Here is a 115,343-nt window from a genome sequence, read left to right as displayed (position 1 = left end):
TATACAAAACAGCTGCATCATGCTTGTTTTGTTTTACCAAAATTTGTTGAGGATTTAACTGTTTAGAGGAGGAAGTTACATGCGATTTGACGAAGCATACTCTGGAAAAGTATTTATCATGTCACGACCAGATGTTGAAGAAGCGGATGCGATACTTTATGGTATGCCTATGGATTGGACGGTGAGCTTCCGTCCTGGATCACGTTTTGGGCCGAATCGGATTCGTGAGGCATCGATTGGCCTTGAGGAATATAGTCCATATTTAGATCGTCATTTAGAAGAAGTGACCTATTTTGATGCAGGTGATATTCCGCTTCCATTTGGTAATCCACAGAGAAGCCTGGAAATGATTCGTGATTATATTGATCAAATTTTAGCTAAAGGAAAGTTTCCGTTAGGCTTAGGCGGTGAACATCTTGTTAGCTGGCCGATTATCGAAGCAATGTATGAAAAGTATCCAGATTTGGCGGTAATCCACATTGATGCTCATGCAGATTTACGAGAGGAATATGAGGGTGAGCCGTTATCTCATTCGACACCGATTCGGAAAGTTTGTGAAAGAATTGGTCCTGAAAATGTTTTTTCCTTTGGTATTCGATCCGGTGATCGTGAGGAATTCCGTTATGCCGAAGAAAGCGGTATGTACATGGCGAAGTTTGATGTGGCTGAGCCATTACAGGAAATGCTACCAAAATTAGCGGGACGTCCCGTTTATGTCACAATTGATATTGATGTATTAGACCCCGCTTTTGCCCCAGGTACAGGAACCGCGGAAGCAGGAGGCATTTCATCTAAGGAATTATTATCAGCTATTCATTTGATTGCACAATCACAAGTGCACGTAGTCGGGGCCGATCTTGTCGAAGTAGCACCAAATTATGATCCAACCGAACAGACAGTGATTGCTGCCAGTAAGTTTGTGCGGGAAATGTTATTAGGCTGGGTGAAATAAGTCACACGATATGTAAACTATGACGTAAATATGATAAAATATGTTACAGTTTATTTAGGAGTAGGAGATATTACATGAAAAGGAATCAAATCGTGAGTGAATTTTTGTTGAATGATACAGAAATGCCTCTACACGTTGTTTATCAGCAGTTGAAGGGTCAGCCAAACGAATTAAATGATATGAGTGAAATTTGCTTAGCAAGTAAAAATGAAGTAAATCAATGTACGGCAATGGAATATTTGTATGCCAATGGTTTATTTGAAGAGTTAAAGCTTTTGATTGATCAGACACAATACGCTACAAACAAGTTGGTCCGAAAAACATCACGAATTTATCAAATCATGTATGACCGTAAAACATTGAGAGCAAAACAATTGAAGCCTGCTGCTCCTGCAAAGTATATACAATCAGTAAATCGCTTGAAGATAAATGATGAAGAGTATACATTAAAAATTCTTCGTAATCTAGTTCATATATACAGTTATTTTGATATGCATCAGTATGGCAAAATTGGGACTTTTAATGATTCGATTAAACAAGATCTCCTCTATGTAAAAGATCCATTATTATATGATTTATTTAATTCGAGATTAAATGAGGCATTATTTAATTATCATTGGAAACGAAATGAACTGATTTTATCACGTAAGTATGGTTATCAATTATTAAAGGAAACAAATAATCAACTGAAAGAAATTGATATTCATAATATTTTGGCGCAAGGTTACTTATTCGAAAGCTATGATCAGGCGATGCACCATGTCTCTGTCGCCATGGAAATGGCAAGGCAATTACAATATGAGCGAGCATTGTACGGTTTAAAAAACTTTACTCTTCCTTTTATCGCAGCATATTATAAGAGAACAGAAGGTATTACAAGTGAAGATAAGGCAGAGCAGGCCCATATTGCATTGGCAGAAAATGACTTGGACAAATGTATTCGTATATTAGAAAGCTTCGATCAACTTACCCCATTTCAACAATATTATTTAGGACGAGCTAAGCAAGATAAATATTTATTACGAACATCTTACCAACGTTTTATTGAAGAACGTGATGATTATTTTTATGCAAGATTACCACTTGAGGCGTTAAACGCCCTTGATCAATAGAAGGATGAATGATAACGTGAATAAATCTCCCGTATCCATTAAGATGACAATGGAAATTATCGACCTAGGAAACAAAGACGTTACGGTCGTCGAAGAAAAAGGTCAGTTATTGGAAAAAGATGAGACTACTGTTTTGAAATTTAGTGAAACAAACGAAAATAACGAACAAACAGATTCCCTGATTACCATTCAACCTGACAAAGTTACTGTCAAAAGGTCTGGAGCAGTATCGATGCTGCAAAAGTTTCAAAAAAAGCAAATAACGGAAAATGTCTATCGCCATGCATTTGGGACCATGCACATGGAAACTGAAACAGATCAAATTTTATATCGATCACCTGTTGCTAATAAAAATGGCAAATTATTTATCAGTTATCAAACCAGCTTAAATGGGGAATCACCAAGACGTCACCGCTTAACGATTATGGTAAAAAAAGAAAACTAATGGAGGTTATTGTATGAACGTGATGCAAAAGATGCAGGAAAATTTAAAGGCGGAAATTAAACGTGCTGTACTGGCAGCAGAGTTGGCAACGGAAGAAGAAATTCCTGCTGTTGTACTCGAACAACCGAAAGATAAAGCTCACGGTGATTATGCAACAAACATCGCTATGCAGCTTGCTAAAATCGCCAAAAAAGCACCGCGTCAAATTGCTGAAGATATAGTTGCCCAATTGGATCATTCGAAAGCATCGATTAAAAGTGTTGATATTGCAGGACCAGGTTTTATCAATTTCTTCATCGACAACCAATACTTAACGAATTTAATCCCAACTATTTTAGAACAAGGGGAAGCATATGGATCTTCAAACACGGGTAAGGCTGAAAAAGTTCAAGTCGAGTTCGTCTCAGCTAATCCAACAGGGGACTTGCACTTAGGGCATGCTCGTGGTGCTTCAGTTGGTGATGCATTATGCAATATTTTAGATAAAGCAGGTTATGAAGTGCAGCGAGAGTATTACATTAATGATGCCGGAAATCAAATAAACAATCTTGCTTTATCGGTACAAGCCCGTTTTATGCAAGCTTTAGGGAAAGACTATCCCATGCCTGAAGACGGTTATCATGGCGCTGATATCATTGGCATCGGAGAATCTTTGGCAAAGGAACATGGGGAAGCATTGCTGGAGAAATCAGAAGAGGAGCAGCAATCCTTTTTCCGAGAATATGGCTTGAAATTCGAATTAGATAAATTGGCAAAAGATTTAGGACAATTCCGTGTAACGTTTGATAATTGGTTCTCAGAAACGTCATTATACGAAGAAAATAAAATTGTTCCGGCAATTGAATTATTAAAAGAAAAAGGATATATCTATGAACAAGATGGAGCTACATGGTTCCGTACAACTGATTTCGGGGATGATAAGGATCGTGTGTTAATCAAACAAGACGGTTCCTATACGTACCTATCACCAGATATTGCCTATCACAAAAATAAGCTAGATCGTGGCTTTGATAAGTTGATAAATATTTGGGGAGCAGACCATCACGGCTATATTCCAAGAATGCGCGCAGCTATTCAAGCTTTAGGCTATGATACTGATACGTTGGAAGTCGAAATTATTCAAATGGTGAATCTTTTTGAAAATGGTGAAAAGGTGAAGATGAGTAAGCGTACTGGTAAAGCAGTGACCTTACGTGAATTAATGGAGGAAGTCGGCATTGATGCTATGCGTTATTTCTTTGTGATGCGCTCAGCAGATTCACATTTAGACTTTGATATGGACTTAGCTAAATCACAGTCTAACGATAATCCTGTTTACTATGTACAGTATGCACATGCACGTATTTGTACAATGCTGAAACAAGCAGGAGAAAAAGGAATTGATTTTGCAGATTATGATGCAACTGGTTTGCAGTCCGAAAAAGCCGAGGACTTATTGAAAAAGCTAGGTGAGTTTACCCAAGTGGTTGCCGATGCAGCGGAAAATCGCACACCACATCGTATCACACAATACATTTTCGACTTAGCAGCAAACTTACACAGCTTCTACAACGCTGAAAAAGTAATCAGCGAAGACGACATTGATGGGACAAAAGCAAGACTAGCACTAATGGAAGCAGTTCGCATCACACTAGCAAACGGAATGAAACTAATCGGTGTCCACGCACCAGAAAGTATGTAAAAGCTACGATTATCGTAGCTTTTTTGCTTGTAAGGTAGGTAAACCGTTGGTATCACAGCATTTAGGTATCCTATTCACATCTGAAATGAGCAATATATAAAAAGAGATGACTAGTCTTATTGTTTATCACTTTTATGATGAAAGTTATCGTGTGCAAGGAAATCGCTTCGGCTGCCTCCGCTATAGCTTTTTCTACAACGAATATCAGAAAACGCATATAGTATGTACACAATGGTGGACATAAAACATAAACTACGCAGCAACTTTTATGTTCCTTCCTCCCATCGTTTAGGAGATGAGTGCAAGTCCAACGCTGCGGAAAAACACTCCCTTTCCGTGGGGAACGCTTCAGCCTCCTCGCGAGCAAAGAACGCTCACTGCGGGGTCTTCAGACTGTTCCTCTCCCACAGGAGTGTCGCATTTTTCCGCAGCTTAGAGTAGTTTCCTGGATAAGTATGAGGGAATCCATAGAATATACTCCATTAGTTCTATTCCTCCAAAAATAAAAGAATTACTACTAGCGCAGGCAGAATACGTAGACTCCAGTGGGAACAGCGCGAGCTGAAGATCCACTTGGTAAAGTGATTTTCTTTACCAAGTTAGCTGAAGCCGTGCCCACGGAAAGCGAAGTATTCTGCCGGAGCGGTATTTCAGCACTTCCTATGGATTGAATGGAGCAGAGAAATTTGATTTTCACTATTTCGCAGTTTGTATCTAAAACGAATTAAAATCCCCTTCTGCATCATAAAAAAATACGGAAGGGGATGCTGATCCATGACAGGATTTTGAGGTATAGGGGTTGGTGGTTAAGCCAGGTGTCTGTCATTCTTTTGCTTGTGCTTATATCAAAGTCAAACGTTTTGCGCATTACATGGTAGATAGGATGTTCATGGCCAACGATCAGGTTTAATTCCTGATTCAATTGAAGGCTTCTGCGGTCGAAATTGGCTGTACCTGCATCACAGATTTTTCGATCAAAAAATAATACCTTTCCGTGAAAAAAGCCATCGACATATAAATAAATAGTTGCGCCATGCTCCTTCATTTTTCTGAAGTAAGGTAATGCCGCTGCTTTAGCGATAATATGATCAGCTTTTTCCGGAACCAAAATCGTCACGTCGACGCCTCTTGCCAAGGCATCCATTAGTGCCTGTGCGAGTTTTCGGGTTGGTATAAAATAAGGGGAGCCAATTTCAATCGTTTCTTTTGCGTTCTCGATATAATCAAGCAACTCTTTTTCCAATACTTCCCCCTCTGTTGATAATACCTCTATATCACCGGTTTGAGGGATTTGTCCTTTATTCGTGAATCCCCAATCATTAGTAAAGCTTTCCTGCATCACTTCTCCAATCTTTCCAATCATCCGCAAATGATAATCACGCCATTTTCCTAGCTTAACATCCTTACCAACATATTCATCCCCTAAATTAAAGCCACCAAAATAACTGATCCTCTGATCAATCACAAGCACTTTGCGATGATTTCGCTGCTGTAGATGGTAGAAGAAAGGAAAACGAGGTGGATTCGTTTTACGTACAAAAAACTTTTGATTAAGCCATTTTTTGCGAAATTTAAAACTACCCACCCAATCGGTCAATAACCTAACTCGTACTCCTTCTGCATGCTTACGGGCGAGCAACGTATAAAATTGATTACTTATGCGATCGTTACGAATAATAAAAAATTGAATATCAATTGATTCTGTAGCTTTCTCTATATCGGCAATCATTGCCTCAAACAGGGAATTCCCCTCAGCGAACAATTCTACTTCTTCAGTAGTTGTCTGCCAACTTTGACTATTATTTCGCTTTGAAACAAGAAAACGACCAACTTGAAAATCTATCATTAATAAAAGAATTAATAAGATGATGATCCATAGCATATGTTTTTCCCTCATTTCCCTCTTGTTACTATACCCAAAAAAGGTTAAAATCATAAGCAACATAATGGATGCGTTTTTTGAAATAATAAGTTAACATAAAGAAGGAACAGATTAATAAAAGAGGTGTAAATCATGCAGAAATTAGTGTTTTTTGTAGGTGTGGCAGGAACAGGTAAAACAACAGTAGCAGAGAAAATTTCAGAACATATTCCATGCGCATTTCTTGATCGTGATACAGTTGGGGGACGTTTTGTGGAACGTTTTCTTGAAATGAATGATCTAGATCCAAAAGATCGTGATTCCAAATTTTATAAAGAAAACCTTCGTGATTTAGAGTACGATACTACGAAAGATATATGTATTGAAAACTTACGTGTTGGACAAAATGTATTTATGATTTCCCCATTTACTGCCGAATTAAAAAATAAAGAATGGATTGAAGAAGTGGTTACGGCTAGCGGTAAAACGAAAGAAGAAGTTGATGTGAAGGTAGTAGTAGTAACACTTCAGGATATTGAGCAACAACGAAAACGAATTGAAGAACGTGGTACAGAACGCGACACATGGAAGCTGGAAAATTGGGATTCGTATGAAACAAGAGTAGATTTCGTTCCTACTATCAACTGGGATATCCCGAAAGGAAACATCGAAATCTTTGACAACTCCGGTGATCTGACAGAAGAAAAAGTTGAAAAGCTGGTATCTTTTCTTGAAAACTAGCTTCCTTAAAGATTGTTGCATTTCAATTAACAAAGCCATATAATATGATGGTAGAACTTAACTAATCAGTGATTTTGTTTACATATAGATTAGAAAAAAAGGAGTGCTAAAGCGTGAGTTTAAAAGACATAACAAAAGAAAGTATAGATGAAATGGCAATGATTGATATTGCAACGTTAATTTTAGAAGAAGAAAATAAAGCAATTAATTTCCGTGATATATATGAACGTGTGGCTAAATTAAAGAATTTATCCGAAGCGGAAAAAGATATATGGATCTCGCAATTTTATACTGACTTAAATATAGATGGCCGTTTTATGACAAAAGGTTCGAACATGTGGGGATTAAAAAGGTGGTATCCAGTAGAAGAGATTGATGAAGATATTACACCTGTACCGAAAAAGAAGAAAAAGAAAAAAGCTAAAAAGAAAAAAGCTCCAGTGGAACCATTGGAGGAAACGGAAGATCTCGATGAAACAATTATTAGTAAAGAGGATTTAGCTGGTTTCGATGACGAGGAACTGGATTCAGATCTCGCTGATGATGACTTTGACTTCGATGATGACGATCTCGAAGACGAAGTGGATGATGATTTCGATGTAGAAGAAAAGGAAAAGTAAATTTCTAATTTGATTTTTAGGACAAAAACGCAAAAGTGTTTTTGTAATCATGACCTTTCTACATGCTGCTGTCTGTACTAAATCGGTTGGAAGACCTTAGGTTCACATAAACCAAGGGTCTTTAACCGTTTTTAGTGATGAGTTTAGCCGTTAGTTTCTTTTATGTGGGCCAATACAAATGAATTTGTCAAAGTAATCTCTGATTTGATTGTATTCAGTTTTTTTGCCGTTCCTTGATATCAAATAAGGTATTGAGCAGCAATAAGTTGACATACCACGGTAACTTTTGCTTTATGCAATAATTGTTTTTTAAGATGGTGTTCAACTCCTGAAGCTTGGTGTGATCGACTGAGTAAAATAGACTTGACTAGTAACGCCATAAGAATGCTAATTATAGTCTAACCAGCATCTGATCATTTGATTTACTTCTGCCCCTCGCTACTTCATACATGTTTTTAAATCCATATGTTGGTATTGTAATGTTTAATAGTCAATCAATTCATAAAAACTTGGTTATTAATCATTTTCTTTTCGATTTCAATAGGATAATGTCGATTTCCACAATCACTATTGTGCCTTAGTTGATTATATTCTTGGATTAAATCCATTTAACTATCTCTCGTTTTCAATTTCCCTCGTGTAAAATTAATAATTGAAGAAACAATATATTTAGGCTCGATTTTTTAGGTAAATGATCCAACCTCCACCACATTACCAAATAAGTTGTCCAAAATCCCCATATGAATATCTGACTCCACAAGTTTATCCCTGAAAATTTATGTAGCGTTCAGGAGCAATACTTCCTCCTTAAAGCATGTTCTCTCATGAAATATAATGATTTCTCAATAATGTTTTCAGTCTTTGGCCAGTAGTGGCTTCATAGCAGCACATCTTTCAGATTTAAGGAAAGTTTATCTGCATTTGTAACGATAATTCTATCGCGTTTGTAACTGCTTTATACAATATCCAAATCTTCATAGGCAAAAGTATCAAGCAATATAAAGAAATAAGTCTTCTTTGTCAGGAGCTGTTACAGGTGACTGGTTGATATCTTTCAAACTTCACTACCTCAAACTTAAATTCTCGCATATGGATAATGGTTTTTGAATTCCTAAGTAATAGAGGAGGTTAATACGATTTGTTTTTCCTGTAGCTTTATCAATTAGTTCAATATATATCTATAATTAGGATTTCTAATCCTTTTAATAAAGTGCTGCCCCTCCTTTACATTTATTAGTGATTATGATTATAATGGCAACATAAACAATGCGAAACAATAACAAACAAAAGAATAACTCGAAAATAATTGATTAAAACCAGTTGATTTACTTTAATATAAAAAGGAGTGAAAACATGTTAGCACCTAGCCGAAGGAAAAAAATTATTCAAATTTTAAACGAAAAGAAACAATTATTAGTAAAAGATACATCCAGGGAGTTTGGTGTATCAGAAGGAACATTACGAAATGACCTGAAAATCTTAGAAGAGGAAGGGTTTTTAGTAAAAACCCATGGTGGGGCAATGTTACCGGAGCAATATGACCCGAATTTAGCATTTAGATCTAGGGTGGAGCAAAATCAATCAGAGAAAAAATTGCTTAGTGATAAAGCGATGGAACAGATTGAGGGGAAGTATTGCATAACCATTGATGCAAGTTCTACTTGCTTAGAGTTAGCAAAGCAATTAGTTGTATATAAAAAGAATTTAACTGTAATTACAAATGGTCTTGTAACTGCCCAGATTCTTGCCGAGAATACAAGCTTGAATGTCATTATGATCGGAGGGTTAGTCAGGCCAGGAAGTACAGAAATAGAAGGCTCACTTGGAAAAACAATTTTATCAGAAATTAATTCTGATATTTTTTTTACATCACCACACGGTTTTACTGTGGAAAGTGGACTAAATGATTTCAGTGTTCACGAAGCTCAATTGAAAAAATATATGGCTGAGAGAGCTGAGAAATGTGTCGCGGTAGTAGATCATACAAAGATAAACCGAAAATCAGTAGTTACGTCACTCGAAACAAATGAAATCGATGTATTAATCACAAGTGAACAAGCCCCTAAAGAGTTTTTTGAGAAACTAAAAAATCAGTATTCAACCATACAGCTGGTTACGGTGAAATAAAGAAAACATAAAGTATTTTCACTTTAAAAACATAAAATGAAAATAAACGAAACGTATTGACAACAAAAAATAATAATGTAAAATAAAACGCAAGAAAGAAAAAACGTTAGGAGGTGAAAATAAATAGAGACAAACATAAAACATTTTGCTAAAAAAATTAGGGAGGAAAACGAATTGAAAAGAATAATATTTGGCTTCATAAGTGTTCTTGCATTCATGTTTACAATTGCCTGTTCTAATGAAAGCGCTACAGAAAATAAGGGGGATAGCTCCTCAACAGATACGGTTGATTTAGAAGAACTTGACGGGTTTGATTGGAAGCGCTTTGATGGAGAAGAGATTGAGGTGATGCTTAATCAACATCCATATGCGGAAGCTATTATCGAAAGAATACCGGAATTTGAGGAGAAAACTGGAATTAAGGTAAATCACTCACTTACACCAGAAGAAAACTATTTTGATAAATTAACAACTTCATTAAATGCAGAAAATGGTAATCCAGACGTTTTTATGACTGGTGCTTATCAGGTATGGGAATATGCAACTGCTGATTATATGCAGGAATTAGACACCTTTATTGAAGATGAGAACAGAACATCTCCGGATTATGATGTGGATGATTTTTATGAAGGTATTTTAGGTGCAGGTCGTTGGGATGGTGTTCCGGGACATGCAGTAGGTGAAGGAAACTTATATACAGTACCATTAGCTTACGAGTTTAATTTATTACACTATAACAAACGTGCGTTGGAATCTCTTGGTTTAGAAGAACCACCGGAAACGATGGAAGAATTAATAGAAGTTGGTGCCCAATTGGATGGGTGGAATGGTGAAGGTAGTTATGGTGTAGGTACTCGGGGTACTAGGTCATGGGCAACTATTCATCCAGGATATATGACTTCGTTTGATAACCATGGAGCAGTAGATTTTACGGTAGAAGATGGTTCGCTAGTACCCCATCTTAATAGCCCGGAATCGATTGAAATTACAGAAAAGTTTGCCGAACTAGTAAATAAAGCAGGTCCTTCTGATTGGTCAAGTTATACGTGGTATCAAGTTTCAAACGATTTGGCACAAGGTAAAGCAGCATTTGCTTACGACGCTAGTAACTGGGCAATATTTCATAATGTGCCAGGGGAAGCTCTGGAAGCTGGGAACATTGGGGTCACCACGCCACCTCGTACAAAGGATGGTGAGCTTGGAACAAACATGTGGGTATGGTCTATCGCTATGAATAAATCATCCGAGAAAAAAGATGCTGCTTGGTTGTTTATGCAGTACTTTACTAGTAAAGAGCATATGCAATGGGGCGCAACAGAAGCGAATGTAGTAGATCCGGTTAGAAAATCTGTATTTGAAAGTGATGAATATCAGGAAAGAATCGGAGACATTGAAGGTTATGTAGAAACGTTTAATGAGTTAATTGATGGATCAACCATTAAATTTACACCACAACCAGAATTTTTTAATACTACTACTGAATGGGCAGCAGCATTGCAAGATATTGTGAATGGTGCTGATGCAGAGGAAAGAATGAATCAATTAAATGCAGATATTCAGGAGAGAGTTTCCAGAGTAAGAGCAGAATAAATACTTAAAATGTTAAGGGTGGAGCTTCCTCCACCCTGTTATCCAAGGGGGAAATTCAAATGGCAACAGAAGCGTATGAAGAACTAGAAGAAGAACATTTGACAAATAAAGTGCCTTTAAAGATTAAAATGAGACCGTTTATCATTTTAGGTCCTGCTTTTTTACTTACCATCGGAATTTTAATCCCGTTTGGCATGGCAATTTATTTTTCATTAACCAATTATTCTTTTAAATATCCAGACTATGTATTTGTTGGATTAGAAAATTGGATAGCGATGCTTACCTCTGCAGATTTCTGGCATAGTGTTGGTGTTACCTTATTATATGCTGGTTTAGCGACATTAATCGAAACATTACTGGGAATCGGGATTGCGCTATTGTTAAATCGCGAGAATATTCTATCAAGAGCACTTCGTATCATTTTAATTTTTCCTCTAGTTATTGCTCCGGTTATCGCGACAATTATATGGCAATTAATGACGAATAATTCAGTTGGGATATACAGTGACTGGTTAAGACAGCTCGGAATTTCAAACTTTAATTGGGGAGCGGACCCTTCAACAGCATTATTTACGGTATTAATCATTGATGCATGGGTTTTTACGCCATTTGTAACCATCCTAGTATTAGCCGGTTTACGTTCATTGCCGAAAGCACCGTTCGAATCGGCTATGATTGATGGTGGTTCAGCATGGTTTACTTTCAAAAATTTAACTTTGCCAATGATCATGCCAATGTTAATTATTGCAGTATTGTTCCGATTGATGTTGTCCTTGCAAATGTTTGATATTATTTTTGCTTTAACTCGTGGGGGGCCAGGGGACACTTTAATGACATTACCTTTAACAGCTTATACCGAAGCATTTACGTACAAGGAATTAGGTGTATCATTACCATTTATGCTAATCCTGTGGGTGTTTGTATACTTCTTAAGTCATTATATTGTTAAATATTGGACACACACGCAAAATAAAGCTTCAGGAAAGTAGGGAAAATATGAAAAAGAAAATTATAACGACTTTGCAAAATGTAGCACTTCTTTTATATGCTTTCTATGCGATATTTCCACTGCTGTGGCTGGTAATACTTTCTTTCAAGCATGATAGAGAAATGTTTAATACGACCTTTATATTCACGCCAACATTAGAAAACTACCGCGCTCTATTTTCCGATGGTGAATATATAGGTTACTTTTTAGATAATATTATTGTCAGTTTTGGAGCCATTACTCTATCGATAATTGTAGGAGTACCAGCAGCGTATGCGCTTGCCCGGTTTGATTTTAAAGGGAGAGAAGGAATTGCATTTACATTCTTATCATTCCGATTTGCTCCAGAAATATTAGTTGTTTTACCTTTGTTCCTTCTTTACCAGGAATTAGGGCTTTATGATACTTATGTAGGTTTAATTTGGGTGTTCCAAGTATTGTCGCTCCCTTTATTGATTTGGATTTTAAGAGGTTACTTCGAGGATATTTCAGTGGAGGTAGAAAATGCTGCCAGACTTGATGGTTATTCATGGTGGCAAGTATTTATGAAAATAGTTATGCCGTTAATACGTCCAGGATTAGTTGCTTCAGCATTGTTATCCCTTATATTTGTATGGAACAATTTCACATTTTCGTTATTGTTAGCAGGACAAGATGTAACAACGACAACAGTAGCAATGCTTCAATATGTCGCATCTGATACTGTGCATTATGGCCAAATGGCAGGTGCAGTCTTAATATCATCATTGCCGATTATTATATTAGCTTTATCTATCCAGAAGCACCTTGTTCGTGGTTTGAGTATGGGATCTGTAAAAGGATAATTGAAAGGAGGAAAAAAGGTGGCAGATATTACATTGAAATCAATTTCTAAAAAATTCAAAAAAGATGTAGCCTTGGACCATATAAATTTAACGGTAAAAGATAAAGAATTTTTCGTTATTTTTGGTCCGGCTGGGGCTGGCAAAACAACTTTGTTAAATGTTATAGCAGGATTATATTTACCGGATTACGGAAATGTCTATTTGAATGGTGAATACTTTAATCACGTGGAACCAGAAGACCGAAACATTGCAATGGTCTTTGAAAATTATGCATTATATCCGCACTTTACCGTTTTTGAAAATATTGCTTCACCGCTTAAAAGTCCAAAATACAGAGAGCCAAAAGAAGTCATAGAAAAAGAAGTGAAAAGGGTTGCCAGTATATTAAAAATTGATCATTTGTTAGAAAGAAATATTTCAGAATTATCAAACGGACAACGGCAACGTGTTGGCTTAGGAAGGGCCCTAGTTAGAACTCCCCATGTGTTTCTTATGGATGAACCAATAACACACCTGGATGCTAAACTTCGCCACCAGATGAGAGCAGAACTTAAAGAAATGCAAAAAAATCTAGATACAACAACTATATATGTCACACATGATTATTTAGAAGCATTAAGTTTAGGTGATAAAATAGCAATTCTCAATGAAGGGAAAGTAGAACAGATCGGAACCCCTGATGATATCTATTATTATCCGCATAATGAATTTGTTGCAGGTTCCTTTGGAGAACCGGAAATTAATTTTTTCGATGCGATTGTCACAGAAGATGAGCAACTATCTATTTTCGAGGAAGCTAAAAAACAAGACATACCAGAGCAAGTAAAAAGGAAATTGGATAAAAATACAAAAGATGTTCGGGTAGGTATACGACCTAAAGATATTAAATATAGCTTTTCGAAGGAAAGTGAACATAGTGTAGAATGTTCCGTTTACAGCTTTGAGCCTTTAGGGGCAAAAGCCGTTTTGACTATCGAAAAGAATGGTAACCAGATAAGGTTAGTTGTACCATCTGTTTTACAAATTGATATGAATCAGCCTATATATATTAAATTAGATATCAGTAAAGCAATGTTCTTTGGATCCGACAAAATTAACCTTCTTTCAAAATTTATCAAAGATGCTAAGGGAGAGGTAGTATGGCAAAGCTAAAATTAGGTAATTTATATAAAACTTATTACAAAAATAAAGAGCCAATACATGCCGTTAGTGATTTAAATATTGAAACAACTGATGGGGAATTTGTTGCACTTCTAGGACCGTCCGGATGCGGTAAATCAACAACTTTAAGAATGATTGCTGGTTTAGAGGATATTACTTCTGGTGATATATGGATTGGTAGCCGTAAAATAAATGATTTACATCCAAAGGATCGCAATATTGGGCTGGCGTTTGAAAATTATGCAATGTATCCACCGTTGTCAGTTTATGAAAATATTAGTTTTAACATGAGAGCTAAAAGTGTACCAAAACAAAAAATTAAGGAAGAAGTAGAAAAAATATCGGAATTACTAGACATAAAAGACCTGCTGCACGTGAGTCCAAGTGCGTTATCTGGCGGACAGAAGCAAAGAGTAAATATTGCAAGGGCGTTAATTAGAAGGCCAGAAGTACTTTTGCTAGATGAACCACTTTCACACCTTGATGGAAAAGTCCGCCAAAAGATGAGAACCGAAATTAAACATCTCCACAATGAAATAGAGTGTACGACTATTATTGTAACGCACGATCAATTGGAAGCGATGGCTTTGGCAGATCGGATTGCCATTATTAAAGATGGTGTACTGCAACAATTTGGTACACCGCTTGAGGTTTTTAATAATCCAGCAAATGAGTTTGTTGCTGGTTTTATCGGAGAACCACCTATGAATATATTTAGTGTTTATACTAAAATGGAAGATGGAAAAATGTACTTCACGTCCAAAAATGAAAAGTTACAGTTTAAAGTGCCTGACAAATATGTGGAATTTGTTCAAGAAGGTAGAGAATATCATTTTGGGATTCGACCCACCGATATAGCTGTAATAGTGGATGAACTCCCTTGCTCGATTGATACTAATGTGACAGTTTTTGAGAATCTAGGTGAGGAATGCAGAATTCATATTAAAATCGAAGAAGATAACATTTTAAGTATAGTTTCTGAAGAAATTTATTCCTTTGATACTGGTGATCCTATAAAAATAAAATTTGATACAGATCGAATTCATATCTTTGATGTTGAAACAGGTGAACGTATAGAAAATAAAAAGGTAACTGCAACATTACCTTAAGGAGAGGGAGATAGATATGACAAATAATCAAACAATACCAGAGAAAATGAAAGCGGTTGTGGCGTATGGACCTGGGGATTACCGCTTGGAAGAAGTGGATACTCCAAAGCTTGAAAATGACCAAGAAATTATTATAGAAGTAGAAGCATGCGGGATTTGTGCTGGTGATGCAAAAGCTCATGCTGGTGCTGTTTCATTTTGGGGGGACGACTATCAACCGGCTTATATAAAAGCACCTGTAATACCGGGTCATGAATTCATTGGTCGAGTAGTAGCACTTGGGGATGCTGTAACAGGTTTTAAAATGGGAGATCGTATTATATCGGAGCAGATAGTACCGTGTTGGGGCTGTCGTTTTTGTAATCGAGGCCAGTATTGGATGTGTGAAAAGCATGACTTATATGGATTTCAGTATAATGTCCACGGTGGTATGGCGAAATATATGAAATTTACAAAAGAAGCAATCAATTATAAAGTCCCAGAGGATCTACCAATTGATAAAGCCATATTAATAGAACCCTATGCTTGTTCATTACATGCTGTTCAAAGGGCACAGATTCAAATAGGAGATACCGTTGTAATTGCAGGTGCAGGTACATTGGGGCTAGGCATGGTTGGTGCAGCTAAAAAAGCAGGAGCAGGAAAGTTAGTAGTATTAGACTTAATTGATGATAGATTGGAACTTGCTAAGAAGTTCGGCGCTGATCTAACTATTAACCCTGCTAAGGATGATGCAGTGCAAATTATAAAAGACATGACAGATGGATATGGATGTGATATTTACATCGAAGCTACAGGACATCCGAAATCAGTAGAACAAGGTTTATCTGCAATTAGAAAATTAGGTAGATTTGTAGAATTCAGTGTTTTTAAGGACCCAGTAACAATTGACTGGAGTATTATTGGGGATCGCAAAGAACTTGACGTGCTAGGTTCACATCTAGGGCCGTATTGCTATCCTATAGTTATTGATGGAATTGCGAACGGGGATTTTCCTACAGAAGGTGTTGTTACACATCAATTAAAACTAGAAGATTTTGAAGAAGGCTTTCAAATGGTTAAGAATGGGAGAGATTCACTCAAGGTAGTCCTAGTACCTTAAGTTATTTGCAGATCTGCAAATATTTCTTAATCAATATTTTGGGGGAGAGATGTATGAATGAAAAAATTAATAAATAATCCAAATGATGTAGTTGATGAAATGATTGATGGGTATGTGAAGGCGCATCCGCAAGTAAGACAGTTAGAAGAAAATAAACGTTCAATAGTTATTGCAAGTGAAACTCGTGAAAATAAGGTCGGTATCCTGATAGGAGGAGGATCAGGTCATGAACCTGCTTTTATGGGGTATGTCGGAAAAGGTATGGCAGATGGCGTAGCAGTAGGGAATATTTTTGCCTCCCCACCTCCAGATCCAATTGTAGAAGCAACCAAAGCAATTGACAAAGGGAATGGTGTCGTATATATATATGGAAACTATGCTGGTGATATTATGAATTTTGGAATGGCGGCGGAACTAGTTGAATTAGAGGAGGATATTGATGTAGAACTCGTCGTAGTAAATGATGACGTAGCCTCTGCTCCCCATAATGAAATAGAAAAACGAAGAGGTATTGCAGGAGAATTCTTTGTTACAAAAGCTGCTGGTGCTGCAGCTGAAAAAGGGTACAGCCTAAAAGAGGTAGCAGAAGTAGCAAAAAAAACCAACGATGTTACTCGAACAATGGGAGTAGGTTTGAGCCCATGTTACTTACCTCAAACAAATGAACCTAGTTTTACTCTAGAAGATAATGAAATGGAAATTGGCTTGGGCCATCATGGGGAGCCAGGTGTGGAAAAGGGCGAATTACAGAAAGCTGATAAAGTGGCTGACCGATTAGTTTACGATATATTAAATGATATTACAATTTCAAAAGGTGATAAAGTTGCTGTCCTTATAAACGGGTTAGGCTCAACCACGAAAATGGAGCTCTACATAGTATTTAGAAGAGTGGAACAAATACTTAAAGAAGAAGGTATTGAAATTCACCGATCTTATGTAGGGAATTACAGTACATCGTTAGAAATGGGGGGGTGTTCTGTTACCCTCACTAAGTTAGATGATGAATTAGTGGAATTGATTGATTTAGTGGCCGATTGCCCGATGTATGCACAATTATAAGGAACGGGGGAAGATGTTATGATCTATACAACAGATCAGTATAAACAATACTTATATAATGTTATTGAGATGATCGAACAAGAAAAAGGTTATCTGTCTGATTTAGATCGAAAACTAGGGGATGGTGATCATGGTGTTACTATGTCAATTGGCTGGCAAGCTGTAAAGGAAAAGTTGGATGATGAATTAAAGGAAGAAGCAGATGGGGGAGAGATCAGTAAAATAGTAGCTAAAACCTTTCTGAATGCTGTTGGTTCCTCTGTTGGTCCGCTGTATGCCACTGGCTTTTTGAGGGGGAGTAAAGTTTTTAAAGGTAAATCAGAATTTGAAGATCAAGATTTATTTGATTTTTGGATTGCCTTTGGAGAAGGCATTAAAGAACGCGGACAAGCGGAGATTGGTGATAAGACTATGATAGATACTATTGACCCGTTTGTCCAATCCTTGAAGTTACAGAGGGATGGTCAATCTTTTGTGCATGCGATGGATAAGGCATTAAAGGATGCTGAACTGGGAATGCTATCTACTAAAGATATGGTATCCAAAAAAGGGAGATCGAGCAGATTAGGGGATCGATCAAAAGGATTTCAAGATCCAGGAGCTACTTCTGCCTTTCTGATAATGGAATGCTTTCAAAAAAATCTATCAAGTATTAAATAATAATAAACAGAAGGGGCTTATTACTCTCCCCTTCTGTTTTTAGATTAAATAAAAGTATAAACTCCTATGGAAAAAGGAAGTTCACTATCTGTTTATTTATATTATAAGATAAATTCGACGTTGTTATTTTGGAAAGCTTCTTTCAGTTTATCGTCAATATCTTGATCAGAAATAAAAACATCGATGTCTTCAATACTGGCAAAGGATGCGATGGAGTTATCCCCTATTTTCGTATGGTCTATAATAGCGACAACTTTTTCAATTTTGCTAATTAAGGCCTTTTTTAACTCTACTTCGTATACGCTGAAATCCGTTAATCCTTCATCTGGAGTGAAGCCTCTTGCAGAAGTAAACATGGTGTCGACGTGAATCTGATTTAAGATACTAGTGCCAAAAGGTCCTTCTAATGCCATGGATCCATTTCTAAGCATACCGCCCAATAGAATAACTGTGATGGCAGGATTATCACGTAGCTCGATAGCCGCAGAAATACCGTTTGTCAGTACTGTCAGACGAATATTCTGATCCTTTAATAATCGGGCAATTTCTAATGCAGTTGTGCTGGCGTCCAGAAGGATGCAGTCCTTATCATGGATGAAGGTCATAGCTTTCTTTGCTATCGCAATTTTACTTTCTTTATTTTTCTTTTCTCGAGCAGAAAAGGTATTTTCAGCATTTATAGGAGAATCAAGAACAGCGCCACCATGTGTTCTTGTTAGTAAACCTTTCTTTTCCATATTGGATAAGTCACTTCTCAAGGTGGCTTCTGAAACATTTAATATTTTAGAAAGGTCTTTTACAGTGACTCTTTTTTTATCTTGCAAAATCTCTAAGATAGCATTTCTTCGCTCGGTTGCAAACATTTTACTCATATTATCACCCTTTAATACTAAAGTTATGCATTCTCCCATAATTGTATCACATAATGAAAATAAACGAAATTAATAACAAGTTTCGTTAATTATTTATTTGCAGAGAAAAAAGTAAATTTATTTTCGAATTATACTGATTGATTTCTAATTATTTAAATAATTCCCATATAAACGAAAATAAATAAAAAATAACATTGAAAAACAATAAGTATTATTTTAAAATAAAACTGTAAACAATTAAAAACGAAAGGAGAAGAAAAAAAATGAAAATAGCAATAGGTAGTGATCATAATGGATTTGAATTGAAGGAAGAGATTAAAAAGTATTTAGATAATGAAAAATATGAATTTATAGACTATGGATGTTACTCGTGTGATGCGGTAGATTATCCTGATGTAGCTTTTCGAGTTGCAAAAGATATAAGTGAAAATAAGGTGGAACGAGGTATTCTAATTTGTGGAACAGGAATTGGTGTTGCGATTGCTGCTTGTAAATACCCTGGTATTCGTGCAGCACTTTGCCATGATACTTACTCTGCAGAAAGAGCTCAACTAAGTAATAACGCACAAATTCTGACGATGGGTGCGCAAATCATTGGTCCTGAAGTTGGTAAAAAAGTTGTGGAGGCTTATCTCAATTCGTTTTGGTCTGGAGGATCTGAAAGAAAAGTGAAGAAAATTACAGAAAAAGAAAATGAATTTACTACAAAATCTTCAAAATAACTTTCTGTAGTTTGTACAGGAAAGGGAGGTTAACGCCTTGCAAAATTTAGCATTTGATTTTCTTAAGGTAACGGAACAAGCAGCCATAGCTTCATTTCCTTGGGTAGGAAGCGGAAAGAAGCTAAAAGCTGATGGAGATGCAACAAATGCAATGCGTAATACACTCAATCAAATTAATATAAATGGGAGAATTGTTATAGGCGAAGGAGAATTAGATGATGCTCCAATGTTGTATATCGGAGAACAAGTAGGTACTGGTTTCGGAACCAAAGTGGATATTGCTGTTGATCCAATTGAGGGTACGAATTCAACTGTAAATGGTCAGGATAATGCGTTTACTGTAATTGCCGCAGCGCCGAGCGGAGCACTATTGCATGCGCCGGATATGTATATGGAAAAGTTAGTAGTCGGGGCAAAAGCAAAAGGTAAAATAGATATTAATACCCCCTTAACAGAAAATGTTCAAGTGGTAGCTGAAGCAAATAATAAAGATATAAAGGATGTTAAAGTATTAATTCAAAAAAGAGAGCGACATAGTAAATGGATTGAAGAAATAAGAAAGATGGGTGCCAAGGTATATTTGTTTGATGAAGGAGATATCACGTATGCTGTTGCTACTTGTATAGATGATCAAGAAATAGATTTATTCTATGGAATTGGTGGGGCTCCAGAAGGTGTAGTAGCAGCTGTAGCGGTAAATTGTTTAAATGGAGATATGCAGGCTAGATTATTACCACAATCAAGAAAAGAATACGATAGGTGTGTTGAAATGGGGATTAATAATCCTGGAAATGCTTTAAGACATTCTGATTTAATAAAATCAGACGAATGTTTATTTACTGCAACAGGTATTACGGAAAATATTTTATTGGATGGTATTAAAACAGATGCCGAATCAAACTATACGACGCACTCGTTAATACTAAATGGTGAAAGTAAACAGTTAAGATATGTGAAATGCAAACATCCTAATCCACACATAGCTTAAGTCTTTAACTTCAACAAAATGTTAAGCCTTTGCGAAAAAGGTTAGAATGATAGCTTTAGATTCGAGGAGGAGAACAATGAAATTTTTTCTTGATACTGCAAATATAGCAGAAATAGAAAGAGTAAATGAGTTGGGGCTTGTGGATGGTATCACTACTAATCCATCTATTATTGCTAAAGAAGGAAGAGGTTTTGAAGAAGTGATAAAAGAAATATGTAGATTAGTAGACGGACCGGTCAGTGCGGAAGTTATTGGATTAGAAACCGAAGATATGTTGAAAGAAGCTAGGGAAATTGCAAGATGGGCGCCAAATGTAGTTGTGAAAATTCCGATGACGGAAGCAGGGTTGCGAGCAGTGAATAAGTTGTCTGATGAAGGAATCAAATCAAATGTTACTTTAGTATTTTCTGCAGCTCAAGGTTTAATGGCAGCAAAAGCCGGTGCGACATATATAAGTCCGTTTGTTGGAAGAATTGATGATATCGGAACAGAGGGGATTGCCATAGTGAAAGATTTAAAAACAATACTAACAGAATACAAATATGAAACAGAAATTATTACTGCTAGTGTACGTAATATCAATCATTTACAAGATGCTGCTGTAGCTGGTGCAGATATTGCAACAATACCAGGTTCTTTATTCCCTAAGCTTTGGACCCATCCATTAACAGATATAGGTATTGAAAAATTCTTAGCAGATTGGGAAAAGGTTCCGAAATAAGGAGTGAAAACAATGGAGTCTACTATTAATATCGATCAACTAACGATTAATACTATGAGAATGCTGTCGATAGATATGATAGAAAAAGCTAATTCTGGTCACCCTGGTTTGCCGATGGGTGCAGCGCCAACAGCACATGTTTTATGGTCCATGCACTTAAAACATAATCCAGAAAATCCAAATTGGTTCAATCGAGATCGATTTGTTTTATCTGCGGGTCATGGATCTGCTCTACTCTATAGCTTGTTACATCTTTATGGTTATGGTCTTTCTTTGGCTGAACTTAAGAGATTCAGGCAATGGGGAAGCAAAACGCCAGGTCATCCTGAATATGGTCATACCATAGGTGTTGAAGCTACAACAGGTCCCCTTGGTCAAGGAATATCTATGGCAACTGGTATGGCAATGGCTGAACGATTTCTTGCTGCTAAATATAACAAACAAAGCTACCCGGTCATTGACCATTTTACGTACTGTCTATGTAGTGATGGAGACTTGATGGAAGGTGTTTCACAGGAATCCGCTTCGTTAGCAGGACACTTAAAACTAGGAAAATTAATTGTATTTTATGATTCAAATGATATTTCGTTAGATGGAGATTTAGACCGTTCTTTCTCAGAAGACATACGAGCCAGGTATAAAGCATATGGTTGGCAAGTAATAAAAGTGGAAGATGGCAATGATATAGAAGAGATAAATGAAGCAATATTATTAGCTAAACAAAATAGAAAAAAACCAACACTAATAGAAGTCAAAACAACAATAGGCTTTGGTTCTCCAAATAAAGGTGGCACTCCACAAGCACATGGTGTCCCGTTAGGAAAAGAGGAAATGAAATTAGTTAAAGAAAACTATCGTTGGAAATATGATGAGCCTTTTACAATACCAAATGAAGTAAAGGAATTCTGCCAATTACAGAAAGAAGAAGCGTGGAAAAAAGAAAAGAAGTGGAACAAGTTGCGGCAAGACTACCAAACTGCTTATCCGGTATTAGCTAATGAATTGAATACTGCAATAAAAGGACATTTCCCAGAAAAATGGAACAAGTCCATGCCTGTGTTTTCATCTTCTGATAGTATTTCAACTAGAGATGCATCTGGCAAAGTACTAAATGAAATCGCTCAACAAATACCATATTTTATTGGGGGTTCTGCGGATTTATCCGGATCAAATAAAACTAAAATAAATAATGAACAAGATTTTTCAGCAAATAATTATACTGGTCGCAACATTTGGTTTGGTGTTAGAGAGTTTGCTATGGGTGCTGCATTAAATGGGATGGCTTTGCATGGTGGAGTAAATGTGTATGGTGGTACATTCTTTATATTCTCGGACTATTTTCGTTCAGCAATAAGAACATCTGCCTTAATGAAAGTGCCTGTTACTTATGTATTAACCCATGATAGTATTGCGGTAGGTGAAGATGGACCGACACATGAGCCTGTAGAACACTTAGCTTCTTTCAGAGCTATGCCAAATCTATCGGTTATCCGCCCTGCAGATGGAAATGAAGTGAGAGCAGCATGGAAATTAGCAATAGAAAGTACTGATAGACCACATGCATTAGTATTAACTAGACAAAAGCTACCAACTTTAACGAAATCATGGGAACAAGCGGAGGAAGGAGTATGTAAAGGGGCATATATAATTTCTGAACAGGAATCACCTGATGGGATATTGTTAGCAACAGGTTCAGAAGTTTCTTTAGCAATCAAGGCGCAAAAAGCTCTTGCCAAAGATAATATTTACGCTACCGTCCTCAGCATGCCTTCTTGGGATCGATTCGAACAACAACCTGACGAGTATAAGAATGAAGTTTTGCCTGATCATTTAAGGGTACGATTAGCAATTGAAATGGGCTCTTCTTTAGGTTGGCATAAATATGTTGGAGATAACGGAGATGTGGTAAGTGTTGAAGAATTTGGTGCATCAGGAGAAAGTGAAATAGTAGTTAAAGAGTACGGATTTACTGTAGAAAATATAGTCGATCGATTTAAGGCAATTATGAAATAGAAAATAACTATTAAAGTATACTTGACTTTCGATAAGCTTCTGAGTAAAATTTTTATTGGGCTCCATAATTTAATGGAAAATACATAGCGTTCCCCTGCTTAAGGGGAGCGCTTTTTATTTTTTGGAAAGCAATTATAATTAAATGATATTCTGTACTAATTGGGGAATATACGGATAGAGAGTATATATCCCTGAAACACTTTTTATTGGAGTGAACCAATTTTACATGAAGCTTAGTATAAAAACAGAATACTAAGCCAAAAGATAGAACAATTATAAAAGAAAGAGGGATACAGTGTGACGAAATATATCTTTGTAACTGGCGGTGTTGTTTCTTCCATCGGAAAAGGGATTACAGCAGCATCTCTAGGTCGCCTTTTAAAAAACAGAGGACTAAAAGTAACTATTCAGAAGTTCGACCCTTATATCAATGTCGATCCAGGAACGATGAGTCCTTACCAGCATGGTGAAGTATTCGTAACAGACGATGGTGCTGAAACAGACTTGGACTTAGGTCACTATGAGCGATTTATCGACATTAACCTAAACCAATACAGTAACATCACAACAGGTAAAATCTATTCGACCGTAATCAAAAAAGAGCGTCGTGGAGATTATTTAGGTGGAACCGTCCAAGTTATTCCACATATCACGAATGAAATTAAAGACAAAGTATTCCAAGCAGGGAAACAAACAAATGCAGATATCGTCATTACCGAAATCGGTGGTACTGTCGGAGACATTGAATCTTTACCTTTTATTGAGGCAATCCGTCAAATAAAAAGTGACATAGGTAAAGAAAATGTCATGTATATCCACTGTACGTTAGTACCTTATATTAAAGCAGCAGGTGAACTAAAGACAAAACCAACTCAACATAGTGTAAAAGAATTGCGTTCATTAGGTATACAGCCAGACGTTATTGTCTTACGTACAGAGCATGAAATAAGCCAGGAAATGAAAGAGAAGATCGCTTTATTCTGTGATATTAATGAAAAGGCAGTTGTCGAATCAGGTGATGCTGATACCTTGTATCATATCCCGTTAGCTATGCAAGATCAAAAACTCGATCAATTAACATGTGACCATTTTGGTTTAGATTGTGGACAGGCAGATATGACAGAATGGAATCAACTAGTAGAACGAGTATTGAATCTTTCGAAAAAAATAACAATTGGACTTGTTGGTAAATACGTAGAATTACCTGATGCATATATCTCTGTTGTAGAAGCATTAAAACATGCAGGGTTTGCACATGATGCAGATATCGATGTGAAATGGATTAATGCAGAAGAAGTTTGTGCTGAGAATGTGGCAAATGAATTAGCAGATGTTGATGGATTATTAGTACCAGGTGGCTTTGGTGATCGTGGTATTGAAGGTAAGATTGAATCAATCCGTTTTGCACGTGAAAACAAATTACCTTTCTTAGGTATTTGCTTAGGTATGCAGCTTGCAACGGTTGAATTCGCACGTAATGTATTAGGCTTAGAAGGTGCAAATTCAGCTGAAATTGATCCGAATACGCCATATCCAATTATAGATCTTTTACCAGAGCAAAAAGATGTTTCTGACCTTGGTGGAACGTTACGCTTAGGCTTGTATCCGTGCCGCTTAAAAGAAGGGACGAAAACAAGAGAAGCCTATAATAATGAGGACATTGTATACGAACGTCACCGTCACCGTTTTGAATTTAATAATCAATATCGTGATCAGATGGAACAAAACGGATTTGTATTCTCAGGGACAAGCCCAGATGAAAAACTAGTGGAAACCATCGAACTTAATGATCACCCTTGGTTCGTTGCATCGCAATTTCACCCAGAATTCAAATCAAGACCAACACGACCACAACAGCTATTCAATGGCTTCATCAATGCAGCTGTTAACAAATAAAATCGGGATACGCTCCGTTTTACCAATCGTCATAGTTCCTTGCTATGGCGATTTCTTTTTCAAAATAAACTAGTTAATTTTGCTGTTTTTCATCCATAAGAAAGAACAAATTTTATAAAATACTACGAATATTGCAGGATTTTCGCCTATCATATCGAATTATAAGAAAAAGGGCTTATTACAAAATAAACGCCAATTCGCAATTTATGGACATTATTAATCAAGCAACTATATATATATTTAGAAAAACATAAAGGAGCTGGCAAGCATGGACAAAACAGTATTAGTAGTAGATGATCAAATAGGTATTCGCCTGTTACTAGAAGAAGTGATTCAACAAGAGGGATATAAAGTAGAGTTGGCTGTGAATGGTAAAGAAGCATTAGATAAAGTTACGACTAATAAGCCTGATCTAATCATGTTAGATTATAAGTTACCTATTATCGATGGTCCTACTTTAGTTAAAAAACTGGAAGAGGATAATATTGTAATTCCAACTATTATGATGAGTGGTTTGCCAGAAAAAGCAGAAGATGATGTGCAAAATTTAAAATCTGTAAAGAAGACAATCGGGAAACCATTTCAATTAAATGACATTCGCCTATTGTTGAAGAATATTTTGGAATAGATGATTAAATTTTCATCCGTTTTTGAGCGATTATTAGAAATTTGACGAGGTAAGCGTTTTCTGTCGATTGTTTTGTTGCACCTTTTTGTCGGAATTGGTATTCTATTAATGGGTGCAATCTTTCGAAAGAGGATCGATTGTTAAATCAATTGTATATACATACCTTAAAGGAGGAGCAATTATGCCATTAGTTTCAATGAAAGAAATGCTTGAAACAGCTAATAAAAATCGTTATGCTGTAGGTCAGTTTAATCTTAATAACCTAGAGTATGTACAAGCTATTCTTCAAGCAGCTGAAGAAGAAAAATCACCGGTAATCCTTGGTGTATCTGAAGGTGCTGGAAAATACATGGGTGGTTTCAATGTAGTAGTTGCGATGGTAAAAGCTACTATGGAAGCACAAGGTACAACCGTTCCTGTAGCAATCCACTTAGATCATGGTTCAAGCTTTGAATCTTGTGCAAAAGCAATCCATGCAGGTTTCACTTCTGTAATGATTGACGCGTCACACGATCCGTTTGAAGAAAATATTGCTGTAACTTCTAAAGTAGTTGAACTTGCACACTTCCACGGAGTATCTGTTGAAGCAGAACTTGGTACAGTTGGTGGTAATGAAGATGGTGTACAAGGTGGCATCATGTATGCTGATACGAACGAATGTAAAGAGCTAGTTCAACGTACTGGAGTTGACTGTCTTGCACCAGCATTAGGTTCAGTTCACGGTCCTTACCAAGGTGAACCAAACTTAGGCTTCAAAGAAATGGAAGAAATCAACACAGTAGCTGGAGTACCATTAGTACTTCACGGTGGAACTGGTATCCCAGTTGCGGATATCCAAAAAGCAATTTCTTACGGTACTTCTAAAATTAATGTAAATACAGAAAACCAAATCCAACAAACTAAAGTAGTTCGTGAAGTATTAGAAGCGAACCCAGAAATGATCGACCCACGTAAATACTTAGGACCTGGTCGTGACGCGATTAAAGATACAGTTATCGGAAAAATGCGCGAATTCGGTTCTTCAAGTAAAGCATAAATTAATTCAAAAACCATACTCTTAAGTGAGTATGGTTTTTTTATGCAGTCAAAACTGAAGTTGAAAATAAATTCCGGAAAGTTGATAGTAAAGAGCCCGAAGTTGATAATAAATCTAAATAGTAAATAAATAAACCACCAAAACAAAAGTGACCCATCTGTACCCTTGTACTATTCTTCTGTTTGAAATCACTCGAAAATGAGATATAATGATTTTAAGTTTGATTTTGATTACATAATTTTGGTAGGTATTGCGCAAACTATAATTATGATATTGATGTTGACAGTGGTTAAAGGAATCCTTGAAAGTGAGGGAATAATGTATGCAGAAGTTGCTTGTAGAGGGCGGTCATTTATTAAATGGAAAAGTACGTATTAGCGGCGCGAAAAATAGTGCGGTAGCGTTGTTGCCAGCAGCTATATTGGCAGATACAAAAGTGATTATTGAAGGTTTACCAGATATCTCGGATGTAGAAACTTTAAGTTGTTTATTGGAAGAAATTGGTGGAGAGGTAGAGCGTAAAGGACATACGGTGCATATTGATCCTGCAGAGATGACCGCTATGCCTTTGCCAAATGGACGTGTTAAAAAATTGCGAGCGTCTTATTATTTTATGGGCGCCATGCTTGGGCGTTTTAAAGAAGCAGTGATCGGTTTACCTGGCGGTTGTTATCTGGGGCCGAGACCAATCGATCAGCATATTAAAGGCTTTGAGGCTCTTGGTGCAACTGTAACAAATGAACAAGGTGCTATTTATTTGCGAGCAAAAGAACTGAAAGGTGCGCGAATTTACCTTGATGTTGTCAGTGTCGGTGCAACAATCAATATTATGCTTGCAGCGGTGAAAGCAAAAGGACGTACGGTTATTGAAAACGCGGCAAGAGAACCGGAAATTATTGATGTGGCGACATTACTAACCAGTATGGGTGCGAAAATTAAAGGTGCAGGAACGGACGTAATTCGAATTGACGGTGTAGAGCAGTTAACGGGATGCATGCATACGATTATTCCTGATCGAATTGAGGCAGGTACCTATACGATAATGGCTGCAGCTCAAGGTGAAAGAGTATTGATTGATAACGTAATCCCACAACACCTTGAACCACTGTTAGCGAAGTTACGAGAAATGGGTGTACATATTGAGGAAGGGGAAGAGCAACTGCTCATCCACAGAGGAGAAGGACTAAAAAGTGTTGATATCAAAACCCTTGTACATCCTGGATTTCCAACGGATTTGCAGCAACCTTTTACAGCATTATTGACGAAAGCTGATGGTACAGGGGTTGTTACAGATACCATTTATCAAGCACGGTTTAAACATATCGATGAACTCCGCAGAATGAATGCTCAAATTAAGGTAGAAGGAAGTTCTGCCATTATCCAAGGCCCTTCGAAATTAGAAGGTGCCAAAGTAAAAGCAAGTGATCTACGAGCGGGTGCTTCCCTTATCGTTGCTGGACTGATGGCAAATGGTATAACAGAAATTACCGGATTAGAACATATCGATAGAGGTTACGCCAACCTAACAGAGAAATTAGAAGAGCTCGGCGCACGAGTTTGGAGGGAAGAAATGACGGAAAAAGAGATACAACAATTTCAAAATTCCTAAAGAGAGAGGCCTCGGGGTCTCTCTTTGCTTTTGCATATAAGGGATGCTTCCTTCCATTCTTATTAGAGATGAGTGCTGCCATTCGCTCCGGCAGAATACTTCGCTTTCCGTGGGCACGGCTTCAGCTAACTTGGTAAAGAAGTTCGCTTTACCAAGTGGATCTTCAGCTCGCGCTGTTCCCACAGGAGTCTCCGTATTCTGCCTACGTTAATAACATGACTCAATCTTTTTAAAGTGGAAATACTCGGAAACCAATTCCCGTGTATTCGCTTGTTCAAAAATCAGTACACTATACAGAGCGGAGGCAAGATACGCAGACTCCTACGGGACCAGCACGTGTCCGAAGACCCCGCAAGAAAACGTCTTTTGTTTCTGTGGAGGCTGAGGCCGTGCCCGTGGAAAGCGAAGTATCTTGCCGTAGCGTATGCCAGCACGCATCAAAAACTAGGATGAAGGGAATCAATTTTAAGTTTGCAGTTCTTATCGACTATTAATTATGTGTGAACAAGATAGTAAAATGAGTTTTTCTTGCCCATTCTTAAAATTTCACAATAAATTTACGAAAAAATCACTTTTTCATAAAAATTAGTTGAATATATAGTTGTAACCATGTACTATATAGAAAGAATATAATTGACTCATTTATTCCAAGTAATTGAGTTCTTCCAATATCATCCTGTAAACGCTTTGGATGAAGGTGCTTCCATCTCATACTCTTCTTGAGATTTCAAGCGATCTCGGTGCTCCCATTGAGTTTCCATATACTGATTGACCATTGATAGATAGAACAAATGTATAATAAAAATCGAAATATCAATTCGTCACATTGATTAGATTCCCCACGTTTAAAAATCTACAAACAGTTAATCTCGAAAATTAAATGAAGATGGAATATATAATAAAAAATAGGTGTGGTGATTTTGTGAGTGAAGTAACAATTTCTGAACTAGAACAAATGACATTAAAAGATCTTTATGCAAAAGCCAAAGAATTTAAAGTATCTTATTATGCGAAATTAACAAAAAAAGAACTAATATTTTCCATATTAAAAGCACAAGCTGAAAAAAGCGGTTATTTATTTATGGATGGTATTTTAGAAATCATTCCGACAGAAGGCTTTGGTTTCCTACGTCCGATCAACTACTCGCCAAGTGCAGAGGATATTTATATTTCTGCATCACAAATCCGTCGTTTTGATTTACGTAATGGTGATAAAGTATCTGGTAAAGTACGTCCACCAAAAGAAAATGAGCGTTATTATGGACTGTTACATGTTGACGCGGTAAATGGTGAGGATCCGGAAGCAGCGAAAGAGCGTGTTCACTTTCCAGCTTTAACCCCATTATATCCAGATCGTCTAATGAATCTAGAAACAGATACAAAACTGATATCGACAAGAATAATGGATTTGTTAACTCCTGTTGGTTATGGCCAGCGTGGCTTGATTGTTGCACCGCCTAAAGCAGGTAAAACGATGCTTCTTAAGCAAATCGCAAATAGTATTACCAAAAATCATCCAAACACAAAATTGATCATTCTCTTAGTCGATGAACGTCCTGAGGAAGTAACAGATATTGAACGTTCTGTTGGTGAGAATGTTGATGTTGTCAGCTCAACATTTGATGAAGTACCGGAAAATCATATTAAGGTAGCAGAATTAGTGTTAGAACGCGCGATGCGACTTGTCGAGCACAAAAAAGATGTAGTAGTCCTTATGGATAGTATTACACGCCTGGCACGTGCCTATAACCTTGTAATCCCGCCGAGTGGGAGAACGTTATCCGGTGGTATCGATCCGGCTGCCTTCCACAGACCAAAACGATTCTTCGGTGCTGCTAGAAATATCGAAGATGGTGGAAGCTTCACCATTCTAGCAACTGCTTTAGTAGAGACAGGTTCGCGTATGGATGACGTCATCTATGAAGAATTTAAAGGTACAGGTAATATGGAACTACACTTGGATCGTAATTTAGCACAACGTCGTATTTTCCCTGCGATTGATATTTTACGTTCAAGTACTAGAAAAGAAGAATTGCTTGTTACGAAAACCCATCTAGAAAAAATGTGGGCGATTCGAAAAAGTATGCAAGATGCACCAGATTTCTTAGAGCGCTTCTTACGTAAATTACGCTCAACGAAAAATAATGAGGAATTCTTATCCGTTCTAGAAGAAGAAATGAAGCGTAAAGGTACGAAGAAAACAAGTTAATGATGGAAATTACAAAATTCTCTTGCAAACAGTGGATCAGGTTGTTATAATTCTTCTGTATGGCAAAAATGCTCGCGAAGCATGAATCTAACTCTGTTTCCTAAGGATTCAGGGCAAAAGGAGTGGACAGACATGAAAAAAGGAATTCATCCAGAATACCAAAAAGTTGTATTTCTTGATACAAGCTCTGATTACAAATTTCTAGGCGGATCTACTACATCATCTGAAGAGACGATTGAATGGGAAGATGGCAATACTTACCCATTAATCCGTGTAGAAATCAGCTCAGCTTCTCACCCGTTCTATACTGGTAAGCAAAAAGCTGACAAAGTCGGCGGTCGTGTTGACCGATTCAAGAAAAAATACAACCTTAGCTAATTGGTATTTTTTCAATGTACGAAGATATAATAGGATAAAAATCCTTGAAACAGGCAAATGCACCAAAAATTTGCCTGTTTTTTATTTGATGTTTCAAGAATAGATGCTGTAATCAGCTACATATTATCACGAAAAACATGATAAAATGTTTAAATATAGAGAAACAATAACTGTTGGAAGGGGCAACATTATCATGCACATTATGAAGCATGCCGGTTGGATTGAGCTAATATGCGGAAGCATGTTTTCAGGCAAATCAGAAGAATTAATTCGTAGAGTACGACGCGCAACATATGGTAACCTCTCTGTTGCTGTTTATAAACCACAAATAGACAATCGCTATAAAGATGAAAGTGTCGTTTCTCATAATGGATCAGAACTGGTAGCGAAACCCGTCGAGCGAGCAGTTGACATATTAGAAGATGTCACAGACGATATTGATTTAATCGGAATTGATGAAGTGCAATTTTATGATGATGATATCATCCACGTCGTTTCAGAACTAGCTGATAGAGGCTATCGTGTTGTGCTTGCGGGATTGGACACAGATTTCCGTGGCGAACCGTTTGGACCGATGCCACAACTTTTGGCAATTAGTGAATTTGTCACAAAATTAAATGCAGTATGCCCTGTTTGTGGTTCACCTGCAAGCAGAACGCAACGTTTAATTAATGGTAGTCCTGCTTCCTATGATGATCCAGTTATTTTAGTTGGTGCCAAAGAAGCATATGAACCAAGATGCCGACATCATCACCATGTACCAAATCATCCGAAAAGTAAACTAAAAGCTCATAATTAGTGGACTTTGACGGTCTTCGTTGTTTTGTAATATACTGTATCATAGTGAAGTTTTGCTAATCGGAGAAAGAGGTGAAGAACGTGTTAGATCGTTTAGAATCGTTAGAAGCACGTTATGATAAATTAAATGAATTATTAAGTGACCCGGAAGTCATTAATGATTCGAAAAAATTAAGAGAATATTCGAAAGAACAATCAGATCTGCAGGACGTTATTACGGCCTATCGTGAATATAAAGATGTCACTGCACAGTTAGATGATGCAAAAGAAATGCTGGAAGACGATCTCGATGATGAAATGCGCGAGATGGCAAAGATGGAAATCTCAGAACTGTCCGAACAAAAAGAAGAGCTAGAAGAACGGTTGAAAATTTTATTATTGCCAAAAGATCCGAACGATGACAAAAACGTTATCATGGAAGTCCGAGGTGCAGCTGGTGGGGACGAAGCAGCCCTTTTTGCCGGGGATTTATTCAGAATGTATTCCCGTTATGCTGAATCACAAGGCTGGAAAATTGACATAATGGATTCCAATACAACAGGAGTTGGCGGTTTTAAAGAAGTGGTCTTTATGATTAATGGTACTGGCGCCTATTCCAAATTAAAGTTTGAAAATGGTGCCCACCGTGTCCAACGTGTGCCGGAAACAGAATCAGGAGGACGAATTCATACTTCAACAGCAACTGTGGTCGTTATGCCGGAAGCAGAAGAAGTAGAAGTGGATATTCATGAGAAGGACATTCGTGTTGACACTTTTGCATCAAGTGGCCCTGGTGGTCAATCGGTAAACACAACCATGTCTGCTGTCCGTTTAACGCACGAACCAACAGGAACTGTCGTATCGATTCAGGACGAAAAATCACAAATCAAAAACAAAGAAAAAGCAATGAAAGTTTTACGTGCACGTATTTATGATAAATTCCAACAGGAAGCACAAGCGGAATATGACCAAACACGTAAATCTGCGGTTGGTTCTGGAGACCGTTCTGAACGTATTAGAACGTATAATTTCCCACAAAACCGCGTCACAGACCACCGTATCGGTCTGACCATCCAGAAGCTTGATCAAATCTTAGAAGGTAAGCTAGAAGAAGTAATTGATGCACTTATCATCGAAGAACAAGCTCAGAAAATGGAAGAAATCGGTGAGTAACATGCAAATAACGACTGTTCATGAGGCCCTGAAATGGGCTTCTTCTTTTTTAGAAAAACATAACTGTGAATCAAAAGTGGCAGAAATTCTCCTTTTACACGTATTAGACTGGACAAAGACAGACTTAATTATTAACTTACGCGAGCCGATTGATGCAGAAACGTTGGATCATTTTCAGCTGCAGGTCAAACAACATGCCGAAACAAAAGTTCCTGTCCAACATTTAACCGGTGTCGAGCAATTTTATGGACGTAGCTTCGATGTTAATCAGCATGTCCTGATTCCGAGACCGGAGACCGAAGAGCTCATCCAATGTGTAACAGAAGCTGTGGATAAATTCGATTTTACTTGTGTCGATATCGGGACGGGTAGTGGTATAATAGCGGTCACTTTGGTAAAAGAGTGGGAAAATAGACAGGTTGAAATGCTTGCAACTGATCTTTCCGAAGATGCATTAATAATCGCCGAAAAAAATGCGGACAAACATACAGCGAAGGTTAAATTTTATCAGGGGAGCTTCTTAGATCCATTAATCGAACAAGGAAAAAAAGTCGATATTATTGTCTCTAATCCGCCATATATTGCTTATGAGGAAGCGGAAAACTTGTCGGAAACCGTAAGAAATTTTGATCCGGAAATGGCGTTGTTTGCAGATCAAAATGGCTTAGCCGCTTATCAACAAATTATCCACCAGGCAGGACAGGTATTAAACAAACAAGGCATGATCTTTTTCGAAATCGGCCATACACAAGCAAAAGCTATTACCAAATTGATCAAGCAGCAATTTCCTAAAAGTGAAGTAACCACCTTTCAAGATATGAATGGAAAGGACCGTATTGTTCGCGCAATAACGTAATACATGAGCGTGAACATATATCTTGGTCCGCGAGAACATATCTCACGGACACATTTAAAGGAAAATCCACTTTTGTGTCCATAAGAACGATTCTCATGGACACATTTAAAGGAAAATCCACTTTTGTGTCCATAAGAACGGCTCTTACGGACACATTTAAAGGAAAATCCACTTTTGTGTCCATAAGAACGACTCTCACGGACACATTTAAGGAAAAATCCTCTTTTTTGTCCATAAGAACGTCTCTTACGGACACATTTAAAGGAAAATATTTTTTTTGTCCATAAGAACGTCTCTTATGGACACTTTACAAGGAAATTGCATTCTTTTGTCCACGAGAATACATCTCCCATATACTTTTCAGGTTAATGTTTATTGGTCTACTCGCTTAATTACAAAGCCACGGAACACTCAGCGTTTTGGGTAGGTATATCTATCCCCAACAGAAAAAATAATAGATTAAAAGTTTAAAAGTTTTCGTAGTTGTCCACACTGTGACTAGCAAACGCTAATTACAGGGGGATTTAAAAATGCGAAAGCTTATTCTATTTAGTGTACTTATCTTTTTAATTATAGGTTTTTTTCCACAAAAAGTGACAAGTCATGAACAATCCTATCAAGTTATTCCAGATGAAGCGATCCGATTAAGGATTTTAGCAAACAGTGATAACGAGAAAGATCAGGAGATGAAACACGCAGTAAGGGATGCAGTCAATCAAGAAGTAACGAAATGGGTAGAGGAAATGGATGATATAGATGAAGCGAGGCAGCTTATTTCCTCTCGCATTGACGATATCGATCAAATCGTGAAAGATACCGTGGCAAAAGATCCAATTAAATATACCGTGGAATACCGCAAAGATGTTGAATTTCCGACGAAACTATATGATAACTATCTCTACCCAGCAGGTGAATATGAAGCGATCCTAATTACATTAGGGGAAGCAGAAGGGTCCAATTGGTGGTGTGTCGTTTTTCCACCGTTATGTTTTTTAGATTTCTCATTTGGTACAACAGTACAAGCGGCTGAAGATGGAGAAGAAGAAAAGCAAGAAAAACAAGAAGATAAGAAAAAAGAAGATGAAAAGGAAAAGAAGGAAGATGAAGTAGAATACACATTTTTCTTCTTAAAATGGTTTAATTAATCATAAATCTATCATTTTGTCATAGATTAATAGTAAGACAAAATGATAGAGGTGAGAGGATGGAATTAATACCAACAAAAGAGTTGGAGCAAAAGGAATTTGATGCTTTCTTTGATGAAAAGGTGCCTCATTTTGAAGAAGTAGATATGAAAAAATACGGATATTTCCTCTATAAACAAGGAAAACCGGCCGCTTTTTTTTCACTTATTCCTGTTGATCGGTATACTTATTGGTTGCGGAGTTTAATCATGAAACGAAATGCACCTGTTCTACTGCCAGTCACTATTATTCAAACAGCGGAAAAGTTAACACAAAGTTACGGGGCTACATCCCTAATTATCCACAGCAAAACAGCTGTTCTTGAGCAGTTATTAACACAACTGGGTTATAACCTGACAGATCAGGTTTTAGAAGAATCTTTACAAGCCTCATGGTGGATAACTAGACTGGAAGATGTGGATAAAACCGACACTTATACACAAAGACTCATATAAATGTGCAAAAACATGTGCATAACTAATTTAAAATAGGCAAAAAAATCATATGTTGTTAATAAAAATGTGTATAAATATCAATTTTGTACACATTTTTTGTGATTTTTGTGGAAAAGCTTGTGGGTAATGAAAGGTGCTTGCACTATTTTCTTGATAACTTCATAATAATGTTAGAATATATCTAGATCGAGGGATAACCATGAAAACAGAACAATTTGATGCAAGCAAACAGTCATTAGTAAAAGCAGCTCAATTATTGAACAATCAAGAAGTAGTGGCATTTCCCACTGAAACAGTTTACGGATTAGGTGCAGATGCAACGAGTGAAGTTGCTGTCTCGAAGATCTTTAAAGCAAAAGGGAGACCAGCTGATAATCCGTTAATTGTCCATGTCCATCATCCAAGTCAAATCAAGCATTATGTAACAGAGATATCCACAATGGCGCAAACATTAATTGATCATTTTATGCCTGGTCCTTTTACGATTATTTTAAAAAGTAATGGGACAGTTGCGGATACGGTAACTGCAGGATTGGATACTGTGGCGATCCGAGTTCCTGATCATAAAATCGGCAGGGCGTTGATACAAGAAGCGAACTTACCCCTTGCCGCACCAAGTGCTAACCTGTCGGGAAAGCCGAGTCCAACGACCGCCGAGCATGTTTATCAAGATTTAAATGGTAGAATCGCCGGTATTATCGATGGTGGTGCTACAGGAGTTGGACTGGAATCAACAGTGGTGGATGCAACAGGTGATATACCAGTTATTCTAAGACCTGGTGGCGTAACAAAACAGGAAATAGAGGACGTGGCTGGTACAGTTGAACTAACAGGATCACTAAAAGAAAAACAGCCGAAATCACCTGGAATGAAATATAACCATTATGAACCCGATGCTCCGCTTGTATTAATAGATGGTGATCAAATTTTTTTTCAAAAGCACATCAATTCTTATCAACAAGAAGGGAAAAAAGTCGGTGTTATCGCCAGTAAACCGTTAGTTAACTTGCTCCAAGCAGACATCAGCTATAGCTGTGGCAATAGAGATGACTTATCAGAAGTAGCCACTAACCTTTACTACGCACTAAGGTACTTCAATGACACTAACGTCGACATTATCCTAGCCGAAACCTATCCACAAGTAGGAATCGGTGACGCGATTATGAATCGTTTAACCAAAGCTGCTACCCATCACCATATCCAAAACAGAAACATATAACCAATCCCCCATGCATATGAATGGGACAAGGGGACACGCGAAATGTCCCACCTGTTTTGTTCACGGGCGAAGGGGGGCTTTTTTGAGTGGTGACATCAATAGTAGAAGTAATATCCATTATATGCATGGCTTTTGCATTAGGAATGGATGCCTTTTCGGTTGGATTAGGAATTGGTATGCAAGAAATACGTCTAAAACGAATATTTTTGATCGGACTTGTAGTTGGTATTTTTCACATGATTATGCCTTTCATTGGATTATTGTTAGGTGCGTTATTATCCCAAAAAATAGAGGGGATTGCTATTCTTACGGCAGGTTTATTACTATGTGCGATAGGTTTTCAAATGATGCTTCAGACCTTCTTGTATAAAGACAAGCAAATATTAGCACCAGTTGGCTTTGGATTAATTATGTTTGCATTTAGTGTAAGTTTAGATAGCTTTTCAATCGGAATATCACTTGGTCTATCCGGCGTGGCAACGATATTTGCGATTGTAATGTTTGGACTTTTTAGCACAATATTAACATGGCTTGCATTACTAATTGGCAGGAGAACACATCATTTATTAGGTACGTACAGTGAACTGTTAGGGGGAGCGATTCTGTTTGGTTTTGGACTGCATGTGCTATTCTGAAAATGTGATATAATAAAGAGTAGTATCATAAAAATGGAGGCAAGCACTACATGAATATTTTGTTTGTTTGTACAGGCAATACATGTCGCAGTCCAATGGCACAAGCGATATTGCAAAACAAGACAGATCATTCCATTCAATCTGCTGGGATATTTGCAGGTGTTGGGATACCAGCTTCACAGGGGACAAGTGAGGTTTTAAAACAACAAGGGATCTCTTGTGAACATAAGTCCCAACCAGTTACAGAAGATTTGATAAAATGGGCAGATGTAGTTCTGACCATGACCCAGAATCACCGTGATTTGTTGAAGCAAAGCTATCAAGAAGACTCAGATAAAATCTTCACATTAAAAGAATATGCTGATCCGCAATGTGAAAAAGCTTGGAATGAGTTAAAAGAATCATATGCCAAGCTAGAGGAAGCGAAATTAGCAGGAAATGAAGTCGATGCAACTTTAATGGATAAAATTAATAAACTGGAACAAATAGTTCAAAATGTTGATATAATCGACCCATTTGGCGGAAATTACATGACTTATCAAAAAACTTATGAAGAATTGGACAATTATCTTGCGCTACTAGTCAAAAAGATAGAGAATATAGATAGATAAAAAGTCATGTTTTTGAGGGGGCGTCAAATGGAAGAACAAACAAAAAGAGGGTTTAGTCTCAGAATTAAGCTAGTCGTTTTTACTACGTTGCTGGCTATTGTTACCTACACCACGAGTGGATTTTTTATTTATTTTTTACAAGAATTGATCAGACCTTACATTCAAATAACAGAACTATGGTATGTACTCGGGACATTATTATTAGGGATTATTTGGTCAGGTATTTTGGCCTTTACCGCTGCAGGCTTTATTACCAGACCACTTAACCGCTTGAAAAATATTGCAACAAAAGTAGCAGAAGGTGACTTAAATCAGGAGATTGAATCACCCAAAACGAAAGACGATGAAATTGGAGGCTTAACGGTTGCATTTCAAAAAATGGTCCACCATTTGAAAACTGTTCTAACCGATATTGAACAGCATGCAACCGAAACATCTCAATCTGTACATAAAATGAAAGATGCGGCATCTGTATCAAAACAACAAACAGATGTATTAGAAGACACTATCAGCCAAATTTCAACAGGGTCCGAGGAGACTTCAGAAGCTATTCAGCAAACAGCGGAAGCAGTGGAGAATTCCACGCGTCTTGCCACCCAAGTAGATCAAAAAGCAGTAGATTCTCAAAATAAATCAAATGAAATGGTAGAGCAGTTAAATGAATCCAAAACGGTTATCAGTCAATTACTGACAGGTATTATGCAGTTGGCAGATAAACAGGATCATGCGCTTAATGACGTGAATCGATTATCCCAAAAAGCAAAAGAAGTCGAAAATGTCATCTCTCTAGTAGGGGATATCAGTGAACAGACGAACCTTTTGGCATTGAATGCATCGATTGAGGCATCTCGTGCAGGAGAAGAAGGAAAAGGCTTTGCGGTTGTTGCCGAAGAAGTAAGAAAATTAGCGGATCAAAGTTCTGACGCCGTGCAAACGATCACTAATTTAATCCAAGGTATGCAAAAAGATGTCGAACTGGTAGTAGGAAATATGCGAACGCAAGTTGATGAAACTCGTGGAGAAGTGAAAAAAGGTGAGCAAACAAACGAAGTGATTGATAGAATGTCAGATTCTGTTCATCAGGTAGCTTCCGCAATTGGTGAAATATCACAACTCGTTAACAACCAGCTACAAGAAATCGAAGCAACACAGGCTAAGTCGCAAAATGTTGCTGCAATTGCCGAAGAAACATCTGCCAGTGCAGAAGAAATGCGGGCAACTGTTGAGCAACAGGCAGATTTTGCCGAAAACTTAGAAGGATTGGCGATTTCGCTCGGACAACAAGCACAAAACTTGAAAATAAAGATCGAGCAATTTAAGCTAAGCTAAACAACACTTTTACTAAAAAAGGAGCATCTATTGTTATGAAGGTCATTTTAGCATCTGATCACGGTGGGATTAATCTGTCAAAGGAAATTATATCTCTTTTAGAAGAATTGAATATAGAATATGAAGATATTGGCTGTAATTGTCCTGATTCTGTTGATTATCCAGATTACGGAATTCCAGCAGCTGAACGTGTAGCAAGTGGAGAATTTGATCGAGGTATTTTAATATGTGGAACAGGGATCGGTATGTCTATCGCAGCGAATAAAGTAAAAGGGATTCGTGCTGCACTTGTACATGATGTATTTAGTGCAAAAGCAACTCGTGAGCATAACGATTCAAACATGATCACAATGGGTGAACGTGTCATTGGAGCTGGCCTGGCAAGAGAAATCGTGAAAGAATGGTTAGGTACAGAGTTCCAAGGTGGTCGTCATGCTAACCGTATTGGTAAAGTAGCAGACTACGAGAATAAATAAAGAAAAAGAGGTGAAAATCCATGAAACTTGATCAATGGGGATTAGATCTAAGAGCAATTGTGGATGAATGGATTTCACTTAATCTCCTTTCAGAAGGCGACCTTTTTGTTGTCGGTTGCTCGACAAGCGAAGTAGCAGGTGAACGTATTGGGACAGCAGGCAGTGAAGAAGTGGCTGCTATGATTTTTCAAGAATTAAGCCGTTTAAAAGAAAAGACCGGTGTGCATTTATGTTTTCAATGCTGTGAACATTTAAACAGAGCGGTCGTAATAGAAAAGCAAATAATGCGAGAACGTAATCTTGATGAGGTATCCGTAAGACCAGTTCGTAAAGCAGGTGGCTCAATGGCTGCATATGCATATGATCATTTAGACAATGCAGTTGTCGTTGAGTCGGTTCAAGCGGATGCCGGCATTGATATAGGTGAAACAATGATTGGTATGCAACTCAAACGTGTAGCAATACCACTTCGAATGGAGAAGCGTTACGTTGGCCATGCCAGAACAACTAATGCACGAACAAGACCAAAGTTAATTGGCGGACCAAGAGCAGTATATCCGGAATAATTAGAAGCGAAATATGCACCTTTTTCTTTTTTCACGAATAAAGGGTGCATATTTTCTTGTTTTTATTCGTAAAAAAGTATAGAATTATATGAAAAATGATGTTATTTTAGAATGAGAACATGTAAATGACGAATAATGTGAAAACACCTACCAAAAAATATTAGGGGGAGCAAAAATGGATCACGTTAAAAATTTTGATGCAGAAATTTTCCAAGCAATGGAAGACGAAAGAAAGCGCCAGAACGATAAGATTGAGCTAATTGCTTCTGAAAACTTTGTCTCAGAAGCGGTAATGGAAGCACAAGGTTCTGTATTAACCAATAAGTATGCAGAAGGCTATCCAGGCCGCCGCTATTATGGAGGTTGTGAGCATGTCGATGTTGCAGAGGATTTAGCTCGCGATCGTGCCAAAGAGTTGTTCGGTGCAGAGCATGTCAATGTTCAGACACACTCTGGAGCACAGGCGAACATGGCCGTTTACTTTACTATTTTAGAGCCAGGTGACAAGGTGCTTGGTATGAACTTAAGCCATGGTGGACACTTAACACACGGAAGCCCGGTTAACTTTAGTGGTAAATTATTCGATTTTGTTGATTATGGTGTTGATCAGGAATCTGAACAAATCGATTATGAGGATGTATTAGCAAAAGCAAAAGAAGTACAACCAAAATTGATCGTTGCTGGTGCGAGTGCATATCCACGTCAGATCGATTTCGCTAAATTCCGTGAAATTGCCGACGAAGTAGGAGCATATTTAATGGTAGATATGGCACACATTGCAGGACTTGTTGCAACAGGTTTACATCCAGATCCAGTACCACACGCCCATTTTGTAACGACAACAACACATAAAACATTACGCGGTCCACGTGGTGGTATGGTGTTATGTAAAGAAGAATTTGCTAAGAAAATTGATAAAACAGTATTCCCAGGTATGCAAGGCGGTCCATTGATGCATGTAATCGCAGCAAAAGCAGTAGCGCTTAAAGAAGCATTGCAACCATCTTTTAAAGAGTACGGACAAAACATTATTAAAAATGCTAAGAAATTCGGTGAAGTGCTTGAATCAGAAGGCGTTCGCACTGTATCTGGCGGAACAGACAATCACCTGTTATTATTAGATGTCCGTGGATTAAACTTAACTGGTAAAGTTGCCGAAGCAGCATTAGATGAAGTGGGAATCACCACAAATAAAAACACCATCCCATTTGATCCGGAAAGCCCGTTTGTAACGAGTGGTATCCGTGTCGGTACTGCAGCAGTAACATCTCGTGGCTTTGGAGAAGCTGAAATGGAAGAAGTAGCAAAAATTATTGCTCTAACATTGAAAAACCCAGAAGACGAAGTAACATTAAAAGAGGCTCGCGAACGCGTTGAAGCTCTAACAGCAAAATTCCCATTATATCAATAATACTAGAAGCTAGACTTAATCATTAGGATTGAGTCTGGCTTTTTTTCGTCTTATGCGAAAGTGCCCGATAAATGGAAAAAAGCGCCCGATATCCAAGGAAAAGTGCCCGATAAATGATAAAAAGCGCCCTATATCCGAGGGAAAATGCCCGATAAATGATAAAAAGTGCCCGATACAAGAAAAAGAACGTTTTCTAAACGGGCGCTCTGCGCTTTTCTTAATTATGCTTGCATGCTTGTTTGTTTTTCTGTACAATTTTAAGGATGAATATTGTGGATTTTTGGGATAATAATTTGTAAAAAAAGGAGTGTTTTCCTGATGAGTAATGTGTTTGTTTTAGATCATCCGTTAATTCAGCACAAATTGACGTACATACGTAATAAAAATACAGGAACGAAGGAATTCCGCGCTTTAGTAGATGAAGTTTCTACATTAATGGCTTTTGAAATTACGAGAGATCTTCCACTCGAAGATAAGACAATTGAGACGCCAGTGATGGAAGCTACAACGAAAGTAATCAGTGGTAAAAAAATCGGGCTTATTCCTATTTTAAGAGCGGGTCTAGGTATGGTTGACGGGATGCTTAAGTTAATTCCCGCAGCAAAAGTAGGGCATGTAGGTCTTTATCGTGATCCAGAGACATTACAACCTGTTGAATATTATATTAAACTTCCATCTGATATCGAAGAGCGTGAATTGATCGTAATTGATCCAATGTTAGCAACTGGTGGTTCTGCCAATGATGCGATCCATTCATTAAAGAAACGTGGTGCGACTAACATTAAATTAATGTGTCTGATCGCAGCACCTGAGGGTGTAGATATGCTTAAAAAAGAACATCCTGACGTGGATATTTATCTTGGAGCTCTTGATGAGAAGCTTAATGAAAAAGGATATATTGTTCCAGGCCTAGGAGACGCTGGAGATCGCCTGTTTGGAACAAAATAAATATTGTACATTTGCATAATTTTGAGGAATGCGGTTTGCATTCCTTTTTTTAAAAGACAAGAAAGTATAAAATTTGCGCGGATGTCTAGCTCCGAGCGCCCAAAAACTAGGCGACTTCACGAATCGCCCTACGATAAGTCATCATCGGTTCGCAAGCTCACCGTGATTCCTTTATCTCAGTTGATTAGCTCCAGTCGCTACGTTTCTAGACGGGCGCTCTGCGCTTTTCTTATAGTCATTATAATTAGTGATAAAATAGATTAATCAAAATAAAGGAGGAATTTAACATGAATGCTTCACTCCATGATGAAGTCAAAAACCTTTATCAAAAACTAATAGATGCGTGGAATAAACGAGATGCTCAAAAAATGTACGAACAATTTGCGGAACATGGAGTCCAAATTGGATTTGATGGAAGTAAGCAGGTTGGAAAAGAGGAGATTTTATCTCATCTCAAGCCCATATTTGAAGACCATCCTACTGCACCATTTGTAACTAAAATTAAATCCATACGTCCTCTGGGAAATGATGTCGCCATTTTACAAGCTATTGCAGGTATGATTCCACCAGGAAAAACAGAAATTGAACCTAATGTAAATGCCCATCAAACTCTAGTTGCAGTGAAAAAGAATGATGATTGGCGGATTGAACTCTTTCAAAATACGCCCGCACAGTTTCATGGGAGACCTGATTTAGTTGAGCAAATGACTGAAGAGCTAATGAAGTTAATTAAGTAATCAACTTTTTCAGTATTGTGAAACAAATAAGAGCGAGATTCGAGGCTTCTTTTTTGTCGGTAAAGTATGGTAGTAATGAATTAATCCATTTTATTTACTTAAACTATTAATTTTTGGTGAGGTGTTTATATGGATGGTAAAAAACTCGCAGGAGAAAAAGCTGTTGAATATGTCAAAGAGGGAATGATCTTGGGACTTGGGACAGGTTCAACAGTTTATTGGTCACTTTTAAAACTAGCTGAGATGGTAAAAAAAGGACTTGATATTAAAGGGGTACCTACTTCTCAAAACACTGAAAAACTTGCAATAGAATTAGGGATTCCATTGGTAAGTCTCTCCTCAATCAATCAAGTAGATTTAACAATAGATGGTGCTGATGAAGTCAATCCAAATTTTGAACTCATAAAGGGCGGTGGGGGAGCTTTATTGCGCGAAAAAATGGTAGCATCGATTTCGCAAAGTTTCATTATAGTTGTTGATGAAACAAAATACGTTACTAATTTAGGCGAATTCCCATTACCCGTTGAAATTGTACCATTTAGTTGGGAACTGACAAGTAAACAGATAGGAGCATTAGGTTGTGAACCAAAATTGCGTTCCAAAAATAATACCCCTTTTATAACAGATAATGGAAATTATATATTAGATTGCTATTTTGAAAAGATACAAGATGCCTCCAAACTGAATGCTACATTAAATATGATTCCTGGAGTAGTGGAAAATGGTTTATTTGTTCATTTGGCTGATACAATCGTAATTGGAAAAAGAAATGGTAGTGTAGACATTTTGTTCAAATAGACTTCAAAAATACTGATACTAATTTGTTTTTTTATACACAAGTCGCTACATAGATTTCGAAGCTTTTAGGGCAATTGAGTTACATGAAAAAACTTTAGATAAAATTGGAGGAACAATTGAATATCCAGAGGTCTTTTTTGAATAGCCTTATTTTCCATTATATTGATGGATTTCATCTACCCCCAACTTTTCCATACATATCTTCCATCACAATCGTAAACAATAACTCCTATCAACAAAAAAGGAGTGCTTCAAGTGTCATTCTTCTTATCCCTTTTCTTATTTACCGCAGCTGCTATTCCAACCGAATACTCCTTAATTATCGAAGTTGAAGGTAATCCACATGAGTTTGCCGAAGAAATCGAAACATATCATCCGAATGTGGAGATCCTTGCTGTCTATGACACGATCTTTAATGGCGTTGCGATCAAAACTGATCAACGTAACCTCGAACAAATTAAACGACGAACCAACTTTCAACAAACATATTCCGTTCAGAAATATCAAACACAAACAACACAGACAAACATCAATGCAAGTATTCCTTTTTTAATACCTGAACCATTGCCTTATACAGGAAAGGGCGTCAAAGTAGGAGTCATTGATACAGGCATAGATTATAACCATTCAGACTTACAGAACAGTTATAAGGGCGGTTATGATCTTGTTGATTTTGACAAAGATCCTATGGAAACAAAACCGGAGCAAGGCATGCCAACTATGCATGGCACCCATGTCGCAGGAGTGATAGCTGCAGACGGAAAGATGAAAGGAGTTGCTCCAGATGCAGAGTTATACTCCTATCGAGCGCTTGGTCCGGGTGGAACTGGAACATCCGTACAAGTGATGGCAGCAATCGAAAAGGCAGTAAAAGATGGAATGGACATTATCAATCTGTCATTAGGAAATTCGATCAATGGCCCGGACTGGCCGACAAGTGTTGCCGTGAATCGGGCAACAGAGCAAGGGGTCACTGTAGTTATCGCCAATGGTAATACAGGTCCTGATTTATGGACAGTCGGATCACCTGCAACAGCAAATCAGGTCATTTCAGTCGGCGCATCCACTCCCAAGTTGGAACGTCCTTTTTTGTTCGATCGCTTTCATGACAAAAAAATAGAGATGATCCCAATGCAAGGCTCACCTAAATGGAGTTTCCCTCGTGATCTTGAAGTAACAAATAAAGAGGGAAAAATCACACATGATACGATCTTGATTATGGATCGGGGAGAAACCCCTTTTGCTCAATTAGCGAAAGAAGCAGAAGAAAAAGGAGCAGCAGCACTACTAATTGCTAACAATGAAAAAGGGGTATTTCAAGGTGCAGTAGATCCAAATATATCGATACCTGTAGCAGCGATTAGTCAGGAAGATGGCAAATGGTTAAAAGAGAATCCTGGTTATTTAACGGTAGATCATGAAAAGATTCAAGATACGGTAACAGATTTCAGCTCGCGTGGACCCGTTACCGTTAATTGGGGAATAAAACCGGAGATAGTCGCTCCGGGTGCCAGTATTTTAAGTACGGTACCGGGTGGATATCAGGCATTAAGCGGAACAAGTATGGCAGCCCCACATGTGGCAGGTGTACTCGCTCTTTTAAAAGAAGCACACCCGGATTGGACACCTGCTCAATTGAAAGCGGCTATTCTCACAACGGCTGACCCCTTTCAAAACTTCCAGCCAACGGAACAAGGAGCAGGTAAAATTGATCCGGCAGCAGCAATTAAAACAGATACAATCATTCATGAATCATTGTTGGAATTTGGTAAAATAACGGACACCAGTGTACAAAAGGTAAGGAAGCTTACCGTAGAAAATATCTCTGATAATCCGAAGCGATATGCTTTTGAATTACCAAAGCAAGACCAGGACATCCGCTTTCAGTTGCCTAAAAGCTTCACCCTACAACCAGGTGAAAAAAAAGAAATCAAGGTGAAAGCGACGATCAGACCTGGTCAAATGGAACAAGGTATTAAACAAGGCTACCTTTTTTTAAACGACATACCGATTCCGTATATGTTTATAACTGAAGCGCATGATATACCTAAAGGGATGGGCTTAGAATTAACAGTAACACCGCTCGAGGATAGCTATCACTATCAATTATACTTGGTGGAAGAAGCTAAAAAACTTACGATAGATTTATACGATGCCAAAACATTCGCATTCGTTACCACTTTAGTTAAACGTACAGAATTAAAACCAGGCGTCATCGAAGGAGAGATCGAACAACAAAAGCAGCTTAATAACCAATACATTGCTAACATAACCATTGAGACAAACGAAAACCAAACCTACCAATACCAAACGATCTGGGAAGGGCAAGGGGAATTACCAAAAGTGCCCTAATCTAGTCCTTCTGATCCACTCTATATCAGTTGTTTCGAAACACGAAGGAATTTTCACAATTTTTTCGAAAATCGACTGATTTTACGCGATGACTAGTAGGGGAAGGGATCTGCCGAACGGTGTTGAAACTTGTCCGTTTAATTTTGTTTTTTGTCTGTTAAATCGATTGACAATAGGGGACCCCTATTGTATGCTAATTTAGTGTGGATGATAAGGGTTACAGTGGTGTGATAAAAATCACTGAAGAAGAAAAAAACATATGTATATGTGAGTTTTCTTTCTACTACATAGGTAATACGTTTTGTATATAGGAGTGAGTACATGTCACCTCCCCAAAAGAGCCCTTACCATGGACTGGCAATTTACTCAGCAATTTTGTCACAAATTGTCGGTGGCCCATTAATTGGCTTGTTTATCGGTAGAACTATCGACAAGTACCTATCCACATCACCACTTTTTCTAATAATCGGATTACTATTAGGTATAGGAGCCGGTTTATACGGAACCATTCATTACGTACGAAATTTATCGGGAGACGAGTAGCCATGGATCAATACAAAACAATGATAACCCGTCAACGTAAATGGATGTTCTACCTTCTTGCACTTTTTGTTCTTGGCTGGGGATTCACACCTTTTCCAAGAATATTCCTCGGGCTCATCCTTGGAACATCATTAAGTTTTTATAACTTATGGGTAATGCAACGAAAAATCGACCGTTTCGGACAAGCTGTCAGCCATGGAGGCAAGGCAGGAGGAATTGGTACATTTACCCGTTTAGCCACAGCTGTATTAGCGGTTATCATCGCAATGCGTTATGAAGAATATTTCCATTTAATGGCTGTTATTTTGGGATTAATGGCAACCTATGTTGTTATTATGATAGATTTTTTAGTATCTAGAAAACAAGAGCAAAAGGAAGTGAGGTGAAGGAATTGGATCACGAATCACCACTGTATCATGATCTGTTTGGTATTCCATGGTTAGATTTTAACTTGTCCACTTTGCTAATGACATTTATTTCTTGTGTAATTGTATTTATTATTTGTACGTTAGCAGCAAGAAATTTGCAAATGAAGCCGACCGGGTTTCAAAACTTTATGGAGTGGATTATCGAATTTGTTAAGGGTATTATTGGGGATACCATGGATTGGAAAACAGGCAAAGTATTTTTGCCACTAGGTCTAACCTTACTAGTGTACATCTTTATCAGTAACATGCTTGGTGTTATTTTCATGGGTGTATGGGGACATACGCTATGGTGGAAATCACCTACCTCTGACCCATCAGTTACATTAACATTATCTGCGTTAGTGGTTATCTTATCACATTACTATGGTGTAAAAGTAAAAGGTTTCAAGGAGTATGCAAGTGACTTTACCAAACCTGTACCATTTTTACTACCGTTCAAAATTATTGAAGAATTTACGAACACATTAACATTAGGTTTACGTCTCTTCGGTAATATTTTTGCAGGTGAAATTTTATTATCACTTATTACAAGTATGGCCATGATAGTCATACCTGTCACAACCGTCGTTTCAATTATTCCGATGGTAGCATGGCAAGGTTTCAGTCTATTCATTGGTGCGATTCAAGCATTTATTTTCACAATGTTAACAATGGTTTATTTATCTCATAAAGTGAGTTCAGACCATTAAAATAAAAAAATCTTAATTATCTATACATTTTAAAGGAGGAAATAATCAATGGGAGCTTTAGCAGCTGCAATTGCAATTGGTTTAGCGGCACTTGGTGCTGGTGTTGGTAACGGTCTAATCGTAAGTCGTACAGTAGAAGGGATTGCACGTCAACCTGAATTGCGTGGTACACTTCAAACTACAATGTTTATCGGGGTAGCTTTAGTAGAGGCGATTCCAATTTTCGCCGTAGTAATTGCCTTCATGGTAATGGGTAGCTAATAGTTTACTTAAGATAGAATGGCGAAGTTCGTCTACGACAACCTTCGCCATTCCTGTATAAAAGAATATTCCATTCTGAATATAGATGACGACTAATCGTAGGAAGGAGTGAACACTGTGCAACTTTTAGCAGGTGGGCTCATTATTCAAGCTGAAGTCGGCGGTTTAAATGGCGGAAATATGCTCTTCTCACTTGTCAGTTTCTTGATTTTACTTGCATTATTGAAAAAATTCGCGTGGGGTCCATTAATGAGCAAAATGGAAGAACGTGAAAATCATATTGCAACTGAAATTGAAACGGCAGAAAAGAACCGTGCAGACGCAGAAAAAGCATCGCGTGAAGCAAATGAACAACTAAAAGCAACACGTCAGGAAGCACAACAAATTATTGAAGATGCGAAAAAAGCTGGTCAGCAGCAAGAACAAGCGATTATCGAAGCAGCAAACGAAGCATCAGCTCGTATTAAGAAGTCTGCAGAAGAAGATATCGCACGCGAGAAAGAAAAAGCAGTTGAAGCACTTCAGGCACAAGTGGCAACATTGTCAGTACAAATTGCTACTAAGGTGATTGAAAAAGAAATTAGTGTAGAGGATCAAGAACAGTTGATCAGTGAGTACATTAAAGAGGTAGGAGAAGAGCGATGAGTAAAACGAATGTAGCAAAGCGTTATGCAGAAGCTCTTTTTCAAATCGGTGTAGAAAAGGAAACAATTGATTTTCTGGAAACAGAACTCGCAACAGTAAAAGAAGTTTTCCAAACAAACGAAGCATTTCTACAATTTTTACAACATCCAAAAGTAGAAGTAGAAAAGAAACAACAACTACTTAACGAAGCGTTCGCGGGCTTTTCGAAGGATGTATTACATACACTTTCGTTACTTGTTGATCGCCATAATGAATCGATTGTTCCAGAGGTGGTTAATCACTTTATCACTTTTGCAAATGAGGCAAAAGGTGTGAAGGAGGCAACTGTCTATTCGGTTCGCGCATTATCAGATGCGGAAAAACAGGAAATAGAGAATGTATTCACAAAGAAATTGAATATAAAGACGTTAAAGATAAATAACGAGATCGATCCATCTGTTATCGGTGGTGTCAGAATCAGAATTGGCAACACGGTATATGACGGCTCGGTAAAAGGTAAATTGGATCGTCTCGAACGACAAATCGCAAGAGCAAATTAAGGACGATAGGGGTGAAATGGCATGAGCATTAAAGCTGAAGAAATCAGTGCGCTGATTAAACAGCAAATCGAAAGCTATGACTCAGACATCGAAGTGAGCGATGTTGGTACAGTTATCGAAATTGGTGACGGTATCGCACGTGCACACGGACTTGATAATGTAATGTCTGGTGAGCTTGTCGAATTTTCAAATGGTGTCATGGGTATGGCACAAAACTTAGAAGAATCAAATGTCGGGATCGTAATCCTTGGACCTTATACGGAAATTCGTGAAGGTGACGAAGTTCGTCGTACAGGTCGTATTATGGAAGTGCCAGTAGGGGAGGAACTTATTGGTCGTGTCGTAAACCCATTAGGACAACCAGTTGATGGAAAAGGTCCAGTGGAAACTTCGAAAGCACGCCCAATCGAATCTCCAGCACCTGGTGTAATGGATCGTAAATCAGTTGATGAGCCATTACAAACTGGTATCAAAGCGATTGATGCATTAGTACCAATCGGACGTGGTCAACGTGAGTTAATCATCGGGGACCGTCAAACAGGTAAAACAACAGTAGCAATCGATACAATCTTGAATCAGAAAAATGAAGATATGATTTGTATCTATGTTGCAATCGGTCAAAAAGACTCTACCGTACGTGGAACAGTTGAAGTACTACGTAAGTACGGAGCTCTTGATTACACTATTGTCGTATCTGCCGGCGCAAGTGAGCCTGCACCACTTCAATATCTTGCACCATATGCAGGGGTATCAATGGGTGAAGAGTTCATGTACAATGGAAAACACGTTTTAGTTGTATATGATGATTTATCAAAACAAGCGAATGCATACCGTGAGCTTTCCTTATTATTACGCCGCCCGCCAGGACGTGAAGCATTCCCAGGGGATGTATTCTATTTACACTCTCGTCTATTAGAGCGTGCTGCAAAATTAAATGATGATAAAGGTGGAGGTTCTTTAACAGCACTTCCATTCGTTGAGACACAAGCAGGGGATATCTCCGCTTATATTCCAACCAACGTAATTTCAATTACCGATGGTCAAATTTTCTTACAGTCTGACTTATTCTTCTCAGGTGTACGTCCAGCGATCAACCCAGGTCTATCAGTATCACGTGTAGGTGGTTCTGCACAGATCAAAGCGATGAAGAAGGTTGCCGGTACATTGCGTCTGGACTTAGCTTCATTCCGTGAGTTGGAATCTTTTGCACAGTTTGGTTCTGACTTAGATAAAGCAACACAAGCAAAATTAAACCGTGGTGCTCGTACAGTAGAAGTATTAAAACAAGGTCTTCACAAGCCACTAGTGGTAGAAAAACAAGTTATGATCATCTATGCGTTAACAAAAGGTTTCCTAGATGACATTCCTGTTGAAGATATCACACGCTTTGAAGCAGAATTCTTAGCATGGTTAGACAACAATAAACCAGAGCTACTTTCTACAATCAAAGAAACAGGAGCACTAGCAGACGAAGGCGACATGAGCGGTGCAGTAGAAGAATTCAAGAAAACATTTGTCGTATCTGAATAATGATAGAAAAGCGAAAGTGTCCGGTAAGAAACGTATGGCTTGGACTGAAGTGTAGGAGATAAAGGAAACACGACGAAGAATGAGTCGATGTTGACTTATCGTACGAAGCTGAGGGAAAGGCACTAGTTTCTGGACACTCCGACCTAGACAGAAAAGCGAAAATGTCCGGTTAATGACATTTCGTAAGTATAGCGTAAACCTTTTAAGAAAGGGCGGTGAAACACGTGGCATCTCTTAGAGATATCAAAACGCGAATTAATTCCACGCAAAAAACGAAACAGATCACAAAAGCAATGCACATGGTATCTGCTTCGAAGTTAAGTAAAGCAGAGGAATTTGCCAAATCTTATGATCCATATAGTAATAAGATCAAAGAAGTGGTCAACAGTATCGCAGGCAGTGGTCAGGATGCAGAACACCCAATGCTTCAAACACGTGAAGTGAAAAAGACAGCCTATTTTGTCATTACTTCTGATCGTGGTCTTGCGGGAGCTTTTAACAGTGGAATTCTTCGTCAAGTTTATCGCACGATTGAAGAGAAACATCAATCAAAAGATGAATATGCTATTATCGCAGTAGGGCGAATGGCTCGTGACTTTTTCACGAAACGTGATATGCCAATTCTTAAGGAGATCACAGGCCTTTCAGATCAACCTAATTTTGCTGATATCAAAGACTTAACGTCTGAAACGGTACAACTTTTTATTGATGAGGAAATAGATGAATTGGTGATTTTCTATAATCACTTCATCAGTGCGATTTCACAACAGGTAACATCGAAAAAATTATTACCACTTACGGATCTACAAGAAGAATCCGGTGGTACAAAGAGCACATATGAATATGAGCCAAATCAACAAGAAATATTAGATGTATTATTGCCACAATATGCGGAGAGCTTGATTTTCGGTGCACTACTAGACAGTAAAGCGAGTGAGCATGCTTCTCGTATGACTGCTATGAAAAGTGCGACTGATAACGCGGATGAACTTATTGATGATTTGTCATTACAGTACAACCGTGCAAGACAAGCAGCGATCACGCAAGAAATCACCGAAATTGTTGGTGGGGCAGCCGCATTAGAATAATACAATCGTACGGTAGTAAATCTTTAGTTAGGAGGGAAATCGATGGCAAAAGGACACGTTATTCAAATTATGGGACCGGTTGTCGACGTTAAATTCGAAGACGGCCATCTCCCTGAAATTTACAATGCGTTAACAATACAGTATGATGCGAACGGTGAAGCACAAGAGCTAACTGTAGAAGTAGCCCTTCACTTAGGCGATGATTCTGTACGTACAATTGCGATGTCATCTACAGAAGGTCTTCAACGTGGTGCAGAAGTAACAGATTTGAATGCACCTATCTCAGTACCAGTAGGTGATATCACACTAGGTCGTGTCTTCAACGTTTTAGGTGACAAAATTGACCTTGACGAAGAAATTGGTGCAGATGTACGTCGTGACCCAATTCACCGTCAATCACCAAAATTTGAAGACTTAGCAACAGAAACAGAAATTCTAGAAACAGGTATCAAAGTTGTAGACTTATTAGCACCTTATATCAAAGGTGGTAAGATCGGTTTATTTGGTGGTGCGGGTGTAGGTAAAACCGTACTTATTCAAGAGCTGATTAATAACATCGCACAAGAGCACGGTGGTATTTCCGTATTCGCAGGTGTAGGAGAACGTACACGTGAAGGGAACGACCTTTACTATGAAATGAAAGATTCAGGTGTAATTTCCAAAACTGCAATGGTATTCGGCCAAATGAACGAGCCACCAGGAGCACGTATGCGTGTAGCACTAACTGGACTTACAATGGCGGAGTACTTCCGTGATGAGCAAGGTCAGGACGTGTTATTATTCATCGACAACATTTTCCGTTTTACACAAGCAGGTTCAGAGGTATCGGCACTTCTTGGTCGTATGCCATCTGCCGTTGGTTATCAGCCGACACTTGCTACGGAAATGGGTCAATTACAAGAGCGTATCACATCAACTAATAAAGGTTCTGTTACATCAATCCAAGCGATCTACGTACCAGCTGATGACTATACTGACCCGGCACCGGCTACAACGTTCGCTCACTTAGATGCAACGACAAACCTTGATCGTAAATTATCTGAGCAAGGTATTTACCCAGCGGTGGATCCACTTGCTTCTACATCTCGTGCCCTTGACCCTGAAGTAGTAGGAGAAGAGCACTACAATGTTGCGCGTGAAGTACAACAAACATTACAAAAATATAAAGAACTACAAGATATTATCGCAATCTTAGGTATGGATGAATTATCTGATGAAGATAAACTTACCGTGTCTCGTGCGCGTCGTATCCAGTTCTTCTTATCACAAAACTTCCACGTAGCAGAGCAATTTACAGATCAACCAGGTTCATATGTACCAGTCAATGAAACAGTCCAAGGATTCCGCGAAATCCTAGATGGTAAATATGATGACCTTCCAGAAGATGCATTCCGTCTAGTCGGGCGCATTGAAGAAGTAGTAGAAAAAGCAAAAGAAATGGCATAATGGTCATGGGGAAAGGGACATGACCCTCTTTCCCATTTCATTTCAGCCTAAGGAGGGGTTCTGTTGAATACACTAATAGTAAGTGTTGTTACTCCGGATGGCCCTGTTCTGGAAGAATCATTTGAAATGGTTAGCTGTAAAGCTGAGAGTGGAGAGCTCGGGATCTTACCAGGTCACATTCCGCTCGTTGCACCACTGTCTATTAGTTCGGTGCGCTTAAAAGGAGAAAATCCACAACGGATTGCTGTAAGTGGAGGATTCCTTGAGGTTCGTCCTGATAAAGTGACAATTCTTGCACAATCAGCAGAGCGACCTGACGATATTGATATCGAGCGCGCTCGAGCAGCAAAAGAACGAGCAGAACGTCGTTTACAAGCTAAACAAGATGAAATAGATTTCAGAAGGGCAGAATTAGCACTTAAACGTGCCTTAAACCGAATTGAAGTCGTAGAAAATAAATAAGTAAGCAAAAGGGGCAGCCTCAACCGTTTAGGATGAGTGCAGCCCCTTTTCAAGTTGCCAGTAAACCGAAATTCGCAACAATTGCAATACAAAATAAAAATCCGATAATAAAAGGAAAACGCTTTCTCTCATTGTCGGATTTTTATTTCTAACTTAAGTAGGGTTAAAAAACTGTTCATTTCCTCTATCTGTTTACTCCTATCCTTACTTACAACACAAACCCATAATGCAATGGAATTAAATGGGTTATTTATCAATCTGCAGCACTAATAAATTAATATTTTATCTAAATTTCCCGGGAAATATCGAAGAATATCCAATAAAGGCGAATCCTTAATAGATATGTTAAAATAGACAAAAAACAAGTAAACGAGGGATATATTATGATGCAAAGTTTGGCGCAAGAAGGCATAATAGGGATGTTGTCGCATCTCATTTTTATCTTTATAACATGGCAAGTCCTTCAATCACTTAATTTCGACGAATTATTTAGAAAACACAAAGTGTACGAAGCTAGAATATTAATTATCTTCATCACTATAGCAATTGGCTCTACCGTGAGTAACTTTTTCTTAGACTTTTTGAAGTGGTCACAACAATTAATTTACCTTTTTTAAGTTCTAGTTCTATCTTTAAACAAAAATAATTAAATAAGAGTATGAATACTTCATTTCCTGCCAATACTTCTAATAAAAAAGGAGTGCGGGAAATGAAGTATTTTTTTATAACATTTGCGGCAGTAGGAATGATGTTTTTTATAGACCAATTATTAATTGAGACGAAATCGAATATTGATAATCAAAATGAAATAGACGATATGATAGAAATAGTGGATCAACAAAACCTTAATCTATCAAACTTGCAAACTACTATTAAAGAAGAACAAGAAATAGCAGATATACAAAGTTTTATTTCTAGAATCAACGGGTATCAACTAAATATCCAGGGGCAAGGTGTAGATAGAAGTCGTCTGAAATTTGTATCAGACCGCCAAGAAAACGATGGTATAAGCGAATCAATCTTATTAGTGCGCACTAATGAACAACAGAATCGATACCAAGTCATATATACTATTACATTGAATAAAACAACACCGGAAGGACTAAAAGAATATAAAGAAAAGATAAAAACAATTACTAATGGCTTATTTACTGAAAATGCACAAAGTTTTTCTTGTGTTGAGGCATGGAAAAGTGGTATTATAGATATTGTTTGTTTGATAGATTTTGTAAAATCTACACTAAATATGACAGTAATCGACGAAACAAAAGAGTCGCATTTTTATACATGGACTGGATTTACACCTAATTGGGAAAATGAATTAAAGCAAAATGATGAAGAAATAAATCTACAAATCGCAGTCAGAGAGCGGATAGGAGATCGGACAACCGTCACTATAGGAACACCTATCCTAATACATGAATACTAATAATAATGAATATGGTCTACAGAGGAGAATGAGCCTTGGAAAATATCATCGTACGTGGTGGTAGGCAGTTACATGGTATTGTAAGAGTTGAAGGAGCAAAAAATGCCGTACTGCCTGTCATCGCCGCAAGCATAATCGCAAGTGAAGGCAAAAGTATTATACACGAAGTACCTGCTTTGGCAGATGTACACACAATAAATCAAGTATTAACGCATATGAATGCAGAAGTTGACTATCAAAAAAATACCGTAACAGTTGATGCAACAAAACCATTATTAACGGAGGCACCTTTTGAATACGTAAGGAAAATGCGTGCATCTGTCCTTGTTTTAGGACCTCTCTTAGCACGATATGGCCATGCGAAAGTAGCGTTACCAGGTGGCTGTGCAATTGGATCACGACCAATTGATCTACATTTAAAAGGATTTGAAGCAATGGGGGCAAACGTCCATGTCGGAAATGGCTTTGTCGAAGTCTCTACCAGAGATAGACTAAAAGGGGCAAAAATTTATTTAGATATGCCTAGTGTTGGTGCAACAGAAAACATTATGATGGCAGCCGCCCTTGCAAAAGGGAAAACTATTATCGAAAATGCGGCTAAAGAACCAGAGATAGTAGACTTAGCCAATTATTTAAACAAAATGGGTGCTAAAATTATAGGTGCAGGCACAGAGACAATTAAAATTGATGGTGTCGATCAGCTTCATGGAGTAGAGCATACGATTATTCCAGACCGTATTGAAGCAGGAACATTTATGATAGCAGCAGCTATTACAGGTGGTAATGTTTTAATAGAAAATGCTGAGATTGAGCATGTTCGTGCCCTCGTTTCGAAAATGGAAGAGATGGGCGTTAAAATTACCGAAGAGAAAAATGGTATCCGTGTTATTGGACCAAAAAAATTACAATCTACTGATATCAAAACATTACCACATCCAGGATTCCCGACAGATATGCAATCACAAATGATGGCATTGATGCTACAGGCATCCGGTACAGGTGTGATTACTGAAACTGTATTTGAAAACCGTTTTATGCATGTCGAGGAATTCCGCAGAATGAATGCTAAATTAAAAATAGAAGGCCGTAGTGTCATCGTAGAAGGCCCTGTCAATCTTCAAGGGGCAGAAGTAGCTGCGACTGATTTACGTGCCGGAGCAGCCTTGATTTTAGCAGGATTAGTAGCGGAAGGATATACTCGTGTAACTTCTCTACATCATATTGACAGAGGATATGTGGACATTACAGAGAAATTTGCAAAATTAGGAGCAGATATTGAACGGGTATATCAAGGAGAAACTACTATTATAACGGAAGTACAACAACAAGTAGAAGTACAATAATAGGAAGAGGACAGCTTTAAATAGAAGCTAGTCCTCTTTTTTCATTCTTCAGGTGAAAATGACACTAGGATCGACTAACTGGAGCTTATCTTATTGATAAAATGGAGGTAACTTTCCTATGGATTTTCACTCTATCAACCTGATCAAAGTAAAGTGTTAGTAGACGTTGGAGAAGGATAGGCAGTTACAAATTATTTAAGGGATTCACAGTGCAAAAAAGAGCGCGAATCCCGATTATATGTTTTTAAAAGGGATTCACACCCCAAAAAAGAGCGCGAGTCCCGATTATATAGTTTTATAAGGGATTCACAGCCCAAAAAAGAGCGCGAATCCCGATTAAACGCTTTTAAAAGGGATTCACACCCCAAAAAAGAGCGTGAATCCCGATTATACGCATTTATAAGGGATTCACACAAAAAAAGAGAGCGCGAATCCCGATTATATGTTTTTATAAGAGATTCACGCTTCTATATTAGATCGACTTTCTAATATATGTTCATTAAAAGTCCAAGCCTATGTGTCAGTACATCGTTTTTGAGCTATTATTTGTTCTAACCTCCTATTCTTGTGAATAAGATAGAGTAGAAACACAAGAAACACAGAGGAGGTTATTCATGGCCAGATGGCAGAACAAACAAACACCAACAAACTGGAAATTACCAACTATTATCATCATCACTACATTACTTACGCTAATGTTTGTCATCCCAACCCTCATTGTCATACCTTTTACAGGGGATGAATCGACACAAGCATCTGTAGAAACAGAATCAAACAGCAATACAGCAACGGAAACGCCCATTTCATTAGAATCTCCTTTTGATGTTCATGTATTACGAACGGAAACAAATGAAGTGGAAAAAATTCCTTTAGAGAAGTATGTAACTCATGTGGTTGCCTCCGAAATGCCTGCAGATTTTGAAATCGAGGCATTAAAGGCACAGGCATTGGCAGCTAGAACCTTTATTGTTCGATATTTGATGCAAGATAATAAGAAAGAAATTGCTGGTGGAGCCGATGTGACGGATACGGTCGAACATCAAGTATACAAAAATGTAGATGAATTAAGGCAAGTTTGGGGTAGTGATTTTCATTGGAAAATTGACAAAATTACAGAAGCAGTTGCGGCTACCCAAGGAGAGATTATTACGTACAGCAATAAGCCAATCACTGCATCCTTTTTTTCGACGAGTAATGGCTATACAGAAAACTCAGAAGATTACTGGCAAGGCGAATTACCATATTTACGATCTGTAAAAAGTCCGTGGGATGAAGAAATATCCCCTAAGTTTTTCGATCAGAAAATATTCACCAAAGCCGACTTGGAAGAAAAATTAGACATTAATCTCTCAAACTCAGCAGGGGATTTTCAGCTAACAAGAACAGAAAGTAAAAGGGTAGAAACAGCAAAAATTGGTGGAGAAACCTTTTCAGGACGGGACATTCGTGATCACCTCCAGCTACCATCAAGTGATTTCACCATTACCAAAAAGGACAATCATTATGTGTTTACAACTAAAGGGTATGGTCATGGCGTCGGAATGAGCCAATACGGGGCAAATGGGATGGCGAAGGAAGGAAAAACATATAAAGAGATCATTGAATATTACTATCGGGGCGTACAAGTGAGTACGCTAGAACAGGCAACTCCAACACTTTTAGCAAAAAAATAATAATTTCATGTATATTTTTTCCTCTATTTGATCACAATGGTTGCTGAGGTGATGCATAATGGAGGAAAACAAGAACGTTTCAAAAAAGAGTTGGAAACGTATCTTCAAGAAAAGATGGTTTTTTCCTGCTGTATATTTAGCGGTAGCTGCTCTACTTTTAACAGGAGTCCTATGGTACCAAAATGCTAGTAATCAAGCACCAGACTTAGCTGAGGACATGGAGAATCAACTAGATGATCTGAGTACAGGTCAAGAAGGCCAAGATAAAGAGGATGCAACTACTGTCATGCAACAACAGGAAGTACTAAAGATGCCAATTTCAGAAGACTTGCAAGTGGAAATCGTGACCAAATTTTATGATTATGGAGCAAATGCAGAAGAACAAGAACAGGCGCTCATTTTACACCAAAACAAATACTATCAAAGTGATGGTATTGCAATCTCGACTTCTGACGATAAGGCATTTGATGTGAAAGCATCATTGTCTGGTACCGTTACAGAAGTGAAAGATGATCCATTACTAGGTAATGTAGTGAAGATGGAGCATGAGCATGGCATTTCCACATACTATGCTAGTTTAGATGAAGTATTTGCAGAACAAGGCAATGAGCTTAAGCAGGGACAGACCATCGGTACAGCTGGACAAAACACACTAGGCCAAGACAATGGTGTACATGTTCATTTCGAAGTTAGAAAAGACGGAACACCAGTCAACCCAGAGGATTTTATTAATCAACCAATTAATAAAATTGTAGCACCTGACAAAGGTGAAGAAGACAAGGAACCAGCTGCAGAAGATGAAGAAAAAGAAGAAGATAGTTCAGAAGAAAGCGAAAACTCAACAGAGAACGAAGGCACAACAGAAGATGAGAGTTCAACGGAAGAAGGAAACTCAACTGAAAGTGATAGTTCAACAACAGAAGAAGAAAGCTCAACAGAAGACAGCTCAGTTGAATCAGAAGACAATGCAAATTCAGAAAGTGAAACTGAATCATCCAGTGCTATGGAGCATGCGTAAAGGAAATCTCCTTACCTGTGAAAACGGTAAGGAGATTTTTCATTTTTCAACGCTATTCTTATATATTCTACTCAAAAGCTATGAAAATTCCTCAAATAGTGTCGATATCGATAACTATTTGACGAACGATTCTATCAAAAAACCTATTGCATAATTTCTTGAATATGAAATAATAAATAACTGTGAAAGGAGATAGATTATGGCACAAACAAAAACAATGATAGGGACAATTCGAGACTGCTTTGAATCAGAAAATCAATTGCAATTTCCTCAATTTTTAACAATGATTAGCCTGGATAGTGATGAAGCTGCCCAACTAGAACTGGCAAAAGAATTCCTGTTTGCAAGTAAATCGGATTCGGATAAAAGGTTAGCTTTAGAGTATTTTTATATCAATCAATGCTATCAAGAATTACAATGTTTTATAGAAATAAATAAAGAAAGTATGAATGAATTAAATCAGGAGTTAGCTATCATTTATCAATTTATGCTTGATATAAGAAATGGTAAACCAGTTCATGAAATACGAACTAATTCGAAATCGGTTTCCGTTAAACATCCTGAATTAAGATGTTTAAAATACTTTTTACATATTGAAGTAGATATAAAAGTATATAATTATGAACGAATAGGTTACTATTTAAATAAGATACAAAAACAACTACGTCATGTAGATAATCCACTATTTATTACATTCTTTCAGATTAGAATGAAAATCTTATTATTTCAATACTATTGGAAGCGAAATGAGTTAATTTTAGCTAGAAAGCACGCATATGAAGCTTTGCAGATGCCTCACCACGTCAAACAAAAAGCAAAACTCCACCTAGATTTAGCACTGAGTTACCTATACGAAGATTTTCAATCTAGTGTCTATCATATCGAAGAAGCAAATTATATAGCTAGTTGCTTAGACGATCAAAAAACATTAGAACATATCGCTAATCATACTTATCCATTTATTTGTGCCCATTTCGGGGAAGTAGATGGCGTTTCCACAACAGACCCCATAGAAAAAGCACACCTAGAGATCGCAAAAGGGAACTATCAATTGGCAAAGACTATGTTAGAGCACCTAGACATTGTAACTCCATTTACACAATATTACTTAGGCTTAGCAACAAGAAAGCAACATTTTTTCATATATTCTTATCAACACTTTATGGAGAAAAGGAGTGATCACTTTTTTGCAAGGTTGCCACTTAAGGCTTCGGAAGGTTTAGGAATATAAAGAGAAGATGGGAGTGGGAGAAATGTCTATGAAGTTCGTAAAAAAATTAGATCCTGACTACGGTGACATTGGCTAAGATTAAAAAAGTGATGACAGAAGAGTCATCACTTTTTTATGCTTTTTGCAAGATAATTGACCAATCTCGTCAAGTAAAATAAAAGACTCTCCGACCTTATCCAGCAAGGACAAATTCCTCACAACTTGTGTACTGACCCAAAATTTACTGTCATATTGGGGTGTGCAGTTTAATAAGATGGTACAAATTATCTTTTATTTGTCTAAGGTGAGGATGCGATTGTTAGGTATTGTGGATAATTTTATATGGTAGTACTTGTCTCTGTTCACACCTTGGACTGACAACTATTGGGAGGCGAGTGATGTGCATGACTACATCAAAGAGAGAACATTAAGGATTGGAAGGTACATTGTCGAAACGAAGAAAACGGTTCGAGTTATCGCCAAGGAATTTGGAGTTTCAAAAAGTACAGTACACAAAGACCTGACAGAGCGCTTACCAGAAATACATCCCGAACTAGCAAACGAAGTCAAAGACATACTAAGCCACCATAAAGCAATCCGTCACCTAAGAGGCGGAGAAGCGACCAAAGTAAAGTATCAACTTAACGGTAAAAAAGTACCACCCGAAACAGAAGAACTATTAACAAAGTAACAAAATGATATCCTCTCTAATTCATACATATACCTTCAGATGGACACCATACTAATAACAGATACTCCTTGCAATAATTATATTTCTCAAATTCCACTAAAAATAATAAAAATTACGACATTTTTTTACGAAAGCTATAACGATATTCTACAATTTATGATATTATATATAATTAGAGGTATTATGTACCATAATAGAGATAAAGACACCTACAAATAGATTACATAAACATCGCTAATTGGTCGACATAAACTATAAGCAAGGTAATGAAATAGGGAGGATAACCGTACATGTTTTCAAGAGATATCGGAATAGATTTAGGAACTGCGAATGTACTTATTCATGTGAAAGGAAAAGGTATTGTACTTGATGAACCTTCCGTTGTTGCGATGGACCGCAATACGGGAAAAGTCTTAGAAGTTGGTGAAGAAGCACGACGCATGGTTGGACGTACACCAGGTAATATCGAAGCGATTCGCCCGCTAAAGGATGGAGTCATCGCAGATTTTGATGTCACAGAATCGATGCTCAAATATTTTATAAATAAAATCAATGTCAAAGGATTTCTTTCAAAGCCGAGAATGCTGATTTGCTGCCCAACTAACATTACGAAGGTAGAACAAAAGGCAATCAAAGAAGCGGCGGAAAAATCTGGCGGTAAAAAAGTATACTTAGAAGAAGAACCAAAAGTAGCGGCAATCGGTGCAGGTATGGATATTTTCCAACCGAGTGGAAATATGGTTGTTGATATCGGTGGTGGAACAACAGATATTGCTGTACTGTCCATGGGAGATATCGTAACGGCGCAATCGATCAAAATGGCCGGGGATAAATTTGATGGTGAAATTCTTCAACATGTAAAACGTAAATATAAATTATTAATCGGTGAAAGAACTGCAGAAGATATAAAAGTTAATGTGGCTACAGTTTTTCAAGGTGCTCGTAACGAAGAAATCGATATTCGTGGACGTGATATGGTAACGGGTTTACCAAGAACAATTACGATCCGTTCTGAGGAAGTGGAAGAAGCCCTAAGAGAATCGATCTCCTTAATTGTACAATCAGCCAAGACCGTTTTAGAAAAAACACCACCAGAATTATCAGCAGATATTATCGACAGAGGTGTTATTTTAACTGGTGGCGGTGCATTGTTAAACGGTTTAGACCAATTATTGGCAGAAGAACTGAAAGTACCAGTTTTATTAGCGGAAGAACCAATGAATTGTGTAGCAAAAGGAACAGGCATTATGTTAGATAACATTGATAAATTAGAACGATCAATTGTTTAATACATAAGAAACGCGCAGAGCGCCCATTAAGCGACAGGTGACTTTACTGTCTATTTTTCAATGGTCGCTGAAGCTAGAGATTATGAAGCTTTGCGTCACTTGGAGAGGAGTTCGACTCATGCTTAGAGGTTTTTACACAGCTACAAATGGTATGATGGCACAGCAACGTAGACAAGAAGTGTTGTCCAACAACATGACAAATGCGCAAACACCTGGATATAAACAAGATCAAACGACACTTAGAGCCTTTCCGGAGTTATTAATTCATCGTATGGAAAACCGTGATATTCCGAATTCACAAGGTACCACCATACCATCAATGACCGAAATCGGCGCCATTAATACAGGGGTATATGTTCAAGAAACAATACCAGATTTCGTGCAAGGAAGCCTTAAAAAAACAGGCATTTCAACAGATATGGCGTTAGTACAAGGTGAAACACCAGATGAAGATGGGTCCATCTTTTTTACGGTGCAAAATGGTGAAGGGGATGTCCGTTATACAAGAAACGGAAATTTCACTGTTGATGGTGAAGGGAATTTAACGACTAATAATGGCTATTATGTCTTAGATAATACAGGGAACCCGATTAATACGGACAACTTAGATTTTACGGTGACACCTGAAGGAATGGTCCAGGTAGAAGGCGGCGAGATTCCACTGGGTATTGCTTACAGTGCAAATCCTAACGATTTAATAAAAAATGGACAAAACTTATTTGAGCTCGGGGAAGATGGTGCAGCATTAGTGGATGCTAGGGGCGTGGATGGATTGCAATTCAACGTTCAGCAAAATCATTTAGAAAACTCTAATGTGGATGAAGCTAAAACGATGACAGATATGATGCAAGCGTATCGGAGTTTTGAAGCAAACCAAAAAGTAGTCCAACAATATGATCGTAGTTTAGAAAAAGCTGTCAATGAAATTGCGCGACTCGGATAATAATAAAGGGGTAGAAGCAAATGTCAAGAATGACCTTCCAGGCTGCCGTAACGATGGGGCAATTGCAGAAAAAATTAGATAATATCGGAAATAATATTGCAAATGTCAATACAACTGGTTATAAAAACCGTGATGCGAATTTTTCCTCCTTGCTGTCACAGCAAATCAACATCGAGCCAGATCCAACTAATCCAGATGGACGATTAACGCCGGACGGACTGCGTGTTGGAACTGGAGCAAAGCTTGGTCATACCAATTTTAACTTTGCACAAGGATCGTTACAGGTAACGGATCGAAACCTTGATGTTGCACTAATGGAGGACAATCACCTTTTTCAAGTAGCAGTGAACGAAAATGGGCAAGAAGAAGTTCGTTATACAAGAGCAGGTAACTTTTATTTGTCACCGCAGGGAGATAATCAAGTAATGCTTGTTACCTCTGATGGGAATCCTGTCCTTGGAGCTGGTAGAACACCGATTGTGTTAGATGATAATATGGAAGATCTGAAAATTGAGGAAAACGGAACGATCAATGTAACTCGGAATGGCGTGCAGGCTGTCGAAGGACAACTGGAAATTGTCGAAGCAGTACGTCCACGATTGTTAGAAGCTGCCGGAAACAATTTATTCCGTTTATCCGAACAATCTCTAGGAAATTATCCATTTGGCGAGGTCATCAATGGAGTTGGATTGGCAGATGTAAATATGAAAAGTGGTGCATTGGAGGCTTCCAATGTAGACCTGGCAAAACAAACAACAGATATGATTGAAACACAGCGAGCATATCAATTTAATGCACGAACCATCTCAATGCATGACCAAATGAGAGGTCTAATTAATCAGTTGAGATAGTGTTAGTTTTTAATAAGGAGTCATCCCGTATGTCACAAGAAACAAAATCAAAAAATAAAAATGCTGACAAAGCAAATGAACAAAAGAAAGCTCAGTCAAATACAAAAAGTGAAAAAAGAGCAGAAAAGAAAAAGCAAAAACAAAAAGAGAAAAAATATATTCGGCGCGTTGTACCAATTTGGGCGAAAGTTCTGATTGTTGTCGTGTCTAGTTTGTTTGCTTTAATGATCGGTCTCATAGTTGGTTTCAGCATGCTTGGAGATGGCCATCCGATAGACGTCTTAAAGTGGGAAACATGGCAGCATATTATCGACTTTGTTCAAGTGGAAAAATAGTGACTTGGTGGATCTAGTTCAAAAGGGTATAAAAAATGAACAACATTAATGATTAAACACGTGAGTTCGCCAATCGAATTCACGTGTTTTTTGGTTGGAGAAGTTCATGAACAATGGTTTGCAGCAGGTATGAAGGCGTGGTGATTTGTTATGGATTGGTTTATTGCTTTATGTGGCCTCGGTTTAGCTACTGTTGCATTCATGGAAGTAGAGAAGTGTCGCAAATATTCTTTTTGGTTATTTTGCAAATAAATTGACAAGCTATCATACAAAAGGGCGATTACTTAATAGGTAATCGTCTTTCTTATGGAAAGGATTGACCAGGAAAAAGCTCATTATAGAAAGGGAGGCTTTCATGAAGAGCCGTTTTTTAGACCAATTTTATACCATTGACCCTGTTTCAGGTGAGTATATCATCGAAATTGCTTTACATGACTATGATGAGGTATTTAACACGTGGGACTCCTCTGTCTACAATATCAGAGATTTGGATGCAAGTCTGAAATCTTTTCTGGAAGAATTCTCGTATGAAATTGATTCTCATCACAAAATAAAATTAGTATTTGATATGAAAGATGCCACACAAGATACGAATATGGAAAAAAATATTGAACTCGGTGTTCGTAACTACTATAATTATCGTCATTTTGTAATGAACAAGCAAACAATGCAAAGCAGGAAAAAAACGCTCATTTATATTTTGGTATCTACATTATTTATACTTTTATCTACTTTCTTTCAGCTTTCGGAAGAGAACCAATTCTTTCAACAACTCCTTTCATTAAATTTAACGGTTGGTTCGTGGGTTTTTCTGTGGGAAGCATTTTCTCTGCTCTTTATGCAGAGTGGTGATTTATCAAAGAGAAGGAAGCATTATCGAAGAATTGTCGTAGCACCGATCATATTTAGATACCACTAAAGATATGTATTCTTTTTCTGCTTTTTGATATACTTTAGTGGAATAAGGAAAGGAGTCATACATATGGATATTGAACAAATTAAAGAAACGATCCCACACCGTTATCCATTTCTGTTAGTGGATGCAATTACGGAACAAGATGACAAACGAATTGTCGGGAAAAAGAATGTGACGATTAATGAACCATTTTTCCAAGGACACTTCCCAGATTATCCTGTTATGCCTGGCGTATTAATTGTCGAAGCATTAGCACAGGTTGGAGCGGTTGCGATTTTGAGTAAGGAAGAAAATAAAGGTAAGATCGGATTTTTAGCTGGAATTGACAAATGTCGTTTTAAACGTCAGGTAAAGCCAGGAGACCAACTTCTTCTTGAAGTCGAAATTATCCGTATTAAAGGACCAATAGGAAAAGGAAAAGCAGTTGCAACAGTTGACGGCGAACTTGCTTGCGAAGCAGAAATTACATTTGCGGTGAAATAAGTGAAAGGGAAGCTTGCTGAGCTTCTCTTTTTTTTAGGACAAGAAAATTTGCACGGATGTTTAGCCTCAGAACGACCAGAAACGAGACGACTTAGCTTCATCACGTACAAATGGAATTGAACGAAAAATTCATCAAGAGTAAGCAAAGATTTGTTGAATAAACCGGGATAAACGACAAATCCATCAAGGAAGAGCAAAGATTTGTTGAATAAACCGGGATAAACGACAAATCCATCAAGGAAGAGCAAAGATTTGTTGAATAAACCGGTATAAACGACAAAACCAATAAGGAAGAGCAAGGATTTGTAGAATAAATTGGGATAAACGACAAATCCAATAAGGAAGAGCAAAGATTTGTTGAATAAACCGGTATAAACGACAAATCCAATAAGGATGAACAAATCTAGCTTTATTTATCTTCTCAGTTTTCTTCTTTATGAAGGACAATAATTAGCGAGTAACCTATTTTATGTCTATCACGCACATGAAGACAGTATTTTGTAAATATCTTACTTTTTGTCCATCATCCCCCTAATCATCACAAGAAAAACATTTATGCATGAAGGTTTTTCTTATTGCCCAGTTTTTCTATCCCGTAAATTGATCCTCGATACATCCATCCTTCATCCCATTTCAAAATTCAAATCAAAAAAATAATAATAAATTTAATGGCATAATTTGTAGATTAATTGGTTAAGCTACCATTGAACATGACTTAAAGGAGGATAAAACACATGGAATTAAAATACGTTAAGTATCTTTCAGCTTTTCTATTATCACTAGCCCTGTTAGCAGGTTGTGCACAAGGTGATGAAGAAGATCAACCAATGGAAGAAGAACAGCCGCAACAAGAAGAACAAGCTCCGGATGAAGGAAATCAAGGAGAAAATGGTGGTACAAACGGCGGCGAAAATGGCGGCACAAACGGTGGCACTGGCGAGAATAACGGTGGAACCAATGGTGGAACCGGAGAAGATGTCGGTGAAAACACTGAAGAAAACTTAGAGGAAGCTGAAGAAAAAATGGAAGATGCTGTGGAGAATGGTGAAGGACCTATCGAAGACGAAGCTAATCCACAGGAATAATTGATCGCCCAACATAATACGAAATGGTAAAACCCTGTTTCAAATAAAATGAAGCAGGGTTTATTGCTTTGCAGTTAACTATAAAAAATAGAAGATTCCCCGCTCAGACTTTCGGCCCATTATAATTGCAATCATCCCTCATTATTGGTATAGTTATGAAAGTGACTGACCAGTCATTCAATGAAATAAAAAAATGAAACATTACGGGATATGATACCGTATTAGAGAAAGTGGGGCGCAACTAAAGAGATGGACACTAAAAAGAAGCGCATGATAGAAGTAAGTTTGAAGCTCTTCTCGGAAAAGGGATTCCATTCTACCTCTATTCAGGAGATTGCAGATCAAAGTGATGTATCCAAAGGGGCATTTTACTTACATTTTGAGTCAAAAGACGATTTACTCGTAGAAATTTACAAATATTATACAGAGACAGTACTTGAGAAGCTAACAAAGATGCAACATGATACGAGTAATCCTTTTGACCAATTCACCAAACAGATTGGCGCATTTCTTCGATTATTTAAAGAGCACAAGGAATATCTCATGATGCATTTCCGAGACAATATCCACCTTGGTGAAAGAATGGATGATTTAATTTTCAATCTACATAAACAGGCCTATGATTGGATGGAAGATCGTTTAATCAATATTTATGGAGAAGCAGTGAAACCATACATAGTTGACGTCATTATTCAAACCGATGGGATGTTAAGTGGTTATTTTAAATGGATTGCGATTCATGACCTTTCCTTCGATCCAGATCGATTAGCTGCTTACATCACCCAAAATATAGATGTCCTGGTGCAAGCTATTTTAACAATGTCTGCGCCACCTGTTTTTCAATATCAAGATTTAAAACGATTCAAGCAATCGAATGAACAGACAATTCAATCTGTCGTCGAGCAAATAAAAGGTCAAATCACCGAAATGGAAAGAGGTGAAAGAGAGCAGATAATAGAAGCATTACATGTTCTTGAAGAAGAATGGCACAAACAAAAACCAAAACAAATTATCATTCAAAGTATGATAGAGCATTTAGAATCGTATCCAACTATTAAATCAACTGTTCAAACATTAAAAACATACTTATAAAAAAATTGAGAGGGGACAAGAAGATGAAGCGTTTATTATTATTACTGATGATTGTGATCATCACATTAGTGGCGTGTTCGGAAAGCAGCGAGGGAGAAAAAGAACAAGAAGAACGCGTAACACCAGTCGAAACAGGAGAAGTAACGAAAGGCGATCTTGTTATGGAACGTAACTTCTATGGCCGGACAATGCCAAATCAATCAATACCTGTCATTCCTTCTGTAGCAGGTGAAATCGATGAATTGGAAGTGGAAAATGGAGAAAAAGTAGAAGAAGACGATGACATTGCAACGATTTCCAGTCCACAAGGAAACATTAACGTAGAGGCTCCGGCAACAGGAACTATCACAAAATTAAAAGCAAAAGAAGGTTCCGTTGTCTCTAATCAGGATCCATTAGCAGTGGTAATTGACCTAGAGCGATTAACTGTGCAACTACAAGTACCTGACGTTCAATTAGATTTATTTGAAAAAGGAAAAAAAGTTACCCTTTTATTACAAAGTGCAGAGGAAGAAACACATGAGGCAGAGATCGAATATGTAGCAGACTCCGCCAATGAAGCGGGTCTATTTCCGATCGATCTTTCATTCGATAATGCTACAACTCATTACAAAGCAGGTGTTGTAGCTACCGTGGTTTTAGAGGATAAGGTAATTGAAGATTCCCTGTTAATTCCAACGGCAGCATTAGTAGAAGAAAATGATGAAACATTTGTGTACGTTGTGGAAGAAGATACAGCAAAAAAAGTTGAAGTTAAAGTTCAAGCTACACAATCAGAGGTTACAGCTATCCAAGCAGAGCTTAACGAAGGGGATCAAATCATTACAAGTGGGCAGTTAACGCTTGTAGATGGTAGCAAAATTAGCGTAGTAGAGGAGGATTAATCATGAAACTAGTCAATACGTCAGTAAAACGACCAGTCGGGGTCATCATGATTGTCCTCGCTATTATTGCAATGGGTGTTATTTCAGTTCGGAATTTAGCGATAGACCTTTTCCCGGAAATTGATTTGCCAATTGCAGTGGTTGCGACTAGCTATCCAGATGCAGCACCTCAAGAGGTCGAAAAACTAGTGTCAGAACCAATTGAGGGTAGTCTTAGCTCAATCGAGGGGGTAAATACGATTCAGTCCCAATCACAAACAGGCTCTTCCCTTGTGATTGTTATGTTCGAAAATGGTACCAATCTCGATAATGCCTTACTCGAGGTTCGGGAAAGTGTTGATCAAGTAAAAGCAATGCTTCCAGATGGAGCCAATGACCCAAGTGTCCTTCGCTTCAACCCGAACCAAATGCCAATCATGTGGGTTGGCTTAACTGGTAGTGATACCACCACCCTACAATCAGTAGCAGAAGATAAGATACAGCCGTATTTTGAACGCCAAAGTGGTGTGGCTTCTGTTAGTATCGAAGGTGGAGAAGAAAGAGTTATTGAATTAGAGTTAAAACGAGCAGCCTTGAAGCAATATGGTGTTTCGACACAATTGATCCAACAAGCATTACAAGGCGCTAATCAGTCTGGATCAGCTGGCGCTATTCAACGAGGAGATCAAGATTTACAACTACGAATTGATGGGACTTTTAATTCAGTAGATGATATTGCTAACTCGATTATTCAAACACCACAAGGTGCACAAATAAAAGTCAAAGATGTAGCAAATGTTAAGGATACATTAGAAAAGAATGGTACAACACTTGTAAATAATGAAACATCAGTTGTATTAAGTGTTTTAAAACAATCAGACGGGAATACGGTTGAAGTATCGGACAATATATTAACTGCAATAGAAGACTTAAATAAAGATCTGCCAGAAGGTGTTAGCCTTGATGTAGTGGTTGATACATCAGAATTTATTAAACAGTCGATCAGTTCTGTTATTCAGAATATGATTTTTGGCGGTATTTTCGCCTTATTAGTATTGTTATTATTCCTGAAAAGTATCAGAGCCACACTTGTTATCGGGGTATCGATCCCAATTGCGATTATTTCAACATTTGTTTTACTCTATTTCACTGGTGAGACGTTGAACGTATTAACGATGGGTGGTCTCGCACTAGGTATCGGGATGATGGTCGACAGTTCGATTGTAATTCTCGAAAATATCGTCTCCTACAGGCAACAGGGATATAACATCAAGGAAGCATCGATCAAGGGTGCATCTGAACTGGCACCAGCCGTAATTGCGTCAACAACGACAACGTTAGTAGTATTTTTACCAATTGTTTTCGTGGAAGGAATGGCATCTGAATTATTTACACCATTAGCGTTAACTGTTTCGTTCTCGTTAATTGCATCACTGGCGGTTGCGGTCACATTAATCCCGATGTTGTCATCGAAACTCTTAACGAAAGCAATGCAGGATAATGGTCGTCGTTACTGGTTCGATCGTATAATGAAAAAAGTAATCAATGGCTATCAACGAGTCATCAAAAAAGCCTTGAAATTACGGAAAACAACGATTGCTATCACGGTTGTCGCAATCATCGCAAGCGTGTGTTTAATACCATTTATCGGCACTGCCTTTATTCCAGAAGGTGATCAAGGTCAGCTAGGAATCACGGTAGAAACACCAACAGGTACTAATGAAGAGAAACGTTTGGAGATTACCGAAAAAGTTAATGAAAAACTGGCAGAACACGATGATATCATTGATGTCAGCTATGTAACAGTCGGTGGTGGAAATCCGGAACAGGCAGTCATGTCAGGTGGGTCTGCTGCCTCCTATCAAATCCAATTAGTACCATCGGATGATCGAGAGCAAACCACTTCTTCATTTGCACAACAATTGGATGAAGAATTACAAGATATTGCCGGAGCAGAAATCACCGTAACGGAAGCTAGCTCTGGCGCTGGACTAGGGGATCCAATCCAAATTCAAATCTCAGGTCCGGAAACAGAAGTGTTAAAGGAACTTTCAGACCAAGTTCTAATGGTGTTAGAGGATGTAGAAGGTGTCTATAATCCAACATCATCTTTATCTGATACACAGCCGGAAATGTCGATTCAGGTTGATCGTGAGTTGGCAGCACAATACGGTTTAAGCTATCAAGAGGTCATGAGTCAAGTTCAGCTTGGATTCACTGGTCAAACGATTATGCAGTATCGTGAAGACGGAGAAGAAATGAATGTGAAATTAATGTATCCGGAAAACCAGCGTTCAACCATTAATGACTTAGAAAACTTATTAATTCAAAACCAACAAGGAACAACGATTCCTTTATCAACCATAGCAGATTTCGAACAAGTACAAAGTGCCGCAACGATATCTAGGGAAAACCAGCAACGCCAGGTAAGTATTACATCCGGCATTGAAGGTAGTGATTTAGGTACGGTATCACAAAATGTTAAAAGTGCGTTAGATTCCATGCACTTCCCTGATGATTATGATTATTCAATCGGAGGACAGGCGGAAGACATGCAAGAGGCTTTCGTAGACTTAGGTCTTGCGTTAGTGTTATCAATTTTCTTAGTGTACGCTGTCATGGCGATACAGTTTGAAAACTTCCTGCACCCATTAATCATTATGTTCTCGATGCCTGCAACAGCAATTGGGGTGTTTGGCGGTCTGTTCATCACGGGTCTGCCGTTATCGATCACGGCCTTCATCGGGGTAATCATGCTCGCAGGTATTGTTGTTAACAACGCAATCGTGCTTGTCGATTATATTAACATTCTCAGAAATCGTGGAATGGATCGAGACGATGCCATTGTTGAAGCAGGTAAAACAAGGCTGCGTCCAATTTTAATGACCACCTTAACAACAATCCTTGCTATGGTTCCATTAGCCTTAGGATATGGTGAAGGTGCCGAAATGCAACAACCAATGGCAGTTACCGTTATATTCGGTTTAGCCACATCTAGTTTATTTACATTAGTGTTAATACCAGTCGTTTATACGTACTTTGATAATTTGTCAGAGCGTGTTAAAGGGTGGTTTACGAGAAAGAATAAGAAAAAGAAAGAAGCGTAATTGAAAGCCTGGTGTACAACACCAGGCTGTTTCAAATTTCAATTCACTAATAACACTTTCGTTTCTATCAATTATCATATAAAATAGAAAGATATGTGATGAAAAGAATTTTCCGTCAGTTCGGGGGATTTGTCCTGCCAATGATGGTTAGCACTAAAACTTCTTTAAATCATCTAAGTCTTAACGAAGGGGCCTTACGGACGATTGTTCACCATGATAGAAATGGAGGATTTTTGACTAATACAGTCATAAACAATCATTTCTATCGAAAGTGTATAATTGCTGTATGACCCTGATAGTAAGCAGGAGGAAGGTAAACATGAAAAAAGTAAACATCGTGTTCTTTATCTATCAAATGGGAGCCGGTGGTGCCGCCAGAACATTATTAAACATTATTAATAACTTAGATAGAAATAAATTTTCTCCTATTTTAGTGACTTTAAACTATGAAGGGTCATATGAACATGCTCTAAAAGAAGATGTCACATTTATTAAATTAGACACGAAGCGATTAAGCAGATCAATTTTTAAATTAGCAAAGATTATTCGAGATGAAAAAGTTGATATTGTATTTAGTACTATTCCAAGAGTTAACACCATTGCAATTCTTGCGAAACTTGTCTCTTTTACAAAAGCCAAGAATGTAATTAGAGAGGCAGATAATCTTGGTGGTTCGTTTAAAGAGAACCTTATGTTATTAGGGTTTGGCCTAATTTATCGGTTATCAAACCAAATTGTCTCACTATCTGAAGGGGTAAAAGACAATCTGGTAAAACGTTATAAAATACCAAGAAAGTCAATTGAAGTAATCTATAATCCAGTCGATGTTGCCAATATCACGAATCTGGCAAATCAAGAAAAGGATTTTCATCATCAGTCACTATTCGACACAGATGACAAAATTATTATTACGGCAGGCAGACTAGTTCCGCAGAAGGATCATCACACGATGCTGCGTGCTTTTGCAAAAGTTAATGAGCAATGCCCTGCAAAATTGATGATTCTTGGAGAAGGATATTTATACAATGAATTAAAACAACTTTCAATCGAATTAAACATAATAGAGCGTGTCCATTTTCTTGGTTTTCAACAAAATCCATATATCTATTTCCGCCAGGCGGACTTATTTGTATTGTCATCAAAGCATGAAGGATTTAGTCATGTTATTGCCGAAGCTTTGGCAACCAAAACAGCCGTTGTTTCGACAAACTGTAGATCAGGTCCATCAGAGGTTTTGGATAAAGGCAGATACGGGTTATTAAGTCCTGTGGGGGATGAAGAGAAGCTTGCGGAGAATATGCTATCTGTATTAGAAGTAATGCCCGAAAAACTGGACGAGATCACAGAAAAAGGTTACGAGCGTGCTACATTCTTCAACTCAAGTAAGATCGTAAGACAATATGAACAAATCTTTCTTGATGTGTTATAATAAATGATTGTTCATGTTTAGTATTACGATTTAGAAGTGGAGGTTTTTCTATTTGTCTCAATCAAGTAAAATTGTCCATATGACGACAGTGCATCATCCTTATGATACCAGAATATATCATAAGGAATGTGTATCACTAAAAAAAGCAGGATATAGTGTGTCGTTAATGGCGCCAATCGATGAACAGAATGATAGTCAGGACGAGAAGAATAAGGTAGAAATCATTCCACTAAAGAAATATACCAATCGATGGAAACGAATGCTGTTTGGACCACTTCAAGCCTATAAGAAAGCAAAAAAAATGAATGCTGATATATATCATTTTCATGATCCGGAATTAATCTTTGTAGGTTGGCTATTAAAAAAGAAAAATAACACAGTCATCTATGATGTGCATGAGGATTATTATACAAGTATTATGCAAAAGGAATATTTTCCAAAGCCAATCAAAAAAATCATTGGCAAATTGTACAATAGCTTCGAAAGCTTTTTAATCAAAAAGATGGAGCTTTGTTTGGCAGAGAAGTATTATGTTGAACGGTATCAGCGGGGAACAAGTATCCTCAATTATCCGATACTCAATGATAAACTAATCAATCAAAAGATTAATCGTCAGATAGACAGTGACAAATTGTTATACACAGGTAATGTATCGGTAGTAAGAGGGGCCTTTTATCATGCCGAAATTCCTAAAATATTGGAGGACAAGCATGTTTATTTTGTTGGGGAATGTTCGAGTGATTTAGCGGAGCAAATGAAAGATCATGCTGCTGAAAAACGTGACTACCTCCATTTTGACGGTATCGACCGTTTTGTCGAGAGAGAAGAGATCGATAAATATTATCTTAACGAAAATTGGATTGCTGGATTAGCAATTTTCCCGGAAACTGATCATTACTTGAAGAAAGAATTGACGAAGTTCTTTGAATATATGAGCGCCGGGTTGCCTATTATCTGTTCGAATTTTCCCAAATGGCAAGCATTTATCGACCAACACCAGTGTGGTATCACAGTTAATCCTGATAATAAACAAGAATTGATTGATGCAGTAAACTTCTTGAAGAATAACCCAATAAAAGCAGAAACCATGAGTTATAATGGTAGAAAGGCTGTACTAGATGAGTTAAGCTGGGAATCTCAGAAGAGCAAACTTATAGCATGGTATGACCAATTACTAAATAAATAGGATGGAAAATATGGATGAAATAAAAGATCAAAATCTAGTTTCTGTTATTACACCAACCTATAATTCAGAAACTTATATACGAGATACGATAGAGTCGGTCAGAGAGCAAACCTATCCGCATTGGGAAATGATAATTGTCGATGATGGTTCAACTGATAATACAATTTCGATAATAGAAAAGTATCAGAATGAAGACAATAGAATCCGATTGATCCCACTTAAAAAAAACCAGGGAGCAGCAGTCGCCAGAAATAAAGCAATGAAAAACGCACAAGGCAGATACATCGCTTTTCTGGATAGCGATGACCAGTGGCTGCCCGAAAAATTAGAAAGACAATTATTATTTATGAATCAACATGATTATGCTTTTAGTTATACAAAGTATTTAGAAGTTCATTCTGATGATCAACATAATAAAGTGGTAACAATTCCTGATTCAGTAGAATATAATGATTTGTTGAAAAATTGTGTGATAGGATGTCTTACAGTTATCTTAGACCGAAATAAAATCGATAAGATCGAGATGGTAAATATAAGAGCTAGACAAGACTATGCTTTATGGTTAAATTTAACACGGAGAGGATTTAAAGCGTTTGGATTGCAGGAAACTTTAGCGAAATATAGAGTTAGACATAATTCTATTTCTAGTAATAAAATAAAAATGGCGAAACAAAATTGGAAAGTCTATCGAGAAGTAGAAAAATTAAGTTTGTCAAAAAGTGTTTGGTATTTTATGCATTATGCATATTTTAAATTAAGGAAATATATTGTATAATTTTTTAGTATGTTTAAATTTGTGGTTTTGTTCAAAAATAAAATATACGTAACGTTAGCTAAAATTCTTAAAAAAATACTTAAATTATAAGAGGTGTAGATATGAATAGAAAGATTGGAATTGTCGGATTAGGTTATGTAGGTTTACCTATAGCAGTTGCATTTGGTCAAGAACATCATGTAGTTGGATTCGATATTAATGAAAATAGAATTAACACATTAAAAAATAATATTGATTTTACCAATGAAGTTGATTTAGAAGAATTGAAAAAGGCAGATATATCGTTCACTGCTGATCCTGTACAACTTTCTGATTGTGATTTTTTAATTATTGCAGTTCCTACTCCAATTAACATGAATAAGTTACCGGATTTCAAGCCTTTAGAAGGGGCTTCAAGAACAGTAGGAAAACACTTGAAAAAAGGCACTATTGTTGTCTATGAATCAACTGTATACCCTGGCGCTACAGAGGAAGTTTGTGTGCCAATCCTAGAAGAAGAATCAGGTCTAAAATCTGGCGAAGATTTCTTTATTGGCTATTCACCAGAAAGAATAAACCCTGGAGATAAGAAGCATACATTCAGAACAATTACTAAAGTTGTGTCTGGACAAACTCCAGAAGTGCTTGATATTATTTCAGAAGTCTATGAAAGTGTCGTGGATGCGGGAGTATTTAGAGCATCATCTTTAAAAGTAGCGGAAGCAGCAAAAATTATTGAAAATACGCAACGTGACGTTAATATTGCGTTAATGAATGAACTAGCAATCATGTTTGACCGTATGGGGATTGATACCGCTGAAGTCTTAGAAGCAGCAGGTACAAAGTGGAATTTCCTTCCTTTCAATCCAGGGCTAGTAGGAGGTCACTGTATTGGTGTGGATCCTTACTACTTAACACATAAATCGGAAAAAGTTGGCTACAGACCGGAACTTATTCTTTCAGGGCGAAGAATCAATGATGATATGGGTAAATATGTAGCGACTGCATTAGTAAAAGAAATGATTAAAGAAAAAATACAAGTACATGGTGCAGGGGTAACCATTTTAGGGTTAACTTTTAAAGAAAATGTACCAGATTTAAGGAATTCAAGAGTTATTGATGTAATTAATGAATTGAAAGAATATGGAATGGATATTCAAGTTTCTGATCCATATGCTTCAGCTGACGAAGCAAAAAGTGAATATGGAGTAGACCTTGTTCCATATGAAGATTTAAAACCTTCCGATGCAGTTGTTCTAGCAGTACCTCATCAATTCTATTTAGATAAATCATGGTCTGAATTTGAAAAGCTTGTAAAAAATGATATAAATATTTTAGTTGACCTGAAAAGTAAATTAAATAAAGAGGATTGTCCTAAGACATTCAAATTGTGGAGATTATAAATAGAAAGAAGCACAATATACAGTTATATTGTGCTTCTTTACATAATAAATGAATTCTAATCAGCCTCTTTTTTATTAATAAAGCCTTCGAATTCATACTCAATGTCTAAATCATCGGCATAATCTTTAAAGGAGTTCCAATGATTTTCGTTTAGATAATCTGAATTCTTTTCACTTGGATGATTAAACTGTGGGTTTTTGAAATTTTTATTCATTAATATGCTCCTTTATTCATTAATTTATTTATAGTTTGTACAACAATATAAATTTTATGAGGGTCATTATATTTGGTAAAAGATGTAAAAGCTTTACAGATGAAATCATCTAGGTTAATATATATTTTTGTTGATTAGTTAATGGAAATTTTGTATATAACATTAATAAAAAAAGAAATATTTTCGAATGATATAGAGGTTCTTGATAGAAAAAAGATTTTGCTTAAACTATAATTATAGAAGTTGGCTTGCAAGTAGTTATTAGAAAATATAGGTGGGTGTCATGTAGATTTATGCGAAATTACTTATCTGAAATATTAAAAAGAAAAGATTTATTATTATATTTGGTTAAATCAGGTTTAAAAGCTGAGAATAGAGATAGCTATTTAGGATATTTTTGGTGGTTATTAGATCCTTTATTAAATGTATTAGTTTACTACTTTTTAGTTGTAATCATTCTACAACGAGGCGGAGAAAACTATGCCGTTTATTTAGTGATAGGGTTAGTTGTCTGGAGATGGATGAATACAACAGTTAAATCATCTGCAAAGGCGATCACGAAATATTCGTCGATTATTAATCAGGTTTATTTGCCCAAATCAATGTTTCCAATAGCTCTATCAACGTCTCAGTTATTTAATTTTGTGTTTGGTTTAGCAGTAATTGCAATATTCTTAGCGGCTTTTGGTGTGATGCCGGGCTGGCAAATAATTTATTTACCATTAGTAATAATTATTCAATTACTAATGTTATTAGCTCTTGGCATGTTCATTTCTTATATTTGTGTGTTTATTAAAGATATTGATTATATATTGACACACATAATAAGGTTGTTTTTTTATGCTTCCCCGATTATTTGGGAAGGAAGTAGACTTCCAGAATCCTTAAATTGGGTCGTGGCGATTAATCCGGTAGCAATTATTTTAAATGCGTATCGTGATGTTTTGATGTATCAAGAGGTTCCTGAATTCACAGGATTATTTGTAATTACAGTTACTTCTTGTATTGCAATTGTATTTATGCTTTACCATTTTATGAAAAATGAACATAAAATAATTAAAGCTTTATAAATGAGGGTTATTTATGTCTGTAAACAATAATGAAATAATAATAAAAGCAGAAAATTTAGGTGTTTCCTTTGATCCAAACTTCAAAAAGGACGATTATAAATCCCATGCATTAAATTGGATGAAAAGAAAGAACAAGAATAAAAACAAAAAAAAGAAACTAGTATGGCCGTTAAAAGATATTAATTTTACGGGTTATAAAGGTGAAGTACTTGGAATAATAGGTTCAAACGGAGCTGGTAAAACCACCCTTTGTAAAACAATTTCAAATATTTTAGAACCGGACAATGGGAGTATTACCGTTAATGGTAAAGTTACGGCCTTATTTTCTTTTGGAATGGGCTTTAATAAGGAATTAACAGGAAGAGAAAATGTGTATCTAAACGGGATGATGTTAGGCATTGAAAAAAAGAAAATCACACAATTCATTAACGATATCCATGAATTTTCCGGTTTAGAGGAGTTTTTTGAAGAACCGATGAAATATTATTCAAGTGGTATGAAAGCTCGGCTTGGATTCAGTGTAGCAGCACATCTAGAGCCCGAGATTTTAATCCTAGATGAAGCTTTAAATACAGGCGATACAGAATTTAGTAACAAAGCATCGAAAAAAATAAAAGAGTTGGTTGATAAGGCAAAAATGGTGATCATTGTTACGCATAGTGTCGGTTTTGCAAAGAAAAATTGTGATCGGTTAATGTGGCTGGATAAAGGGAAAGTACGAGAAATTGGAGATCCTGAACAAATAGTAGAGAATTATAAGCAGTCATTGCCGCCAAGGAAGCCTAAAAAGAAATTAGAAATTGATAAAACAGAGACGATTGTAAAAGATAGTACAGTGATCAAAGCAGAAAACATAAGTGTAGCATATAATTTAAAAAAGAAAACACACTGGGCTTTAAAAGACGTAGACTTCAATATTAAAGAGGGAGAAATTGTAGGAGTTATTGGTCATAATGGAGCCGGGAAGAGTACACTCTGTAAAGTCTTAACGAGAATTCTTGAACCGGAGCAAGGTCAAATTGAAATTAACGGTGAGACTTCGGCTTTGTTAGGTTATGGAACTGGTTTTAATGCACAATTATCTGGAGCTGATAATGTATATTTAAATGGTATGTTGCTAGGTATGCCTTTAGAAAAAGTAGAAAAAAATTATGACCATATTGTTGAATTCTCAGGATTAGGAAAGAGAATTAATCAACCAGTTAAGGAATACTCCAGTGGAATGAAGGCAAGATTAGGTTTTAGTATTGCAGCAACATTAGAACCGGATATTTTTATAATTGATGAAGCTTTATCAACAGGAGATATGGAATTTAAACAAAAAGCTACTGAGAGAATTCAAGAAATGATATTAAGTGCAAAAGCAGTAATAATCGTTTCACATAGTATGAATTTTGTCAAAACTGTATGCACAAGAGCAATTTGGTTTGAGAAAGGAAAAGTTGTTTTTGATGGAGAACCTGAGGAAGCAATTAATAAATATAAAAACAGAGTAGCAGAAAAAAAATCAGGTAAATAGGGTGTTTTTAGTATGAAGAAAAGAATAAAAAAAATAATTGTAAGTATAGTGGAGTTTATTGCTTATAATATAATCTCTTCAAAACATCGTCGTCAAATGGTTGATAGACTTCCTTCCGCATTAAAAAATCGAATCAAGGGCCTTGTCAAAACCGGAAAACAACAGAAAAAATTTAATAATGTAGAAAACATTAAATATAAATTACGAAATCTTGGTTTTGAAGAAAAAGCTTTGATTGAATTAGAGCAGCTTATGAAGACAACCAACGATATTTTGATAAAAAAATTAATCGCTTGGGAGCTAGCTGTTTGGCACTCAAATAAACAGACTGAAGAAGGTGCAAGAAAAAGCATTAAGTTATTACCGATTGTTTCCAGAGGTGAAAAAGATACAGTAAAACTAAGACAAATCACTGTAATTCAAGCGGAAAATTTAATACTTTTGGGTGATATAAAACGAGCAAAGAATTTAATTGATAAAATGCTTAATGTAGAACCTCATCCAGATTTATATTTGGCAAGAGCTAATACAGAGAATTCTGTAAATGACCGCTTAAAATGGATAAATAAAGTATATGAATACCTCTCGCTAAACACCGTTTATTTTAGCCAAATTAATCATGAAAATAATGCCTATGATCAGTTATCAACAGAGAATACCTCTTCAGAAAAATTTAGTGATGCCAAAGTTACGGTTATTATACCGGTTTATAATGCAGAAGAAGTAATCGAAACTTCCTTAACATCGATCCTAAATCAAACTTGGACTAATTTAGAAGTAATAGTTGTGGATGATTGCAGTAATGATGCGACGGAAAATATTGTGAGTAGAATTCAGCAAATAGATGATAGAGTGCTCTTTTTAAAAACACCTACTAATAGTGGTGCTTATGTTGCTCGTAACATAGCACTTGAACAAGCTACAGGAGATTTCGTAACCATAAATGATGCAGATGACTGGTCGCACAGTAAAAAAATTGAAATACAAGTTGAGCATTTATTAAATAATGAAAAATATATGGGTAACACGTCTCAACAGGCTAGAGCAACCGAAAATTTGAACTTTTTTAGAAGAGGTAAGCCTGGCTTATACATTTTTAGTAATATGTCATCTTTTATGTTTAGACGAAAACCTGTCATGGAAAAAATAGGATTTTGGGATTCTGTAAGGTTTGGTGGAGACTCAGAATTTATAAAACGGATTAGATCTGTATTTGGGGAAGACAGTATTAAAGAAATAGAAACAGGTCCTTTATCCTTTCAACGTCAAACAGAGTCTTCTCTGACCGGAAATTCATCATTTGGGTTTCCAGGGTTTTTTATGGGTGCAAGAAAGGAATATTTAGAAGCCCAAGTTTATTATCATAAAAATAATAGTAATTTGTATTATGATTTCCCAATGAAAACCAGACCATTTCCAATTCCTGAACCAATGTTGCCAGAACGAATTAAAAACAAATCACTTAGGAGACATTTCGATGTGATTATTGTTTCTGATTTCCGGTTGGACGGTGGATCTACCTTGTCAAATGTTGAAGAGATTAAAGCTCAGCAAAAAGCCGGCTATAAAACAGGAATAATTCAAATGGCACGGTATGATTACTCACCAAAAAAGAAGATCAATCCTAAGGTTAGAGATTTATTTGATGGAGAAACAGTACAATTACTGGTATATGGAGAAAAAGTTTCTTGTGACCTATTAATTGTGCGATATCCTCCGATGTTGCAAGAAAAACAAATCTATATTCCAGATGTAGTTGCTAAAGATGTCAGATTAATTATTAATCAACCACCTCAAAGCGCATACGGGACTAAATTTGATATTCGTTATGAAATAGATAGCATATATAAAAACATGATCCATTACTTTGGAACGGCAGGTACTTGGCATACAATTGGTCCCCTAATAAGAGATGCTTTAATTACTCATCATCAAGAGGAGATAGCTGATAAGCCATTATCTAAAGACGACTGGTTTAACATTATTGATGTCGAAGAATGGAAAGATTTTCGAAAATCAGAAGAAGACAAGAATGATGTTATAAAAATAGGTAGACATTCCAGAGATTCATACGTAAAGTGGCCAGAAACAAAAGAAAAAATTCTTTCTGTTTATCCGGAAAATAACAATTATCAGGTTTTAGTATTAGGAGGAGCGAGTATTCCTAAAAAAGTGATTGGTTATTTACCGGAAAATTGGAAAGTATTTGAGTTTGGTGAGATTTCACCACAACAATTTTTGAAAGAATTAGACATATTTGTTTATTTTACACATTCTGATTGGGTTGAATCATTTGGAAGAGTGATAATAGAGGCAATGGCTGTTGGAATACCCGTAATATTACCAAACAACTATAAATTGCTTTTTAAAGATGCTGCCTATTACGCTGAACCTGATGAGGTAGAAGGACTTATTAAAAAATTCTTGAATGATCCAACTTTATTGAGAAGTAGTTCAGAAAAAGCCTTGCATTTTGTAGAAGAAAACTTTAGCTATAATATGCATCAGAAACGTATAGAGAGAATAATCTCTAACTAAAACCAAGCCTGTCACAGGCTTGGTTTTCTCACTTATAATAAAATCCCGAAAATTCGCTAAATTAAAAGGATCGCAAACTTTCTCTCTATCAATTGAGGAGGTTTGCGATCTTCTTTATGTTCTGTACAACGGCGGTAGAATCTTGATTTCCTTATAATATACAATAACGAAGCAATAGAATGAAATATATGAATGAGATCAAATCAAAAATGATATAGTTGTTGAACAATGAGTATGCATCAATAAGTATAATGGTGAAGAGGTAAAGGTGAGATCGGGTCAATAAAAATAGTACATGAGAAGGCTGGAAATAGCCACCTTTTCTCAGGGGTGTTCTTTATTGCGATATAATTACAATTTAATTACTAAATATAGACATTTCGTCACGAAATTTGTAATTAAATGTATTACTATTTCATTAATTTTGATATAATGATTATGGTTGATAGCTGTAATTTATATGCTAGAAAGGGAGATTTAATGAAAAGGTTTGTTTGCATACTTAGTATTATTACATTGTTTATAGTCTCATCGTCTACAATTTACGCTGAAACAGCAGAGGAGGTGAATAATGATCAAATAATAGAGAATGAGGAAAGTAGTATTCAAAGTACTTCTGAAGATACAGAAGAGAATACTACAACTATTGAAGGTCAAGAAAAATTAGAAGAAAGTAATTCTAATGAGACTGAAGATAAACAATCTAGCGAACAAGAACAACTAACTGATAATGATCCAAACACTAGTGAAGAACAACAAACTACCAATGAAGAATCTGGCGAACTAAAAACTAACGAAACACAACAAGCTAGTGATGAAGAAGTAGATAACCAAGTTACTACTTTGCAAACTACAGCTCAGCCATTGTCAGCTGATGAACTATATGAAAAAGCTCAAGAAGAGCGAACTGCTACAGGAAAGCTAGAACTATTCTCTCAAGGTATGGAGCAATATCCTAATGACTCCAGATTTAACGAAGGTGTACAATCTAGTGCGTTGTCATTACTGGATTGGGCAAGAAAAAAACAAAATAGTGAAGATTTTAAAGTAGCTATTGATCGCTATCAGTCTATCATCAATACACATGGAGTAAATGACGAGATAATAAACTTAACTAAAAAATATTTAGAGCAAGCACAAGCAAATAAAACTATCCCATCGGCAGACACTCTATACGAACAAGCTCAAAAAAGTACAACAGTCTCAGGTATTTTTAATGCTTTTCTTAATGGATATAAGTGGTATCCTTTTGATGAAAGAATATCTGATGGATTTTTAAATAGTCAGAAGTCTCTGTTTGATTGGGCGAAAAAACAACATGATAAAGCGAGATATGAAACAGCCATTGAGCGTTATCAAATGATTTTAAATGCACCTGTAATAAATCCAGAGATTAAAAATGCAGTAGAACAGCGTCTACAGGATGCACAAAAAGGTAAGCGCCCCGCAGATGTTATTTATGCTTTGGCAGTTAATGAGCGAACTGCTTCAGGGCAACTCAATCTAAACGTTGAAGGTTATGAATTCTATCCAAATGATACCCGTTTCCACAATGGGATTGATCAGAGCGTTAGAAATTTATTGGATTGGGCGAGAAAAAAACAAAATAGCGGGGATTTTGAAACAGCGATTGAGCGTTATCAAACAATCTTAAATACACCAGCAATTAGTGAAAATATACAAAGACAAACATCCACCTATTTAGACCGAGCAGAGAATGAAAAGACAATACCGTCAGCAAATGAGCTATATCAAAGAGCCCAAGAGGAAACAACGGTATCCGGGATATTTAATGCATACGAGTTTGCATATAATTTATATCCAGGTGATGATAGATTTTATCAAGGATTTCTCGAAAGTCAGAATCAATTGTTTGATTGGGCAAAGCTACAGCATGATAGAGCAAGGTATGAAACGGCAATTGAAAGATATCAAATGATTCTAAATGCATCTTTAAAAAATCAGGATATTCTGAAACAAGTGGAAAATAAATTAGCAGATGCACAAAATGGCAAACGTCCTGCAGGTGTAATATATAATGCTGCACTAGAAGAAACAACTGCTTCCGGAATTGTAGAATTATTTGCAGAAGGATATAATTTCTATCCAAATGATAAACGTTTTGAAGAAGGTCTAAAAGAGAGTAGTAAAAACCTATTTGATTGGGCTACAAAAAAACACCAAAATGGTAATTTTGCTATTGCAGAAGAACGGTATCTATATTTATTAGACCTCCCTCTTATATCAAGTGATTTTTCTGATAAACTAACATTTCAGTTAACTTATGCACAAGAGAACAAATTAATTCCTTCGGTTTCAAGTTTAATAACAGAAGCTATGAACCTAGACACTTTGACTTCTCGTCTAGATTTATTAACTGATGGCTATGTCATTTATAAGGGAGATCAGTCGTTAATTACGGCAATTAATGAGGTAGCAGAGTCAATGTTAGATTGGGCCACAAGTAAACATAATGAAGGAGATTATGAAACTGCATCAGCTCGATATCAGACTATTTTAGATTCACCAGGTATCTCAAGTGAACTGAAAACATCAGCACAAATTAAATTAAACTATGCACAAGAGAATGGAGCTTTACCTTCTAGTAATGAATTATTAGAAATAGCACAGAGCCAAACTAGTGCATCAAGAATGCTAGAATCATATATTGAGGGTTACACTTTATATCCTTCTGACTCTCGATTTATAGAAGGAATAAACTATGGCGCTCAAGCACTGTTAGAATGGGCTACTAAGCAACACCAAAACAGTAATTATGATACAGCAATAGATCGTTATCAAAAGATACTTTCAGCACCTAAAGTAGAGAGAACAATCTCTAAGGAAGCAGAAATCAAGTTAAAATATGCTTCTAATAGAGGAGGTTTTCCATCATCAGACTATTTGTATATGCAAGCTGATCGAAGCGATAGTGCCTCTACTAAATTTGAATTGTTTGAAGAAGGAACTATATTGTATCCAAATGAAGACCGGTTTATAACTGGGCTGAATGCTAGTGCATTAAATCTATTTTTATGGGCAATGGAACAACATGAAAATAATAGATATGATGTTGCGATAGATCGATACAATAAATTACTAGATTCACCTGAAGTTTCTAGTAGTGTTAAAGATTTAGCAGAAAGAAATAAATCTTTAGCAGAGCAGTCTAAAGTACCTACTAGACAAATTATTGAACATAGTAACTATAATGTTTCTTTAATAGATGCTCTTAGTACTCAGATGAGTTTATCTACACCACCTCAAACTGATAAATATCGAAATGAACCTGCCTATATTCACAGTTCATTTGTGTCAGGTCCGGGAGAACAAGATATTATTACAGGAAGTGGAGTAAATGTAAGATATTCACCTAGCCTTGATGGAAAAATATATGAAAATTTAGCTTACGGTACAGAAATAGAGATTTTAGGTACGGTTTCAGGAGATAGTGTATCAGGATCAAATAGATGGTATAAAATGCAATATGAAGGTGAAGAACTCTATGTGCATACTAGCTTAGCAGGTACTAGAGTGGGATATACTTTAAAAGAAAAAGCTAATGTATATGCCTCAACTAATTCTGATAGCCATATTTACACGACATATAATAAAGGTAGAACTATTTCTGTTATTAAAAGCGTTAATGATTGGTATGAAATTAGTTTGGGTTCTTGGCGAAATGCAAAAGCATCTGATGTAGTACCATATTTAGATCCAGAAAATAATGATATCTATCAACACTTAGTGTTGTCGTCTAGTCCTGGTGTTTCAAGTACGCAATTAGATAACATACTTTCTGGAAAAGGTATTTTATCAGGAAAAGGTCAAGTATTTATCGATGCAGGCTTAGAGCATTCTGTTAATGAAATTTATTTAATTTCACACGCATTATTGGAAACTGGTCACGGTAGTTCTGATTTAGCTACCGGAATGAAAGTTGGTAAAGATTCAGATGGAAATCTCAGATTAGTAAATGCAGATAATAAAAATAGTTTATCCAATATTAGAACTACTTATAACATGTTTGGAATTGGTGCAGCCGATGGTGATGCTGAAAGACTAGGTGCTTTCAAAGCATATAGAGAAGGTTGGTTTTCACCAGAAGCAGCTATTGAAGGTGGAGCTAAATTTATTGGTGAATCGTACATTCATAATAGCTATAAACAAAACACACTTTACAAAATGAGATGGAACCCTGCAAATCCTGGTTATCCACAATATGCAACAGATATGGGATGGGCTATAAAGCAAATAGGAAATATAAAAAATCTTTACAATCAATTAGATAATCCAATACTTCATTTTGACATTCCGAATTATAGATAATATAAATTTATGATGATCCCTGATATGACAGGGGTCATTTTCTTTTATTTTGTGATTCTTCCCAAAAAAAAAAGCTTATGGTATGATACATAATGAGTATTTAATCAAATCACCGTAAATTTAATGGAGGTTAACGTTGTGAATTATAAAGTAGGAGTTAATGAAACTTATTGGAATAGAAGAACTAACATGATGTACTACCAATATATCGATTTTTTAGTTAGAGCATTTGCGGTAGATGCAAAAAATATCCTAGATGTAGGAACAGCTAATACAGCCTATATTGAAAATTTCGATTGGATATCCGAAAAGTATACATTAGATATCAGTAAACCCTATTCTTCCCCGAACGTTACCTCAATAGAAATGGATTTTTTAGAATTTAATCCAGAAAAAAAGTATGATTTTGTGACATGTCTTCAAGTATTAGAACATATTCCAAAAGTAAATGAATTTGCTAAAAAGCTGCTTGAAGTTTCAGATAAATTGTTAATCTCCGTACCCTATAAATGGTTTGAGGGGTCAGAAGATGAACACCTCCATGATCCTGTAGATTTAGATAAGGTGAATAAATGGTTTGGTAGGGAACCAAGTTATTATATAATAGTTGAAGAACCATTAAGGGATACTAAGAGAGGCAAACATAGAAGACTTATTTGCTACTATCAAGATGAGCCAGTAGATTATAAAAAGGCTTTACAAAATGTGAAAGAGGGGTATACCAAAGAAACTATAATGAATAGTGAATTTAATAACTCAGACCAGAATTTATTACTAAACACTCTAGACTCACTACGAAAAGAGCAAGAAATGAATCATGAAATATTAGAATCTGAACTTGCAATAAGGGATATCGAAAAAAGGTTAAAAGAGATAAGAAATGATAATAAATTAAAAAGACAAAAGATAAGAGCATTAGAAGATAATATAAATAAACAATCAGAAAAAATAGTATTATTTCGTAATAAGCAAAAGTATTGTAAGAGACAATATACTAAGATTCAAAATAGCCGCGCATGGAAAGTGACCAATCCATTACGCAGAATCATGAAAATTGTTAGATGAATATGATATTAACTTATCGGAGGGCTATGTTTTGACATCAAATCAAACAAATACCAATTATAATAAAAAGAAAAAATTTAATGAATTACAAAAGCAACTAAAAGAATTAGAATTACGTTTAGAAGAAGAAGAAAAAAAGGAAGAAAGGTTAATAAATAAATTTAATGAATTAAACGTACAATCGGAAACAACTGATGATTTATATAAAAAAGAATTATCCAGAAAAAAGAAAGAAGAAAAGAAACTTAAAAGCATAGAAAATAGCAGGTTTTGGAAGATGACTTTTCCTGTTAGATATACTATTGCATTTCTCAAAGGTAAAAATTATAATGAACAACTAAATAAAAATAATAAAAATAAAAAAGCAGGAAAAGGTTCTTTTGATAAAGTAAAACAACTTGAAAAGGCATTATGGGGAGGATTCTCTAAATATGCATTACCAGAAGTTGAAGAAATAAAAAATTCTTTGTTAGAACCGACAAATATAAAAGTAAAAGCAGCTTGGATTTTAGCGAAATGGTATTATGATTTACAAGATTATGACCGAGCACTAAAAGAAGTAAAGTTTATAAATGATTTTGATATGAAAAAGAATGCTTTCCTAAGTCACGCTATACCAGAGATTAAAATTTTAAGAAATCAAGGACAATTGGAATTGGCCAAAAATAAGTTATGGAATATTTCTGAAGATGTTGGTTTTAATTCCGAATTTATTTTAGCAATGGCTCATGTAGAAAGCTCTCCTGAAAACAAACTAAAGTGGTTAAATTTAATATACGAGAAACATGGTTATACTTTAGTTCAAAAAAGAAATGAGGAAAGAAATTTAGCATTAGATAATTTAGTATCTAAATCACAAAAGGCGGATTCAAATTTAAATCAATATAAAATTAGTATTGTTGTCCCTGCTTTTAAAGCAGAAGATTCGATACACATTGCTCTAAATAGTTTATTGGAACAAACAATAAAAAATATTGAAATTATTGTTGTGGATGATTGCAGTCCGGATAACACTGCAGGTATTGTTCAAGAATTTGCCGACAGAGACTCTAGAATAAAATTAATTAGGAAGGAAAAAAATGAAGGAGCTTATGCAGCGAGGAATGAAGGGCTAATCCAAGCTACAGGAGATTATATAACAGTGCATGATAGTGATGACTGGTCTCATCCTCAGAAACTGGAAATTCAATTGACTGAAATATTAAAAAAACCAAATGTGATTGGTTCTTTTTCAAACTTAATAAGAATTTCCAATGATTTATTGCCTATAAATGCAGGATCTCTGCTAAGTAGAAGATTTCTGATTATGAATACTTCTTCTTTGTTATTTGATAGAAAGGTAATTTCAGTTATTGGAGGTTGGGATAGTGTAAGGGTAGCAGGAGATACGGAATTTTTATGGCGACTAAAGAAAGCGTTTGGAGAAGATAGTCTATCTCTTGTAGAACCTAATGTGCCATTATCATTAGCTTTATTTAGTGAAAGTTCTTTGACAGGTACAAGTCAAACACATGTTAAAACAATAAGATTTGGTTTGAGAAGGACATACAGAGAAGCAGGAGTCTGGTGGCAGAATAATGTTGAGGACGAAAAAGATTTATTTATAGATCCGAAAACATATAGCAAAAAATTTCCGCGTCCTATACCTATTATGAATAAAAAAACAGTTGATTTAACTTATGATTTTGTATTTATAGCTGATTTTGCAACACAGGAAGGCATTCAACCTATTTTGCAAAATTTGAAAGATGCTGGTGAAAAAAATAAAAAAATGGCGATATATCATTGGCCTTATTATCAAAATGATAATAGAAACCCGATTATTGATGAAATTTATACTTTATGTAATAAGTATGATGTATCATTACTGATTCCAAATGAAGAAGTAATTACAAGCACTACAATTGTATATACTTCACACGTTCTAGATTACGTACTAGATGGGGGACCTAAAATACACAGTAATGAATCATTTATTATAGAAAGTAAAGAAATAAGTGAAGAAAGCAAAAAATTAAGAGCAAAAAATTTACTAAATGTATGTAACATTTCAGCAGAATGGCAAAATAAATTCGATGTTTAAAAAGTATTAATTTTTATAACTTGTCTAAGGAGTCTGAACATATGGATGGTTTTAAAAAAAGAAATATATCTTTTCATCAATTGGAAAGAGAAATATTTGACCAAAAGGAACCTTTTATTCTTGATGTTGAAAAAGAAGGTATACACTATGAATTTTTAATTAAAATGAATTCAGACAATGACAAAGCAATTGTCTTTGGATCTGGAGCTTATGATGCAAGTTCTGATTTACAACCACCTATTTTCCAAAGACATAAATGGATAGGAGAATTCGAAGAGAATCTCATTTATTATAACGATCCAACTTTATATCTCGGAAGTATAAATATAGGTTGGGGGTTTGGAAGAGAAGATGTCTATTATCTTAAAGAAATTTCTACAATAATTATGTATCTATTAAAGAGACTAAATATATCTTTAAATAAAACATTACTTTATGGAAGTTCTGCAGGGGGATTTATGTCATTAATGCTAGGAGGTTTTTTAAAGCAACCATTGGTATTAGTGAATAATCCCCAAACAATAGTGTGGAATTACTATGAAAGACATGTGAATGCCATGTTTAATAGTACTATGCCTAATATGGAGAGGGAAGAAATCATTAAGAAGTATAAGAAACGATTGAATGTCGTTAAATTTTATAAAGAAGAGCAATTTGTACCAAAAATCATTTATTTACAAAACGTCTCCAGCAACCGTGATATTACACATCACCTTGACCCTTTTATATTAGGTTTAAAGGAAATAGAAGACTCTAATTTTAATGAAAAGGTAGAAATAACTCTCTATGCTGACAAAAAATCTGGACATAACCCACTCAAAAAGAATGAAACTTTAAGGTATATAGAAAAAGCTTTAAAATTGTTATAAAAATAAGATCCAATTCTTCTTTAAAAGAATTGGATCTTATTTTTATAAAAGGTTGTTTAAATTTCTCTTAACTATTATTATAAGAGTATATTATTTTACTTCAGAGGAGGTTAACATGAGGAAACTATTAATTTTGCTGTTACTCTTATTTTTAATAATACCTGATTATGTTTTAGCTGAAAATACAGACCAGTTTAACGATCCAGAAGATTGGATATCTTATGCTGATCAACAAACGAGTGCTTCAAAGATTGTATCCATTTATGAACAAGCTTATTTACAATTTCCTGATGACAAAAGTATAAAAGAAGGACTAAGGGAAAGCTCAGTAAACCTTCTAGAATGGGCAACCAAGAAGCATCAACAGGGGAATATTCCGATTGCATTAGATCGTTATAATTCTTTATTAGAGGTGCCGCTATTATCTGCGAATTTGAAAGAGGAAATAATTAATAAAAAAGCATACGGTGAAGCAAATAAAGTGATTCCTGCTTTGAGCACTTTATTAGATCAAGCAAACAAAACAACGAAAGCATCTATAAAAGTAGATATATTGGATGAGGCTTCTCAGTTATACCCAAGGAATAATGAAGTGGAAAAACAGTTACATCACAGTATTGATCAATTATTTCAATGGGCAAAAGGTCAACATGCCAGAGGAAACTATGTAACAGCGCAAGAAAGGTATAACCGATTACTAGAAATAAAAATTATCAAGTCAGATATCAAAGAAGAAGTAAACAGACTTTTGCAATATGCTGCTGAAGGAAAAAGAACATCAGATCAAATCAATTCATTAGCAACATCATCAGCAAAAGCTAGTGAAATGTTTGACTTATTTTTAGAAGGTTACACATTATATGAAGAAGATAGATTTAAAGAAGGACTACATATTTCTACTAGAGATTTATTAGGTTGGGCTACAAAGAAACATCAAGTAGGAAATGTAAATACAGCTAAAGAACGCTATAAGCGCTTACTAGAAAATCCAATCTTAAAGAACAAAGTGAAAGAAGAAATTCAGACTAAACTAGAATATGCTAATAAAGATAATAAACTGCCAACGATAAAGGATTTTCAAAATCGCATTGAAGAAAATAATCAAGCAACAACAAGTTTAGAGTTGGCATTGGAAGGATACAAATTATACCCAAATAGCCACGCAATGAAAAAAGCTGTTGAAAATACACAACTAGATTTATTAGAATGGGCAACCAAGAAGCACCAACGGGGGAATATTCAAATTGCATTAGATCGTTATAACTCTTTATTAGAGGTACCGCTATTATCTCCGATTTTGGAAAAGGAAATTATTAATAAAAAAGCATACGGTGAAGATGATAAAGTCCTTCCTACTTTGAGCACTTTATTAGATCAAGCAAGCAAAACAACGAAAGCATCTATAAAAGTAGATATATTGGATGAGGCTTCTCAGTTATATCCAAGGAATAATGAAGTAAAAAAACAGTTGCACCACAGTATTGATCAATTATTCCAATGGGCAAAGGGTCAACATGCCAGAGGAAACTATGCAACAGCGCAAGAAAGGTATAACCGATTACTAGAAATAAAAATTATCAAGTCAAATGTCAAAGAAGAAGTAAACAGACTTCTACAATATGCTGCTGAAGGAAAAAGAACATCAGATCAAATCTATTCATTAGCAACATCATCGGCAAAAGCTAGTGAAATGTTTGACTTATTTTTAGAAGGTTACACATTATATGAAGAAGATAGATTTGCAGAAGGACTACATATTTCTACAAGAGCTTTATTAGATTGGGCTACCAAACAACACCAAGTAGGAAATATAAATACAGCTAAAGAACGCTATAAGCGCTCATTAGAAAATCCAATCTTAAAGAACAAAGTGAAAGAAGAAATTCAGACTAAACTAGAATATGCTAATAAAGATAAAAAACTGCCAACGATAAAGGATTTTCAAAATCGCATTGAAGAAAATAATCAGGCAACGGCAAGTTTTGAATTAGCATTGGAAGGGTTTATACTATATCCGAATAGTCAAAGTATGCAAATTGCTGTTCAAAATACACAACTAGATTTGTTAGAATGGGCAACAAAGAAGCATCAGCAAGGTGATATCAATACTGCTATCAACCGATACCAGCTGATTAAAAATAGTCCAAATCTATCAAAGAACTTGAAAGTAGAGTTGGAGAAAAAGATAGAATATGCAGAAAATGAGAAGAAGTTACCAACTGTAAAGGAGTTTATAAGACACATAAATGACACTTCAAAAGCAACTAAACGTTTTGAATTATCATTTGAAGCATACGTACTTTATCCTAGAAATAGTGAAACAGAAAATGAATTGTACAATTCTCAACTAGTTTTATTAGATTGGGCTACCAAAAAACACCAACAAGGTAATTATAATCTAGCAAAGGATCGATATAATTTAATTTTATCAAGCCCAACTTTGAAAAAAACTACCAAAAGTGAAGTTAATACGAAATTGAAATATGCTAACAATGGACAAGCAATTCCTTCAGTCTATAAGCTTTTAAAGCAAGCAAACGAAACAAATAAGGTATCGAAACAGTTTGATATTTTAAAAGAAGGATCTGAAATACACCCAAGAAATAACGAACTTATAGAAGAGCTGAATAAAGCTGCTGAAAATCTATTAAATTGGGCTAGTATTCAACATCAAAGAGGTAACTTTACAACAGCAATTTCACGATACAAAAAAATAATAGATTCAAATGTTAAATTTGCAACAATATCAAAAGCTCGAAATTATCTTTCTTTAGCAGAAGATAGGAAAAGGCTAATAAGTGTAAGAGATGTCGTTAAACCTAATGTTTCTAAGTATTCCTATAACCAAATGAAGAAAGATATCGATTTACTGGATCATACCTATCCAGATATCATTCAGACGAAAACGATAGGTAAATCTGTGGATGGTCGTAATCTATATGCAGTTAAATTAGGTACAGGAAAAAAAGAAATATTCCTTAATGCCTCACATCATGCTAGGGAACATATGACGACCAATGTTCTCATGGAAATGATAGATGAATATGCTTATGCTTATGAAAACGGAGCTAACTTTGGGGGCTATCAAGTAAAAAAAGTGTTAGATGAAGTATCCATTTGGTTTGTTCCTATGGTTAATCCGGATGGAGTAATGTTAGTGCAACAAGGTGCTTCCTCTGCAAGAAATCCTGATAAGGTCATATCAATAAATAATGGAAGTAGAGACTTTAAACACTGGAAGGCAAATATTAGAGGTGTAGATTTAAATAGACAATATCCTTATTTATGGAGAACTGTAGCAAATGACCCAGGGTATCCAAGTTATGGTTTCTATAAAGGAGTAGCTCCTTTAAGTGAACCTGAAACTCAAGCCGTCTATAACTTTACAAATCAACATAACTTTCTAGCTGCTGTAGCATATCATTCATCAGGGCAATTAATATATACACGTTATGGTTTTGATTCACATTCTAGAAATATTGCTAATGGTGTGGAAAACATAACCGGATATACACCTGTAGATTTACAAACCAGTACAAGTGGTGCAGGCTATACAGATTGGTTTGTATATAATAAGAATTTACCGGGGATTACTCCTGAAATTTCTCCTTATGTAGGTGAGAGGCCTGTTCCTTTAAGCAATTGGAATAATGTATGGGATGAAAATAGAAAAGTAGGCTTATATATCGCCAATTATGTAAGATTAAATCAATAAAATATAAATAAAAAACAAACCGATCTATTAGATCGGTTTGTTTTTATCCATTTGATTGACTAGACGATTTATCTGTTGAAGTTATTGCATTATTCTCACTAATATTTAAGTGTTCTTGTAAAATTTGTTTGTTTTCTTCAAGATTTTGCTCATTAAGTCCGAAATAGTAAATGTTGTTTAACCACAAATCGCTGCCTTCTAGATTTAACGTTTCGATATCAATGCTTCCAGATGTACCATAAGATAAGAAAGCTTTCATTTCATCAAAAGTTAAGTTCGTAGTCATGTTATCACCAACAGCTTGAATCGCATCATCCAATTTAAATACAGAGTTAACAGAGGTAGCTTTACTAATAACAGCTTTCATAATTTCTTGTTGTCTTTTACCACGTTGCAGATCGCTATCTTTTTTACGTGTTCTTGCTAGAGCTAATGCCTCTTCGCCATCTAAATTTTGTTCACCAGGATACAGGTGAATGGAGTCACTTTCATCATCTGAATTGGACTCTGTAAATTCATACGGAACATTCATTGTAATACCACCAATTGCGTCAATGACATCGACGAATGCATTAAAATTCAATTTTACATAATAGTCAACAGGAACGTCTAAGAAAGTTTCAACTGTTTCGATTGTTGCATGGACTCCACCAAATGCATGCGCGTGGGTAATTTTATCTTCATATCCAATTTCAGGAACATAAACATATGAATCACGTGGGATACTTAGCATCTTTACGCTATTATCATTCTTGTTGAGAGTAGCTAAGATTAATGCATCAGAACGAACTGCTTCGTTCTTTGTTTCTCTATGTTTACTATCATCCACACCTATAAATAAAACAGATACATGATCTTCTGTAGGGTCTACTTCTTTAGCACGTAATTCCGATTTATCACGACCATCATCTTCATAAGATTTTGATACGACTTTTTCTGTTTGATTTACTAAATTGATTGCATAAGCAGAGACAGCCGCAATTAATACAAGTAAAGGTACAAAGATAAAAAATAAAATCTTCCTACGTTTACTCTTCTTTTTCTTTTCTTTTATTTCAATTCTTGAATTTATATCTTTTTTTGACATCGTATTTCCCCCGATTTCTATAATTGCCCACACTAATCTATATTTTACTATGAAATAATATGGACGTAAATTGGATTTAAGAAAATATTTTACAATTTAATATATTAGACGTTATGTTGTAATAAAAGTTACAACACCTTAATGAAATAAGTAGATCCTATTTTAATTAAGGGAAATATGATAATATGTTAAATAATTACAATAGACGAAAGAAAGGACGAAACCAAATGAAAATAGCTGTAGCAGGAACAGGCTATGTTGGATTATCAAATGCAGTACTATTAGCACAACATAATGAAGTGTATGCTTTAGATATAGTAGAAGAAAAAGTACAACTCATCAATAGCAAAAAATCTCCCATTATTGACCCAGAGATTGAAGATTTTCTGGCAAATAAAGAACTGAACATAACAGCTACAACCGATCCAAAGCAAGCTTACCAAAATGCAACCTATGTGATCATTTCGACCCCTACGAACTACGACCCGGATAAGAATTACTTTGATACTTCTACCGTTGAAAAAGTAATTGACACGGTTTTATCCATTAATCCTGATACAACTATGGTAATTAAATCAACGATACCTGTAGGTTATACGTTAGAGTTACGTGAAAAGTTTCAAACTGAAAACATTATTTTCTCACCTGAGTTTTTGAGGGAAGGTAAAGCATTGTATGATAATTTATATCCTTCTCGTATCGTTGTGGGAGAACAATCAGAACGCGCTCGAATTTTTGCAAATTTATTAGCACAAGGAGCTATTAAAGAAAATATCGATATTTTATTCACTAATTCGACAGAAGCTGAAGCAATTAAGTTATTTGCGAACACCTATTTAGCAATGCGTGTTGCCTTTTTTAACGAGCTAGACACATATGCTGAAGTCCGTGACCTAAATTCCAAACAAATAATTGAAGGTGTAGGATTAGATCCAAGAATTGGGAATCATTATAACAACCCTTCTTTCGGTTATGGTGGCTATTGTCTACCAAAAGACACTAAACAGCTATTAGCAAATTACCAATATGTACCAAACAATATTATGGCAGCCATTGTAGACGCCAATCGTACTCGTAAGGACCACATTGCATCAAGTATTTTAGCTAAAAATCCAAAAGTAGTTGGTATTTATCGTTTAACGATGAAAACCAATTCCGATAACTTCAGACAATCAGCCATTCAAGGTGTCATGAAGCGTTTGAAAGCGGAAGGTGTAGAAGTCGTTGTATATGAACCAAATCTTGATGAAGAAACCTTCTTTAATTCAAAAGTTATTAAAGATTTCGATGCCTTTAAGGAAGTAGCAGATGTCATTGTTGCTAACCGATTAACCGATGACTTAAAAGTTGTAAAAAATAAAGTATATACACGTGATCTATTTAGCAGAGATTAACTATTTTTTATATACGGTCTAGAAATTATCATCAATATCGTATATTTATAGTATACATGGAGTAAAATCATGCTATAATGGGTCAAGATATTTGTTCAATATTACAAGCAAATATGTTAAAATGCGTAAATAGAACTTAACTTTATTAAGTAGGTGTATATATGTTTAACATAACGGAGTTAATCGTAGCTTTTTTAATTTCAGCTACCGTGGCATTTGCGTCAACTCCACTTATTAAAAAGTTAGCAATTAAAATAAATGCAGTAGACCTACCAGATAATAGGAAAAAACATGACGGTGTTAAAGCCCGATTAGGAGGCTTAGCCATTGTGCTAGGTGTTGCAGCAGGCTTGCTTTATATACAGCCGCAACACCCACACATGTTAGAGATCATCATTGGTGGAATTATCATTGTCCTCACAGGTATCATTGATGATATCGTTGGCTTAAAAGCTTACCAAAAATTAATCGGTCAACTTGCTGCTGCTCTTGTGGTTGTTTCATCTGGATTAGTAATAGACAAATTAACAATGCCTTTTGTAGGGACAGTTCATCTAGAAGGAACTGGCTTAGTTCTAACGGTAATATGGGTAATTGGTGTTTCTAATGCGATCAACCTTATAGATGGTTTAGATGGACTTGCAGCAGGTGTATCAGCTATTGGTTTAACAAGCATCTTAATTATCGCAATTACTGATTATCGTATGATAGTTGTATATCTAGGGATGGTTTTAGTTGGAAGCTGCCTTGGTTTTCTATACCACAACTTTTATCCAGCAAAGATTTTTATGGGCGATACCGGTGCTTTGTTTTTAGGATATGCGATTTCAGTTATATCCATGCTCGGTCTCTTTAAGAATGTCGCCTTTTTTAGTTTTATCATCCCGATTATTATTATAGCTGTTCCTATTTTTGATACGCTCTTTGCCATTGTAAGACGCATGATAAATAAGCAAAATATAGGTACAGCAGACCGTAAACATATCCATTACCAGCTAGTTGAGATGGGTTACAGTCATCAAACTGCTGTGTTAATCATATATGCATTTAGCGGTTTCTTCGGTATTATGGCGATTATCTTTAATAGTGCAACGATGTTAACATCATTGATTATTTTAGGGTTGATTATTATTGGTATTCAATTAATTGCCGAATTGTCCGGAATCGTTATGAATGGTCAACAGCCTATATTAAGTAGTGTAAGAAAAATACTAGGAAAAAATCAAAAAGTTTAGTAATAAATATAATCAGCTCTTTACATGTAGGGTTGATTATTTCTCTTAATTTCATCTTTGGAAGGAACATTGCTCTATGTTGTTTAATTCAGTACCTTTTATATTTGTATTTTTACCAGTAACCGTAATAGGATATTTTATATTAGCAAAAATTGGTTCTAGTAAGTTTTCTAAAGTATGGTTAGTTTTATGTTCGTTATTTTTCTATGCATACTGGAATCCCATCTATATCTTATTAATACTTGGATCAATGATTGTGAATTTCACTATTTCAAAGTGTTTTTCTCAACATTTGAATAGTAAAATTAGAAAAGGCGCAATCGTGCTTGGTATTTTATTTAATATAGGATTGCTTGGTTATTTTAAATATGCTGATTTCTTTATTAAAAATATAAATACAGTATTCCATACTGAAATTGCTTTGCTACATATCATGTTGCCATTAGCAATTAGCTTTTTTACATTTCAACAAATTGCATATTTAGTGGATAGATATAAAGGTAGTTACACAGATCCCAAATTGTCAACTTATTTATTATTTGTTACGTTTTTTCCGCAATTAATAGCAGGTCCAATCGTACATCATAAAGAAATGATGCCCCAGTTCGAAAATGAGGAAAATAAGCGAGTAAACTGGGATAATATAGCTCGAGGTTTATTTATATTTATCATAGGCTTAACTAAAAAAGTAGCAATTGCTGATACTGTAGCAATTTGGGCTAATGCTGGTTTTCAAAACTATGAAAATTTAAGCACTATTGACGCTTGGATCACTTCACTCAGCTATACAACACAACTATATTTTGATTTTAGTGGTTATTGTGATATGGCAATTGGTATAGGGCTATTATTTAACATTAAATTACCTGTTAATTTCTTTTCACCTTACAAAGCTCGTAATATTCAAGATTTTTGGAATAGATGGCATATGACGTTAACTCGCTTTTTAACACATTACGTTTATATTCCTTTAGGAGGAAACCGAAAAGGAGTAAGTAGAACATATGTCAATATTTTGATTATTTTCTTTATTAGTGGTTTTTGGCATGGAGCTGGATGGACTTTTATTATTTGGGGCATGCTTCACGGAATAGCTTCGGTTATTGTGCGGTTAATGAATAAAATAAATCTTTCATTTCCGTTAATTGTATCTTGGTTTATCACATTTATATTTGTGAATACAACTTGGGTTTATTTTCGGGCGACTAGTTTTGAACAAGCAAATACAATCATAAGAAAGATGTTTTTATTTGAATATAATTATGATTATCCAATTCGGAAATTCTTTAATAAACCAATGGAAATATTTGCCGCAGGTGATGAATATGACTTTATATTTTTCACTTTAGATAATCCAAAAATAATTGTGTTTAGTCTGTTTGTTTTATTATTGATTTCATTTATTACTAGAAATTCAATTGAACTCTTAGAAGGATTTAAAACAAACATAAGAAATCTTGTTTTTGTTCAATTATTAATGGCCATCACATTAGGGGTTATATTCTTCATTAATAAAAATAGTGAATTTTTATATTTTAATTTCTAACTAAAGGAGTGTTTGGGGTGACTGCAAAGAAGTGGCTTATATTATTAATCTCCTCAGGTACTTTATTTTTAGGATTGCCTGTTGGTGCAATTATGGGATTTAATATGTATATAGATCCCTTATGGAATTTTGATCATAGTAATAAATACAATAGTGTGCAGCGAGGATTTAACGAAAGACAGCAAAAAACAAATGATATCACATTTGGAGATGAGTTTGATTATGATAACCTACTTATAGGAACAAGTAGGACAACCTATATGAATCAGTATCATTTTAGTGAACCGACCTATAACTATGGTCTTAGTGCACAATCATTTCTAGAATATCCGTACTACATTGACTATGCCAAGAAGCAAAATGGTCGGCCATTTAAAAAAATATATATGGAAATGTATCTGAATTCATTCCATATTGGTCATGAAATTACAAGAGAGCATCCTGATGTTCATATTTCAACAACTAATGAGCCTTTTTATAGATATACTTCATTATTTTCCTATGATACCTATCAAAAATCTAAGAAAAGTATAGAAATGTCTACAAAAGGTGAATTTACTGGTCATAGAGCATATAAAAGAAATAATGTTGCTTTCACTGGACAAGATGGATCAGAAATTATAAAAGAGATCGAAGAATATGAAGAAAAGATGGAAGATAGAGAATTAAAAGAATATGATTATAATCCTAATTATGAAGATATGCTGAAAGATCTTATTGAAAGTAATCCTACGACAGAATTTGTTCCATTTACTGAACCGATGCCTGCTCGTAAACTTGTTGCTATGCTAAAAATAGAAGGATATCGTGATGGTTTTGATAAATGGTATCATGCGATGGTAAACCAATTTGATAAAGTTTATTCTTTTCAAATGATTTCTCCGATAACAGAAAATGTAGAAGGGACATGGTTTGACTTAACCCATATTAACCATAATAAAGCAGACAGGTTAATTGAAGCCTTGGAAAAACCCGAAGAAAATAATGAGATAATTACCGTTGTGACTAAGGAAAATGTAGATGAATATTTAGAAAATCTATTCCAACAGGTCGATAATTATAATCCAAAAGACAAATAGCCCTCATTGTAGGGCTATTTGTTTGATAAAACTAATCGATTTAAACTTAAGATTAAATCCTTAGGAATCATATACATTGTGTGAGAGTCGTTTTGATTCATAATCGAACCTACATCTTCACCTAGCCACAAATAATAATTTGAAGTGGTTTTATCTTGAAACAAGAAAGTAACTGTATAATCTGATGCTAAAACATCAAACATACCCTTCATTCGTTCTCCGCGTCTTACCATTTCCGCAAAAGTAGAAACAGCCTTGTTGTCCTCTTGGTAATATACAATATGAGGATTTTTTTCATCGGAGGTAATTTCTCCAATTTTTGATATAGAAACACTTTCGATCGTCTTTCCATCTAACTGAACTGGAATTGTTTTTTGCTCTTTTTTAATAATACTGGCTTCATTGATTTGAGCTTTTATAGTTTGTTGACTGCAACCAATAATAAAAAATATACATAAAAGAGAAAAGCTAAATGTTAATAGTCTCATGTGAAAATACCTCCAGAAATCTTTACATACTTAGACGAGAATGTTTTATAAAGGTTACATAAATGTTTGAATTTCTAAACTATTAACATAATTGCGCCTAAATAATAAGCATCATTTGATCTATCACTTTTTTTCAATTTCACTTATTAACCATTGGTCTTCTTGAAAGATAAAATAAACTGTTAGTTGAATACGTCCATATAAATCTGTTGTCTGTTCTTGAGTAATGAAATACTCTGTATTAGAACGCCTCTCTATTGTATAAGGCTGATCTAACAAAAATGTGACATGTCCATCCATTGGTATAACCCCTAATTTATCGTCATGCTCCACAAGCCTATAACCCCATAACTCTTTTGCCAGATCATAAGTCATATAGTCTGAGAGATAGTTGTAATATTCATTTTTGGAACTGAATGTTTTTGACACGTAGGCACCATCTGGTGTAATGGATTCATCAAAGGTCATACCTTCTGTTAAATAATCTCCCATTGAATTGAATTTTTCTACTAATTGAATAAATATTTCCTTATCAACAGTTTTAGATTGGTTTTTTTCTTTTTCATCTGCAGAATCTGGAGAAACATTTTCATTATCATTACTATCATCGCTTGTAGAATCTGAAGGAGTATGTTCATTCTGACCATTAGCTTCTTCATCACCTTTAATAATAGTATTGTTTTCTCCTTTTTCTTGTTCTTTAAAAAATCCCTCAGGAATTATTTCTTTTACACTAATATTTAATTCTGAAAGAGGAGATACGCTTTGTCTCATGGTAATACTATTTTGAGATTGAAACCATACAGGTAAACTTATAGCAAGAATTAACATTAAGGAAAAAACTAATATTGTTAAGGCTTTAATAATAAATGGATGTCTCCTTTTTTGCATTAATGATTGGGTAATGTGTTCCTTATTATCCATTGAAAAATGAACATTTTTATCTAACTGATTTTTTAGATGTTTTTTTATTTGGGAATCAAAATGATCCATCTTTATAACCCCTCCTTTCTAGTTCTTTTTTTAGAAAGTTTTTACCCCTTATAAACCTCGTTTTAGTTGTATGAAAGTTCATATTAAGCGTCGTGCTTATTTCTTTTAGTTTAAAATCTTGCAAATAATAAAGAATTAATATTTCCTTATATGTTGGCTTGAGGCTAGAAATAGCATGTATAATTTCGTTTCCGATCTCTTTTTGTTCAACTATTTGTTCAGTTGAATTAGTAGAGTTATCATGGTATAAATTCGAATCAATTACGGGTTTATGAATAATATTTCGTATACTCCATTTTCGATGATAGTCTTTACATTTGTTTAATGTGATTCGAATCAGCCAAGTTTTGTAATTTGATTCTTGGCGAAATGAGTTTAAATGTGTATACAAGATATAAATACTTCTTGGATAATATCATCACATTGTGATTTATCCTTCACATAAAGATAAGCGATTCTTTTTAATTCATCTCCATAAAATTCTATTAATTGAGTTAATAACTGTTCCTTCGACTGTATATCTTCCAATTTATGATTTAATTCCAATTGACCTCCACCTCCTTTATAAATTAGACGTAAGAAATGGAAAATGTTATTCAAAATTTATAACATCATTTTGGATTAGTTTATAAGCTTGCTGAAATGAAATTATTTTTTTGATTACGACACCTTCCCACCTCCCAATTTGATTATAAAGGTGAAGGGAGGTGGCACACATGGCTTTAGCGGAAAGAACTGATTCCAGAATGCAATTAACATTTGAAAATGGCACTGACCCAGTTTCTGGAGATCCGATTTATAAGACAAAGTCCTTTAACAACGTGAAGTTAGATGCGACAGCGGATCAACTTCTAGCAGTGACACAAGCACTTGTCCCTCTGCAACAACTTGTCTTATATACGGTGGAGCGTAATGACACAGCATTAATCACAGAAGAGTAAATCCTAGCCCATTAAAACAAGGAGGTGGAAGTGATGAAGAAGATCGAATTGAAATTTGAAAATGCAGAAGGCAAAACAGTTACTTTCTCATTGGATTATCCAGTCGAACCAGTTGACCCGGTTACGGTAAATACTGCGATGGATGCTATCCTTAGTGAGAATGCTTTCTTTTCTTCAGGCGGTGATTTAGTTGCAAAGAAAAGTGCCCGCATTGTCGAGCGAAATGTAACGGAAATTGAAATCTAATGTATCAAAAAAGGAGAGCAGAAAAGCTCTCCTTTTCTTATAGGGAAAATCATAAAAGAGAGGAGTTATTAAGATGGAGCAAACGTGGATATCGTTAATTACCGATGTCGGATTTCCTGTTGCGGTGACATTCTATTTGTTACACCGCATCGAAACAAAACTCAATACATTAATTGAGTCCATTGTTGCTTTACCAGAGAAAATGCGCTAGCAATGAAATAGTGCACCCGTTTAAACGGTACGCGTTAGTTTCCAGATGCTAGAGTGTTTTTATGAAATTAACCTCAGCTAACCCCATAGTTAGCTGAGGTCTTTAAAGAAGGTTGTTAGACGGTCGGTTCGAATGTTTGGCAATCTGTTTCTTTCTCATTGGCAGCACTTTTTCCGGTATGGCTGACAACATAGATAGTAGCAGCATGACATCTATTGCCATCAGCCCAGAACTTACAGTTATTTACCTCACATTTAACATCTTTCGCCATCTCACACACCTCCTATATGGATATTCTGATTCAAGAATTCAAAAAAATGTGTGGGAATTTTTACTTCTGCGGATACTTTGCCAGTAATTCCGCAATATACGAATTACCAGGATAAATATAATAATGATTTGCAGCTTGTTTATAAGACTTTATATGATAATAGACATCACCTAGTAATGCGTGGCAATAATTTTTTTCAACCAGATTCCCTGTCGATTCAAAATAAGGAATGATTTCTTCTGATATTTTCTGACGATAAGCTTCAGTACCATACGTTCCTTGCATAATTTCCTTTAGCAGTTGAAAAAAGTACTGATATTTTTTATCTTGGTTAATCCTTATTCCAGCTTCAATGTATGTTAAAGCCATCTTGGTATCTTCCCGCAACATGTACATATAAGCGGTAAAAAAGATATATTTCACTTTGAGTGGTTTTATTTTTTCATTGTTTACTGCTTTTCTGCAATATCTTAAAGCTCCTTCAAAATCATTGTTTTGTAGGTAAGCAATACCTAACATATAATAAATATAATATTTATGTATGCTTGTATAATTATCAAGAATACTATGTAACTCTTGGATAATTTCTTCTATTGGGTGGTTTGGGCTGCGCATGTTGTTTTTAATTTTTATGATACGAGACAGCAAAATATTTGGCTGGTTCAATTTTGACTGAAATATGGATAAGGCAGTGGAGGCATGGTTAGTGGAATCTAAGTTTTGTCCCATTTTAGCATAGGCGAACGCGTAGTACAGGTGAATTTCACCATCTCTTTCAAACATGTCAGGATTCATTCTGATGGCATCGTTCAAATAAGTGAATGCATCATTTAGATGATCCCGTAACAAATAATACAGACCGATCGTTTTCATGTATGGATAGCTATTTACTGAGGATAGTGTATCTGCGCACTTCTTTACATCATCTAAGAACATGGATGCAATATCTGTACGGTATAAATGAAGTGCATGTTTAAAATGACATAATGAATATAATCCTTTTTGACTGTAAAAATAAGTTATCGGAAATTTTTTGAGTTCGTTGTAGTATTTATTTGCAGTAGCATAATTTCTTTGGCTGAGACTTTGTTGCCAAGAGGTTAATTGATTAATGAGTGGATGATTTTCATGGTAGGTGAGTTCCTCAATCTGGAGAACTTTTTGAATCTTCGACATTAATTCTGCAGGTGGCTGGTATTTATCTGCTTCAATTTTGCTGATCGTTGATGTGCTGGTATCTACTTTTTTGGCCAATTTTCCTTGTGTCCAATTAAGTTCCTTCCGGTATTTTCGCACTAATTTCCCTTTATCATACACTGGTTTCACATCACTTTCTGTATATTATATAGTACTATTTATATAATACTATATAACTATATAAAAATCACGTGATTTTTCAAAATTATGCAAATTATTTACAAATTAATTCCAAAACAAAGCCAAGGATTAACAAAATAATCAAAATAATAAAGGTTTTTAACCCGATCATAGGGACAACAAATAGCAAGAAAATAACAAAGAAACCGAAACCAAAGGTCATGATGAAACAAAAATGGAAGAACCTTTTCATGTTGCCTTCTCCTTTAATTGCTGGTATTACTATAAGTTATGACGTTCGCCCAGAAGCGTGATTTTTGAGATATGATCCAAATTGGCATATAATGTGTGGTTGAAGGGGGAATACGGATGAAAAATTTTAATATAAGTGACTACCGTACAGCGGACTATCCAATTGATGAAATGTTTTTAAATCGCTGGTCACCTCGTTCTTTTTCAGAACAAGAGGTGGATGAAGAAACATTGATGACGGTTTTCGAAGCATCACGATGGGCTCCATCTGCCATGAACAAACAACCATGGCGCTTCATCATTGCAAGAACAGAGGAAGACCGTAAGAAATTCCATTCTTTTATTATGGATGGAAACTTGGCATGGTGTACGAAGGTACCAGCATTTGCATTAGTGATCTCTGATACTGAAGCGGGTGGATCACATGATTTTGATACTGGTTCAGCTTGGGGTTATTTAGCTTTACAAGCAATGAAAAAAGGTCTAATCACTCACGCAATGGGTGGATTTTATAAAGACAAAGCTCGTGAAGTATTAAATATCCCAGAGCAATATGCGATTCATGCAGTTATAGCACTCGGCTACCAGGATGAGAAAGAAAAATTAGTAGATAAATTGAAAGAACGCGAATTACCTTCCGATCGCCGTCCACTAACGGAAACGATTATGGAAGGTGAGTTTAGAGCCTGATATTTAATCAGGTTCTTTTTTTTATGGGATAGTGAGTGACCTCTTTGTGAGTTATTTTAAGATATACAGAGAACAGCCAAAAAACTAAGTGTTACCATCAATCTATCTTTATGGTTAATAATACCTAAACACTTGTCCTGTTCTTAAATTTGTCCATAAAATCATAAAGTAATGCTATTTTTTCAACCACAAATGTATCCGTTTACATTTTAAGATAAAACCGTAAGTTAAAAATAAGGAGGAGAGTATATGTCGAAGAAGGTAATTAGTATGATGGCATTAGTAGTACTACTTTTATCCAGTTTTTCTGTATCGAATGTTACTGCAGAAGAAACGGTCGCTCCTCAACTTAGACAAGACAACATTGATGAAGTCATTGCAGCCATGACATTGGAAGAAAAGGCGAAATTAGTAACTGGTATTGGATGGGCAGCTTTTAATGATGAATTAGGTGCTGCTGGAAAGACGCATGAAATTCCTCGTTTAGGTATTCCATCCATTGCATTGGCAGATGGTCCTGCAGGTGTTCGTATTAATCCAACAAGAGAAAACACAGAAGATACATTTTATGCGACGGCATTTCCGATTGCAACAGCTGTAGCTTCCTCATGGGATACTGATGTAGCTGAAAAAGTTGGTGCAGCAATGGGAAATGAACTAAAAGAATATGGAGTTGATGTTTTATTAGCTCCTGCTTTGAATTTACACCGTAATCCGTTAAACGGTCGCAATTTTGAATATTATTCAGAAGACCCATTAGTATCTGGGAAAATGACAGCAGCAGTTGTGAACGGAGTCGAATCAAATGGGGTTGGTGCGACAATCAAACACTTTGTTGCCAATAATCAAGAAACCAACCGACAAACGATTGACACGATTGTATCCCAACAAGCATTACGCGAAATTTATTTAAAAGGTTTTGAAATCGCTGTCAAAGAATCGCAACCATGGGCTGTTATGAGTGCCTACAATAAGCTAAATGGTGTCTATACACCTCAAAACAGTGAGCTTTTAACAGATGTTCTGCGTGAAGATTGGGGGTTTGAAGGTGTAGTGATGACAGATTGGGGTGGCGGTGATGATCCTGTTGCAGCAATGGAAGCGCAAAATGACCTTCTTATGCCAGGAAGTGAGCAACAATCTAACGCTATTATAGCAGCGGTTGAAAGTGGTGAACTGGATGAGAACTTGCTAGACCGTAATGTGAAAAATATATTAAATATTATTGTGCAAACACCTTCATTCTTAGGATATGAACATTCCGATAATCCGGATTTAGAAGCACATGCACAAGTATCAAGAGAAGCAGCGACAGAAGGAATGGTGTTACTAGAAAATCATGATCAAGCTTTACCGCTAAAAGATAATATCTCTATCGGATTATTTGGAAATGGCAAAGTTGACACAATTAAAGGTGGTACAGGCAGTGGTGATGTCAATGTCGAACATACTGTAACCATTGTGGAAGGGTTTCAAGCAGCTGGTTATTCATTAGATGAAGAGCTTGTTGAAAACTATCAAACATATGTCGATGAATTAAAAGCATTACCTGAATACCAGCCGCCAAGTCCGTTCCAACCAGCACCACCACTACCGGAACGTGAAGTAACAGAAGAAGAAGCTAAAAGCTATGCAGAGTCAACAGATGTTGGGATGATTGTTATTAGCCGTAATTCTGGTGAATTTGCGGACCGCAACGCGGCAGAAGGTGATTTTTATTTAACAGAAACGGAACAAGCAAATATCGATAAGATCTCGAATGCATTCCATAACGAAGGAAAACAAGTTGTAACCGTATTGAATATTGGTGGTCCGATTGAGATGGTAAGTTGGAAGGATAAGGTGGATGCTATTTTATTAGCATGGCAGCCAGGGTCTGAAGCAGGTCATGCGGTAGCAGATGTACTTTCAGGAAAAGTAAATCCGTCTGGTAAGTTAGCTACAACCTTTCCGAAAGATTACCCTGACACACCGTCAGTAGATAATTTCCCTGGTTATCCAGAAGAAGATCCAACAGAAGTAGTGTATGAAGAAGATATTTATGTCGGTTATCGTTACCACCATACATTTGGTGTAGAACCAGCATATGAATTTGGTTATGGTCTTTCTTATACAGAATTTGACTATGACAAAATCCGTGTCAACAAAAATGGCAAATTTAACGATAAGATTACTGTATTTGCGTCGATCACGAACAGTGGGGATGTAGCAGGTAAAGAAGCAGTACAAGTGTATGTTGCTGCTCCGGATGGTTCCATTGAGAATCCAGATATAGAATTAGCAGCCTTTACCAAAACAGATACAATCCAACCAAGAAAGAAAGAAAACATTAAGATCGACATCACCGCTAGTGATATTGCATCTTTTGATGAATCAAAGTCTGCTTGGGTTGTGGAAAAAGGCACATATGAACTAAGTGTTGCCTCTTCGTCTGAAAATGTGGAGGGTACAGCAAGTTTCACGGTTTCTGAAGATATCATTGTCGATGAAGTAAATGATGTATTAGCGCCTGAACGAGACATAGATCGTTTGACGAAGTAATCAGAAGGAAAGATCCACAGCCTTGCGTGGGTCTTTCCTAAAATCAAGGAGGTTAAGATTATGCTAAAAAAATGCATTATTATTTGCAGTATGATCGTACTAACCATTGGATTCAGTCTAACTGTTTCTGCTAAAGAATCAAACGGATACTATACGATTACAGAGATTCAGGATTGGGGACCAGCGATTACAAAGGTAATCGTTGAACTAGGAAAACCTGTACCAACCAGTTCAGTCGATGAGAAAACATTTTCGGTTCACGTGACACGCAGTGATGATAGACTGGCTAATTCATTTTTAGAAGAGGGGTATCGTCACGTAACCAAAGCATTTGTAGCGGATAAGAATGGAAATCCAGCCAAAGAGATGGGGAAATACGCTGTCCTGGAATTAGAAATAGGTCCTGATAAAACGTTAGGTTCCCCGATGAATTATTTGGGTCTTAATGAATGGATCGAAACCGATTATACTATTACTCAACAACATGCAATAAAGGTGCCATATGGAGACATAACGGGTTTGAAAATTACAGCATTTAAAGGCGATACGAAAAAAGGTGTAGAAGATTTTGACATGCACAACGGCTCATTTGCAGGAATGGACATGTCCTATGCCAGTTATACACCAGAAAAAGATAAGCAAGAAAACCCGCTAATTATCTGGTTGCATGGTGGTGGGGAAGGTGGAACAGATCCTACGATCCCCCTATCAGCAAATAAAGCAGTAAGTTTCGCCTCAGATACGATTCAGGATCACTTTGATGGTGCCTATGTATTAGTACCACAAGCGCCAACGAGGTGGATGCATGGTGAATCTGGCGGTGCAGACGGTACATCTATTTATACAGAACCTCTTATGGCGCTAATAGAAGAATTTGTTGCAACGCATAATGACATTGATACCGACCGTATTTATATTGGAGGTGCTTCAAACGGTGGTTATATGACCCTTGTGATGACAAGAGATTATCCAGAATATTTTGCTGCTGCCTTTCCTGTATGTGAAGGGTTAAATGACTCAATTATTTCTGATCAAGATATAATCGACTTAGCAAAAACACCAACATGGTTTATTGCAGCAGAAAATGATCCAACATTAGATCCAGCACAAAATACGATCCTAACTTATGAACGTATGGCAGAAATAGATGGAGCAGACATACACATGACTTTGTTTGATGGCGTGTTCGACACATCTGGACTCTATACGAATGAAGATGGTTCCCCTTATGAATACAATGGCCACTGGTCGTGGATCTATGTCTATAATGAAGACGTACCTGGTCTATTCGAATGGATGGCAGATCAAGAAGCTTGAGTCCTCTCAAGCTTCTTTTTCGTAGTACATCCAAAGATGTCTAGTTTAGCTAATAGGGATACTAGTTAAATCATTTAGCTTCATTGGAAAAGTAATTCGTTCGTACTTTTTCCAACAGTGCTTTCCTTATGTTTCGTGACTGTTGAATTCTCACAAGCAATTATCATTTCACACCACCAAACAACATAGACAAAGTAAAAAGAAACGCTTACAATTTAATCGGAAGGAAAAATATCTCAATTTCAAGAAGAAGGTGTTTACTATGTTACGAAAAATCTTCTTTACCATTCTTTTTCTGATCCCTTTTAGTTTCATGCTTTATTATGGAAAAGAAACGTTTTATATCGATCAACAAGTTGCATCTCAGAAAATGTATGACTATCACTTTGCACTTGTAACCGAAGAAGTAGGAAATAATTATTGGCGTTTAATCGAAAAAGGTGCGAAACAAGCAGCAGAACAGCATAACATTTATTTAGAATATGTAGGCCCGAAAGTAACAGATACAGATGAGCGCTTGGATACACTGGACCGTATGATTGCTGCAAATGTTGATGCCATTATTACAAAAGGGATGAGTGATCCGAGATTCCGTCAGCTCGTCCAGAAAGCGAAAGAACATGATATCCCCGTTGCAACGATCGATACAGATAATTCGGCAAGTGGCCGAGACTTCTATGTCGGAACAGATAATTTCCAAGCGGGTTATCTCGCAGGAAAGACATTGCTCAAAGAAACGGAAGGAGAGCAGAAAGTAGCCGTTATTATCGGATTAAAAGATGCCCAAAATCAAATCGAACGTTTAGAAGGATTTAAAGAAGCGATCAGTCAAGAGAAGCGAATAGAGTTGATCGCTGTAGCAGAATCGAACATTACAGAACTAGGCGCTGCTGATGCCACTTATCAATTATTAAAAAGTCGATCCGATATTACCGCTATTTTTGGAATTAGTGCTTTAGATGGAATGGGAATCGTACAAGCGATTAATGAATTTCAGCCAACGACAAGACCATATGTGCTGGCATTTGATATTCTCCCCGAAACATTGTCCTTAATAGAAGATGACAAAATTCAAGCAACTATCGCCCAATATCCAGAAGAAATGGGAAAAAAGGCAGTAGAAGAAATGTATCAGCTCTATCAACACGATCAACCTGAGAACATATACCATACCAAAACAGGTGTGATCAAGAAAAAAGACGTTATGAATGGCGAGGTATTTTTGAAAGAAGGTGAGTAAACATGCGGATTAAAAATGTACTAAACGGTCGGACGATTCAATCGAAGTTAACACTTATCTTTGCTGGAATTATTATTTTATTTAATATCGTCACCATTTCGATTTATGTCAGTTCGACACAGTTAATGCAGCAATATCATCAGGAATTTGAAACATTACTAAACCTAAACTCCATTTCTCAATCAGCCCAAGATCTATCTGACAAAACCAAAGCATATGTTTTAAGTGGAGAAGAACAAGACTTAGAAGCCTATTATGAAGCTAGGGAAACATTCAAAGAAAGAACAGATCCGATTATGCAACAGACGAACTCAATTCGCTATAAAAATTATATCAACTTAATTGATGCTCTCCGTTACCAAACCGATTTAACAACGGGATTCGTACTACGTGACGATATGGAACGCTACTCGATGCATGTAAAAGAAGTGGATCAAACGTCATCGTATATTCAGGAATCAACCTTGGAATTATTAGATGGATCACTGACAGAGTATCAATCCTTGTATGCGGACATCCGTGAGCGCAATGAGGCGTTCAAATATTTTACACTCTATTTATTAATTACATCGATTATACTCGGTGCATGGATTACAATACGGTTTTCCCGAGGAATCCATCGACCAGTTCAAGCATTATCGCTAGCAGCAAAAGAAGTATCTGTTGGAAAATTCGATGGCAAATCTATCCGGATTCAATCACCAGATGAACTGAAGCTGTTAGGCGACTCTTTTAACAAAATGCGTGACAATATCCGTAATTTAATTAAAGAAATAAAAAATCAATCCGAACAGGAGCGATTGATGAAGGAACTGGAGCTGAAGCATTTACAAAATCAAATTCAGCCACACTTCTTATTTAATACCTTAAACACCGTATCGAAAATGGCGTATTTAGAAGAAGCGAGATCAACGTCCAACTTGATTGACTCATTAGCATCGATGATGAGACACAGCCTTGGCGATTTGAAGAAAACGACGACATTAAAAGAAGAGCTGAAAATAGTCGAAGATTATATCGCAATCCAAAAAATGCGCTTTATGGAGCGGATTGAAATTGATATGGACCAATTACCGGAAGATTGTGATATACCACTGCCAAGACTAACTCTGCAACCACTTGTTGAGAATGCCTTTATCCATGGTCTTGAATCATTAGAGGAAGGCGGAAGAATTTCGATTCGAATCCAAACGAATCATAGCGGAGTTATCGTGGAAGTTGCCGATAATGGTGCTGGAATGACAGAAGAGAAACGAAGGCAATTACTACAAACGACAGCAGAAAATGATCAGCATGTCGGTCATATGACAGGGATAGGATTAGTCAACGTAATTAAACGCCTGCAAATGTTTTATCAAACTGAAGGTGTAATGGAAATTGATTCGAGCTTAGGTAATGGAACGATCATTCGATTATATTTACAAAATAAACAACCGCAAGAATTGGGGGTACTGGCATGAAAGTAGTCATTGCAGAAGATGAATTTTTAGAGAGAAAAGCAATGCGCAAATTTCTTGAGGAGCATTTTTCAGATATTGAACAGATAGAAGAAGCAGTTAACGGACGTAAAGCTATTGAATTAGCGAAAAGCGTCCAGCCGGAAATTATGTTAATGGATATAAAAATGCCAGGCATTAATGGGTTAGAAGCGATGGAGTCTATCTGTCGTGAGTTTCCATTAACGAAATTCATTATGGTAACAGCCTATGATACATTTGAATATGCCAAACAAGCAATGAAACTAGGGGTGCGAGAATACATTTTAAAACCGAGTAAGAAGGAAGAAATCATTCGCGCCATCTTAAATGTAAAAGAGGAATTGGAACAGGAGAAGCAAATGCTTGAAAATCGACGGGCTCTTTTTTTAACGAAAGTGATCCAAGGAGAAGATGCACATACCATCCAACAAAACCTCTGTCCAGATATGCAAAGTGGTTATTTTCTTATGGCCAATCAGCCATTAACGTTATCGGATAACTATATAACTCAAGATAACATCGCCTTGTATATATCCAATCAAAAGCTCAACAATGCCGAGGTGTTAAAACAAGTTCGCAGGCTACAATTATTTCTCGGTGCTGACTACTATATTGGTGTAGGCCATCCATATGATAATCTGGAAGAGCTGACCACCTCTTACTATGAAGCGAAGAAAGCACTGCGTCAGCTACTAAAGGCAAAACAAAAGAATTATGGGTTTGCAACAAATGATTCAGAAGGGATCCCTACAAATTCACTTCTAGAAGCAATCCGAGAAGGTGAAGAACAAAAAGTCTGGGTCTTATTCGACGCAATCGCACCACATGTAAATGTTGAATTATTTGTGCAAATAAAACAAATCGCAGAGGATAAAGGAATTAAACTCAACATCACACCAGAAGAATTAGTCACTACGGAAGACTGGAAGGAGTTCATTCAACTAGTATGTAAAGAAATAAAACAATACTTCCAATCACAAGATAAAATTGTTAAAGCTAAACAATTTATTGAAAATAACTATCATCAACAAATTAATCTTGTTGATGTTTCGGCATATACCGATTTAAGCACGAATTACTTATCAAATCTATTTCATGAAGTAACAGGCAGTACGTTCATTGATTATTTAACAGAAATCAGAATTAAGAATGCGAAAGAACTCCTGCAGACTAACAATGCTACATTGAAGGAGATTAGTTATGAAATCGGTTATAAAGATCCAAATTATTTCAGTCGTGTTTTCAAAAAACATGTCGGTCTCTCACCAAAGCAATATCAGAGCCAAATCGTAAAATAATACAGATTTTCGTAATAATGTACAGAAAAATAGCGTCCGATCGTAAGCGTTTTCTCTATATAATCATAGTTGAAAGCGCTTATATCATTTCGAGGGGGTAGAAACATGTTAAGAAAAAGTTTAGCATTGCTCTTTATGTCGATCTTTATGATTGCTTTAGTAGCATGTGGTGGAGATGATTCCACAGAAGACGCAGGAGGCTCAGATGATACAACAACAGAAGAAACCGGTAGTGGTGAAGAAGGAGAAGACACAGAAGCATCAGGAGACGGCGGAAAATTAGAAATCTTCAGCTGGTGGACTGGTGCAGGGGAAGAAGACGGATTACTAGCATTGATTGACTTATTCGAAGAAAAACATCCAGATATTAAAGTAGAGAATGCAGCCGTAGCTGGTGGAGCCGGTACAAATGCTAAAGCAGTACTAGCGACAAGAATGCAGGGGAATGACCCACCATCTACTTTCCAAGTACACGGTGGAGCGGAATTAAATGAGAGTTGGGTAGCAGCAGACAAGATGGAACCTTTAAATGATTTCTATGAAGAAAATGGTTTAATGGATAAATTCCCACAAGAATTAATTGATATGGTAAGTAAAGACGGAAATATTTATTCCGTTCCGGTAAACATTCACCGTGGAAATGTTATGTTCTACAACAAAGCGGTATTTGAAGAAAACGGTATTGAAGTGCCAACGACATTAGAAGAATTTGTCGATGTATTAGGTCAACTTGACGAAGCAGGTGTAACACCACTTGCGTTAGGTGATAAAGAAGCATGGACAGCAACACAAATTTTTGAAAACTTACTATTGGCAACTCTAGGCCCAGACGACTATCGTGCACTTTGGCAAGGAGAAGTAGGCTTTGACGATGACCGCGTTCGTGAAGCGGCAGAATACTTTAAAACAATTCTTGGTTATGTAAATGAAGACCATGCATCACGTAACTGGCAA

The 115,343-nt window shown here is 36.3% G+C and carries 106 protein-coding genes (2 of these 106 only partly in view); 95 read left to right on the top strand and 11 right to left on the bottom strand.

From position 1 onward, the window contains the following. The 5 genes from speE to argS form a co-directional block, all read left to right on the top strand. Nucleotides 1-66, top strand: partial view of a polyamine aminopropyltransferase gene (speE, locus tag ACTWP4_RS03340; protein WP_443127335.1) — the 3' end only. 762 nt of this gene lie to the left of the window's left edge; 66 of the gene's 828 nt are visible here — the last part of the coding sequence; the start codon falls outside the window, past its left edge; the stop codon is at nt 64-66. A gap of 13 nt (nt 67-79) precedes the next feature. Further along, nucleotides 80-952, top strand: a complete 873-nt coding sequence (gene speB, locus ACTWP4_RS03335) for an agmatinase (RefSeq protein ID WP_443127334.1) — start codon at nt 80-82, stop codon at nt 950-952. Nucleotides 953-1,026: 74 nt separating this feature from the next. Beyond that, nucleotides 1,027-2,064, top strand: coding sequence for an AimR family lysis-lysogeny pheromone receptor (locus tag ACTWP4_RS03330; RefSeq protein ID WP_443127333.1), 1,038 nt, complete (start codon nt 1,027-1,029; stop codon nt 2,062-2,064). Nucleotides 2,065-2,080: 16 nt separating this feature from the next. Beyond that, nucleotides 2,081-2,509, top strand: coding sequence for a DUF1934 domain-containing protein (locus ACTWP4_RS03325; protein ID WP_443127332.1), 429 nt, complete (start codon nt 2,081-2,083; stop codon nt 2,507-2,509). 13 nt (nt 2,510-2,522) lie between these two features. Then, nucleotides 2,523-4,190 (top strand): arginine--tRNA ligase, encoded by a 1,668-nt coding sequence (gene argS, locus ACTWP4_RS03320; RefSeq protein ID WP_443127331.1) that lies wholly within the window; start codon nt 2,523-2,525, stop codon nt 4,188-4,190. 742 nt (nt 4,191-4,932) lie between these two features. Here the strand turns inward: argS and ACTWP4_RS03315 are convergent. Continuing rightward, nucleotides 4,933-6,072: a phospholipase D-like domain-containing protein gene (locus ACTWP4_RS03315; RefSeq protein ID WP_443127330.1), complete on the bottom strand. Its 1,140-nt coding sequence runs from the start codon at nt 6,070-6,072 to the stop codon at nt 4,933-4,935. A gap of 132 nt (nt 6,073-6,204) precedes the next feature. Here ACTWP4_RS03315 and ACTWP4_RS03310 point away from each other — a divergent pair, with 132 nt between their 5' ends. From ACTWP4_RS03310 to dhaL, 11 genes are all read left to right on the top strand, one after another. Continuing rightward, nucleotides 6,205-6,792 carry an AAA family ATPase gene (locus tag ACTWP4_RS03310; RefSeq protein WP_443127329.1) on the top strand — a complete coding sequence of 196 codons (588 nt, stop codon included), beginning with the start codon at nt 6,205-6,207 and terminating at the stop codon, nt 6,790-6,792. Nucleotides 6,793-6,905: 113 nt separating this feature from the next. Further along, nucleotides 6,906-7,412 (top strand): DNA-directed RNA polymerase subunit delta, encoded by a 507-nt coding sequence (gene rpoE, locus ACTWP4_RS03305; RefSeq protein WP_443127328.1) that lies wholly within the window; start codon nt 6,906-6,908, stop codon nt 7,410-7,412. Nucleotides 7,413-8,765: 1,353 nt separating this feature from the next. Then, on the top strand, nt 8,766-9,539 hold the full coding sequence (locus ACTWP4_RS03300) for a DeoR/GlpR family DNA-binding transcription regulator (protein WP_443127327.1): 774 nt from the start codon (nt 8,766-8,768) through the stop codon (nt 9,537-9,539). Nucleotides 9,540-9,713: 174 nt separating this feature from the next. Then, entirely contained in the window at nt 9,714-11,129 is a 1,416-nt protein-coding gene (locus ACTWP4_RS03295) for an ABC transporter substrate-binding protein (RefSeq protein ID WP_443127326.1), read from the top strand. A gap of 59 nt (nt 11,130-11,188) precedes the next feature. Continuing rightward, nucleotides 11,189-12,118: a carbohydrate ABC transporter permease gene (locus ACTWP4_RS03290; RefSeq protein ID WP_443127325.1), complete on the top strand. Its 930-nt coding sequence runs from the start codon at nt 11,189-11,191 to the stop codon at nt 12,116-12,118. A gap of 7 nt (nt 12,119-12,125) precedes the next feature. Then, the gene (locus tag ACTWP4_RS03285; protein WP_443127324.1) at nt 12,126-12,941 is read left to right on the top strand and encodes a carbohydrate ABC transporter permease; all 816 of its coding nucleotides are present in this window, start codon (nt 12,126-12,128) and stop codon (nt 12,939-12,941) included. A gap of 18 nt (nt 12,942-12,959) precedes the next feature. Continuing rightward, nucleotides 12,960-14,093, top strand: coding sequence for an ABC transporter ATP-binding protein (locus ACTWP4_RS03280; RefSeq protein WP_443127323.1), 1,134 nt, complete (start codon nt 12,960-12,962; stop codon nt 14,091-14,093). Continuing rightward, the gene (locus tag ACTWP4_RS03275) at nt 14,081-15,211 is read left to right on the top strand and encodes an ABC transporter ATP-binding protein (protein WP_443127322.1); all 1,131 of its coding nucleotides are present in this window, start codon (nt 14,081-14,083) and stop codon (nt 15,209-15,211) included. The genes ACTWP4_RS03280 and ACTWP4_RS03275 overlap by 13 nt, the downstream gene beginning before the upstream one ends. A 16-nt stretch (nt 15,212-15,227) precedes the next feature. After that, the gene (locus tag ACTWP4_RS03270) at nt 15,228-16,313 is read left to right on the top strand and encodes an MDR/zinc-dependent alcohol dehydrogenase-like family protein (RefSeq protein ID WP_443127321.1); all 1,086 of its coding nucleotides are present in this window, start codon (nt 15,228-15,230) and stop codon (nt 16,311-16,313) included. A 57-nt stretch (nt 16,314-16,370) separates the two neighbouring features. Then, the gene (locus ACTWP4_RS03265) at nt 16,371-17,372 is read left to right on the top strand and encodes a dihydroxyacetone kinase subunit DhaK (RefSeq protein ID WP_443127320.1); all 1,002 of its coding nucleotides are present in this window, start codon (nt 16,371-16,373) and stop codon (nt 17,370-17,372) included. An 18-nt stretch (nt 17,373-17,390) separates the two neighbouring features. After that, nucleotides 17,391-18,032, top strand: a complete 642-nt coding sequence (dhaL, locus tag ACTWP4_RS03260) for a dihydroxyacetone kinase subunit DhaL (RefSeq protein WP_443127319.1) — start codon at nt 17,391-17,393, stop codon at nt 18,030-18,032. A gap of 101 nt (nt 18,033-18,133) precedes the next feature. Here the strand turns inward: dhaL and ACTWP4_RS03255 are convergent, their stop codons facing one another. Next, nucleotides 18,134-18,904, bottom strand: a complete 771-nt coding sequence (locus ACTWP4_RS03255) for a DeoR/GlpR family DNA-binding transcription regulator (protein ID WP_443127318.1) — start codon at nt 18,902-18,904, stop codon at nt 18,134-18,136. A gap of 263 nt (nt 18,905-19,167) precedes the next feature. On the opposite strand from ACTWP4_RS03255, the gene rpiB (ACTWP4_RS03250) reads away from it, so the two are divergent. The 57 genes from rpiB (ACTWP4_RS03250) (at nt 19,168) to ACTWP4_RS02970 (ending at nt 77,362) form a co-directional block, all read left to right on the top strand. Next, on the top strand, nt 19,168-19,626 hold the full coding sequence (gene rpiB / locus ACTWP4_RS03250; protein ID WP_443127317.1) for a ribose 5-phosphate isomerase B: 459 nt from the start codon (nt 19,168-19,170) through the stop codon (nt 19,624-19,626). Between the two features lie 37 nt (nt 19,627-19,663). Beyond that, nucleotides 19,664-20,614, top strand: a complete 951-nt coding sequence (glpX, locus tag ACTWP4_RS03245; RefSeq protein ID WP_443127316.1) for a class II fructose-bisphosphatase — start codon at nt 19,664-19,666, stop codon at nt 20,612-20,614. A 76-nt stretch (nt 20,615-20,690) separates the two neighbouring features. Continuing rightward, nucleotides 20,691-21,335: a fructose-6-phosphate aldolase gene (gene fsa, locus ACTWP4_RS03240; protein WP_443127315.1), complete on the top strand. Its 645-nt coding sequence runs from the start codon at nt 20,691-20,693 to the stop codon at nt 21,333-21,335. 12 nt (nt 21,336-21,347) lie between these two features. Beyond that, nucleotides 21,348-23,348, top strand: a complete 2,001-nt coding sequence (gene tkt, locus ACTWP4_RS03235) for a transketolase (RefSeq protein ID WP_443127314.1) — start codon at nt 21,348-21,350, stop codon at nt 23,346-23,348. 297 nt (nt 23,349-23,645) lie between these two features. Continuing rightward, a complete protein-coding gene (locus ACTWP4_RS03230; protein ID WP_443127313.1) occupies nt 23,646-25,244 on the top strand; it encodes a CTP synthase in 1,599 nt (532 codons plus the stop codon). Nucleotides 25,245-25,512: 268 nt separating this feature from the next. Beyond that, nucleotides 25,513-25,872, top strand: coding sequence for a response regulator (locus ACTWP4_RS03225; RefSeq protein WP_443127312.1), 360 nt, complete (start codon nt 25,513-25,515; stop codon nt 25,870-25,872). A 181-nt stretch (nt 25,873-26,053) separates the two neighbouring features. Continuing rightward, nucleotides 26,054-26,908 carry a class II fructose-1,6-bisphosphate aldolase gene (gene fba / locus ACTWP4_RS03220; protein ID WP_443127311.1) on the top strand — a complete coding sequence of 285 codons (855 nt, stop codon included), beginning with the start codon at nt 26,054-26,056 and terminating at the stop codon, nt 26,906-26,908. A 322-nt stretch (nt 26,909-27,230) separates the two neighbouring features. Further along, nucleotides 27,231-28,517 (top strand): UDP-N-acetylglucosamine 1-carboxyvinyltransferase, encoded by a 1,287-nt coding sequence (locus ACTWP4_RS03215; RefSeq protein ID WP_443127310.1) that lies wholly within the window; start codon nt 27,231-27,233, stop codon nt 28,515-28,517. A 922-nt stretch (nt 28,518-29,439) separates the two neighbouring features. Continuing rightward, nucleotides 29,440-30,726, top strand: a complete 1,287-nt coding sequence (gene rho / locus ACTWP4_RS03210; RefSeq protein WP_443127309.1) for a transcription termination factor Rho — start codon at nt 29,440-29,442, stop codon at nt 30,724-30,726. A 132-nt stretch (nt 30,727-30,858) separates the two neighbouring features. Beyond that, nucleotides 30,859-31,104, top strand: a complete 246-nt coding sequence (locus ACTWP4_RS03205; RefSeq protein WP_443127308.1) for a type B 50S ribosomal protein L31 — start codon at nt 30,859-30,861, stop codon at nt 31,102-31,104. A 193-nt stretch (nt 31,105-31,297) separates the two neighbouring features. Continuing rightward, nucleotides 31,298-31,903 carry a thymidine kinase gene (locus ACTWP4_RS03200; RefSeq protein ID WP_443127307.1) on the top strand — a complete coding sequence of 202 codons (606 nt, stop codon included), beginning with the start codon at nt 31,298-31,300 and terminating at the stop codon, nt 31,901-31,903. Between the two features lie 80 nt (nt 31,904-31,983). Beyond that, a complete protein-coding gene (gene prfA / locus ACTWP4_RS03195; RefSeq protein ID WP_443127306.1) occupies nt 31,984-33,054 on the top strand; it encodes a peptide chain release factor 1 in 1,071 nt (356 codons plus the stop codon). A gap of 1 nt (nt 33,055) precedes the next feature. Beyond that, nucleotides 33,056-33,910: a peptide chain release factor N(5)-glutamine methyltransferase gene (prmC, locus tag ACTWP4_RS03190; protein ID WP_443127364.1), complete on the top strand. Its 855-nt coding sequence runs from the start codon at nt 33,056-33,058 to the stop codon at nt 33,908-33,910. Between the two features lie 530 nt (nt 33,911-34,440). Continuing rightward, nucleotides 34,441-35,055, top strand: coding sequence for a stage II sporulation protein R (spoIIR, locus tag ACTWP4_RS03185; RefSeq protein ID WP_443127305.1), 615 nt, complete (start codon nt 34,441-34,443; stop codon nt 35,053-35,055). 59 nt (nt 35,056-35,114) lie between these two features. Beyond that, nucleotides 35,115-35,549: a hypothetical protein gene (locus ACTWP4_RS03180; protein WP_443127304.1), complete on the top strand. Its 435-nt coding sequence runs from the start codon at nt 35,115-35,117 to the stop codon at nt 35,547-35,549. Nucleotides 35,550-35,748: 199 nt separating this feature from the next. Beyond that, nucleotides 35,749-36,768 carry an L-threonylcarbamoyladenylate synthase gene (locus tag ACTWP4_RS03175; RefSeq protein ID WP_443127303.1) on the top strand — a complete coding sequence of 340 codons (1,020 nt, stop codon included), beginning with the start codon at nt 35,749-35,751 and terminating at the stop codon, nt 36,766-36,768. Nucleotides 36,769-36,854: 86 nt separating this feature from the next. Then, nucleotides 36,855-37,403, top strand: a complete 549-nt coding sequence (locus tag ACTWP4_RS03170) for a manganese efflux pump MntP (RefSeq protein ID WP_443127302.1) — start codon at nt 36,855-36,857, stop codon at nt 37,401-37,403. A 50-nt stretch (nt 37,404-37,453) separates the two neighbouring features. After that, a complete protein-coding gene (locus tag ACTWP4_RS03165) occupies nt 37,454-38,014 on the top strand; it encodes a low molecular weight protein arginine phosphatase (protein ID WP_443127301.1) in 561 nt (186 codons plus the stop codon). Nucleotides 38,015-38,041: 27 nt separating this feature from the next. After that, nucleotides 38,042-39,343 (top strand): methyl-accepting chemotaxis protein, encoded by a 1,302-nt coding sequence (locus ACTWP4_RS03160; RefSeq protein ID WP_443127300.1) that lies wholly within the window; start codon nt 38,042-38,044, stop codon nt 39,341-39,343. Between the two features lie 35 nt (nt 39,344-39,378). After that, entirely contained in the window at nt 39,379-39,819 is a 441-nt protein-coding gene (rpiB, locus tag ACTWP4_RS03155) for a ribose 5-phosphate isomerase B (protein ID WP_443127299.1), read from the top strand. 20 nt (nt 39,820-39,839) lie between these two features. Then, nucleotides 39,840-40,385, top strand: a complete 546-nt coding sequence (locus tag ACTWP4_RS03150; protein ID WP_443127298.1) for a TIGR01440 family protein — start codon at nt 39,840-39,842, stop codon at nt 40,383-40,385. 175 nt (nt 40,386-40,560) lie between these two features. Then, a complete protein-coding gene (glyA, locus tag ACTWP4_RS03145) occupies nt 40,561-41,796 on the top strand; it encodes a serine hydroxymethyltransferase (RefSeq protein WP_443127297.1) in 1,236 nt (411 codons plus the stop codon). A gap of 318 nt (nt 41,797-42,114) precedes the next feature. After that, nucleotides 42,115-42,744 carry a uracil phosphoribosyltransferase gene (gene upp, locus ACTWP4_RS03140; protein WP_443127296.1) on the top strand — a complete coding sequence of 210 codons (630 nt, stop codon included), beginning with the start codon at nt 42,115-42,117 and terminating at the stop codon, nt 42,742-42,744. Between the two features lie 287 nt (nt 42,745-43,031). Further along, nucleotides 43,032-43,481 carry an SgcJ/EcaC family oxidoreductase gene (locus ACTWP4_RS03135; RefSeq protein WP_443127295.1) on the top strand — a complete coding sequence of 150 codons (450 nt, stop codon included), beginning with the start codon at nt 43,032-43,034 and terminating at the stop codon, nt 43,479-43,481. A gap of 129 nt (nt 43,482-43,610) precedes the next feature. Next, on the top strand, nt 43,611-44,279 hold the full coding sequence (rpiA, locus tag ACTWP4_RS03130; protein ID WP_443127294.1) for a ribose-5-phosphate isomerase RpiA: 669 nt from the start codon (nt 43,611-43,613) through the stop codon (nt 44,277-44,279). 255 nt (nt 44,280-44,534) lie between these two features. Then, nucleotides 44,535-46,631, top strand: coding sequence for a S8 family serine peptidase (locus ACTWP4_RS03125; protein ID WP_443127293.1), 2,097 nt, complete (start codon nt 44,535-44,537; stop codon nt 46,629-46,631). A gap of 321 nt (nt 46,632-46,952) precedes the next feature. After that, nucleotides 46,953-47,174, top strand: a complete 222-nt coding sequence (locus tag ACTWP4_RS03120; protein ID WP_443127292.1) for an AtpZ/AtpI family protein — start codon at nt 46,953-46,955, stop codon at nt 47,172-47,174. A gap of 2 nt (nt 47,175-47,176) precedes the next feature. Next, the gene (locus ACTWP4_RS03115) at nt 47,177-47,560 is read left to right on the top strand and encodes an ATP synthase subunit I (protein ID WP_443127291.1); all 384 of its coding nucleotides are present in this window, start codon (nt 47,177-47,179) and stop codon (nt 47,558-47,560) included. Between the two features lie 5 nt (nt 47,561-47,565). Next, nucleotides 47,566-48,291 carry a F0F1 ATP synthase subunit A gene (gene atpB / locus ACTWP4_RS03110; RefSeq protein ID WP_443127290.1) on the top strand — a complete coding sequence of 242 codons (726 nt, stop codon included), beginning with the start codon at nt 47,566-47,568 and terminating at the stop codon, nt 48,289-48,291. Nucleotides 48,292-48,339: 48 nt separating this feature from the next. After that, nucleotides 48,340-48,552, top strand: a complete 213-nt coding sequence (gene atpE, locus ACTWP4_RS03105) for a F0F1 ATP synthase subunit C (RefSeq protein WP_443127289.1) — start codon at nt 48,340-48,342, stop codon at nt 48,550-48,552. A 117-nt stretch (nt 48,553-48,669) separates the two neighbouring features. Beyond that, complete coding sequence (gene atpF, locus ACTWP4_RS03100) at nt 48,670-49,197, top strand: F0F1 ATP synthase subunit B (RefSeq protein WP_443127288.1); 528 nt, start codon at nt 48,670-48,672, stop codon at nt 49,195-49,197. Next, the gene (locus ACTWP4_RS03095) at nt 49,194-49,736 is read left to right on the top strand and encodes a F0F1 ATP synthase subunit delta (RefSeq protein WP_443127287.1); all 543 of its coding nucleotides are present in this window, start codon (nt 49,194-49,196) and stop codon (nt 49,734-49,736) included. Before atpF ends, ACTWP4_RS03095 begins: the two co-directional genes overlap by 4 nt. Nucleotides 49,737-49,757: 21 nt before the next feature. After that, nucleotides 49,758-51,266, top strand: coding sequence for a F0F1 ATP synthase subunit alpha (atpA, locus tag ACTWP4_RS03090; protein WP_443127286.1), 1,509 nt, complete (start codon nt 49,758-49,760; stop codon nt 51,264-51,266). 224 nt (nt 51,267-51,490) lie between these two features. Next, nucleotides 51,491-52,354: an ATP synthase F1 subunit gamma gene (gene atpG / locus ACTWP4_RS03085; protein WP_443127285.1), complete on the top strand. Its 864-nt coding sequence runs from the start codon at nt 51,491-51,493 to the stop codon at nt 52,352-52,354. 42 nt (nt 52,355-52,396) lie between these two features. After that, nucleotides 52,397-53,800: a F0F1 ATP synthase subunit beta gene (gene atpD / locus ACTWP4_RS03080; RefSeq protein WP_443127284.1), complete on the top strand. Its 1,404-nt coding sequence runs from the start codon at nt 52,397-52,399 to the stop codon at nt 53,798-53,800. Between the two features lie 63 nt (nt 53,801-53,863). Continuing rightward, nucleotides 53,864-54,262: a F0F1 ATP synthase subunit epsilon gene (locus ACTWP4_RS03075; protein WP_443127283.1), complete on the top strand. Its 399-nt coding sequence runs from the start codon at nt 53,864-53,866 to the stop codon at nt 54,260-54,262. A 383-nt stretch (nt 54,263-54,645) separates the two neighbouring features. After that, nucleotides 54,646-54,879: a DUF1146 family protein gene (locus tag ACTWP4_RS03070; RefSeq protein WP_443127282.1), complete on the top strand. Its 234-nt coding sequence runs from the start codon at nt 54,646-54,648 to the stop codon at nt 54,877-54,879. A 92-nt stretch (nt 54,880-54,971) separates the two neighbouring features. Continuing rightward, a complete protein-coding gene (locus tag ACTWP4_RS03065) occupies nt 54,972-55,691 on the top strand; it encodes a YwmB family TATA-box binding protein (protein WP_443127281.1) in 720 nt (239 codons plus the stop codon). Between the two features lie 35 nt (nt 55,692-55,726). Further along, complete coding sequence (murA, locus tag ACTWP4_RS03060; RefSeq protein ID WP_443127280.1) at nt 55,727-57,034, top strand: UDP-N-acetylglucosamine 1-carboxyvinyltransferase; 1,308 nt, start codon at nt 55,727-55,729, stop codon at nt 57,032-57,034. A gap of 614 nt (nt 57,035-57,648) precedes the next feature. Continuing rightward, on the top strand, nt 57,649-58,707 hold the full coding sequence (spoIID, locus tag ACTWP4_RS03055; RefSeq protein ID WP_443127279.1) for a stage II sporulation protein D: 1,059 nt from the start codon (nt 57,649-57,651) through the stop codon (nt 58,705-58,707). A gap of 58 nt (nt 58,708-58,765) precedes the next feature. Then, on the top strand, nt 58,766-59,725 hold the full coding sequence (locus tag ACTWP4_RS03050; RefSeq protein ID WP_443127278.1) for a peptidoglycan DD-metalloendopeptidase family protein: 960 nt from the start codon (nt 58,766-58,768) through the stop codon (nt 59,723-59,725). Between the two features lie 199 nt (nt 59,726-59,924). After that, nucleotides 59,925-60,956, top strand: coding sequence for an AimR family lysis-lysogeny pheromone receptor (locus ACTWP4_RS03045; RefSeq protein WP_443127277.1), 1,032 nt, complete (start codon nt 59,925-59,927; stop codon nt 60,954-60,956). A 379-nt stretch (nt 60,957-61,335) separates the two neighbouring features. Continuing rightward, nucleotides 61,336-61,626, top strand: coding sequence for a sporulation transcriptional regulator SpoIIID (spoIIID, locus tag ACTWP4_RS03040; protein WP_443127276.1), 291 nt, complete (start codon nt 61,336-61,338; stop codon nt 61,624-61,626). A gap of 290 nt (nt 61,627-61,916) precedes the next feature. Beyond that, nucleotides 61,917-62,915: a rod shape-determining protein gene (locus tag ACTWP4_RS03035; protein WP_443127275.1), complete on the top strand. Its 999-nt coding sequence runs from the start codon at nt 61,917-61,919 to the stop codon at nt 62,913-62,915. A gap of 118 nt (nt 62,916-63,033) precedes the next feature. Continuing rightward, on the top strand, nt 63,034-63,858 hold the full coding sequence (locus ACTWP4_RS03030) for a flagellar hook-basal body protein (protein WP_443127274.1): 825 nt from the start codon (nt 63,034-63,036) through the stop codon (nt 63,856-63,858). Between the two features lie 20 nt (nt 63,859-63,878). Continuing rightward, entirely contained in the window at nt 63,879-64,709 is an 831-nt protein-coding gene (locus ACTWP4_RS03025; protein ID WP_443127273.1) for a flagellar hook-basal body protein, read from the top strand. Nucleotides 64,710-64,738: 29 nt separating this feature from the next. Then, entirely contained in the window at nt 64,739-65,044 is a 306-nt protein-coding gene (locus ACTWP4_RS03020; RefSeq protein ID WP_443127272.1) for a DNA-directed RNA polymerase subunit beta, read from the top strand. A gap of 355 nt (nt 65,045-65,399) precedes the next feature. Then, complete coding sequence (locus ACTWP4_RS03015; protein ID WP_443127271.1) at nt 65,400-65,963, top strand: hypothetical protein; 564 nt, start codon at nt 65,400-65,402, stop codon at nt 65,961-65,963. Nucleotides 65,964-66,026: 63 nt separating this feature from the next. Then, the gene (gene fabZ, locus ACTWP4_RS03010) at nt 66,027-66,443 is read left to right on the top strand and encodes a 3-hydroxyacyl-ACP dehydratase FabZ (protein WP_100358985.1); all 417 of its coding nucleotides are present in this window, start codon (nt 66,027-66,029) and stop codon (nt 66,441-66,443) included. 734 nt (nt 66,444-67,177) lie between these two features. Next, nucleotides 67,178-67,528, top strand: coding sequence for a hypothetical protein (locus ACTWP4_RS03005; protein WP_443127270.1), 351 nt, complete (start codon nt 67,178-67,180; stop codon nt 67,526-67,528). A 249-nt stretch (nt 67,529-67,777) separates the two neighbouring features. Further along, nucleotides 67,778-68,620, top strand: coding sequence for a TetR/AcrR family transcriptional regulator (locus ACTWP4_RS03000; RefSeq protein WP_443127269.1), 843 nt, complete (start codon nt 67,778-67,780; stop codon nt 68,618-68,620). A 23-nt stretch (nt 68,621-68,643) separates the two neighbouring features. Next, entirely contained in the window at nt 68,644-69,504 is an 861-nt protein-coding gene (locus ACTWP4_RS02995; protein ID WP_443127268.1) for an efflux RND transporter periplasmic adaptor subunit, read from the top strand. Between the two features lie 2 nt (nt 69,505-69,506). Continuing rightward, nucleotides 69,507-72,590, top strand: a complete 3,084-nt coding sequence (locus ACTWP4_RS02990; protein WP_443127267.1) for an efflux RND transporter permease subunit — start codon at nt 69,507-69,509, stop codon at nt 72,588-72,590. Between the two features lie 319 nt (nt 72,591-72,909). Next, the gene (locus tag ACTWP4_RS02985) at nt 72,910-74,019 is read left to right on the top strand and encodes a glycosyltransferase (protein WP_443127266.1); all 1,110 of its coding nucleotides are present in this window, start codon (nt 72,910-72,912) and stop codon (nt 74,017-74,019) included. Nucleotides 74,020-74,071: 52 nt separating this feature from the next. Next, nucleotides 74,072-75,205: a glycosyltransferase gene (locus tag ACTWP4_RS02980; protein WP_443127265.1), complete on the top strand. Its 1,134-nt coding sequence runs from the start codon at nt 74,072-74,074 to the stop codon at nt 75,203-75,205. Nucleotides 75,206-75,215: 10 nt separating this feature from the next. Beyond that, on the top strand, nt 75,216-75,980 hold the full coding sequence (locus tag ACTWP4_RS02975; protein ID WP_443127264.1) for a glycosyltransferase family 2 protein: 765 nt from the start codon (nt 75,216-75,218) through the stop codon (nt 75,978-75,980). Between the two features lie 101 nt (nt 75,981-76,081). Continuing rightward, nucleotides 76,082-77,362, top strand: coding sequence for a nucleotide sugar dehydrogenase (locus ACTWP4_RS02970; RefSeq protein WP_443127263.1), 1,281 nt, complete (start codon nt 76,082-76,084; stop codon nt 77,360-77,362). 56 nt (nt 77,363-77,418) lie between these two features. On the opposite strand, the gene ACTWP4_RS02965 is transcribed toward ACTWP4_RS02970, so the two are convergent. Next, nucleotides 77,419-77,577, bottom strand: a complete 159-nt coding sequence (locus tag ACTWP4_RS02965) for a hypothetical protein (protein WP_443127262.1) — start codon at nt 77,575-77,577, stop codon at nt 77,419-77,421. A gap of 293 nt (nt 77,578-77,870) precedes the next feature. On the opposite strand from ACTWP4_RS02965, the gene ACTWP4_RS02960 reads away from it, so the two are divergent. The 8 genes from ACTWP4_RS02960 to ACTWP4_RS02925 all read left to right on the top strand — a co-directional run bounded on the left by ACTWP4_RS02960 (nt 77,871) and on the right by ACTWP4_RS02925 (nt 94,765). Continuing rightward, nucleotides 77,871-78,647 carry an ABC transporter permease gene (locus ACTWP4_RS02960; protein ID WP_443127261.1) on the top strand — a complete coding sequence of 259 codons (777 nt, stop codon included), beginning with the start codon at nt 77,871-77,873 and terminating at the stop codon, nt 78,645-78,647. A gap of 13 nt (nt 78,648-78,660) precedes the next feature. Next, the gene (locus tag ACTWP4_RS02955; protein WP_443127260.1) at nt 78,661-80,166 is read left to right on the top strand and encodes an ABC transporter ATP-binding protein; all 1,506 of its coding nucleotides are present in this window, start codon (nt 78,661-78,663) and stop codon (nt 80,164-80,166) included. Between the two features lie 12 nt (nt 80,167-80,178). Continuing rightward, a complete protein-coding gene (locus tag ACTWP4_RS02950) occupies nt 80,179-82,704 on the top strand; it encodes a glycosyltransferase (RefSeq protein ID WP_443127259.1) in 2,526 nt (841 codons plus the stop codon). A 480-nt stretch (nt 82,705-83,184) separates the two neighbouring features. Continuing rightward, the gene (locus ACTWP4_RS02945; RefSeq protein ID WP_443127258.1) at nt 83,185-87,033 is read left to right on the top strand and encodes an SH3 domain-containing protein; all 3,849 of its coding nucleotides are present in this window, start codon (nt 83,185-83,187) and stop codon (nt 87,031-87,033) included. 138 nt (nt 87,034-87,171) lie between these two features. Next, a complete protein-coding gene (locus ACTWP4_RS02940) occupies nt 87,172-88,098 on the top strand; it encodes a methyltransferase domain-containing protein (RefSeq protein WP_443127257.1) in 927 nt (308 codons plus the stop codon). Nucleotides 88,099-88,129: 31 nt separating this feature from the next. Beyond that, nucleotides 88,130-90,181 carry a glycosyltransferase family 2 protein gene (locus ACTWP4_RS02935; RefSeq protein WP_443127256.1) on the top strand — a complete coding sequence of 684 codons (2,052 nt, stop codon included), beginning with the start codon at nt 88,130-88,132 and terminating at the stop codon, nt 90,179-90,181. Nucleotides 90,182-90,222: 41 nt separating this feature from the next. After that, entirely contained in the window at nt 90,223-91,050 is an 828-nt protein-coding gene (locus tag ACTWP4_RS02930; protein ID WP_443127255.1) for a glycosyl transferase family 2, read from the top strand. A gap of 115 nt (nt 91,051-91,165) precedes the next feature. Beyond that, entirely contained in the window at nt 91,166-94,765 is a 3,600-nt protein-coding gene (locus ACTWP4_RS02925; protein WP_443127254.1) for a M14 family metallopeptidase, read from the top strand. Between the two features lie 43 nt (nt 94,766-94,808). On the opposite strand, the gene ACTWP4_RS02920 is transcribed toward ACTWP4_RS02925, so the two are convergent. Continuing rightward, a complete protein-coding gene (locus ACTWP4_RS02920; RefSeq protein WP_443127253.1) occupies nt 94,809-95,852 on the bottom strand; it encodes an LCP family protein in 1,044 nt (347 codons plus the stop codon). A gap of 227 nt (nt 95,853-96,079) precedes the next feature. Between ACTWP4_RS02920 and ACTWP4_RS02915 the strand changes: the two genes are divergently transcribed. The 4 genes from ACTWP4_RS02915 (at nt 96,080) to ACTWP4_RS02900 (ending at nt 101,106) form a co-directional block, all read left to right on the top strand. Continuing rightward, on the top strand, nt 96,080-97,246 hold the full coding sequence (locus tag ACTWP4_RS02915; RefSeq protein WP_443127252.1) for a nucleotide sugar dehydrogenase: 1,167 nt from the start codon (nt 96,080-96,082) through the stop codon (nt 97,244-97,246). Between the two features lie 161 nt (nt 97,247-97,407). Continuing rightward, on the top strand, nt 97,408-98,481 hold the full coding sequence (locus ACTWP4_RS02910; RefSeq protein WP_443127251.1) for a glycosyltransferase family 4 protein: 1,074 nt from the start codon (nt 97,408-97,410) through the stop codon (nt 98,479-98,481). Nucleotides 98,482-98,557: 76 nt separating this feature from the next. Further along, nucleotides 98,558-100,027, top strand: a complete 1,470-nt coding sequence (locus ACTWP4_RS02905) for an MBOAT family O-acyltransferase (protein WP_443127250.1) — start codon at nt 98,558-98,560, stop codon at nt 100,025-100,027. A gap of 17 nt (nt 100,028-100,044) precedes the next feature. Continuing rightward, a complete protein-coding gene (locus ACTWP4_RS02900; RefSeq protein ID WP_443127249.1) occupies nt 100,045-101,106 on the top strand; it encodes a hypothetical protein in 1,062 nt (353 codons plus the stop codon). Nucleotides 101,107-101,120: 14 nt separating this feature from the next. Here ACTWP4_RS02900 and ACTWP4_RS02895 read toward each other — a convergent pair whose 3' ends face one another. The 4 genes from ACTWP4_RS02895 to ACTWP4_RS02880 form a co-directional block, all read right to left on the bottom strand. Then, nucleotides 101,121-101,594 (bottom strand): hypothetical protein, encoded by a 474-nt coding sequence (locus tag ACTWP4_RS02895; protein ID WP_443127248.1) that lies wholly within the window; start codon nt 101,592-101,594, stop codon nt 101,121-101,123. Between the two features lie 123 nt (nt 101,595-101,717). Continuing rightward, nucleotides 101,718-102,587: a hypothetical protein gene (locus ACTWP4_RS02890; protein WP_443127247.1), complete on the bottom strand. Its 870-nt coding sequence runs from the start codon at nt 102,585-102,587 to the stop codon at nt 101,718-101,720. After that, entirely contained in the window at nt 102,574-102,978 is a 405-nt protein-coding gene (locus ACTWP4_RS02885; protein ID WP_443127246.1) for a sigma-70 family RNA polymerase sigma factor, read from the bottom strand. The genes ACTWP4_RS02890 and ACTWP4_RS02885 overlap by 14 nt, the downstream gene beginning before the upstream one ends. Then, entirely contained in the window at nt 102,963-103,133 is a 171-nt protein-coding gene (locus ACTWP4_RS02880) for a hypothetical protein (RefSeq protein WP_443127245.1), read from the bottom strand. The genes ACTWP4_RS02885 and ACTWP4_RS02880 overlap by 16 nt, the downstream gene beginning before the upstream one ends. 170 nt (nt 103,134-103,303) lie before the next feature. On the opposite strand from ACTWP4_RS02880, the gene ACTWP4_RS02875 reads away from it, so the two are divergent. The 3 genes from ACTWP4_RS02875 to ACTWP4_RS02865 all read left to right on the top strand — a co-directional run bounded on the left by ACTWP4_RS02875 (nt 103,304) and on the right by ACTWP4_RS02865 (nt 103,985). Further along, nucleotides 103,304-103,528 carry a DUF1659 domain-containing protein gene (locus ACTWP4_RS02875; protein ID WP_443127244.1) on the top strand — a complete coding sequence of 75 codons (225 nt, stop codon included), beginning with the start codon at nt 103,304-103,306 and terminating at the stop codon, nt 103,526-103,528. A gap of 33 nt (nt 103,529-103,561) precedes the next feature. After that, on the top strand, nt 103,562-103,774 hold the full coding sequence (locus ACTWP4_RS02870) for a DUF2922 domain-containing protein (protein WP_443127243.1): 213 nt from the start codon (nt 103,562-103,564) through the stop codon (nt 103,772-103,774). 73 nt (nt 103,775-103,847) lie between these two features. Then, nucleotides 103,848-103,985: a YvrJ family protein gene (locus ACTWP4_RS02865; protein WP_443127242.1), complete on the top strand. Its 138-nt coding sequence runs from the start codon at nt 103,848-103,850 to the stop codon at nt 103,983-103,985. Between the two features lie 115 nt (nt 103,986-104,100). On the opposite strand, the gene ACTWP4_RS02860 is transcribed toward ACTWP4_RS02865, so the two are convergent. The 3 genes from ACTWP4_RS02860 to ACTWP4_RS02850 all read right to left on the bottom strand — a co-directional run bounded on the left by ACTWP4_RS02860 (nt 104,101) and on the right by ACTWP4_RS02850 (nt 105,826). Next, complete coding sequence (locus tag ACTWP4_RS02860; RefSeq protein ID WP_443127241.1) at nt 104,101-104,256, bottom strand: DUF1540 domain-containing protein; 156 nt, start codon at nt 104,254-104,256, stop codon at nt 104,101-104,103. Nucleotides 104,257-104,316: 60 nt separating this feature from the next. Further along, nucleotides 104,317-105,582: a helix-turn-helix domain-containing protein gene (locus ACTWP4_RS02855; protein WP_443127240.1), complete on the bottom strand. Its 1,266-nt coding sequence runs from the start codon at nt 105,580-105,582 to the stop codon at nt 104,317-104,319. Nucleotides 105,583-105,667: 85 nt separating this feature from the next. Then, entirely contained in the window at nt 105,668-105,826 is a 159-nt protein-coding gene (locus tag ACTWP4_RS02850; protein WP_443127239.1) for a hypothetical protein, read from the bottom strand. Between the two features lie 116 nt (nt 105,827-105,942). On the opposite strand from ACTWP4_RS02850, the gene ACTWP4_RS02845 reads away from it, so the two are divergent. From ACTWP4_RS02845 to ACTWP4_RS02815, 7 genes are all read left to right on the top strand, one after another. After that, nucleotides 105,943-106,515 carry a nitroreductase family protein gene (locus ACTWP4_RS02845; RefSeq protein ID WP_443127238.1) on the top strand — a complete coding sequence of 191 codons (573 nt, stop codon included), beginning with the start codon at nt 105,943-105,945 and terminating at the stop codon, nt 106,513-106,515. Between the two features lie 249 nt (nt 106,516-106,764). Continuing rightward, the gene (locus ACTWP4_RS02840) at nt 106,765-109,056 is read left to right on the top strand and encodes a glycoside hydrolase family 3 C-terminal domain-containing protein (RefSeq protein WP_443127237.1); all 2,292 of its coding nucleotides are present in this window, start codon (nt 106,765-106,767) and stop codon (nt 109,054-109,056) included. A 60-nt stretch (nt 109,057-109,116) separates the two neighbouring features. Further along, entirely contained in the window at nt 109,117-110,373 is a 1,257-nt protein-coding gene (locus ACTWP4_RS02835) for a prolyl oligopeptidase family serine peptidase (protein WP_443127236.1), read from the top strand. Between the two features lie 262 nt (nt 110,374-110,635). Further along, nucleotides 110,636-111,613: a substrate-binding domain-containing protein gene (locus ACTWP4_RS02830; protein WP_443127235.1), complete on the top strand. Its 978-nt coding sequence runs from the start codon at nt 110,636-110,638 to the stop codon at nt 111,611-111,613. Nucleotides 111,614-111,615: 2 nt separating this feature from the next. After that, on the top strand, nt 111,616-113,073 hold the full coding sequence (locus ACTWP4_RS02825) for a histidine kinase (protein WP_443127234.1): 1,458 nt from the start codon (nt 111,616-111,618) through the stop codon (nt 113,071-113,073). After that, the gene (locus ACTWP4_RS02820; RefSeq protein ID WP_443127233.1) at nt 113,070-114,389 is read left to right on the top strand and encodes a response regulator; all 1,320 of its coding nucleotides are present in this window, start codon (nt 113,070-113,072) and stop codon (nt 114,387-114,389) included. The genes ACTWP4_RS02825 and ACTWP4_RS02820 overlap by 4 nt, the downstream gene beginning before the upstream one ends. Nucleotides 114,390-114,494: 105 nt before the next feature. Then, a protein-coding gene (locus ACTWP4_RS02815; protein ID WP_443127232.1) for an ABC transporter substrate-binding protein crosses the window boundary here: on the top strand, nt 114,495-115,343 show its 5' portion. It continues 489 nt past the right edge of the window; 849 of the gene's 1,338 nt are visible here — the first part of the coding sequence; its start codon is at nt 114,495-114,497; the stop codon falls past the right edge of the window.

Origin of the sequence: Gracilibacillus sp. D59, from assembly GCF_052246695.1 — a bacterium.
GTDB lineage: Bacteria > Bacillota > Bacilli > Bacillales > Amphibacillaceae > Gracilibacillus.
The sequence above is the reverse complement of the archived record's forward strand: the minus strand, read 5'-3'. Positions and strand labels throughout refer to the sequence as shown.

What these genes read in the sequence shown, in the direction of transcription:
- ACTWP4_RS03030 (WP_443127274.1), top strand. Translation starts at nt 63,034, where the DNA reads ATGCTTAGAGGTTTTTACACAGCTACAAATGGTATGATGGCACAGCAA.
- ACTWP4_RS03270 (WP_443127321.1), top strand. Translation starts at nt 15,228, where the DNA reads ATGACAAATAATCAAACAATACCAGAGAAAATGAAAGCGGTTGTGGCG.
- fabZ (WP_100358985.1), top strand. Translation starts at nt 66,027, where the DNA reads ATGGATATTGAACAAATTAAAGAAACGATCCCACACCGTTATCCATTT.
- ACTWP4_RS03005 (WP_443127270.1), top strand. Translation starts at nt 67,178, where the DNA reads ATGGAATTAAAATACGTTAAGTATCTTTCAGCTTTTCTATTATCACTA.
- prmC (WP_443127364.1), top strand. Translation starts at nt 33,056, where the DNA reads ATGCAAATAACGACTGTTCATGAGGCCCTGAAATGGGCTTCTTCTTTT.
- ACTWP4_RS02890 (WP_443127247.1), bottom strand. Translation starts at nt 102,587, where the DNA reads ATGGATCATTTTGATTCCCAAATAAAAAAACATCTAAAAAATCAGTTA.
- ACTWP4_RS02985 (WP_443127266.1), top strand. Translation starts at nt 72,910, where the DNA reads ATGAAAAAAGTAAACATCGTGTTCTTTATCTATCAAATGGGAGCCGGT.
- ACTWP4_RS03065 (WP_443127281.1), top strand. Translation starts at nt 54,972, where the DNA reads ATGAAGTATTTTTTTATAACATTTGCGGCAGTAGGAATGATGTTTTTT.
- ACTWP4_RS03025 (WP_443127273.1), top strand. Translation starts at nt 63,879, where the DNA reads ATGTCAAGAATGACCTTCCAGGCTGCCGTAACGATGGGGCAATTGCAG.
- ACTWP4_RS02990 (WP_443127267.1), top strand. Translation starts at nt 69,507, where the DNA reads ATGAAACTAGTCAATACGTCAGTAAAACGACCAGTCGGGGTCATCATG.
- ACTWP4_RS02925 (WP_443127254.1), top strand. Translation starts at nt 91,166, where the DNA reads ATGAGGAAACTATTAATTTTGCTGTTACTCTTATTTTTAATAATACCT.
- ACTWP4_RS02840 (WP_443127237.1), top strand. Translation starts at nt 106,765, where the DNA reads ATGTCGAAGAAGGTAATTAGTATGATGGCATTAGTAGTACTACTTTTA.
- ACTWP4_RS03050 (WP_443127278.1), top strand. Translation starts at nt 58,766, where the DNA reads ATGGAGGAAAACAAGAACGTTTCAAAAAAGAGTTGGAAACGTATCTTC.
- rpiB (WP_443127299.1), top strand. Translation starts at nt 39,379, where the DNA reads ATGAAGGTCATTTTAGCATCTGATCACGGTGGGATTAATCTGTCAAAG.
- ACTWP4_RS03150 (WP_443127298.1), top strand. Translation starts at nt 39,840, where the DNA reads ATGAAACTTGATCAATGGGGATTAGATCTAAGAGCAATTGTGGATGAA.
- speB (WP_443127334.1), top strand. Translation starts at nt 80, where the DNA reads ATGCGATTTGACGAAGCATACTCTGGAAAAGTATTTATCATGTCACGA.
- ACTWP4_RS02895 (WP_443127248.1), bottom strand. Translation starts at nt 101,594, where the DNA reads ATGAGACTATTAACATTTAGCTTTTCTCTTTTATGTATATTTTTTATT.
- ACTWP4_RS03215 (WP_443127310.1), top strand. Translation starts at nt 27,231, where the DNA reads ATGCAGAAGTTGCTTGTAGAGGGCGGTCATTTATTAAATGGAAAAGTA.
- ACTWP4_RS03205 (WP_443127308.1), top strand. Translation starts at nt 30,859, where the DNA reads ATGAAAAAAGGAATTCATCCAGAATACCAAAAAGTTGTATTTCTTGAT.
- ACTWP4_RS03175 (WP_443127303.1), top strand. Translation starts at nt 35,749, where the DNA reads ATGAAAACAGAACAATTTGATGCAAGCAAACAGTCATTAGTAAAAGCA.
- ACTWP4_RS03330 (WP_443127333.1), top strand. Translation starts at nt 1,027, where the DNA reads ATGAAAAGGAATCAAATCGTGAGTGAATTTTTGTTGAATGATACAGAA.
- ACTWP4_RS02865 (WP_443127242.1), top strand. Translation starts at nt 103,848, where the DNA reads ATGGAGCAAACGTGGATATCGTTAATTACCGATGTCGGATTTCCTGTT.
- ACTWP4_RS02860 (WP_443127241.1), bottom strand. Translation starts at nt 104,256, where the DNA reads ATGGCGAAAGATGTTAAATGTGAGGTAAATAACTGTAAGTTCTGGGCT.
- ACTWP4_RS03115 (WP_443127291.1), top strand. Translation starts at nt 47,177, where the DNA reads ATGGATCAATACAAAACAATGATAACCCGTCAACGTAAATGGATGTTC.
- ACTWP4_RS02915 (WP_443127252.1), top strand. Translation starts at nt 96,080, where the DNA reads ATGAAAATAGCTGTAGCAGGAACAGGCTATGTTGGATTATCAAATGCA.
- ACTWP4_RS02830 (WP_443127235.1), top strand. Translation starts at nt 110,636, where the DNA reads ATGTTACGAAAAATCTTCTTTACCATTCTTTTTCTGATCCCTTTTAGT.
- ACTWP4_RS03255 (WP_443127318.1), bottom strand. Translation starts at nt 18,904, where the DNA reads ATGAGTAAAATGTTTGCAACCGAGCGAAGAAATGCTATCTTAGAGATT.
- ACTWP4_RS03315 (WP_443127330.1), bottom strand. Translation starts at nt 6,072, where the DNA reads ATGCTATGGATCATCATCTTATTAATTCTTTTATTAATGATAGATTTT.
- ACTWP4_RS02950 (WP_443127259.1), top strand. Translation starts at nt 80,179, where the DNA reads ATGAAGAAAAGAATAAAAAAAATAATTGTAAGTATAGTGGAGTTTATT.
- ACTWP4_RS03000 (WP_443127269.1), top strand. Translation starts at nt 67,778, where the DNA reads ATGGACACTAAAAAGAAGCGCATGATAGAAGTAAGTTTGAAGCTCTTC.
- ACTWP4_RS02845 (WP_443127238.1), top strand. Translation starts at nt 105,943, where the DNA reads ATGAAAAATTTTAATATAAGTGACTACCGTACAGCGGACTATCCAATT.
- ACTWP4_RS02870 (WP_443127243.1), top strand. Translation starts at nt 103,562, where the DNA reads ATGAAGAAGATCGAATTGAAATTTGAAAATGCAGAAGGCAAAACAGTT.
- ACTWP4_RS03020 (WP_443127272.1), top strand. Translation starts at nt 64,739, where the DNA reads ATGTCACAAGAAACAAAATCAAAAAATAAAAATGCTGACAAAGCAAAT.
- spoIID (WP_443127279.1), top strand. Translation starts at nt 57,649, where the DNA reads ATGGCCAGATGGCAGAACAAACAAACACCAACAAACTGGAAATTACCA.
- ACTWP4_RS02960 (WP_443127261.1), top strand. Translation starts at nt 77,871, where the DNA reads ATGCGAAATTACTTATCTGAAATATTAAAAAGAAAAGATTTATTATTA.
- ACTWP4_RS03045 (WP_443127277.1), top strand. Translation starts at nt 59,925, where the DNA reads ATGGCACAAACAAAAACAATGATAGGGACAATTCGAGACTGCTTTGAA.
- atpE (WP_443127289.1), top strand. Translation starts at nt 48,340, where the DNA reads ATGGGAGCTTTAGCAGCTGCAATTGCAATTGGTTTAGCGGCACTTGGT.
- glyA (WP_443127297.1), top strand. Translation starts at nt 40,561, where the DNA reads ATGGATCACGTTAAAAATTTTGATGCAGAAATTTTCCAAGCAATGGAA.
- ACTWP4_RS02835 (WP_443127236.1), top strand. Translation starts at nt 109,117, where the DNA reads ATGCTAAAAAAATGCATTATTATTTGCAGTATGATCGTACTAACCATT.
- ACTWP4_RS02920 (WP_443127253.1), bottom strand. Translation starts at nt 95,852, where the DNA reads ATGTCAAAAAAAGATATAAATTCAAGAATTGAAATAAAAGAAAAGAAA.
- atpA (WP_443127286.1), top strand. Translation starts at nt 49,758, where the DNA reads ATGAGCATTAAAGCTGAAGAAATCAGTGCGCTGATTAAACAGCAAATC.
- ACTWP4_RS02875 (WP_443127244.1), top strand. Translation starts at nt 103,304, where the DNA reads ATGGCTTTAGCGGAAAGAACTGATTCCAGAATGCAATTAACATTTGAA.
- rpiB (WP_443127317.1), top strand. Translation starts at nt 19,168, where the DNA reads ATGAAAATAGCAATAGGTAGTGATCATAATGGATTTGAATTGAAGGAA.
- ACTWP4_RS03035 (WP_443127275.1), top strand. Translation starts at nt 61,917, where the DNA reads ATGTTTTCAAGAGATATCGGAATAGATTTAGGAACTGCGAATGTACTT.
- ACTWP4_RS03310 (WP_443127329.1), top strand. Translation starts at nt 6,205, where the DNA reads ATGCAGAAATTAGTGTTTTTTGTAGGTGTGGCAGGAACAGGTAAAACA.
- ACTWP4_RS03160 (WP_443127300.1), top strand. Translation starts at nt 38,042, where the DNA reads ATGGAAGAACAAACAAAAAGAGGGTTTAGTCTCAGAATTAAGCTAGTC.
- ACTWP4_RS02850 (WP_443127239.1), bottom strand. Translation starts at nt 105,826, where the DNA reads ATGAAAAGGTTCTTCCATTTTTGTTTCATCATGACCTTTGGTTTCGGT.
- ACTWP4_RS02945 (WP_443127258.1), top strand. Translation starts at nt 83,185, where the DNA reads ATGAAAAGGTTTGTTTGCATACTTAGTATTATTACATTGTTTATAGTC.
- ACTWP4_RS02930 (WP_443127255.1), top strand. Translation starts at nt 90,223, where the DNA reads ATGGATGGTTTTAAAAAAAGAAATATATCTTTTCATCAATTGGAAAGA.
- ACTWP4_RS02905 (WP_443127250.1), top strand. Translation starts at nt 98,558, where the DNA reads ATGTTGTTTAATTCAGTACCTTTTATATTTGTATTTTTACCAGTAACC.
- ACTWP4_RS03070 (WP_443127282.1), top strand. Translation starts at nt 54,646, where the DNA reads ATGATGCAAAGTTTGGCGCAAGAAGGCATAATAGGGATGTTGTCGCAT.
- ACTWP4_RS03180 (WP_443127304.1), top strand. Translation starts at nt 35,115, where the DNA reads ATGGAATTAATACCAACAAAAGAGTTGGAGCAAAAGGAATTTGATGCT.
- ACTWP4_RS03120 (WP_443127292.1), top strand. Translation starts at nt 46,953, where the DNA reads ATGTCACCTCCCCAAAAGAGCCCTTACCATGGACTGGCAATTTACTCA.
- dhaL (WP_443127319.1), top strand. Translation starts at nt 17,391, where the DNA reads ATGATCTATACAACAGATCAGTATAAACAATACTTATATAATGTTATT.
- ACTWP4_RS03015 (WP_443127271.1), top strand. Translation starts at nt 65,400, where the DNA reads ATGAAGAGCCGTTTTTTAGACCAATTTTATACCATTGACCCTGTTTCA.
- ACTWP4_RS02975 (WP_443127264.1), top strand. Translation starts at nt 75,216, where the DNA reads ATGGATGAAATAAAAGATCAAAATCTAGTTTCTGTTATTACACCAACC.
- ACTWP4_RS03290 (WP_443127325.1), top strand. Translation starts at nt 11,189, where the DNA reads ATGGCAACAGAAGCGTATGAAGAACTAGAAGAAGAACATTTGACAAAT.
- ACTWP4_RS02965 (WP_443127262.1), bottom strand. Translation starts at nt 77,577, where the DNA reads ATGAATAAAAATTTCAAAAACCCACAGTTTAATCATCCAAGTGAAAAG.
- ACTWP4_RS02825 (WP_443127234.1), top strand. Translation starts at nt 111,616, where the DNA reads ATGCGGATTAAAAATGTACTAAACGGTCGGACGATTCAATCGAAGTTA.
- atpD (WP_443127284.1), top strand. Translation starts at nt 52,397, where the DNA reads ATGGCAAAAGGACACGTTATTCAAATTATGGGACCGGTTGTCGACGTT.
- ACTWP4_RS03225 (WP_443127312.1), top strand. Translation starts at nt 25,513, where the DNA reads ATGGACAAAACAGTATTAGTAGTAGATGATCAAATAGGTATTCGCCTG.
- ACTWP4_RS03285 (WP_443127324.1), top strand. Translation starts at nt 12,126, where the DNA reads ATGAAAAAGAAAATTATAACGACTTTGCAAAATGTAGCACTTCTTTTA.
- ACTWP4_RS03095 (WP_443127287.1), top strand. Translation starts at nt 49,194, where the DNA reads ATGAGTAAAACGAATGTAGCAAAGCGTTATGCAGAAGCTCTTTTTCAA.
- ACTWP4_RS02820 (WP_443127233.1), top strand. Translation starts at nt 113,070, where the DNA reads ATGAAAGTAGTCATTGCAGAAGATGAATTTTTAGAGAGAAAAGCAATG.
- argS (WP_443127331.1), top strand. Translation starts at nt 2,523, where the DNA reads ATGAACGTGATGCAAAAGATGCAGGAAAATTTAAAGGCGGAAATTAAA.
- ACTWP4_RS03265 (WP_443127320.1), top strand. Translation starts at nt 16,371, where the DNA reads ATGAAAAAATTAATAAATAATCCAAATGATGTAGTTGATGAAATGATT.
- ACTWP4_RS03135 (WP_443127295.1), top strand. Translation starts at nt 43,032, where the DNA reads ATGAATGCTTCACTCCATGATGAAGTCAAAAACCTTTATCAAAAACTA.
- fba (WP_443127311.1), top strand. Translation starts at nt 26,054, where the DNA reads ATGCCATTAGTTTCAATGAAAGAAATGCTTGAAACAGCTAATAAAAAT.
- ACTWP4_RS02955 (WP_443127260.1), top strand. Translation starts at nt 78,661, where the DNA reads ATGTCTGTAAACAATAATGAAATAATAATAAAAGCAGAAAATTTAGGT.
- ACTWP4_RS03200 (WP_443127307.1), top strand. Translation starts at nt 31,298, where the DNA reads ATGCACATTATGAAGCATGCCGGTTGGATTGAGCTAATATGCGGAAGC.
- ACTWP4_RS02910 (WP_443127251.1), top strand. Translation starts at nt 97,408, where the DNA reads ATGTTTAACATAACGGAGTTAATCGTAGCTTTTTTAATTTCAGCTACC.
- ACTWP4_RS03300 (WP_443127327.1), top strand. Translation starts at nt 8,766, where the DNA reads ATGTTAGCACCTAGCCGAAGGAAAAAAATTATTCAAATTTTAAACGAA.
- ACTWP4_RS03275 (WP_443127322.1), top strand. Translation starts at nt 14,081, where the DNA reads ATGGCAAAGCTAAAATTAGGTAATTTATATAAAACTTATTACAAAAAT.
- tkt (WP_443127314.1), top strand. Translation starts at nt 21,348, where the DNA reads ATGGAGTCTACTATTAATATCGATCAACTAACGATTAATACTATGAGA.
- ACTWP4_RS03165 (WP_443127301.1), top strand. Translation starts at nt 37,454, where the DNA reads ATGAATATTTTGTTTGTTTGTACAGGCAATACATGTCGCAGTCCAATG.
- ACTWP4_RS02995 (WP_443127268.1), top strand. Translation starts at nt 68,644, where the DNA reads ATGAAGCGTTTATTATTATTACTGATGATTGTGATCATCACATTAGTG.
- rpiA (WP_443127294.1), top strand. Translation starts at nt 43,611, where the DNA reads ATGGATGGTAAAAAACTCGCAGGAGAAAAAGCTGTTGAATATGTCAAA.
- ACTWP4_RS02970 (WP_443127263.1), top strand. Translation starts at nt 76,082, where the DNA reads ATGAATAGAAAGATTGGAATTGTCGGATTAGGTTATGTAGGTTTACCT.
- upp (WP_443127296.1), top strand. Translation starts at nt 42,115, where the DNA reads ATGAGTAATGTGTTTGTTTTAGATCATCCGTTAATTCAGCACAAATTG.
- fsa (WP_443127315.1), top strand. Translation starts at nt 20,691, where the DNA reads ATGAAATTTTTTCTTGATACTGCAAATATAGCAGAAATAGAAAGAGTA.
- spoIIR (WP_443127305.1), top strand. Translation starts at nt 34,441, where the DNA reads ATGCGAAAGCTTATTCTATTTAGTGTACTTATCTTTTTAATTATAGGT.